At 69.4% G+C, this 110,326-nt stretch carries 106 protein-coding genes (2 of these 106 running past the window's edge); 60 read left to right on the top strand and 46 right to left on the bottom strand.

The features are described from left to right. Positions 1–631: the 5' end (the start) of an acyl-CoA dehydrogenase family protein gene (locus SGCZBJ_RS05785; RefSeq protein ID WP_101717063.1), read on the bottom strand. The gene continues 1,061 nt to the left of window position 1, outside the view; the window shows 631 of its 1,692 coding nt (coding positions 1–631); it begins with the start codon at positions 629–631; the stop codon falls past the left edge of the window. A 150-nt stretch (positions 632–781) separates the two neighbouring features. Continuing rightward, positions 782–2,200 carry a hypothetical protein gene (locus SGCZBJ_RS05780; RefSeq protein ID WP_101717062.1) on the bottom strand — a complete coding sequence of 473 codons (1,419 nt, stop codon included), beginning with the start codon at positions 2,198–2,200 and terminating at the stop codon, positions 782–784. A gap of 251 nt (positions 2,201–2,451) precedes the next feature. On the opposite strand from SGCZBJ_RS05780, the gene SGCZBJ_RS05775 reads away from it, so the two are divergent. Then, on the top strand, positions 2,452–3,027 hold the full coding sequence (locus tag SGCZBJ_RS05775; RefSeq protein ID WP_101717061.1) for an SH3 domain-containing protein: 576 nt from the start codon (positions 2,452–2,454) through the stop codon (positions 3,025–3,027). Positions 3,028–3,134: 107 nt separating this feature from the next. Here SGCZBJ_RS05775 and SGCZBJ_RS05770 read toward each other — a convergent pair whose 3' ends face one another. From SGCZBJ_RS05770 to ccrA, 5 genes are all read right to left on the bottom strand, one after another. After that, complete coding sequence (locus SGCZBJ_RS05770; RefSeq protein WP_240621420.1) at positions 3,135–3,647, bottom strand: CPBP family glutamic-type intramembrane protease; 513 nt, start codon at positions 3,645–3,647, stop codon at positions 3,135–3,137. Next, complete coding sequence (locus tag SGCZBJ_RS05765) at positions 3,635–4,744, bottom strand: aromatic ring-hydroxylating oxygenase subunit alpha (RefSeq protein WP_101717059.1); 1,110 nt, start codon at positions 4,742–4,744, stop codon at positions 3,635–3,637. The genes SGCZBJ_RS05770 and SGCZBJ_RS05765 overlap by 13 nt, the downstream gene beginning before the upstream one ends. A gap of 95 nt (positions 4,745–4,839) precedes the next feature. After that, complete coding sequence (locus SGCZBJ_RS05760) at positions 4,840–6,306, bottom strand: M20 family peptidase (RefSeq protein ID WP_101717058.1); 1,467 nt, start codon at positions 6,304–6,306, stop codon at positions 4,840–4,842. A 146-nt stretch (positions 6,307–6,452) separates the two neighbouring features. After that, positions 6,453–6,692 (bottom strand): DUF2188 domain-containing protein, encoded by a 240-nt coding sequence (locus tag SGCZBJ_RS05755; protein WP_101717057.1) that lies wholly within the window; start codon positions 6,690–6,692, stop codon positions 6,453–6,455. A gap of 95 nt (positions 6,693–6,787) precedes the next feature. Continuing rightward, positions 6,788–8,068: a crotonyl-CoA carboxylase/reductase gene (ccrA, locus tag SGCZBJ_RS05750; RefSeq protein ID WP_101717056.1), complete on the bottom strand. Its 1,281-nt coding sequence runs from the start codon at positions 8,066–8,068 to the stop codon at positions 6,788–6,790. Between the two features lie 311 nt (positions 8,069–8,379). On the opposite strand from ccrA, the gene SGCZBJ_RS05745 reads away from it, so the two are divergent. Next, positions 8,380–9,108, top strand: coding sequence for an enoyl-CoA hydratase/isomerase family protein (locus tag SGCZBJ_RS05745; RefSeq protein ID WP_101717055.1), 729 nt, complete (start codon positions 8,380–8,382; stop codon positions 9,106–9,108). A 3-nt stretch (positions 9,109–9,111) separates the two neighbouring features. Here the strand turns inward: SGCZBJ_RS05745 and SGCZBJ_RS25585 are convergent, their stop codons facing one another. The 8 genes from SGCZBJ_RS25585 to SGCZBJ_RS05710 form a co-directional block, all read right to left on the bottom strand. Continuing rightward, positions 9,112–9,264 (bottom strand): hypothetical protein, encoded by a 153-nt coding sequence (locus SGCZBJ_RS25585; protein ID WP_165799249.1) that lies wholly within the window; start codon positions 9,262–9,264, stop codon positions 9,112–9,114. Between the two features lie 145 nt (positions 9,265–9,409). Further along, positions 9,410–10,222: a TauD/TfdA dioxygenase family protein gene (locus SGCZBJ_RS05740; protein WP_101717054.1), complete on the bottom strand. Its 813-nt coding sequence runs from the start codon at positions 10,220–10,222 to the stop codon at positions 9,410–9,412. A gap of 11 nt (positions 10,223–10,233) precedes the next feature. Then, positions 10,234–10,728: a flavin reductase family protein gene (locus tag SGCZBJ_RS05735; protein ID WP_101717053.1), complete on the bottom strand. Its 495-nt coding sequence runs from the start codon at positions 10,726–10,728 to the stop codon at positions 10,234–10,236. Then, a complete protein-coding gene (locus tag SGCZBJ_RS05730) occupies positions 10,728–12,113 on the bottom strand; it encodes a zinc-binding metallopeptidase family protein (RefSeq protein ID WP_101717052.1) in 1,386 nt (461 codons plus the stop codon). The genes SGCZBJ_RS05735 and SGCZBJ_RS05730 overlap by 1 nt, the downstream gene beginning before the upstream one ends. Then, positions 12,113–12,745: a cysteine hydrolase family protein gene (locus SGCZBJ_RS05725; RefSeq protein ID WP_101717051.1), complete on the bottom strand. Its 633-nt coding sequence runs from the start codon at positions 12,743–12,745 to the stop codon at positions 12,113–12,115. Before SGCZBJ_RS05725 ends, SGCZBJ_RS05730 begins: the two co-directional genes overlap by 1 nt. Next, entirely contained in the window at positions 12,742–13,806 is a 1,065-nt protein-coding gene (locus SGCZBJ_RS05720; protein WP_101717050.1) for an LLM class flavin-dependent oxidoreductase, read from the bottom strand. The genes SGCZBJ_RS05725 and SGCZBJ_RS05720 overlap by 4 nt, the downstream gene beginning before the upstream one ends. 15 nt (positions 13,807–13,821) lie before the next feature. After that, on the bottom strand, positions 13,822–15,117 hold the full coding sequence (locus tag SGCZBJ_RS05715) for an MFS transporter (protein WP_101717049.1): 1,296 nt from the start codon (positions 15,115–15,117) through the stop codon (positions 13,822–13,824). A 67-nt stretch (positions 15,118–15,184) separates the two neighbouring features. Continuing rightward, positions 15,185–17,593, bottom strand: coding sequence for a TonB-dependent siderophore receptor (locus SGCZBJ_RS05710; RefSeq protein WP_101717048.1), 2,409 nt, complete (start codon positions 17,591–17,593; stop codon positions 15,185–15,187). Positions 17,594–17,987: 394 nt separating this feature from the next. On the opposite strand from SGCZBJ_RS05710, the gene SGCZBJ_RS05705 reads away from it, so the two are divergent. From SGCZBJ_RS05705 to SGCZBJ_RS05690, 4 genes are all read left to right on the top strand, one after another. After that, on the top strand, positions 17,988–18,473 hold the full coding sequence (locus tag SGCZBJ_RS05705) for a hypothetical protein (RefSeq protein WP_240621419.1): 486 nt from the start codon (positions 17,988–17,990) through the stop codon (positions 18,471–18,473). A 10-nt stretch (positions 18,474–18,483) separates the two neighbouring features. Continuing rightward, a complete protein-coding gene (locus tag SGCZBJ_RS05700; protein ID WP_101717046.1) occupies positions 18,484–19,059 on the top strand; it encodes a PspA/IM30 family protein in 576 nt (191 codons plus the stop codon). Between the two features lie 10 nt (positions 19,060–19,069). Then, positions 19,070–19,678: a YqiJ family protein gene (locus tag SGCZBJ_RS05695; RefSeq protein WP_101717045.1), complete on the top strand. Its 609-nt coding sequence runs from the start codon at positions 19,070–19,072 to the stop codon at positions 19,676–19,678. 65 nt (positions 19,679–19,743) lie between these two features. Further along, positions 19,744–21,597 carry a flotillin family protein gene (locus SGCZBJ_RS05690; protein WP_101717044.1) on the top strand — a complete coding sequence of 618 codons (1,854 nt, stop codon included), beginning with the start codon at positions 19,744–19,746 and terminating at the stop codon, positions 21,595–21,597. A 133-nt stretch (positions 21,598–21,730) separates the two neighbouring features. Here the strand turns inward: SGCZBJ_RS05690 and SGCZBJ_RS05685 are convergent, their stop codons facing one another. Next, positions 21,731–21,931: a KTSC domain-containing protein gene (locus tag SGCZBJ_RS05685; protein ID WP_101717043.1), complete on the bottom strand. Its 201-nt coding sequence runs from the start codon at positions 21,929–21,931 to the stop codon at positions 21,731–21,733. A gap of 184 nt (positions 21,932–22,115) precedes the next feature. On the opposite strand from SGCZBJ_RS05685, the gene SGCZBJ_RS05680 reads away from it, so the two are divergent. From SGCZBJ_RS05680 to SGCZBJ_RS05670, 3 genes are all read left to right on the top strand, one after another. Then, positions 22,116–22,520, top strand: coding sequence for an MAPEG family protein (locus tag SGCZBJ_RS05680; protein ID WP_101717042.1), 405 nt, complete (start codon positions 22,116–22,118; stop codon positions 22,518–22,520). Positions 22,521–22,718: 198 nt separating this feature from the next. Continuing rightward, positions 22,719–23,360 (top strand): LysE family translocator, encoded by a 642-nt coding sequence (locus SGCZBJ_RS05675; protein ID WP_101717041.1) that lies wholly within the window; start codon positions 22,719–22,721, stop codon positions 23,358–23,360. A gap of 126 nt (positions 23,361–23,486) precedes the next feature. Then, a complete protein-coding gene (locus tag SGCZBJ_RS05670; protein ID WP_101717040.1) occupies positions 23,487–24,083 on the top strand; it encodes a CC0125/CC1285 family lipoprotein in 597 nt (198 codons plus the stop codon). A 167-nt stretch (positions 24,084–24,250) separates the two neighbouring features. Here the strand turns inward: SGCZBJ_RS05670 and SGCZBJ_RS05665 are convergent, their stop codons facing one another. Both SGCZBJ_RS05665 and SGCZBJ_RS05660 read right to left on the bottom strand, forming a co-directional pair. Further along, complete coding sequence (locus tag SGCZBJ_RS05665) at positions 24,251–25,375, bottom strand: CobW family GTP-binding protein (RefSeq protein ID WP_101717039.1); 1,125 nt, start codon at positions 25,373–25,375, stop codon at positions 24,251–24,253. Positions 25,376–25,522: 147 nt separating this feature from the next. After that, the gene (locus tag SGCZBJ_RS05660) at positions 25,523–26,152 is read right to left on the bottom strand and encodes a hypothetical protein (protein ID WP_101717038.1); all 630 of its coding nucleotides are present in this window, start codon (positions 26,150–26,152) and stop codon (positions 25,523–25,525) included. 215 nt (positions 26,153–26,367) lie between these two features. On the opposite strand from SGCZBJ_RS05660, the gene rplU reads away from it, so the two are divergent. From rplU to SGCZBJ_RS05640, 4 genes are all read left to right on the top strand, one after another. Beyond that, the gene (gene rplU, locus SGCZBJ_RS05655; protein WP_101712765.1) at positions 26,368–26,877 is read left to right on the top strand and encodes a 50S ribosomal protein L21; all 510 of its coding nucleotides are present in this window, start codon (positions 26,368–26,370) and stop codon (positions 26,875–26,877) included. Positions 26,878–26,954: 77 nt separating this feature from the next. Continuing rightward, entirely contained in the window at positions 26,955–27,224 is a 270-nt protein-coding gene (gene rpmA / locus SGCZBJ_RS05650) for a 50S ribosomal protein L27 (protein WP_101717037.1), read from the top strand. A gap of 224 nt (positions 27,225–27,448) precedes the next feature. Then, positions 27,449–27,982, top strand: a complete 534-nt coding sequence (locus SGCZBJ_RS05645; protein ID WP_101717036.1) for a GNAT family N-acetyltransferase — start codon at positions 27,449–27,451, stop codon at positions 27,980–27,982. 108 nt (positions 27,983–28,090) lie between these two features. Further along, complete coding sequence (locus SGCZBJ_RS05640) at positions 28,091–29,101, top strand: glycoside hydrolase family protein (RefSeq protein ID WP_101717035.1); 1,011 nt, start codon at positions 28,091–28,093, stop codon at positions 29,099–29,101. 146 nt (positions 29,102–29,247) lie between these two features. On the opposite strand, the gene SGCZBJ_RS05635 is transcribed toward SGCZBJ_RS05640, so the two are convergent. Next, positions 29,248–30,207, bottom strand: coding sequence for a hypothetical protein (locus SGCZBJ_RS05635; protein ID WP_101717034.1), 960 nt, complete (start codon positions 30,205–30,207; stop codon positions 29,248–29,250). A gap of 214 nt (positions 30,208–30,421) precedes the next feature. Between SGCZBJ_RS05635 and obgE the strand changes: the two genes are divergently transcribed. Together obgE and proB are read left to right on the top strand one after the other, a co-directional pair. Then, positions 30,422–31,486 carry a GTPase ObgE gene (gene obgE, locus SGCZBJ_RS05630; protein ID WP_101717033.1) on the top strand — a complete coding sequence of 355 codons (1,065 nt, stop codon included), beginning with the start codon at positions 30,422–30,424 and terminating at the stop codon, positions 31,484–31,486. Beyond that, the gene (gene proB / locus SGCZBJ_RS05625) at positions 31,483–32,616 is read left to right on the top strand and encodes a glutamate 5-kinase (RefSeq protein ID WP_101717032.1); all 1,134 of its coding nucleotides are present in this window, start codon (positions 31,483–31,485) and stop codon (positions 32,614–32,616) included. Before obgE ends, proB begins: the two co-directional genes overlap by 4 nt. Positions 32,617–32,804: 188 nt before the next feature. Here the strand turns inward: proB and SGCZBJ_RS05620 are convergent, their stop codons facing one another. From SGCZBJ_RS05620 to SGCZBJ_RS05610, 3 genes are read right to left on the bottom strand one after another with little or no spacing between them, the layout of a single operon-like run. Next, complete coding sequence (locus SGCZBJ_RS05620) at positions 32,805–33,716, bottom strand: alpha/beta fold hydrolase (protein WP_101717031.1); 912 nt, start codon at positions 33,714–33,716, stop codon at positions 32,805–32,807. 29 nt (positions 33,717–33,745) lie between these two features. Beyond that, positions 33,746–33,946 carry a helix-turn-helix transcriptional regulator gene (locus SGCZBJ_RS05615; RefSeq protein WP_101717030.1) on the bottom strand — a complete coding sequence of 67 codons (201 nt, stop codon included), beginning with the start codon at positions 33,944–33,946 and terminating at the stop codon, positions 33,746–33,748. Beyond that, positions 33,943–34,347 carry a hypothetical protein gene (locus tag SGCZBJ_RS05610; protein WP_101717029.1) on the bottom strand — a complete coding sequence of 135 codons (405 nt, stop codon included), beginning with the start codon at positions 34,345–34,347 and terminating at the stop codon, positions 33,943–33,945. The genes SGCZBJ_RS05615 and SGCZBJ_RS05610 overlap by 4 nt, the downstream gene beginning before the upstream one ends. A 166-nt stretch (positions 34,348–34,513) precedes the next feature. Between SGCZBJ_RS05610 and SGCZBJ_RS05605 the strand changes: the two genes are divergently transcribed. The 7 genes from SGCZBJ_RS05605 (at position 34,514) to SGCZBJ_RS05575 (ending at position 41,748) form a co-directional block, all read left to right on the top strand. Further along, a complete protein-coding gene (locus SGCZBJ_RS05605) occupies positions 34,514–35,896 on the top strand; it encodes a tyrosinase family protein (protein ID WP_101717028.1) in 1,383 nt (460 codons plus the stop codon). A gap of 215 nt (positions 35,897–36,111) precedes the next feature. Beyond that, on the top strand, positions 36,112–37,386 hold the full coding sequence (locus SGCZBJ_RS05600; protein ID WP_101717027.1) for a glutamate-5-semialdehyde dehydrogenase: 1,275 nt from the start codon (positions 36,112–36,114) through the stop codon (positions 37,384–37,386). Next, positions 37,352–38,005, top strand: coding sequence for a nicotinate-nucleotide adenylyltransferase (locus tag SGCZBJ_RS05595; RefSeq protein WP_101717026.1), 654 nt, complete (start codon positions 37,352–37,354; stop codon positions 38,003–38,005). The genes SGCZBJ_RS05600 and SGCZBJ_RS05595 overlap by 35 nt, the downstream gene beginning before the upstream one ends. A gap of 96 nt (positions 38,006–38,101) precedes the next feature. Continuing rightward, positions 38,102–38,542, top strand: coding sequence for a ribosome silencing factor (gene rsfS / locus SGCZBJ_RS05590; protein WP_165262651.1), 441 nt, complete (start codon positions 38,102–38,104; stop codon positions 38,540–38,542). A 67-nt stretch (positions 38,543–38,609) separates the two neighbouring features. Then, positions 38,610–39,074 carry a 23S rRNA (pseudouridine(1915)-N(3))-methyltransferase RlmH gene (gene rlmH, locus SGCZBJ_RS05585; RefSeq protein ID WP_101717025.1) on the top strand — a complete coding sequence of 155 codons (465 nt, stop codon included), beginning with the start codon at positions 38,610–38,612 and terminating at the stop codon, positions 39,072–39,074. A 94-nt stretch (positions 39,075–39,168) separates the two neighbouring features. Beyond that, positions 39,169–40,215, top strand: a complete 1,047-nt coding sequence (locus tag SGCZBJ_RS05580; RefSeq protein WP_101717024.1) for a murein hydrolase activator EnvC family protein — start codon at positions 39,169–39,171, stop codon at positions 40,213–40,215. A gap of 141 nt (positions 40,216–40,356) precedes the next feature. After that, positions 40,357–41,748 carry a S41 family peptidase gene (locus SGCZBJ_RS05575; protein WP_101717023.1) on the top strand — a complete coding sequence of 464 codons (1,392 nt, stop codon included), beginning with the start codon at positions 40,357–40,359 and terminating at the stop codon, positions 41,746–41,748. Between the two features lie 67 nt (positions 41,749–41,815). Here SGCZBJ_RS05575 and SGCZBJ_RS25580 read toward each other — a convergent pair whose 3' ends face one another. Further along, entirely contained in the window at positions 41,816–41,959 is a 144-nt protein-coding gene (locus tag SGCZBJ_RS25580; protein ID WP_165799248.1) for a hypothetical protein, read from the bottom strand. 199 nt (positions 41,960–42,158) lie between these two features. Between SGCZBJ_RS25580 and SGCZBJ_RS05570 the strand changes: the two genes are divergently transcribed. From SGCZBJ_RS05570 to SGCZBJ_RS05555, 4 genes are read left to right on the top strand one after another with little or no spacing between them, the layout of a single operon-like run. Then, positions 42,159–43,337: a divergent polysaccharide deacetylase family protein gene (locus SGCZBJ_RS05570; RefSeq protein WP_101717022.1), complete on the top strand. Its 1,179-nt coding sequence runs from the start codon at positions 42,159–42,161 to the stop codon at positions 43,335–43,337. After that, the gene (locus SGCZBJ_RS05565; RefSeq protein ID WP_101717021.1) at positions 43,334–43,825 is read left to right on the top strand and encodes an RNA pyrophosphohydrolase; all 492 of its coding nucleotides are present in this window, start codon (positions 43,334–43,336) and stop codon (positions 43,823–43,825) included. Before SGCZBJ_RS05570 ends, SGCZBJ_RS05565 begins: the two co-directional genes overlap by 4 nt. A 50-nt stretch (positions 43,826–43,875) precedes the next feature. Continuing rightward, positions 43,876–45,300, top strand: coding sequence for an alpha/beta hydrolase (locus tag SGCZBJ_RS05560; protein WP_101717020.1), 1,425 nt, complete (start codon positions 43,876–43,878; stop codon positions 45,298–45,300). A gap of 57 nt (positions 45,301–45,357) precedes the next feature. Beyond that, positions 45,358–46,107: an alpha/beta fold hydrolase gene (locus SGCZBJ_RS05555; RefSeq protein ID WP_101717019.1), complete on the top strand. Its 750-nt coding sequence runs from the start codon at positions 45,358–45,360 to the stop codon at positions 46,105–46,107. Between the two features lie 177 nt (positions 46,108–46,284). Here the strand turns inward: SGCZBJ_RS05555 and SGCZBJ_RS05550 are convergent, their stop codons facing one another. The 10 genes from SGCZBJ_RS05550 to SGCZBJ_RS05505 form a co-directional block, all read right to left on the bottom strand. Continuing rightward, positions 46,285–46,971: a hypothetical protein gene (locus SGCZBJ_RS05550; protein WP_101717018.1), complete on the bottom strand. Its 687-nt coding sequence runs from the start codon at positions 46,969–46,971 to the stop codon at positions 46,285–46,287. Between the two features lie 319 nt (positions 46,972–47,290). Next, entirely contained in the window at positions 47,291–47,554 is a 264-nt protein-coding gene (locus SGCZBJ_RS05545) for an ATP synthase F1 subunit epsilon (protein WP_101712786.1), read from the bottom strand. Continuing rightward, positions 47,554–47,805, bottom strand: a complete 252-nt coding sequence (locus SGCZBJ_RS05540) for a hypothetical protein (protein ID WP_101717017.1) — start codon at positions 47,803–47,805, stop codon at positions 47,554–47,556. The genes SGCZBJ_RS05545 and SGCZBJ_RS05540 overlap by 1 nt, the downstream gene beginning before the upstream one ends. After that, on the bottom strand, positions 47,805–49,406 hold the full coding sequence (gene atpD, locus SGCZBJ_RS05535; protein ID WP_101717016.1) for a F0F1 ATP synthase subunit beta: 1,602 nt from the start codon (positions 49,404–49,406) through the stop codon (positions 47,805–47,807). Before atpD ends, SGCZBJ_RS05540 begins: the two co-directional genes overlap by 1 nt. A 52-nt stretch (positions 49,407–49,458) precedes the next feature. Then, entirely contained in the window at positions 49,459–50,337 is an 879-nt protein-coding gene (locus tag SGCZBJ_RS05530; RefSeq protein WP_101712789.1) for a F0F1 ATP synthase subunit gamma, read from the bottom strand. 35 nt (positions 50,338–50,372) lie between these two features. Further along, a complete protein-coding gene (gene atpA, locus SGCZBJ_RS05525) occupies positions 50,373–51,905 on the bottom strand; it encodes a F0F1 ATP synthase subunit alpha (protein WP_101717015.1) in 1,533 nt (510 codons plus the stop codon). 61 nt (positions 51,906–51,966) lie between these two features. Then, positions 51,967–52,521, bottom strand: a complete 555-nt coding sequence (locus SGCZBJ_RS05520) for a F0F1 ATP synthase subunit delta (protein WP_101717014.1) — start codon at positions 52,519–52,521, stop codon at positions 51,967–51,969. A gap of 218 nt (positions 52,522–52,739) precedes the next feature. Next, positions 52,740–52,994, bottom strand: coding sequence for a hypothetical protein (locus SGCZBJ_RS05515; protein WP_101717013.1), 255 nt, complete (start codon positions 52,992–52,994; stop codon positions 52,740–52,742). A 150-nt stretch (positions 52,995–53,144) separates the two neighbouring features. Further along, positions 53,145–53,465, bottom strand: coding sequence for a DUF8200 family protein (locus tag SGCZBJ_RS05510; RefSeq protein ID WP_101717012.1), 321 nt, complete (start codon positions 53,463–53,465; stop codon positions 53,145–53,147). 226 nt (positions 53,466–53,691) lie between these two features. Further along, positions 53,692–54,117 carry a hypothetical protein gene (locus SGCZBJ_RS05505; RefSeq protein ID WP_240621418.1) on the bottom strand — a complete coding sequence of 142 codons (426 nt, stop codon included), beginning with the start codon at positions 54,115–54,117 and terminating at the stop codon, positions 53,692–53,694. Between the two features lie 144 nt (positions 54,118–54,261). Here SGCZBJ_RS05505 and SGCZBJ_RS05500 point away from each other — a divergent pair, with 144 nt between their 5' ends. The 4 genes from SGCZBJ_RS05500 (at position 54,262) to SGCZBJ_RS05485 (ending at position 57,834) form a co-directional block, all read left to right on the top strand. Next, the gene (locus SGCZBJ_RS05500; RefSeq protein ID WP_101717011.1) at positions 54,262–54,909 is read left to right on the top strand and encodes a LemA family protein; all 648 of its coding nucleotides are present in this window, start codon (positions 54,262–54,264) and stop codon (positions 54,907–54,909) included. 1 nt (position 54,910) lies between these two features. After that, positions 54,911–55,849 (top strand): TPM domain-containing protein, encoded by a 939-nt coding sequence (locus tag SGCZBJ_RS05495; RefSeq protein ID WP_165799244.1) that lies wholly within the window; start codon positions 54,911–54,913, stop codon positions 55,847–55,849. Next, on the top strand, positions 55,849–56,550 hold the full coding sequence (locus SGCZBJ_RS05490; RefSeq protein ID WP_101717010.1) for a TPM domain-containing protein: 702 nt from the start codon (positions 55,849–55,851) through the stop codon (positions 56,548–56,550). Before SGCZBJ_RS05495 ends, SGCZBJ_RS05490 begins: the two co-directional genes overlap by 1 nt. 96 nt (positions 56,551–56,646) lie before the next feature. Continuing rightward, a complete protein-coding gene (locus tag SGCZBJ_RS05485; RefSeq protein WP_101717009.1) occupies positions 56,647–57,834 on the top strand; it encodes an acetyl-CoA C-acyltransferase in 1,188 nt (395 codons plus the stop codon). Positions 57,835–58,078: 244 nt separating this feature from the next. Here the strand turns inward: SGCZBJ_RS05485 and SGCZBJ_RS05480 are convergent, their stop codons facing one another. After that, entirely contained in the window at positions 58,079–58,714 is a 636-nt protein-coding gene (locus tag SGCZBJ_RS05480; RefSeq protein WP_101717008.1) for a hypothetical protein, read from the bottom strand. Between the two features lie 116 nt (positions 58,715–58,830). On the opposite strand from SGCZBJ_RS05480, the gene tsaE reads away from it, so the two are divergent. The 6 genes from tsaE (at position 58,831) to trxA (ending at position 68,143) form a co-directional block, all read left to right on the top strand. Beyond that, the gene (gene tsaE, locus SGCZBJ_RS05475; protein ID WP_101717007.1) at positions 58,831–59,325 is read left to right on the top strand and encodes a tRNA (adenosine(37)-N6)-threonylcarbamoyltransferase complex ATPase subunit type 1 TsaE; all 495 of its coding nucleotides are present in this window, start codon (positions 58,831–58,833) and stop codon (positions 59,323–59,325) included. Next, the gene (amgK, locus tag SGCZBJ_RS05470) at positions 59,315–60,400 is read left to right on the top strand and encodes an N-acetylmuramate/N-acetylglucosamine kinase AmgK (protein ID WP_101717006.1); all 1,086 of its coding nucleotides are present in this window, start codon (positions 59,315–59,317) and stop codon (positions 60,398–60,400) included. The genes tsaE and amgK overlap by 11 nt, the downstream gene beginning before the upstream one ends. 20 nt (positions 60,401–60,420) lie before the next feature. Continuing rightward, entirely contained in the window at positions 60,421–61,125 is a 705-nt protein-coding gene (gene murU, locus SGCZBJ_RS05465; protein WP_101717005.1) for an N-acetylmuramate alpha-1-phosphate uridylyltransferase MurU, read from the top strand. Continuing rightward, positions 61,122–64,076 (top strand): double-strand break repair protein AddB, encoded by a 2,955-nt coding sequence (gene addB / locus SGCZBJ_RS05460; RefSeq protein WP_101717004.1) that lies wholly within the window; start codon positions 61,122–61,124, stop codon positions 64,074–64,076. Before murU ends, addB begins: the two co-directional genes overlap by 4 nt. Positions 64,077–64,227: 151 nt before the next feature. Then, on the top strand, positions 64,228–67,686 hold the full coding sequence (addA, locus tag SGCZBJ_RS05455; RefSeq protein ID WP_101717003.1) for a double-strand break repair helicase AddA: 3,459 nt from the start codon (positions 64,228–64,230) through the stop codon (positions 67,684–67,686). Positions 67,687–67,807: 121 nt separating this feature from the next. After that, positions 67,808–68,143, top strand: coding sequence for a thioredoxin (gene trxA, locus SGCZBJ_RS05450; RefSeq protein ID WP_101717002.1), 336 nt, complete (start codon positions 67,808–67,810; stop codon positions 68,141–68,143). A gap of 226 nt (positions 68,144–68,369) precedes the next feature. Here the strand turns inward: trxA and SGCZBJ_RS05440 are convergent, their stop codons facing one another. Both SGCZBJ_RS05440 and SGCZBJ_RS05435 read right to left on the bottom strand, forming a co-directional pair. Then, positions 68,370–68,891 (bottom strand): hypothetical protein, encoded by a 522-nt coding sequence (locus SGCZBJ_RS05440; protein WP_101717001.1) that lies wholly within the window; start codon positions 68,889–68,891, stop codon positions 68,370–68,372. Positions 68,892–68,971: 80 nt separating this feature from the next. Then, positions 68,972–69,634 carry a nitroreductase gene (locus SGCZBJ_RS05435; protein WP_101717000.1) on the bottom strand — a complete coding sequence of 221 codons (663 nt, stop codon included), beginning with the start codon at positions 69,632–69,634 and terminating at the stop codon, positions 68,972–68,974. A gap of 105 nt (positions 69,635–69,739) precedes the next feature. On the opposite strand from SGCZBJ_RS05435, the gene mtgA reads away from it, so the two are divergent. Continuing rightward, positions 69,740–70,417, top strand: coding sequence for a monofunctional biosynthetic peptidoglycan transglycosylase (mtgA, locus tag SGCZBJ_RS05430; protein WP_101716999.1), 678 nt, complete (start codon positions 69,740–69,742; stop codon positions 70,415–70,417). Between the two features lie 115 nt (positions 70,418–70,532). Continuing rightward, complete coding sequence (locus SGCZBJ_RS05425) at positions 70,533–71,072, top strand: GNAT family N-acetyltransferase (protein WP_101716998.1); 540 nt, start codon at positions 70,533–70,535, stop codon at positions 71,070–71,072. Positions 71,073–71,377: 305 nt separating this feature from the next. Here SGCZBJ_RS05425 and SGCZBJ_RS05415 read toward each other — a convergent pair whose 3' ends face one another. After that, positions 71,378–71,839 (bottom strand): cupin domain-containing protein, encoded by a 462-nt coding sequence (locus SGCZBJ_RS05415; protein ID WP_101716997.1) that lies wholly within the window; start codon positions 71,837–71,839, stop codon positions 71,378–71,380. Further along, entirely contained in the window at positions 71,836–72,582 is a 747-nt protein-coding gene (gene gloB, locus SGCZBJ_RS05410) for a hydroxyacylglutathione hydrolase (RefSeq protein ID WP_101717255.1), read from the bottom strand. Before gloB ends, SGCZBJ_RS05415 begins: the two co-directional genes overlap by 4 nt. 91 nt (positions 72,583–72,673) lie before the next feature. On the opposite strand from gloB, the gene SGCZBJ_RS05405 reads away from it, so the two are divergent. The 3 genes from SGCZBJ_RS05405 to SGCZBJ_RS05395 all read left to right on the top strand — a co-directional run bounded on the left by SGCZBJ_RS05405 (position 72,674) and on the right by SGCZBJ_RS05395 (position 75,617). After that, a complete protein-coding gene (locus SGCZBJ_RS05405) occupies positions 72,674–73,489 on the top strand; it encodes a class I SAM-dependent methyltransferase (protein ID WP_101716996.1) in 816 nt (271 codons plus the stop codon). A 28-nt stretch (positions 73,490–73,517) separates the two neighbouring features. Continuing rightward, complete coding sequence (locus SGCZBJ_RS05400; protein ID WP_058348648.1) at positions 73,518–73,862, top strand: P-II family nitrogen regulator; 345 nt, start codon at positions 73,518–73,520, stop codon at positions 73,860–73,862. A 246-nt stretch (positions 73,863–74,108) separates the two neighbouring features. Then, positions 74,109–75,617, top strand: coding sequence for a phospholipase D-like domain-containing protein (locus SGCZBJ_RS05395; RefSeq protein ID WP_101716995.1), 1,509 nt, complete (start codon positions 74,109–74,111; stop codon positions 75,615–75,617). Positions 75,618–75,666: 49 nt separating this feature from the next. On the opposite strand, the gene SGCZBJ_RS25365 is transcribed toward SGCZBJ_RS05395, so the two are convergent. From SGCZBJ_RS25365 to metX, 4 genes are all read right to left on the bottom strand, one after another. Next, positions 75,667–75,924, bottom strand: a complete 258-nt coding sequence (locus SGCZBJ_RS25365; protein WP_133149194.1) for a hypothetical protein — start codon at positions 75,922–75,924, stop codon at positions 75,667–75,669. Positions 75,925–76,037: 113 nt separating this feature from the next. Further along, the gene (locus SGCZBJ_RS05390; protein WP_101716994.1) at positions 76,038–76,781 is read right to left on the bottom strand and encodes an endonuclease/exonuclease/phosphatase family protein; all 744 of its coding nucleotides are present in this window, start codon (positions 76,779–76,781) and stop codon (positions 76,038–76,040) included. Then, positions 76,778–77,443: a methionine biosynthesis protein MetW gene (metW, locus tag SGCZBJ_RS05385; RefSeq protein WP_101716993.1), complete on the bottom strand. Its 666-nt coding sequence runs from the start codon at positions 77,441–77,443 to the stop codon at positions 76,778–76,780. Before metW ends, SGCZBJ_RS05390 begins: the two co-directional genes overlap by 4 nt. A gap of 142 nt (positions 77,444–77,585) precedes the next feature. Further along, on the bottom strand, positions 77,586–78,743 hold the full coding sequence (gene metX, locus SGCZBJ_RS05380; RefSeq protein ID WP_101716992.1) for a homoserine O-acetyltransferase MetX: 1,158 nt from the start codon (positions 78,741–78,743) through the stop codon (positions 77,586–77,588). A 135-nt stretch (positions 78,744–78,878) separates the two neighbouring features. On the opposite strand from metX, the gene SGCZBJ_RS05375 reads away from it, so the two are divergent. From SGCZBJ_RS05375 to SGCZBJ_RS05350, 6 genes are all read left to right on the top strand, one after another. Next, positions 78,879–79,406 carry a SixA phosphatase family protein gene (locus tag SGCZBJ_RS05375; RefSeq protein WP_101716991.1) on the top strand — a complete coding sequence of 176 codons (528 nt, stop codon included), beginning with the start codon at positions 78,879–78,881 and terminating at the stop codon, positions 79,404–79,406. Continuing rightward, complete coding sequence (locus SGCZBJ_RS05370; RefSeq protein ID WP_101716990.1) at positions 79,403–79,741, top strand: DUF952 domain-containing protein; 339 nt, start codon at positions 79,403–79,405, stop codon at positions 79,739–79,741. The genes SGCZBJ_RS05375 and SGCZBJ_RS05370 overlap by 4 nt, the downstream gene beginning before the upstream one ends. Continuing rightward, the gene (locus SGCZBJ_RS05365) at positions 79,741–80,808 is read left to right on the top strand and encodes a quinone-dependent dihydroorotate dehydrogenase (RefSeq protein WP_101716989.1); all 1,068 of its coding nucleotides are present in this window, start codon (positions 79,741–79,743) and stop codon (positions 80,806–80,808) included. The genes SGCZBJ_RS05370 and SGCZBJ_RS05365 overlap by 1 nt, the downstream gene beginning before the upstream one ends. Next, a complete protein-coding gene (locus tag SGCZBJ_RS05360; RefSeq protein ID WP_101716988.1) occupies positions 80,805–81,539 on the top strand; it encodes a TVP38/TMEM64 family protein in 735 nt (244 codons plus the stop codon). The genes SGCZBJ_RS05365 and SGCZBJ_RS05360 overlap by 4 nt, the downstream gene beginning before the upstream one ends. Positions 81,540–81,548: 9 nt before the next feature. Then, positions 81,549–83,048: a sensor histidine kinase gene (locus SGCZBJ_RS05355; protein WP_101716987.1), complete on the top strand. Its 1,500-nt coding sequence runs from the start codon at positions 81,549–81,551 to the stop codon at positions 83,046–83,048. Positions 83,049–83,187: 139 nt separating this feature from the next. After that, entirely contained in the window at positions 83,188–83,529 is a 342-nt protein-coding gene (locus SGCZBJ_RS05350; RefSeq protein WP_101716986.1) for an endonuclease domain-containing protein, read from the top strand. 129 nt (positions 83,530–83,658) lie between these two features. Here SGCZBJ_RS05350 and SGCZBJ_RS05345 read toward each other — a convergent pair whose 3' ends face one another. After that, positions 83,659–83,853 carry a hypothetical protein gene (locus SGCZBJ_RS05345; RefSeq protein WP_101716985.1) on the bottom strand — a complete coding sequence of 65 codons (195 nt, stop codon included), beginning with the start codon at positions 83,851–83,853 and terminating at the stop codon, positions 83,659–83,661. Between the two features lie 226 nt (positions 83,854–84,079). Then, the gene (locus SGCZBJ_RS05340) at positions 84,080–85,414 is read right to left on the bottom strand and encodes a TonB family protein (protein WP_101716984.1); all 1,335 of its coding nucleotides are present in this window, start codon (positions 85,412–85,414) and stop codon (positions 84,080–84,082) included. A gap of 141 nt (positions 85,415–85,555) precedes the next feature. On the opposite strand from SGCZBJ_RS05340, the gene polA reads away from it, so the two are divergent. The 3 genes from polA (at position 85,556) to SGCZBJ_RS05325 (ending at position 91,759) form a co-directional block, all read left to right on the top strand. Beyond that, complete coding sequence (gene polA / locus SGCZBJ_RS05335) at positions 85,556–88,462, top strand: DNA polymerase I (protein WP_205685330.1); 2,907 nt, start codon at positions 85,556–85,558, stop codon at positions 88,460–88,462. 283 nt (positions 88,463–88,745) lie between these two features. Continuing rightward, the gene (locus SGCZBJ_RS05330) at positions 88,746–90,695 is read left to right on the top strand and encodes a methyl-accepting chemotaxis protein (RefSeq protein WP_101716982.1); all 1,950 of its coding nucleotides are present in this window, start codon (positions 88,746–88,748) and stop codon (positions 90,693–90,695) included. Between the two features lie 134 nt (positions 90,696–90,829). Beyond that, entirely contained in the window at positions 90,830–91,759 is a 930-nt protein-coding gene (locus SGCZBJ_RS05325) for a hypothetical protein (protein WP_133149193.1), read from the top strand. Here SGCZBJ_RS05325 and SGCZBJ_RS05320 read toward each other — a convergent pair. Beyond that, a complete protein-coding gene (locus tag SGCZBJ_RS05320) occupies positions 91,756–92,496 on the bottom strand; it encodes a LytTR family DNA-binding domain-containing protein (RefSeq protein WP_101716980.1) in 741 nt (246 codons plus the stop codon). The genes SGCZBJ_RS05325 and SGCZBJ_RS05320 overlap by 4 nt on opposite strands. 138 nt (positions 92,497–92,634) lie before the next feature. Between SGCZBJ_RS05320 and SGCZBJ_RS05315 the strand changes: the two genes are divergently transcribed. From SGCZBJ_RS05315 to SGCZBJ_RS05285, 7 genes are all read left to right on the top strand, one after another. After that, positions 92,635–93,177: a DUF2306 domain-containing protein gene (locus SGCZBJ_RS05315; protein ID WP_117590365.1), complete on the top strand. Its 543-nt coding sequence runs from the start codon at positions 92,635–92,637 to the stop codon at positions 93,175–93,177. A gap of 53 nt (positions 93,178–93,230) precedes the next feature. Next, a complete protein-coding gene (locus SGCZBJ_RS05310; protein ID WP_101716979.1) occupies positions 93,231–93,707 on the top strand; it encodes a DUF2141 domain-containing protein in 477 nt (158 codons plus the stop codon). Positions 93,708–93,721: 14 nt separating this feature from the next. Continuing rightward, complete coding sequence (locus SGCZBJ_RS05305; RefSeq protein WP_101717253.1) at positions 93,722–95,173, top strand: carotenoid oxygenase family protein; 1,452 nt, start codon at positions 93,722–93,724, stop codon at positions 95,171–95,173. 92 nt (positions 95,174–95,265) lie between these two features. After that, the gene (locus SGCZBJ_RS05300) at positions 95,266–95,964 is read left to right on the top strand and encodes a TetR/AcrR family transcriptional regulator (RefSeq protein WP_101717252.1); all 699 of its coding nucleotides are present in this window, start codon (positions 95,266–95,268) and stop codon (positions 95,962–95,964) included. Positions 95,965–96,161: 197 nt separating this feature from the next. Continuing rightward, on the top strand, positions 96,162–98,396 hold the full coding sequence (locus SGCZBJ_RS05295) for a TonB-dependent receptor (RefSeq protein WP_101716978.1): 2,235 nt from the start codon (positions 96,162–96,164) through the stop codon (positions 98,394–98,396). A gap of 96 nt (positions 98,397–98,492) precedes the next feature. After that, positions 98,493–99,821, top strand: a complete 1,329-nt coding sequence (locus tag SGCZBJ_RS05290) for a spinster family MFS transporter (protein ID WP_101717251.1) — start codon at positions 98,493–98,495, stop codon at positions 99,819–99,821. Positions 99,822–100,107: 286 nt separating this feature from the next. Next, a complete protein-coding gene (locus SGCZBJ_RS05285; RefSeq protein ID WP_101716977.1) occupies positions 100,108–103,464 on the top strand; it encodes a glycosyltransferase in 3,357 nt (1,118 codons plus the stop codon). A gap of 203 nt (positions 103,465–103,667) precedes the next feature. Here SGCZBJ_RS05285 and SGCZBJ_RS05280 read toward each other — a convergent pair whose 3' ends face one another. Beyond that, entirely contained in the window at positions 103,668–105,347 is a 1,680-nt protein-coding gene (locus SGCZBJ_RS05280; RefSeq protein ID WP_101716976.1) for a methyl-accepting chemotaxis protein, read from the bottom strand. Positions 105,348–105,891: 544 nt separating this feature from the next. Here SGCZBJ_RS05280 and sucC point away from each other — a divergent pair. The 3 genes from sucC to SGCZBJ_RS05265 all read left to right on the top strand — a co-directional run. After that, entirely contained in the window at positions 105,892–107,091 is a 1,200-nt protein-coding gene (gene sucC, locus SGCZBJ_RS05275) for an ADP-forming succinate--CoA ligase subunit beta (RefSeq protein WP_101716975.1), read from the top strand. A 2-nt stretch (positions 107,092–107,093) separates the two neighbouring features. Next, positions 107,094–107,978 carry a succinate--CoA ligase subunit alpha gene (gene sucD, locus SGCZBJ_RS05270; protein WP_058348626.1) on the top strand — a complete coding sequence of 295 codons (885 nt, stop codon included), beginning with the start codon at positions 107,094–107,096 and terminating at the stop codon, positions 107,976–107,978. 278 nt (positions 107,979–108,256) lie between these two features. After that, a protein-coding gene (locus SGCZBJ_RS05265) for a 2-oxoglutarate dehydrogenase E1 component (protein ID WP_101716974.1) crosses the window boundary here: on the top strand, positions 108,257–110,326 show its 5' portion. 894 nt of this gene lie beyond the right edge of the window; the window shows 2,070 of its 2,964 coding nt (coding positions 1–2,070); the start codon lies at positions 108,257–108,259; the stop codon falls past the right edge of the window.

Genomic DNA, 110,326 nt, shown 5'->3' with positions numbered 1-110,326 from the left:
TCGGGATCAGCTGGTCCTTCAGGTGCCACTCGTGGGCGAAAGGCGTGACCTTCTCCTCGGCGAAGGCGTGGAACTGGTCGCGGATCATCTCGAAGGTCTCGTCGAGACCGGTGTGCTCGAGCGTCGGGCGACCGCGCGCCTCGGCCAGGCGCTGGGCGATGCGGGTCTTCACGCCTTGCGTCCCGCCCTCGACCATCAGCTTCATGACGCCGTTCGAGAACAGCCTGTTCATCACCGCGCGGTCGGTGACCAGGTGGGCGGGACGGACGATCTCGCCCTGGTTCATCGGCACGCCGCCGATCAGCTGGGCGGCGTACTCGGAGAACAGCAGCTGGGCCAAGAGGGCTTCGATCTCGCCGAAACGCCCTTCGGCCTCCAGCCGTTCGGCCCAGCCGGCGACCTGGTTCATCAGCTCGGCATAGGCGGCGTACCAGCCGAAACCGTGGACGGCGTGCTGCTGGGCGTCGGCCAGCTTGCGGTCGATCCTGCCGTCGGGGCCGGCGATGGCGGCCTTCACGGCGGGCCGGGCCTCGGCGACGAAGGTCTCGGCCGAGGTCGCCGCCTCGCGCAGAAGGCCCGTCAGGCCAGGAAGGATCAGGGACGTGGATTCCCGGGCGGCCGCGTCGGCCATGCTCTAACTCCCCTGCGCCGTACTTATGTTTTCAGGCACTGTGATCCCTTTCGCACCTGCGAGCAATGCCGCGACGCAGCATGCGGTTGCGCGAGAGCCGGGATCGGAGAGGCGTGCGCCCGCCCCCGCGAGGGAGCGGGCGCGGGGTCGTCAGTTCGGGTCGGAATTGCCGGCCAGCGCCCACGAGAAGTCAGCGTGGGTGTTGCTGGTGGTGAAGTAGAGCGGGTCGCTGAAGAACGCGATCGGCTTCTTGTAGTCGGCCGGATAGGGGGCGTTGCCGGCGGTGATCACCGCCACCCCGTGGCAGCTCATGCAGTTGGAGGTGATGCCGGCCGGGATGCCGGTGCTGGTCTCCAGATAGGGGTTGAAGCAGACGGTCATGGTCGAGCCGCCCTGGGTGGTCGTCTGGTCGTAGGCCGTGCAGGTGGCGTAGTTGGTCCACGGCCCGGTCAGGCTGGCCGGCTGGCCCTGCTTGCTGCCGGGGAAGCCGTTGGGCGTGTCGGCGCCCGGCTGCCACCAGAAGGTCTGCCAGGTCCAGAACGGGATTTCCTTGCTGTTGACGTGCATGGCCTGCAGCACGGCGAAGTCGCCGGCCACGGCCGCGTCGGCGCCGGTCAAGCTGTTGGCGGTGTTGTAGTCCGCGGCCTCGGCGGCGCTGAGCTTGACCGAATAGAAGGTGCTCATCGGCGCCCACAGGAAGGTCTTGCAGGCGCCGGGGTCGCGGATGCTGGCGATCTCGCGCGGGGTGGCCGGCCGCACCGGGCCCTGGCCTGTCGGGGCCACCAGGACACAGGTGGTCCAGGTCTGGGGCTCGGGGTTCTGGGCGTTGGTCGAGGCCGACGGCCCCTGCCACAGCGGCTGGACCGTCAGGCCCTTGGCGTGAACCAGGCCGAACACCGGCTTCAGCTCGAGGCCGCGCACCGGGAACTCCTGCACGCCGCGGTTCTGGGGCGTGGTGCCCGCCGGCCACGAGGTGTTCAGCTTCTGCATGTCGCTGGTGCTGGAGTAGCGATAGGAGGCGCCGCCCGGACCCGGGTGCGAGGCGTCCAGGAAGGTCGCCGCCTCGGGGCTGAACTTGTTGAACGAGGTCACCGTGGTGTCGAACTTGGTCGGCGTGATGCCGCCCCGGCCGTGGTGGAACTGGTTCGGTTGCTGGAAGACGCGCAGCTTGCGCGGCGCGGCCACGCGCTGGGCCACCGTCGTGGTGGTCGTCGCGGCGGCGGCGCCAGCCGGCGGCGCGGGCGGGAAGACGTCGTTGGTGCCGGCCCAGGTTTCCCAGATCGGCAGCGACTGGCCGTTGAACGACTGGCCCGACGGCTGGGCCATGGCCTGCCAGATCTGCCAGGCGTGGTTGCGCATCGCGGCGATGTCGGCGTTGGCGATCCAGCCGTTGATCGTGGCCGCGGCCACCGGATAGTTCGCCGTGGTCGGCAGCGGCACGGGCGTGATCACCGCCACGTCCAGCAGCGCCTCGGGCTTGGGCGCGGTGGCTTCCGGCGCCTTGTCGCAGCCGGCCAGGCCGGCGCACAGCGCGACGGTCGCGGCCGTCGCAATCGCGATCTTCCTCATGGGTCGGTCCCCTTCCCCGACGCGGGGTTGCGGGCCGCGCCATCAAGGCATCCTAACCCATGAATGCGCCCGATAGTTGTGTATTTGCGCACCACGACTTTCGGGACGCCGCCCGCCGGGTTTCAAAAAAATTCCAACATGAACGAATTCTGTCGAACGACCTGACGGCTCGGTTCAGCTTCGGCCTGCGATGTTGCGTCTCACGGGGCCGACGGCTCCGGACCAATTCAAAGGGACGAAGGATTATCGCCATGCACAAGACCAACAAGATCAAGACGATCGGCCTGACCATCGCCGCCGCCGCCACCGCCTTCACCATGGCTTCGGCCCCGGCCGCCAACGCCGTCGAACAGCGCCTGGGCGGCGTCGTCGGCTGCGACGCCTCGGGCAAGAAGCAGGAAACGGGCGCCGTGATCGGCGGCCTGCTGGGCGCCGTCGCCGGCTCGAACCTGGCCAAGAACGACCGCGGCACGGGCACCGCCATCGGCGCCGTCGTCGGCGCGGGCGCCGGTTCCTACGTCGGTTGCAGCATGCAGAAGAAGCAGGCCTCGAACGACGTCGGCGGCTCCTACAAGACCAGCAACGGCATCAAGATCTCGCACAATGTCGACTCCGCGCCGATGACCAAGATCACCGGCAAGTACGTCGCCCGCTCGAACCTGAACCTGCGCGCCTCGGCCTCGACCCGCGGCATGAAGGTCGGCTCGGTCGTCGCCGGCGAGACCTTCCAGGCCCTGGGCCGCACCGGTGACGGCCAATGGATCCTGGTCGGCCAGAACGGCGTCGGCGTCGGCTACGTCTCCAGCGCCTACGTCTACCGCGCTTAACCGAGGTTCGGGGCGCGCTCCCCAACCCCCGTCCCCGCGCGCTCCGTGCGAGCCCGCCTGGTCCCCCGACCAGGCGGGTTTTTCGCGTTGGGGGCTTGGCCGCCCCCTCACCCTAGCGCGCTGATCCCGCCCAGCCAGGTCTGCCACAGCACCACGAAGCCGCCGTGCAGCAGCACCGCCGGCCACAGCGAGCCGGTGCGCAGCCGCATCAGGGCGCAGGCCAGACCTAGGATCGCCGTGCACAACAGGAAATCCCAGCGCAGGAACGTCGTCGCGTGCGGCAGGAAGGTCAGGGTTTCGAACGGATGCCAGGCCACGTAGAGCGCCGTGGAGACGACGACCCACAGCCGGGGCCGGCGAGTCTCGTCGCGCCCCGGCAGCAGCAGGCCGCGAAACGACAACTCCTCGCCGAGCGCGGGGATGATCCACACCGTCAGAAGCCGCAGCGGCAGGCCGGGCGCGGTTTCGGTCAGCCGATAGAGGCCGGTCGAAAAGCCGATGGCGGCCATCGCCGCGCCGCAGGCCACGGCCGCCAGGGCGCACCAGCGCCAGCCGGCCGCGTCGGGCAGGGTCGTCAGGACGGCGACGAGACGCCGCTGAACGACTCTCAGCTGCGCCACTTCAGCGTGGTTTCCTTGACCGGATTGACGAACGGCCGGGCCTCGGCGCGGCTGGCGGTCCATTCACGCTTCAGCTGCTGGTACCACTTGGCCTGGGTGTCGGCGTCGTCGATCCAGATCAGGGCGGGGTCATACTTCAGCCCCTCGTTCTGCAGGTTCACCATGCGGCCGTCCTGGCGCAGGAACTCGCGGGCGAACGGGGCGATCAGCGCCCGGAAGGCCATCACCGGATGGTCCGACCAGATCAGCTGGCTGATGCGGGTGCTGGTCTCGGTCAGCGGCGTCAGGCAGGTCAGGGCCAGAACCTGACGCTTGCCCACCACGATGTGCTCCCAGCGATAGCCGGGCAGGCGGAAGGTGATCTCGATCTCGGGCGCGCCGCCCAGGATGTCGTACAGGCGGTTGGCCTTGCTGCGTCCGTGGCGGCGCATGACGAAGCCCTCGGGAGACGGCGCGAAGACCTTGGTCTTCTCCGACTGGCGCTTGGACGAGCGCGCCCACCAGGCCTCGTGCACATAGGGCGCGTGGGTGGGGTCCATCAGGCCGACCACCGCGTGGTCCATGTGGGTCTCGAAGATCATCGAGTCGACGATCTTGGCGTCGCCGCCGACCACGCCGGGGAAGGACGGCGGCGGCTCTGGCGGCTCGCCGTCGAACCGCGGGTCGCTGCCGATCCAGACGAACACCATCCCCTGGCTCTCGGCCGCCGGATAGCGCCGCACGCGGATGCGCGAGACCTCGAGACTCTGGTCCGACGTCAGCGACGGGATCGCGGCGCAGACACCGTCCGAACCGAACCGCCAGCCGTGATAGGGGCACTCGACGCTGGAACGGCCGTCGGCCTCCTGCGTCAGCTTGCCGGCCGACAGGGGCGCGGCGCGGTGCGGGCAGACGTCGCGGATCGCGAACACCGTGCCGTCCCTGCCCCGGCTGACCAGCACCGGCTCGCCCAGGAACTCGTAGCGGACCAGCTTGCCGGTCTTCACCTCGCGCGACAGGGCCGCGTAGTACCAGGCGTCGAACAGGAAGCCCTTGCCGAACTTGGCGGGCGGGGCCTTGGCGATCTTGGTCGTCGCGGGTGCGTCGTCGGCGGGCATGAGGCGGTTCTAGCGCCTGTCCGCCCCGGTTTTAAGACCGTGAGACCCCTTACCCGTAAAATCCCCGCGAAAGCGGAGATTCTACGGAAGAGGTGTCAGCGTCCTGCCGTTTCCACCAGCCGCTGATAGAAGCGCACCATCTCTTCCAGGTTGGCCAGGGTCATGTGCTCGTTGGTGCCGTGGATCATCTTGGCGCCGTCCATCGACAGGGTGATCGGCTGGAAGCGGTAGATGTCGTCGGCGATCGGCGACATGAAGCGGCTGTCGGTGGCGGCGATGACGAGGCCCGGCGCGACGGGCGCGCCGCTCTCGTTCCCGGCCAGCGAGGCCAGGGTCTTCCAGCCCTCCGACGTCGTCGACGACACCGGCGAGGGCTCGTTGAGCTGGCGCTCCCAGGTCAGTTGCACCGGCAGGTCGCCGACGGCGCTCTTGGCGCGAGCCATGACGGCGGCCGAACTGTCGCCTGGCGCGATGCGGTAGTTGATCCAGGCCGTGGCGTCTTGGGGCAGCACGTTCTCCTTGGGCGAGCCCTTCAGCATGGTCGGCGCGATGGTGGTGTGCAGCATGGCCGCGCCCGCCGGCGACCTGGCCGTCTGCTGGACCAGCAGCGGCGAGAACAGCCAGCTGTTGGCCGCCGCCATCTTCACCGTCGGCGAGGCGCTGGGGGCCAGCGACTTCAGCATGTCGGCGCCGGGGCCCTCGAACTTCATCGGATGGGGATGGTCGGCGATGGCCAGCACGGCGCGGGCCAGGGTGGTGACGCCGGTCTGCGGCGGCGGGGTCGAGGAGTGACCGCCCGGCGCGGGCGCGGTGACCTTGAGCGTGCCATAGCCCTTCTCGGCGACGCCGATGATCGCCGCCGGCCCCTTGGTCACCGGATTGTCGGCCACCACCACCATGCCCTCGTCGAGCACGAACCAGGCCTTGACGCCGCGCGCCTTCAGCGTGGCGGCCACGGCCCGGGCGCCGGCCCCGCCGACCTCCTCGTCATGGCCGCTGGCGATGATCACGGTGCGCTTGGGCGCAAAGCCGCCGGCCGCCAGGCCGTCGACCGCCTCGAAGAGACCGATCAGCGAGCCCTTGTCATCGACAGCCCCCCGGCCCCAGACCGCGCCGTCGGCCACCACGCCGGCGAACGGCGGATGCTTCCAGTCCTTCTCGGTGCCTGCGGTGACGGGCACCACGTCCTGGTGGGCCATCAGCACGATCGGGGCCAGCGACGGGTCCGAGCCCTTCCAAGTGTAGATCAGGGCGTGGCCGCCGACGACCTCGCGGGTCATGACCTTGTGGGCGGCCGGATAGGTCGCCCGCAGCCAGGCGTGCAGGGCGTCCCACTGGGAAAGATCGTTGTCGGCGGCGTTCTGGTGGCTGACGGTCTGGAAACGGATGGCCTCGCCCAGGTGCGCGGCGGCCCGGGCGGCGTCGAACGGCCGCGCGGCGGCCAGCGGAACCTCGCCCGCCTGGGCCGGCGGCTTGAACGTGACGGTCCGCACGACCACCACGCCGGCCAGCACGGCCGCCACCCCGACCGCGCCCAGCGCGACCTTGCTCTTCCACCCCATGACGCCCCTCCGCCGATCTGTCAGGGCGCGACTGTGCGACGAGGCGGCGAGCTTGCCAAGATCAATTTCGATACGAGACGGATCGAAATATATCACCTCCCGTCATTCCCGCCCTTGTGGCGGGGAATGACGGGAAGGAGGGGGCCCTACCCCTTCACGTGCGTGGTCGGGCGGTCGTGGCCGTCGGACAGCTCCTCGCGCCACTGGCCGCGGTCGTCCTCGTAGGTGATGCCGACCGTATCGCCCGCCACCTTCTGCTCGCCGGCCACGCGCTTGGCGGCGGCCAGGGCGGCGTCATGGGTGGGATAGGTCTCCGAGAAGACCGCGCCCAGCTTGTAGGCCCAGCCGCCGTCGTGCTCGACGATGGTGTAGGTGATGTCGGTCATGGCGCACTCCTTCGGTCTCGAAACTGAAGGGAAGAGACCCTGGTTCCGGGCCGGCGTCTTGCATGCAGACGCTGCGTTCCCCCGTTTCCGTGCCGTCACCCCTCGCCGCTCAGCTCCTGCACCTCATCGAAGGTGCGCAGGCCGGGCCGCTGGGCGCAGACCAGGACGCCCATGTTCCCGGGCAGGTGCTGGTTGGCCAGCATCTTCTCGTGGGCGGCGGGGATCTGGTCCCAGGGGAACACTTCCGACAGGCAGGGATCGACGCGACGGTCGATGACCAGCTGGTTGGCGGCGCTGGCCTGCATCAGGTTGGCGAAGTGGCTGCCCTGCACCCGCTTCTGGCGCATCCACAGGAAGCGGGCGTCCATCGTCAGGTTGAAGCCGCTGGTGCCCGCGCAGATGGCGACCATGCCGCCGCGCTTCACGACGAACACGCTGACCGGGAAGGTCGACTCCCCGGGGTGCTCGAAGACGAGGTCGACGTCGCGGTTGCCGGTGATCTGCCAGATGGCTTTGCCGAACTTGCGGCTCTCCTTCATGTAGTCGGCGAACTCGGGGCCGTTGACCTTGGGCAGTTGGCCCCAGCAGTTGAATTCCTTGCGGTTCAGCACCGCCTTGGCGCCCATCGACAGCACGAACTCGCGCTTGTCGTCGTCGCTGACCACGCCGATCGCATTGGCCCCGGCGACGGCCGCCAGCTGCACGGCGAAGACGCCCAGACCGCCCGATGCGCCCCAGACCAGCACGTTCTGGCCGGGCTTCAGCTCATGCGGCTTGTGGCCGAACAGCATGCGGTAGGCGGTGGCCAGGGTCAGGGTGTAGCAGGCCGCCTCTTCCCAGGTCAGGTGCCGGGGACGCGGCATCAATTGACGGGATTGCACCCGGCAGAACTGGGCGAAACTGCCGTCCGGCGTCTCGTAGCCCCAGATGCGCTGGCTGGACGAGTACATCGGGTCGCCGCCGTTGCACTCCTCGTCGTCGCCGTCGTCCTGGTTACAGTGGATGACAACCTCGTCGCCCAGCTTCCAGCGCTTCACCTTGGCGCCTACCGCCCAGACGATGCCCGAGGCGTCGGAGCCGGCGATGTGGAACGGATGCTTGTGGCCGTCGAGCGGGCTGATCGGCTCGCCCAGGGCGGCCCAGATGCCGTTGTAGTTGACGCCGGCGGCCATCACGAGGACCAGCACCTCGTCCTCGCCGATCTCCCAGGTGGGCACCACCTCGACCTGCATGGCCGAGCCAGGCGGGCCGTGGCGCTCCTTGCGGATCGTCCAGGCGTACATCGACTTGGGCACATGGAACGGCGGCGGGATCTCGCCGATCTCGTACAGGTCCTTCACGGGAGACGCGGTCGTCTCGAGGGTCGCGGTCGTCATGTCACTCCCCGGCTTTGGGCCCGGCTCTTCGGCGCTGCAACATGAACGCCGAAATGGCTGTCTGCGCTCCGCGGTACGGTTCGGCGCGAGGAGAAAACGCGCCGTCCGGCCGTCGTTCTTATCGTGTTCTCCGGCCACGCTCGGCGGCCGGGTACGGCTGAGGCTGGGACAAGCGTCCGGATCTGGCAAGCGGAATCCTTGTGCGTCGCAGCATGGTTGCGCATGAAACCACCGGCCGCGCCTGAGGTTGCGCGCTTCCCATTCGCGCCGCGCCGGGCGAGGTTGGCCCCATGACGCAGACGATCCCCCCAATGCTTCACGTTTCGCGGCCCACCGGCTCGATCATCCTCCTGGAGCTGGACGCCCCGCCGGCCAATGCGCTGGGCCTGGCCCTGCGCGCCCAGCTGGTGCGGGCGCTGGACGAGATCGCCACCGACGACGATGTGCGGGCGGTGGTGCTGACCGGTCGGGGCGGGGTGTTCTGCGCTGGAGACGACCTGCGCGAGGCGGCCGTGCGCGGCGACGGCGCCCTGGCGGCGGTGGAAGACTTCAACCGGCTGATGGACTGGATCGAGGCCCTGCGGGTTCCGACCATCGCCGCCGTTGACGGCTGGTGCTTCGGCGGCGGGCTGGAGCTGGCCCTGGCCTGCGACCTCCGCCTGGCCAGCGATCGGGCGACCTTCGCCGCCTCGGGTGTGAACATCGGCCTGGTGGCCTCGGCCACCCGCCTGCCGCAGCTGATCGGCGCCGCGCGGGCCAAGGCCCACCTGCTGACCGGCGCCCAGTTCGACGCCGCCCGCGCCCTGTTCGACGGGATCGTCACCGCGGTCCACACGCCCGGCACGCTGCTGCGCGAGGCCATGAGGCTGGCCGAGGCCATCTCGTCCCGCGCGCCCCTGGCCGTGGAAGCCACCAAGCGGGTGATCGACGGCAAGGCCTATGTGGAGGAGGAACTGCCCGCCCTGATCGCCAGCGGCGACCACCAGGAGGCCATCGCCGCCTTCATGGGCAAGCGCACGGCCGACTTCCGCAGGAAGTAGGGCCTATTCAGAGGCCTTCTTGCCGCCGAACTTGATCAGACCGAAGCCGACGGCGAAGCCCAGGATCAGGCCGATGGCCATGTTGTCGATCAGCGCGCCTAAGATGATCCCGCCGCACACGCCCAGGACAAAGCCCACGCCACCCTTTTTCGTCATCGAAAGCCCCTGAACCCAGGCGTGCATCAACGACGAGACGGCTGGTCGGGTCAAGGTCGGGGGCGATAGATGGGCTGGCCCACACCAACTTCCCGTCATTCCCGCCACAAGGGCGGGAATGACGGGAGATTTTGGAAGCATATCCTCAAACCGGCCGATCGCCGGCGATCGTAACCCGGAACCCCGAGCGCACGTCCGGGAAGTAGTCCCAGATCGCCTGGTGCCAGGTGCAGCGATTGTCCCAGAAGGCCACCGAATTGGGCCGCCAGCGAAAGCGCACCTGGAAGTCCGGGTTGCCCGCGTGGTGGTAGAGATAGGAAAGGATCGCCGCGCTCTCGGCCTTGGGCAGGCCGGCGATGTGGGTGGTGTAGGACGGATTGACGAACAGGCTCTTGCGGCCGCTGACCGGGTGGGTGCGCACCACCGGGTGGGCGGTGCGGTTGTAGGTCCGGTCGATGTCGGGGAAGAGCGCCTTGTAGATCGGGTTGGCGTCGTGGACGGCGGTCAGGCCCTCCAGATAGGTCTTCATCCGGTCCGAGAGGGTGTCGTAGGCGGCGTACATGCTGGCGAAGACGGTGTCGCCGCCGTCGTCGGGAACGATCGGCATGTGCAGTATGCTGCCCAGCGGCGGCTCCGGATCGCAGGTCAGGTCCGAGTGCCAGCTCTCGCCGGCCACGAACTTGGAGTTCTCGTCGGCGTGGATGGCCACCACCTCGGGGTGGTCGGCCAGGCCCGGCACGCCAGAGTGGATGGCCAGCGGCCCGAACTTGCGGCCCAGGGCCTTGTGGGCGTCATGGGTCATTTCCTGGTCGCGGAAGAACAGCACCTGATACTGGGTCAGGGCCTGGTGCAGCTCCTCGAACTGCCGGTTCGACAGCGGCTGGCCCAGGTCGACGCCGAACACCTCGGCGCCGATCCGGCGGGTCATCGGCTTCACTTCCAGCACGTCGTACGCCATCGCGGACTCTCTCAGGATTTAAGGAACTGGCCGCGCACGTAGACGAGCGGCGGCTTGGCTTCGTTGATGCGGACGCCGACGACCCGGCCGACCAGGATCTCGTGGTCGCCGCCGTCGTGGGCGGCGTGCAGGGCGCATTCGACCACCGCCACGCAGCCGGACAGCACCGGGGCGGCGGTGGCGCCGGGCTCCAGCGCCGCCAGGGCGAAGCGCTCGTCGCAGCCCGACTTGGCGAAGGCGTAGGCCAGCTCACCCTGGTCGGCGGCCAGGATGTTGACGCAGAACACCCCCGCCCCCTGCACGGCCGCCAGGGTGCGGCTGCCGCGCTTGAGGCAGGCCAGCACCAGCGGCGGGTCCATCGACAGCGACGAGAACGCGCTGACCGTCGTGCCGCTGAGCCGTCCGTGCAGCGCGGTGGTCACCACCGTCACGCCGGCCGCGAAGCCGCCCATGGCCTTGCGGAACAGGGCGGTGTCGGGCGCCGGCGAGGCCAGGGCCGCGCCCATCACTCTCCCCCGAACGGGTTGTCGCCATAGACCGGCGGGGCGCGGTTCTCGGCGTCCGCCGTCTCCGCCCGGCCGCAGACAGCCAGGGCGGTCAGGGCGTAAACGAGGGCGCTGTCGACCAGGTCCTTGGGCGTCGGCCGCCAGCGGGCGAAACCCGTGGTGATGGCCGGGATGCGGTGCATGTTGAAGACGTTGTGGTCGCGCCACATGCTCGAATAGACCGGCGCGGCGCGGGCCACCGGATGGCCCAGCGACAGCTGGGTGGCGACGTCCACCGCGCCGACCAGGGGGGCCACCTCGGCGGCGTCGGCCTCGAAGCCGTGGCGCACGACCACCGGCTCGATCTCGATCCCCGTGACGCCGGTCTCGCGCACCATGGCCTCCAGCGAATGCTGGATGTCGGCCACGCGCTGACGGGGGTTGAGACCCACCTCAAGATAGAGGTTCACCCGCTCGGTCCCCGCCCCGAAGGCGTAGGGGATGCCGCCGCGGATCGAGGCCAGCTGCGACTTGGGCTGGGCCACGCCGCCGGGGCTCTCATAGAGGCTGGCCTTCTCCCACCGGCCGCTCCAGGCGTGGATGGCCTGCGTCAGCTTGCCGATCTTGTAGAGCGGGTTGGGATGCTCGGCGGCCGTGGCCGGATGGGTCAGCAGCGGGGTGAACACACCCTCGCCCCAGATGGTGATCCGAAACACCGCATAGCCGCAGCCGACCCAGGTCAGGCCGAAGTCGCAGCCCTCGGCGGCGATGGCGTAGTCGGGGGCCACCCCGCCGTGGTGGAACAGGTAGTGGGCGCCGATGTCCTTGCCCATGTAGGCGACGCCGCGGTGCTCCTCGATCGGTTCGGGGCCGATCTCGCCGGGGCAGGCGGTCAGGTACATCTTGCCGGCCAGCTCGTAGCCGGCCGCCTTCAGCGCCTTGGCGGCGATCAGGAAACAGGCCATCGGCCCGCGGTCGTTGGCGATCGGATAGCCGTAGAGCTTGCCGTCCTTCAGCCAGCACTTCTCCCACTCGGGATTGGCCAGGGTGGCGGGGCTATACTTGTAGGCGTCCAGATCCGGGTTCCAGGTCGGCGCCTCGGTGTCGAGGTGGGCGGTGAAGAGCAGGTTCTTGCCCACGCCCTTGCCGCCGTGCGTGCCGATAACGTTGGGACGCTCGGGCGTGGCCCCCACCTTGCGCGGCGAGAAGCCCTCGCGCGCCATCCAGTCGTAGACGTAAGTCGCGGCTTCCAGTTCCTTGCCCGAGGGCGCGGGGATGTTGCCCAAGGTCAGGGCCAGCTCGACGATCTCGGCCTCGCTGATCGCTGCGGCGATGGCGGCCCGGTCGGCCTCGGTGACCGTGTAAGGGGCGGCGACGCCCGCGAGGTTGGCGAACCCGTCGGCCATCACGCGGCCTCCTTCCAGGCTTTGGCGACCTCGACGCTGTCGGTGAGGATCGCGGTGTTGAGCCCCATCGTCTTCAGAGCAACCTCGTGCAGGTCGGGCTCGTAGGCCGCGCAGGCGTCGGCGGCGACGAAGACGTGGTAGTCGAGGTCGAAGGCGTCGGCGGCGGTGGCCGCCACGCAGCACTCGGTGGTCAGGCCGCAGACGACCAGGGTGTCGACGCCCATGGCCTTCAACCGGCTGTGGAAATCCGTGCCGACGAAGGCGCTGTAGCGGGCCTTGGCGACCACCGGCTCGCCCTCGGCCGGCTGCGGGCCGTAGAAGGCGCTGCCCGGCTGACCGGCGCGGCACAGGGCCGCCTCGCTTTCCGGGTCTCCGCCGCGGCGGCGCATGCGCTCGTTCCACGACGGGCTGTCGGTCTCGGCTGAGGTGAACAGGCCGACGAACACCACCGGCAAGCCGGCTGCGCGCGCCGCCTCGACCAGGCGGCCGGCCGCGTCGACGGCCGGCGCGGCCATGCCCATGTCCACGCCGTACTGGCCCAGCAGTCCCTCCGGCGAGGCGAAGTCGACCTGGATGTCGATCACGACCAGCGCCGTGCGGCCCGGCGCGATCCAGGCCGGCAGCCCGCTCACGAGAACACCGAGCGCAGGCCCGGCAGGATCTCCGAGCCGAACATGGAGAGGCCCTCCACGTAGTCGGGGAAGATCAGCATCAGCCCGTCCAGCTCGCAGTCGGTGACGAAGGCCTGCACCTGCTCGGCGCAGGTGGCGGGCGAGCCGACCACGGTGTGGGTCATGAACGCCCCCTGCTGGGCGGCGACGGTCGACAGCTTCTCGGCCGGCACGCCCCAGCTTTCCAGCATGGCCAGGATGGCCCCCATGTCGGCCCCGCCCTTGTAGCGCTCCACCAAGGCCTCGGCGCCCGCGTCGCTCTCGGCGTGGACGACGGTGCACATGGCGTAGGTCTTGATGGTCTTGCCCATGCCTTCGGCCGCGATCTTGGCGCGGCGGCTGGCGTCGCGGCGCTCTTCGGGCGTGCGGCCGCCGATGAAGCAGACGTCGGCCTCACGCACCGAGAACTGGAAGCCCCGGTCGCTCATGCCCGCGCAGATCAGCTCCGGACGCGGCTTGGACAGCGGCTTGGGCTTGGACTGGCAGTCCTTCATCGTGAAGAACTTGCCGTCGAAATCGACGCTGTCCTCGCTCCACAGGCGCTTGACGATCCGGGTCCATTCCTCGGTCAGGACGTAGCGGTCGTCGTGGGTCAGGGCGTCGTCCCAGGCCCCCATCTGGGCGAACTCGCCGCGATAGGCGCCGGCCACGATGTTGAGGCCCGCGCGGCCGCCGCTGATGTGGTCCAGCGTGGCGATCATCTTGGCGGCCACGGCCGGGTTCTGCAGCAGCGGGTGGATGGTGGCCCAGATGCGGACGTTCTTGGTGGCCTCGGCGATGCCGGCCATCATCGTCACCGACTCCAGGGCCGTGCCCCAGTGGTCGGTCTCGCCGCCGAAGCCGCGGAACTTGCCCATCGACATGACGAAGTCCATGCCGACCTCGTCGGCCTTCACGGCCGCGGCCTTGTTGGTCGCATAAAGGCCGTCGAGGACGGGGGTGGTCTTGGAGATGATCCAGCCGCCGTTGGCCACCGGCAGGAACACCCCGAAGTCCTTGTGCTTGGAAGGGCTGTGGAACATGGCGGGCATCCTCGGCTAGGCGGCGTCTTGCAGCAGGGTGGGAACGGGCTCGCCGACAGGCTCGGCCTCGACGGCCTTGCGCGGCGGGCGCATGAACAGGGCGGCGACGAAGATCAGGCCGATCACCGCGGCGAAGAGCTGGAAGGTGGGGGCGAAGCCGCCCAGCTGGTCGCGCATCAGGCCGCCGATCACCGGCCCCAGGGCCGAGACGGCGCCGACCAGGCAGACCATCGAGAAGAGCTCGAGATTGTTCTTCCGGCCGTAGTAGTTGAGCAGCAGGATGCTGACGGCCAGCACGGTCAGGCCAAAGCCGATCCCCACCCCGACGGCGAACACCATCATCACCGGCCAGCTGGTGGCGTGGGTCAGGGCCAGCAGGCCGACGGCCATCACCCCTTGCGCGCCCGCCAGCAGCCAGCGCGGGTCGATGCGGTCGCCGACCAGGCCGCCGCCGGCGCGGGCCGCCACCTGCATCAGCGACTCCAGGCTGATCGCGGCGATGGCCACGGTGGCCGGCACGCCCAGTTCGCCGAAGTGGCTCGGCGCCAGGCTGACGGCGGTGACCCCGCCCAGCAGGTGGGCGAAATAGGCCGCCAGGATCACCCAGAACTGCGGGGTGCGGACGGCTTCCTTTACCGTCCAGTCGACGGCGGTGCGGTAGACCTTGGAATGGGCCGGCGCGTTCTCGATCTCTTCGGCCACGGCCTTGTCGGTCTCGGCGGCGGCGGCGGCCAGCCAGGCCTTGCTGCCCACCAGGGCCGTGCAGACCAGGCCCACCACCAGCGAGGCGGCCGCCTGCATCCACCAGTAGGGCCGCCAGGCGCCGCCGGCGATCTCCATGCCCGACAGCGCCATCCACGGGCCGACGACGCCGCCCAGCGAGCCGATGGTGAAATAGATCCCGAACGGCAGGGCGCGCTTCTTGAACAGCATGCCCAGGACGTGGGTGCCCGGGATCAGGGCCATCATCTGGTAGCCGACGCCCAGCAGGGCCGTGCCCACGAGGTAGACGGCGAGGCCCGGCGTCGCCGCCAGGCACGAGAAGCCCGCCACCATCACCGCCGAGCCGGCGATGATCGTCAGCCGCACGCCCAGCTTGCGGATCAGCAGGGCCGGCAGCCACGACGAGCCGCCGCAGAACGCCCCCAGCAGGGTGAAGCCCAGGAAGGCCGGGCCAAAGCCCCAGCCCTGCTCCTTGATCATCGCCGGCAGCACCACGCCCAGCGACGAGAAGGTCGAGGCGGTGATCAGGAACAGCAGCAGGGCGAAGACCGACAGGATCAGCCAGGGACGCCAGGGGGAGGTCGACATGGCAGGACTCCTTGGAGAACAGGACAAGGAGCGGCGCGCCCGTTGCAGCGAGCGCGCCGCAGGGGAACTAGAATTTCCGGGACAGGGTCACCCGCCACTCGCGGCCCTTGGACGGCAGGGCCGCCAGGTTGGCGTAGGTGTCGCCGACCGGCGTGAAGTAGAGCTTGTCGAACAGGTTATCGACGTTGAGCGTGGCGGTGTACGGCCCGTACTCGTAGGCCACAGAGCCGCTGGCCACGGCGTAGTCCGGATAGACCACAGCGCCCGGCACGGTGCCCGAGGTCTTGGTCACCCGGGTCACGCCCAAGGTCGCGGCGAGCTTGCCCCAGGCATAGGCGTCGGAGGTGTAGGCGCCGTAGAGGCTGAGCACCGATTTGGGGATCAGGGTGTAGTCGTAGTCGCCCGGCCGGACGCTGGCGAAGCTCCACACCACGTAGGAGCCGCCAAAGCCGTTGGCCCCGCTGACGCCGACGGTGTGGACCGGCACGTACTGGAACGAGGTGTCGGGACCCTTGACGGTGGTGTGCTGGGTGTTGCCCGAGAAGGTGAAGCTGAAGTGCTCGCTGGCCAGCCAGCGGACCTCCAGCTCCACGCCCTTGGCGCGGGTGCCGGTCGGGGTCTGGGTGATGCCGGTCAGCTGGGTGCGGTTCTGGCGATAGCCAGCCAGCGACCCCACGAGCGTGCCTTGCAGCCACTGGAACTTCACCCCGGCCTCGGCCAGGTCGCCTTCCGACAGCCAGGCGTCGCCGGCGTCGGCCACCAGACCCGGGGCGATGTCGCCGGCCTGGCTCATCTCCAGGGCGCTGGCCTTGGCGTAGGTGATGTAGGGCATCAGGCCGAACGGGGCCTTGTAGGTGGCGCTGGCGGTGTAGGTCCCCTTGCCCTTCGAGGCGTTCTGCTTGCCAGTCACGGTGTACGAAAGGAAGCCGGTGTCTTCCGAGGTGACGTCGTAGTCGTCGTAGCGGCCGCCCAGCATCAGGTTCAGCTTCTCGCCGACCATGATGTCGGTGGTGAAGAAGAGGCCGGCTTGAGTCCATTCCGAGCGGTTGTCGTTCTCCCACGCCACGCCGTCGCCCGGATTGAAGGGGCTGCCGATCAGGTCGGTGGGGGTGGCGCCGAAGGCGATGTCGCGGCGGTCCAGCGCGATCAGGCCGCTGTTGTAGCTTTCGCGCCGGCGACCGTCGAAGGCGCGGTAGGAGGCGCCGACGAACGACTTGGCCTTCACCAGGCCGTCGAAGGCCTCGTTGGCGAAGTTCCAGGTCAGGCGGGCTTCCCAGACGTCGCTGTCGAACCAGGCGGGATAGCCGTAGGAGACGAAGCGCTTGTTCTCCAGGGCGTCGTAGAACAGTTGCAGCTTGAGCGAGCTGTCGGGCGACAGCTCCTTGGCGACGTCGAAATAGAGCGTGTTGGTCTGGGTCTTCGAGAAGTCGGCGCTCGAGATGTAGACCGTGCGCGGCGACAGCTTGGTCGTTCCGACGCCCGTGTCCAGCGTGTGCTTGGCGTCGCTATCGGGGAAGCCGTAATAGGCCAGGTACATGGCGCTGGCGTATGGATAGAAGCCGATCTCGCTGGGCGTCAGGCGGCCGTTGCCATCGGCGTCCACCAGGCTGGTGTCGCGGCCGGTGATGTAGGTTCCGCTGTCGATCAGGTCCTGGGTCAGGCGGTTCCAGCCCGGCGTCTGAACATCGCCCTTCGAGCGGTAGAGCATGCCGCCGATTGCGGTGCTCCAGCCGTCGCCCAGGTCGAAGTCGGACGAGACCTGCAAGGTCTGCCGACGCGGATAGATGCCCTTGTAGTAGCTGTGGCTGTCCTCGACCTCGCCATAGACGTGGACCCCGCCGACCACGTCGCCGAGGTTCACCGGCAGACCGACCTGGGCCGTGGCGTTCTTGCGATTGTAGCTGCCGTAGGTGGCCGTGACCTCGCCCTGGGTTTCGGAGAGATAGCCGCCCTCGCCCTTTCCGGACTTGGGGATGAAGTTCAGCATGCCGCCGACCTTGCCCGAGCCATAGATCGGGGTCGGCGGGCCGCGCACGATCTGGATCTGGTCGGCGGCCCCGATCGGCGTCGAATAGGTGCCGCGGTTCTCGATCCGCTTGAAGCCGCGGAAGTAGTTCTCGGCCAGGGTGCCGCGGATGTTGAGCGCCCCGGGCACGCCATAGAAGCTGGCGGTGTAGGCGCCCGGCGAGACCGCCGTCAGGCCGTCGATGGTCTCGATGCCGTAGCGTTGCAGCGTCAGGTCCGACACGAAGCTGGCCGAGCGCGGCGTCTCGATCAGCGGCTTGTCCAGGCCGAAGACGGTGTTGTTGGGCTCTTTCTCGATCAGGCCGGCCTTGTCGCGGGCCCGCACCACGATCTCGTCGACGGCGTCCGGCGCGGCGGCCGACGGATCCGGGTCGGCCGCGTGGGCGGCGCCGGCCAGGGCGAGCAGAACGGCGGCGGAACAGCCCGCGAGCAGCATTCCTTGGTTCGACATGACGGTCCTCGTTCAAGGCCGTCGCACTCCCGCCCTCGGCGGTTATCCCCAGAGCGACGCCTCTTGGAGAAACCATCGCCTCGCCCCGTTCCCGGCGTCCGGGGCGGCATCTGTAATTTCACTCAAAATGTTCGAGACGCCCACGATTTGCCCCCCTCTGCGCGGCTTTCGCCCACGCCGGGACCAAGGAACTTGATCCAGAGCGAACGAGACCGCGACTCAAGCGCCGTGCGTCGCGCCCCGCGTCCGTGGCGGCGGCAAAGCGGCGCGCACCAAAAGGCGAGCACATGACGAAGATGTAATCTCCGGCTGAAAGGCCCAGCTGTTTACAAACGTATTACAACGCCCCACATTGCCACTCATGGTCGCGCTGAACACGCCCTTGAGTGTCAGGTTGTCCGAAGAGGACGCCCTTTTTCTCGCCGGTCTCGAACTGGAGGGCGCCATCACGGCCAGCGACAAGGTGCGCGGCCTGATCCGCCAGGCCCGCCGCCGCGCCGAGACTCCGGCCGGCTGGGACGCCGCCCTGGCGGCCGCCCACGACATCGCCGCCCCTGCCCTGAAGGCCCTGCGCGCGGCCGAGCTGGCGTCCGACCGCCACTCCACCGTCGCCCTGGCCCTGACCTCCGCCGTCGAGGAGATGCTGGCCGTGCTGCTGGCCGCTCCGGCCGAGCTGGCGGGCGCGGATCCACAGGCCCTGGCCCGCCACGAGGCCCGCCTCGTCGACTGCGCCGGCCGCCTGACCGAACAGATGCTGCGCTGGGGCGTGACCCCCAGCGCTCCCGCCTACGATCCGACGATCGTCTCCCGCCGCGTCGCCGCCCTGGGCGAGCTGACCCGCCTGATCACCGCCGCGGGCGATCGCCCGTCGGCCGCCTGACGAGGACCCGATGGCAGATACCCTGCGCGCCCGAGTGGGACGCATCGTCAGCGGCGGCGCCCACGCCCTGATCGACGCCCTGGAAGAGGTGATGCCCGACGCGCTGGGCCAGCAGGCCCTGCGCGAGGTCGACCAGGCGATCGACGAGGTGCGCGCCGAGCTCGGCCGCGCCATCGCCGCCCGTCACCTGGCCGCCAAGCGCCTGACCGAGCAGTCCAGCCGCCACGACGACCTGTCGGCCCAGATCGAGCTGGCCCTGAGCCAGGACCGCGAGGACCTGATCCGCGCCGCGCTGGAGCACCAGCTGGACATCGAGGCCCAGATCCCGGTGCTGGAGACCGCCGTCGCCGACGCCGCACAGCGCCAGGCCGAACTGGAAGGCTACCTGGCCGCCCTGCAGGCCACCCGCCGCGAGATGGCCGAGGACCTGACCGACCTGACCGCCGCCCGCGCCAAGGCCCCGCAGCCGCCCACCGACGCCGAACTGGCGCGCGGCGCCAAGCTGTCGGAGCTGGAGCGCCTGGCCCGCGGCCACCGGGTGGACGAGCGCCTCGCCGCGCTCCGCGCCGCCCGGTCGCAGACCTGAGCGCGCGCCGATGTGGGGGTTCATCACCGACGACGGCAACACGCTCTTCCTGGCCGCCCTGCTGCTGATGCTGCTGATCGGCGCGGTCGAGGCCGCCGGCCTGGGCGCCGCCCTGGGCCATGACGGCGTCGACGGCCCCGACCTCGACCATCCCTCGCTGCTGGGCTGGCTGAACATCGGCCGCCTGCCGCTGTTGATGGTCATCGTGATCTTCCTGTTCGCCTTCGGCGTGACGGGGCTGCTGCTGCAACAGCTGATCGCCGGGGTCTTCCGCCACCCGGCTCCGGCCTGGCTGGCCGGGCCGCTGGCCCTGGCCGTCGCCCTGCCGTTCACGCGGGTCCTGAGCGGCCTGCTGGCCCGCATCCTGCCCGGCGACGAGACCACCGCCGTCTCGCGCGAGACCCTGGTGGGCCGCGTCGCCGTCATCGTCACCGGCGAGGCCAAGCCCGGCTCTCCGGCCCAGGCCCGGGTGCGCGACGCCCACGGCCAGGCCCACTATGTGATGGTCGAGCCCGACGAGGACGGCGAGACCTTCGCGCAAGGGACCAGCGTCATCATCGTGCGCAACGCCGGCGCCCGGTTCCTGGCCATCCGCAACGAGAGCGAGGCGCTGCTGTGACGCCCGCCTTCGCCTTCCTGCTGTTTTTCCTTTTCCGCTTTCCCAAACTTCGGGGGTAAATCCACATGCCTGCCCTGATCGAACTCGCCATGATCGCCGGCGGCGGCCTAGCCGGCCTCATCATCCTGGGCCTGCTGCTCGCCCGCCTCTACAAGCGCGCCTCCAAGGAAACCTCCTTCGTCCGCACCGGCTTCGGCGGCGAGAAGGTGGTCATGAACGGCGGCGCGCTGATCCTGCCGGTGTTCCACGAGACCATTCCGGTCAACATGAACACCCTGCGCCTGGCCGTCTCGCGCAACAACGAGCAGGCCCTGATCACCAAGGACCGCATGCGCGTCGACGTGCTGGCCGAGTTCTACGTGCGCGTTCAGCCCAGCTCCGAGGCCATCGCCAGCGCCGCCCAGACGCTTGGCCAGCGCACCATGCACCCCGAACAGCTGAAGGAGCTGGTCGAGGGCAAGTTCGTCGACGCCCTGCGCTCGGTGGCCGCCGAACTGACCATGACCGAGCTGCACGAGCAGCGCACCCACTTCGTCCAGAAGGTGCAGCAGGTCTCGTCCGAGGACCTGCTGAAGAACGGCCTGGAGCTGGAGACCGTGTCGCTGACGGGCCTCGACCAGACCGCCATGGAATACTTCAACCCCTCGAACGCCTTCGACGCCGAGGGCCTGACGCGGCTGACCGAGGAGATCGAGCTGCGCAAGAAGCTGCGCAACGACATCGAGCAGGACACCCAGGTGCAGATCCGCACCAAGAACCTGGAGGCCCAGCGCCAGACCCTGCAGATCACCCGCGACGAGGAGTACGCCAAGCTCGAGCAGGAGCGCGAACTGGCCACCCGCCGCGCCGAGCAGTCGGCCGAGGTCGCCCGCCAGCAGGCGGAAAAGACCCAGGAAGCCGAACAGGCCAAGATCGCCAGCGAGCAGCAGATCGAGCAGGCCAAGATCACCGCCGACCGGGCCGTGGCCCAGCAGCGCATCGCCATGGAGCAGGAACTGGGCGAACGCGAGATCGCCAAGGAACGCGCCGTCGAGACCCAGACGATCGAAAAGGCCAAGGCCATCGAGCTGTCGGAGCAGGACCGCGCCATCGCCGTCGCCGAGAAGTCGCGCGCCCAGTCCGAGGCCCAGGCCGACGCCGACAAGGCGCTGGCCCTCGCCGTCGCCGCCGAGGAACAGGTCAAGACCGTCCGCGAGCGCGAGGCCGCCGACCGCCAGAAGATCATCGAGCTGATCGAGGCGACCAAGGAGGCCGAGCGCGAGGCCATCGCCGTCAAGGTGGCCGCCGAGGCCGAGAAGACCGCCGCCTCCGACAGGGCCGAGGCCCTGCGCGAGGAAGCCAAGGGCGCGGCCGACAAGACCCGCATCGAGGCCGAGGCTTCGGCGGAGTCCGTCCGCCTGGCCGCCGAGGCCGCCCGCGTCCGCTACGACGTCGACGCCTCGGGCCAGGAAGCCCTGAACAAGGCCGCCAACCTGCTGTCGGCCGACCAGGTGGCCATGGCCATCCGCATCAAGCTGATCGAGAACCTCGACCGGATCATCGCCGAGTCCGTCAAGCCGCTGGAAGCGATCGACTCGATCCGCATCGTCCAGGTCGACGGCCTGAACGGCGCGACGGGCGCCGCCGCGGCCAACGACGCCGGCGGCGGTTCGAACGGCGGCGGCAACCTGGCCGACCAGGTGGTCAGCGGCGCCCTGCGCTATCGGGCGCAGGCCCCCCTGCTCGACCAGCTGATGGCCGAGGTGGGCCTGAACGGCGGGGCCCTGTCGGGCCTCACCGCCCCGCTGGCCGACGCGGCCCCGGCCTTGGCGACCGTGGTCGACGACGTCCCGGCCCCGCGCCGCGCCAAGAAGGCCAAGCCCGCCGCCATCGCCGCGCCGGTCGTGGTCGAAGAAGAGGAAGGCGACGAGGAGGCGTAGGCGTCTTCGCGCCATCTCCAGAATGCAATGTGTGGTCCTCGCCCTTCGACGGGCTCAGGGTGAGGACCAACATCAGGACCGCAGTAGAAAAACCTCATCCTGAGCTTGTCGAAGGACGAGGTTTTTCTCCGCCTCAGATCCGGTTGTACGGATACCGATCTCGGATCATCCGCTGGAAGAAGCGCCCCTTCGACCGCGATCGCGTGAAGGCCGCCGTCACCCGCTCGGGCACGCCGACATAGACGTACTCGTCGCCGTCGATGAAGGTGACGAAGAGCTTGCCGTGTTCGGGTTCGTAGTCGATCGCTCGGATCGCGGTGGAGTCCACGTACATGCGCGAGACCTTTCTTCGGAAAGGGTTCGGAACGAGGGTCTACGAAGCTGAAAGCGCACGGGCTGGGCGGGCGGTTCCGACCATGGCCGTCACGGCTTTGAGCTTCCTGCGTGAATAAGCTTAAGCTCCCCGCGGGCGGCCGTCCTTGCGCCGCATCAAAGGTTCGGGGAGGACCGCCAAGCCCATGCAAACCCACGCCCTGGTCGCCATCGTCACCCTGGCGGCGCTGATCTGCTACATCTGGATGATCCTGCGCGTGGGCGCCGCCCGCGCTCGCACCAAGATCGACGCCCCGGCCATGACCGGCCACCCGGACCTGGAACGCGCCGTGCGGGTGCAGGCCAACACCCTGGAATGGCTGGTGATCTTCCTGCCGTCGCTGTGGCTGTTCGCGATCTACTGGAACGACCTCTTCGCCGCCGCCGCCGGCGCGGTGTGGATCCTCGGCCGGATCATCTACGCCCTGTCCTACGCCGCCGATCCGAAGAAGCGGGGCCTGGGCTTCGCCATCCAGGCCTTCACCACCTTCGCCCTGCTGCTGGGCGCGCTGGGCCGGGCGATCTGGGTGGCGGTGAGCGTGGGAATGTAGGCGGCCGCCCCTCCTATCCCGTCATTCCCGCCCTTGTGGCGGGAAACCCTGTTTCCGCTTGCAGGTGAGACGCCAGCGGACTGCCAAGCAGTCCGCCTCATCCGCCCCTGCGACTAACAGAGGGGTTCCCGCCACAAGGGCGGGAATGACGAGAGGATAGGAGTGGGCTGACGTCCCTCAAAAGCCTATAGCCCCGCCATGGTCCTGCCCGTCGATCCCGCCCGCTACAGCGCCTTCCTGGCGGCCATGTTCGTGATGGCCATCACGCCGGGCCCGGCCAATCTGTTCGCCATCGCCACCGGCATGGAGAAGGGCAAGGGCGCGGCGCTGCTGGGCGTGGTGGGCATGAACACCGCCAGCCTGGTGTGGTTTCTGTTCGCGGCGCTGGGCCTGGGCGCGCTGATCGCCGCCTTCCCGGCGGCCTTCCACGTCCTGGCCCTGGCGGGCGCGGCCTATCTGGTCTGGCTGGGGATCAAGTCGATCCGCGGCGCGCTGAAGCCGGCCAGCGCAGAGGGCGCCGCCCTGGCCGGGGTGCGCATGTCGTCCAGCCGCTCGGCCTTCCGCGACGGCTTCACCGTGCAGATCGCCAACCCCAAGATCCTGCTGTTCTTCGGCGCGGTGCTGCCGCCGTTCATCGACGTGCAGCGGCCGCTGGTCCCACAGCTGGTCATGTTCGCCGCCGCCACCATCGGCATGGACCTGATCAGCATGAGCGCCTACGGCCTGGGCGGCGCGGCCCTGGCCTCGCGGATGAACGAGCCTGGCTTCCGCAAGGGCTTCGGCATCCTGGTGGGGATCCTGCTGGTCACCGCCGCAGGGCTGATCGTCGCCCGGGGCTGAAGCCCGGCGTTCTACAGCCGGCCGGCAATCTCTTTTTACATCGCGGCAACGTGTTCGCCTTGGCGAAACCGCAAAGCTCAGCCATGCATTGTGGTACGGGAGTATAGTGTCCCAGAGGAACGCGTCATGCCCATCAAGAAGGCCAAATGGCTCGCGCTCGCGGCGGTCGCCGCCGTGCTGAGCGCCTGCGCCACCGCCACCCCCTATCAGCCGGCCATTCCGGGCCAGAAGGCCTCGGGCGGCTTCACCGAAATGCGCCTCGAGGGCGACCGCTACCGGGTCGGCTTCGCGGGCAACAGCCTGACCAGCCGCGAGACCGTCGAGCGCTACCTGCTGTACCGCGCCGCCGAGGTGACCGTCGAGCAGGGCTACGACTGGTTCGAGACCGCCGACCGCCGCACCGACCGCACGGCCCGCACGGTGATCGACGAGGATCCGTTCATGCGGCCGGGCTTCGGCTACGGCTACCCGTACGGCTACTGGCGTCCGTCCTGGCGTTACTACGGCCCCCGCTACGGCGGCTGGCGCGCCTGGGACCCCTTCTGGGGCGACCCCTTCTTCGCCAACCGCGCCGAGGTCCGCACGATCGAAAAGTTCGAGGCCAGCACCGAGATCGTCCTGCACAAGGGCGCCAAGCCCTCGGGCGACCCGCGCGCCTACGACGCCCGCGAGATCATCAAGAACCTCGAACCGACCATCCAGCGGCCGGCTCCGGGGCAGTAGAAACGACAAAGGCCCTCTCCACCGGAGAGGGCCTTTTGTTCTTCGGGATCGAGATCCTCCCCCTCTGGGGGAAGTGGCCCAGAGGGCCGGAGGGGGCCCGCGCAGGCGCTAAAGACCCCCTCAGTCGCTCCGCGACAGCTCCCCCAGAGGGGGAGCATCTGACGACCTTAAGCCACGCAGGCCTCGAAGCCCTTCTTCAGCTCGGCCTCGTCGAGGTCGCGGCCGATGAAGACCATGCGGCTGTAGCGGTTGTCCTTGTCGGTCCAGGGGCGCTGGAAGTCGCCTTCCAGGATCATGTGCACGGCCTGGAACACCAGGCGGCGCTCCTCGCCCTTCACGTCGATGATGCCCTTGGCGCGCAGGATGTCGACGCCCTTGGCCGCCAGCAGCTCGTTGAGCCAGACGGTGACCTTCTGGCCGTCCACCGGCTTGTCGAGCGTCAGGGAGATCCCCTTCACCCCGTCGTCGTGGATGTCGCTCTTGTGGTCGTGCCCATGGGCGTGATCGTGATGATGGTGGTCATGACCGCAGTGCTCGTCGTGCACGTGGTCATGGTCGTGGTGATGGTGACCGTGCCCGTGATCGTGGCCGCAGTGCTCGTCATGAACGTGGCCCGGCTCGCCATGGGCGGGGTTCAGGAAATCCGGCTCCAGCTCGGTGATCCGCTCCAGGTCGAAGCTGTGCTTGCCGATGATGGCGGTCAGGGGAACGTTCGAGCGCTCGGCGCGGTGGATCGGGGCCAGCGGGTTGATCTTGCGGATCCGGGCCTCGACGTGGCGCAGGTCGTTCTCGTCGACGAGGTCGGTCTTGTTCAGCACGATCTGGTCGGCGAAGGCGATCTGCTCGACCGCTTCCTTGCTGTCCGAGAGGCGCAGCATGATGTGCTTGGCGTCGACCAGGGCGGTGACCGAGTCCAGATAGGTCCTGGCCTTGACGTCCTCGTCCACGAAGAAGGTCTGGGCCACTGGGCCCGGATCGGCCAGGCCCGTCGTCTCGACGACGATGGCGTCGAAGCCGCCCTTGCGCTTCATCAGGCCCGACAGCACCCGGATCAGGTCGCCGCGCACCGTGCAGCAGACGCAGCCGTTGTTCATCTCGAACACTTCCTCGTCCGCGCCGACCACCAGGTCGTTGTCGATGCCGACCTCGCCGAACTCGTTGACGATCACGGCGTAGCGCTTGCCGTGCTCCTCGGTGAGGATGCGGTTGAGCAGCGTGGTCTTGCCGGCGCCGAGATAGCCGGTCAGCACGGTGACGGGGATCTTGCCGGGAGCGGGAGCGGTCTGGGTCATGGCGGGTATTTAGGGCGGCTGGGTCGGAAGCGAAAGCGTCAGTGCGTGGCCCTCGTCCTTCGACAGGCTCAGGATGAGGACCAAGGCGCGGCCGTGCAGTCGAAAACCTCATCCTGAGCTTGTCGAAGGACGAGGTTTTCGCGCCCCCTACGTCTTAAGGAACGCCACCGCCAGGCCGACCAGCACCAGGGCCACGCCCAGGATCGTCTCCTCGTAACGCTCCAGCCAGTCGAGGTTCAGGCGGCGAACGCCCGCCAGGGACAGGCCGGTGAACAGCAGCATGCCCGCCGCGGTGGCGGCCAACAGGACGACGCTGAGCAGCAGGAACGCGCCCCAGCCGTGCTTCATGCCGGCCAGGTAGTAGGGCAGGAAGGCCTCGCACGGCGACAGGGTCAAAAGCACCACCAGGGCGGTGATCGCCGCGCGGTCGGAGGCATAGGTCCGCCGGCCGGCTTCGGGCAGGGCGTGGCTGTGGCGCCCGCGCGCTATATAGAAGAGGCCGACGGCGACCATCAGCCCGCCGACGATCCAGTGGAACAGGTGGCCAAGACGCGGCTCGAGCGCCAGGCCGGCGATCACCAGGATAAGGCCCAGCAGTATGGTCAGGGCCACATGGCCCAGGCCCGCCAGCAGGGTCACGCCCAGGGTGCGCCCCGCCGACCATTTCTGCGCGCGGCCGACCAGCACGAACGGCAGCCAATGGGTTGGCAGGGCCGCGTGCAGGAAGGCCACCATGAAGCCGGTGGCCGCGATCGAGGCGAAGAAGGCGGACGTCACGCCCGCGCTATAGCCTGTTACAAAATAACGAGCCAGAGGAGTCATGCGTGAGGCGCGACACAGGCTTCACCTTGAATCCAGTCAAGGGCTTTAGAGGCTCCCTTGGCCGTTGACTCACAGGCTTTCGGCGCTATAAGTGCGCCCCTCTCGCCCGCCGGGTTTCCTAGCGGGCGTTCCGTATTTTGCGAACAGCACGTTATTTAAGGCGCTAACCTATGTACGCGGTCATCAAAACCGGCGGCAAGCAGTACCGGGTCCAAGCCGGCGACCTGCTGGTCGTCGAGAAGCTCGACGGTCAACCTGGCGCGGAAGTCGCGTTTGGCGAAGTTCTGCTGCTGGGCGAAGGCGAGGCCGTGACGGTCGGCGCCCCCACCGTTGACGGCGCCGTCGTCAACGCCACCCTGATCGAAACCCGCAAGGGCGAGAAGGTGAAGATCTTCAAGAAGATCCGCCGTCAGGGCTATCGCCGCACCCGCGGTCACCGCCAGACCGAAACGGTCCTGCGCGTGACGTCGGTCGCCGGCGCCGGCAAGGAAAGCAAGTGGGACGGCACGATCGACCTGACCCCGAAGGTCATCCTCGACGCCCGCGCCCGCGGTCTCGGCGACGCCGCCGTGCCCTTCACCATCCCGGAAGCTCCGGCCGCCAAGGCTGAAGCCGCCGCTCCGAAGAAGAAGGCCGCGCCGAAGAAGGCCGCCGCCCCCGCTCCGGAAGCTGAAGCTTAAGATCCGCCAGGATCTTTTTGGATTGATCTGACCCAGGTCCGCGCGTCGGAAACCGGGTCAAAGATTAGGAGAGCATCATGGCTCACAAGAAATCTGGCGGCTCGTCGAGCAACGGTCGCGACTCGGAATCGAAGCGCCTTGGCGTAAAGAAGTTCGGCGGCGAGAAGGTTCTCGCCGGCAACATCCTCGTGCGTCAGCGCGGCACCAAGTTCTACCCGGGCGCCAACGTCGGCATCGGTAAGGATCACACCCTGTTCGCCCTCGTCGAAGGCGCCGTGGGCTTCGTGACCAAGAAGCAGAACCGTACCTACGTGACCGTGGCCCCGGTGGCCCAGGCCGCCGAATAGTACGATCTGAAGTCTCTCTTCGGATCGCGCTTCCTAAACGAAGACGATCCGGACGCGACGAATACGAAGCGGGGAGTCCGGACGCCGGACTCCCCGCTTTTGTTTGTCCATGCTCCAGAAAAAGCCTCATCCAGGCAATTGGAGCGTCACGGTCCCGCACTATCTGAGGCGCGTCGCAGTATCGGCGCCTCGCGTGAAGAAGGGCCGGGAAAGGGAGACGCGCCATGTGCGTGATCGAAAGAAGTCCCGTCATCGAGACGCGGCGGCTCGCCCTGCGGGCGCCGGACATGTCCGACGCGCCCCGCATCGCCAGCCTGGGCGCCGACTACGCCATCCCCAAGATGACCACCCGCATGCCCTGGCCCTACGGCCAGGCTGACGCCGAAGAGTTCGTGGCCCGGGTCCAGGCCCAGGACTGGAGCCGCAACGCCACCTTCGTCATCGACCTTGAGGACGCTGGCGTCGTCGGCGTGCTGGGCTTCTTCCCCAACGAGGACGGCCGGCTCGAGGTCGGCTACTGGATCGGCCGGCCGTTCTGGGGCCGGGGCCTGGCGACCGAGGCCCTGCAGGGCGCGCTGTCCTGGGCGGCGCACGACTGGCGGCGCAAGCTGGTCGTCGCCGGCCACTTCGCCGACAACCCCGCCTCGGGCCAGGTGCTGGTCAAGGCCGGCTTCCTCTACACCGGCGTCGTCACGGAAAAGGACTCAGTCTCGCGCGCGGCCAGCGTGCCCACGCGGATGATGGTCTGGCTGGCTTAGGGAGATCCCTCTCTCTCTTAGAGAGAGGAGGGGGCTCACGAGCAGCGGCGGGAGGTTGGAGCCGTCACAACATCATGTAAGATGCTCCCCCATAATATGGGAGGCATCATGCATCGTCGCGTACTGGCCGGTCTGGCGCTGGCTCTGACCCTCACGCCCCCCGCCGCCGCGCTCGCTCAGGCCCAGAAGCCGCTGTATCGCGACCCGGTGTTCGACGGCGCGGCCGACGTGGCCATCGCCTGGGACAAGACCGACAAGCTGTGGCGGATGTTCTACACCAACCGCCGCGCCACCCTGAAACTGGAAGACCCCAAGGACGTCGCCTGGCTGCACGCCACCGCCATCGGCGTGGCTACCTCCAAGGACGGCCTGGCCTGGACCTATGCCGGCACGGCCGACATCCCCGCCGCCTGCACCGGCCAAACCCTCTGGGCGCCCGAGATCTTCACCGAGAACGGCGTCCACCACATGTTCCTGACCGTGGTCCCCGGGATCTTCCACCGCTGGAACCTGCCGGAAGCCGGCGCGAAGATCGTCCACCTGACCTCCACCGACCTCAAGGCCTGGACCTGCGCCGACACCCTCGACCTCGGCTCTGACCGGGTGATCGACGCCGGCGTCATAAAGGCCCCGCAGGGCGGCTACCGCATGTGGTTCAAGGACGAGCGCAAGGACAGCCGGATTTTCTTCGCCGACAGCCCGGACCTGAAGTCCTGGACCCGCCAGCCCGACTTCGTCGCCGACTTCGCCGGCGAGGGGCCCAAGGTGTTCTTCTTCCAAGGTTCCTGGTGGATGATCGCCGACGCCTGGAAGGGCCTGGCGGTGCTGCGCTCGAAAGACGCCGTGACCTGGGAGCGCCAGCCGGGCTTCATCCTCGACAAGCCGGGCGCAGCGCCCACCGACCGCGACCTTGGCCACCACCCCGACGTGGTCGTCAACGACGGCCGGGCGCTGCTCTACTACTTCGTGGGCCAGGGCAAGGAAGAGGAAGCCAAGACCGATCCGGTGTGGAACCAGCGCACGGTGATCCAGCTGGGCGAGCTGAAGGTCGGCAAGGACGGCTGGCTGACGATCGATCGCGAGGCGGTCGTGAAGAAGGGCCTGAAGGCGGCGAAATAAAAGCACCTCCCCCTCTGGGGGAGGCGGCCGAAGGCCGGTGGGGGGAAGTTCTCAGCTGCCGGTGAAGAGGCCGGCTTCTCAAACACTCCCCCACCGATCGCTTCGCGATCACCTCCCCCAGGGGGGGGAGGTTCCTCGTGGTCAGATCAAGCCGCCCGATGCGTGTGGATCACCTTCTGCGGGCCTTCGCGGAAGCGCTTCTCGGCCGTGACGATGCGCTCGCACAGGGCGTCCAGGTCCGACAGCAGCGAATAGGTGGCGTAGATGGGGATCTCCATCATCGCCACCTGCGCGCGCGGCATGAACTCGCAGTATTTCTTCCACGAGATGTGGTTGTCGCGAGCAGTCAGGGCGCGCTGCCCCAGCGGGTTCCACAGGTTCAGGTCGACCAGTTCGTCGCGGCACTCCTTCATCACCGGCAGGGCGATGTAGAGAAACAGGAAGGTCGGGGTGGCCGCGCGGCTGAACTGGGGCTGCACCTGCATGTGCCAGATGCGGAAGGCCTCGAAGAAGTTGGCCTTGCGGGCCGGATCCGGCGGCAGCCAGCTGGCCTCGGTATTGATGACCTCGGCGGCGCTGGCCGCGCGCTTGACCAGCTCGTCGGCGCTGCGGCCGCCGGCCATGGTCTTGGACAGGGCCCCGACCGGGATGTTCAGCTTGCGGGCCACGTCAGTGAAGCTGACCTGCTGGCCGGCCATCGGCGTGAACTGGCCGAAATTGGGGGCGTTGGGAGCCTTGGCGCGGCGGATGGCGGCGGCCTCGTGCTCGATCTTCTGGGCCTCGCGCTTCTTCTCGGCCTGGAGGCGGTCGAAATCGGCCTCGTGCGCGGCCTGCTCGTCGGGCGTCATCCAGCGGGCGCGGCCGGGGCCGTAGGTGCGCTCGAGCCGGTTGATCAGCACCAGGACGTGGTTTTCGGATGGACGCGTGCCGATGTCGCCGAGGAAGGCGCGGAAATCGCGCCACGTCCCGGTCACGCCGGTGCCGCGGCTCATCAGGATGTTGCGGTGGATCGACGCCTCGCCCGCATACTTGCGGCATAACGTCTGCAGCGTCAGGTCCTTGAGGTCCTGATCGAGTTCATCCCTGACGTTCGCTTCCGTCGACAACGGACGCCTCCCCCTCCACGAGAAATAGAGAATTTTCGCCCCGAGACCGTTTGTCGCACTGCGTGTTTAACATTTCGTCACGACGCCGAACAGCGTTCAAGGCAGCGCTTCATTGTCGCAATATCGACACGGGCGGCGCTTGGTCACGCGTTCCACAGGTTGCGCCAAGTCCATTTCGCTCGACGCGAAACCCGTGTTGGGACAAAAGACGCCCATGAAATTCCTGGATCAATGCAAGATCTTCATCCGCTCCGGAAACGGCGGCGGCGGGTCGGTGTCTTTCCGACGCGAGAAGTACATCGAATACGGCGGCCCCGACGGCGGGGACGGCGGTCGCGGCGGCGACATCTGGATCGAGGCCGTCGAGGGCCTCAACACCCTGATCGACTATCGCTACCAGCAGCACTTCAAGGCCGGCACCGGCGTGCACGGCATGGGCCGCCAGCGCCACGGCGCGGCCGGCGACGACATCGTCCTGAAGGTCCCCGTCGGCACCGAGGTGCTGGAAGAGGACAAGGAGACCCTGATCGTCGACCTCGACGAGGCGGGCATGCGCGTGCTGCTGGCCAAGGGCGGCAACGGCGGCTGGGGCAACCTGCACTTCAAGGGTCCGGTGAACCAGGCCCCGATGTGGGCCAATCCCGGCCAGGAAGGCGAGGAGCGCTGGCTGTGGCTGCGCCTGAAGCTCATCGCCGATGTCGGTCTGGTGGGCCTGCCCAACGCCGGTAAGTCGACCTTCCTGGCGGCCGCCAGCGCCGCCAAACCGAAGATCGCCGACTATCCCTTCACCACCCTGACCCCGAACCTGGGCGTCGTGGACCTGTCGACCAGCGAGCGCTTCGTGCTGGCCGACATCCCCGGCCTGATCGAGGGCGCGTCGGAAGGCGCGGGGCTCGGCACCCGGTTCCTGGGCCACGTCGAGCGTTCGGCCACCCTGATCCACCTGGTGGACGCCACCCAGGACGACATCGTCGGCGCCTGGACCACCATCCGCGGCGAGCTCGAGGCCTATGGCGACGAGCTGGGCGACAAGTCCGAGATCCTGGCGCTGAACAAGATCGACGCCCTGGACGACGAGACCCGCGCCGCCAAGCAGGCCGAGCTGGAAGCCGTGGCCGGCGTCAAGCCGCTGCTGATCTCCGGCGTGTCGGGCGAAGGGGTCACCGAGCTCCTGCGCGCGGCCTATCGCCAGGTGCGCGTGCGCCGCGGCGACGCTGTGGCCGAGATCGAGGAAGACGAGGACCACGTCGAGGAGACGCCGGGGGGCTGGCAGCCGTGAACCTGGGGGTCGGGGGACCTCTGGGCCAGGCCCGGAGGATCGTGTTCAAGGTCGGCTCGGCCCTGCTGGTCGACGCCGCCACCGGCGCAGCCAACAAGGGCTGGCTCGAGGCCTTCTGCGCCGACGCCGCGGCCCTGCGCGCGGCCGGCAAGCAGGTGGTCGTGGTCTCGTCCGGCGCGGGGGCGCTGGGCCGCCGGCGCCTTGGCCTGTCGGGCCGCAAGATCACCCTGCCGGAGAAGCAGGCCGCGGCCGCCGCCGGCCAGAGCCTGCTGATGCGGGCCTGGGAGGAGGCGTTCGAGCCGCACGGCGTCGGCGTCGCCCAGATCCTGATGACACGCGACGACACCGAGACCCGCCGCCGCTGGCTGAACGCCCGCGCCACGGTCGAGACCCTGCTGTCGCTGGGCGTGGTTCCGGTCGTCAACGAGAACGACACGGTGGCCACCGAAGAGATCCGCTACGGCGACAATGATCGCCTGGCCGCCCGCGTGGGCCAGCTGGCGGGCGCGGACCTGCTGGTGCTGCTGTCGGACATCGACGGCCTCTACACCGCCGACCCGCGCCGCGACCCGGCCGCCACCCACATTCCGCGCGTCTCGGAGATCACCCCGGCGATCGCCGCCATGGCCGAGGGCGCCAACGCCGCCGCCGGGGTCGGCACAGGCGGAATGGCCACCAAGATCGCCGCCGCCCGTATCGCGCGGGCCGCCGGCTGCGCCACCCTGATCACCCTGGGCTCGCGCCCGCGTCCGCTGGCCGCCATCGAAGAGGGCGCGCCCGCGACCCTGATCGAGGCCGCCGCCTCGCCCGCCGCCGCCTACAAGGCCTGGATCGCCGGCTCGCTGGCCCCGCAGGGCTGGGTGACGGTCGACGCCGGCGCCGCAGCCGCCCTGAAGACCGGCAAGAGCCTGCTGTCCGCCGGGGTGCGCGCCGTCGAGGGCCCGTTCGAAAAGGGCGACGCCGTCCGCGTCCGCGACGAGACCGGCCGCGAGGTCGCCCGCGGCCTGGTGCGCTACGACAGCGCCGACGCCTTGCGGATCGCCGGCCTGCGCAGCGACGCCATCGAGGCCGAACTGGGCTTCACCGAAGGCCCGATGATCCACGCCGACGACCTGGCGGTGGGGGGGTAGGACCCCCTCAGTCGCTCCGCGACAGCTCCCCCAGAGGGGGAGCATCTACGACGAAGATCCTCCCCCTCTGGGGGAGGAGGGCCGGAGGGCCGGAGGGGGGCCGTTATCAGCTTCCGCTGGGCCGCTGATTTCGCAGCCACTCCCCTCTCCGTCGGCTTCGCCGACACCTCTCCCAGAGGGAGAGGGCCTCATTTCAGGAACCCATCCACCGCCTTGGTGAAGGCCTCGGGTTGGTCGGCCATGATGAAGTGGCGACTGCCCTCGACCCGCACCAGCTTCACACCGGGCAGGGCGTCGTATTCGCGCATCCACAGCGCCCCGACCACGGCCGGCGGCAGCGCGCCCTCGGCGTCGACGGCGTAGAGGGCGGTGACCGGCGTCTTCATCGCCGCCAGGCCCGGACGGGCGTCCAGAGTCATCACTTCGGAGATCGCCTTGGCCACGGCCTTGCGGTCGGACGCCAGCGACCAGGCGACGATCGCCTCCTGCATGGCCGGGGTCTTCGACAGGCCCTTGGCGGCGGCGGCCTGCTGGGCGGCGAAGGTCTCGGGGCTGGCCGACAGGACGCCGGCCGCCATGCGGTCGGCGAAGGGCTTGGCGCTGGCGCTCGTCGCCGTCGGGCCGAACATGGCGCTGTAGAACGGCAGGCTGTCGACGGTCATCACCCGCCCCACGAGCCCGGGATTGCGCTGGGCCAGCAGCAGGCCCGACAGGCCGCCCATCGAGTGGCCGATCACCGCCGGCTGCTTGAGCCCGGCCGAGCGGATATAGGCCGCCAGGGCCTCGACCGCCGGGTCGACGAACGGGCCCTCGCCGCCGGTCCAGGACTGGCCGGCGAAGCCCGACAGCTGCACCAGGTGCACGCGGTGCGTCGCCTTCAGCCGCTCGGCCAACGGCCGGAACGCCTCGCGCGAGGAAGCCAGGCCGGGCACCAGGATCACGTCGGGCCCCTGCCCCACGACCTCGACCGTCAGGCGGTCGTTCACGGCGGCGGGCTGAGCCCTGGCGACGGAAACGGCGATCCCGAGGCCCAGCAGGACGGCCAGGACGATGATGCAGGCGCGCGCGACCGCGCGGCCGCGGAGGAAGGCGAGCGACATGGGGGTCTCCTAGCTTTCAGGGAACGTCTTCAGCGGACGTGCGTGTTTTCGAAAATCTCTTCGATCGGCCGCTCGAAGACGGCGGCGATGCGGTAGGCGAGGTCGAGCGAGGGGTCGTGCTTCTCGGTCTCCAGGGCGTTGACCGCCTGGCGCGAGACGCCCAGGGCCTGGCCCATCTGCTCCTGGGTCCAGCCGCGCTCGACCCGCAGCAGCTTCAGGCGGTTCTTCATCGCGTGCTCCGGATGAAGGGCGAGACCACGCCGAACACCGCCCAGAACAACGGATAGATCAGCCAGCCCGGCAGGTGCGGCGCGTGGGCGTAGCTTTCGCCGAAGCCCCACACCGAGAACAGGGCCATGGCCACGCCCGAGGCGATGATGAACTGCTTGGCGACCAGGGCGCGGACGAATTCGTCGGACTCGGCCATCAGGGCCAGGGTCGCCCAGATCTGTCCGACCACCGGGGCCGAGACCACCAGGGCCAGCGCCCAGGCCGCCACCGGCGTCCTGATGTCGTCGAAGGCCCCGAAGATCGCGCCGGTGTTGACCAGCACATAGGGGATCATGAACGCCATGGTGCGGATCACGTAGCGCTTGTGCGCCGAGGTCTGGAACTTTCCGATCGCCAGCATGGCTCGCCTCCCGTTGATGTAAGGCAAACCTGACACGGGCAGAATGTCATGTCAACCTGACATTATGTCGGGAGATCCTGACATACCCATGAACCTCGCCCCTTGCTGACGCTCGCGCCATGATGCAACCTATGCGCGCTTAACGGGAAATGCTCGGGAGGGCGGAATGATCGATCGGCGCGTGATGCTGGCCACCGGCCTGGCGGCGGGTCTGGCGGCGGCCGGCGAAGCGGCGGCGCAGACGCTGCGGCGGCGGGTCAGCTGGCAGGTGTTCAGGAACTCGACGTCGGGCCCGTCCTACGCCCGCGCCGTCGGCATCATGCGCAGCAACCCCAACGCGTCGGATCCGAACAGCTGGTTCTACTGGGCCAACATCCACCAGAACTTCTGCCCGCACGGCGTGCCCTACTTCCTGGCCTGGCACCGGGGTTACATCCTGCAGTTCGAGCAGAAGATCCGCGAACTGTCGCGAGACCCCAACTTCAGCCTGCCGTACTGGAACTACTTCGCCGACCCGAACATGCCGTCGGATTTCACCAACCCCGCGCCCGGCAATCCGCTCTACGTGAAGCGCACCAACACCAACGTCGTGAACGCCCTCGGCTACGACTTCACCGATCCGGTCTGGAAGCAGTTGCCGCGCAACTGGCCCACGCCCATGGAGCCGCGGGTCGAGAGCGTGCCGCACAACCAGGTGCACAACATCATCGGCGGCTTCATGCCCACCCTGCAGTCGCCGCAGGATCCGATCTTCTGGTTGCACCACGCCAACATCGACCGGCTGTGGTGCGCCTGGGTCAAGGCCGGCGCCGGGCGCGCCAACCCGCCCCCGACCGACGCCTACTGGAACGGGACCTTCGTCTATGGCGGCCAGCCTCAGATGAACAAGCGCGTGACCTACAGCGCCGAAGGCCTGGGCTACACCTACGACGACGAACGCCTGCCTACCCCGCGACGGCTGGGCGTCACCGTCGCCCCGCCGATCAGGGCGGTGCCTCTCGCCAGGGAGCGGCTGATCGGACAGGTGCTGTCGCTGGGCGAGACGCAAGGCGGCCTGACGCTCGACCAGAGCTCGTTCAGCCTGCGCGTGCCGCTCGGCGACGATGGCCAGAACCGCACGCGGCTGCTGACCGTCCCGCCGCCGCGCGGCCCCTCCGCCGCCGGCGTCCGACCACCCGTGAGCATCAACGTCGTGCTCGAGGATGTGGCGGTGACCGAAGCCGGCAAGCAGGGCGGCTATTTCTACCAGGTCTATGTCAACCTGCCGGCCGGCGGCGCGCTGAACCCTTCGCGCCTGATCGGCACGGTCGGCGCCTTCGAGATCGCCGGAGCCCAGCACAGCGGCGGCGAGGGCCCGCACGCCGCCCACGGCGACGGCAAGGTGCGCCTGGTGTTGCCCGCCACCGAGGTCCTGCGCCGGCTTTCGCCAGGCCAATTGCGCGAGGTCAAGGTGTCGTTCGTCCGGGTCGACGGCCCCGAGGCGCCGACAGGTCCGGCGATCACCATCGGCGCGTTCCGGGTGGAGTCGACGGTGGAGGCGCCGCGCTAGAACCTGCTGGGTTTGGATGGACATCCAAGCCTGATCAGCAAGTTCCAGATTCAAACACTTCGAGCACGCCAGATCCGGTCAGCCGGGCACGCCTGACCCTGGCGCGCTCCGGCTGACAGGCTTTCTGGCGACGTCGCCAGCGTTTGGCCATTCCCCCCGCGCCCCAAAGGGCCTAGGTAAGCCTCAATCTGAGCATATCCGGGGACGGACGAGCCATGGACGACGCGGCCGGGGGCCTGCAGGCGACAATGAGAGCGATGGGCCAGGCGGCCCGCGAGGGCGCGCGCTCGCTTCGCCTCGCCACGCCAGCCCAGCGCACCGCCGCCCTCGTCGCCATCGCCGCCGCCATCCGCGCCGAGGCCCCGGCCATCCTGGCCGCCAACGCCCGCGACCTGGAAAAGGCCGACGCCAACGGCCTGACCCCGCCGATGATCGAGCGGCTGATGCTCAACGAGCAGCGGCTTGAAGGCGTGGCCGCCGGCGTCGAGGCCGTGGCCGCCATTCCCGACCCGCTGGGCGTCGAGACCGCCCGCTGGCAGCGCCCCAACGGCCTGGACATCGCCCGCGTGCGCACGCCGATCGGCGTGATCGCCATGATCTACGAAAGCCGCCCCAACGTGACGGCCGACGCCGCGGCCCTGACCCTGCGGTCGGGCAATGCGGTGATCCTGCGCGGCGGCTCGGAGTGCATCGAGTCCAACCTCGCCATCCACGCCGCCGTGCTGAAGGGCCTGGCCGCCGCGGGCCTGCCTGCGAACGTGGTGCAGATGGTGCGCACCACCGACCGCGCCGCCGTCGGCGCCATCCTGTCGGGCCTGGACCGGTCGATCGACCTGATCATCCCGCGCGGCGGCAAGAGCCTGGTCGCTCGCGTCCAGGCCGAGGCCCGCGCCCCGGTGCTGGGCCACCTGGAAGGCCTGAACCACGTCTTCGTCCACGAGGCCGCCGACCTGAAGAAGGCCGCCGACATCGTGCTGAACGCCAAGATGCGCCGCGTGTCGGTGTGCGGCTCGGCCGAGACCCTGCTGATCGACCGCGCCGCGGCCGGCAAGCTGCTGCCGCCGATCGCCGACGTGTTGATCAAGGCCGGCTGCGAGATCCGCGGCGACGCGGCCGCCCGCGCCATCGAACCGGAACTCAAGGCCGCCACGGTCGAGGACTGGACCACCGAGTACCTGGCCCCGATCATCGCCGTGGCCGTGGTCGACGGCGTCGAGGGCGCGGCTGCGCACATCGCTGCGTACGGCTCGGGCCACACCGACGCGATCGTCACCGAGGACGCCGCCGCCGCCGAGCGGTTCGTCGGCCAGGTCGACAGCGCCATCGTGCTGGTCAACGCCTCCACCCAGTTCGCCGATGGCGGCGAGTTCGGCTTCGGGGCCGAAATCGGCATCGCCACCGACAAGCTTCATGCCCGCGGCCCGGTCGGGGCCGAGCAACTGACGACGTTCAAGTATGTGGTTCGCGGGACCGGCCAGACTCGTCCCTGAGGCCGGCCGCCCCAGCGCCCATCGCCTCGGCTTCCACCTGGAGCCGGGCATGCGCGTCGGGCTGTTCGGCGGCAGCTTCAACCCGGCGCACGAGGGCCACGCCCACGTGGCCGAGACGGCCCTGCATCGCCTGAACCTCGACAAGGTGATCTGGCTGGTCTCGCCGCAGAACCCGCTGAAGTCGTCGCGCGAGACGCGGCCGCTGGCCGAGCGCATGGGCGAGGCCCGGCGCTGGGCGCGCGGCTCGTCCATGATCGTCTCCGACGCCGAGACGCGGCTGGGCTCGCAATACACGATCGACACCCTGCGGGTGCTCAAGGCCCGTTTCCCGGGCGTGAAGTTCGTCTGGGTGATGGGCGCCGACAGCCTGGCCACCTTCCACCGCTGGCGCGGCTGGACCCAGATCATGCGCGAGGTCCCCGTGGCCGTGGTCTCGCGCCCCTGGGCGGCGCTCAAGGCCCGCAGTTCGCCCGCCGCCCGCCGCTTCGCCTTCGCCCGCCGCCCGGCCAGCGCCGCGGCGACTATCGCTGACGCCGACGTCCCGGCCTGGGTCTACCTGACCGGCCCGTTGAACTTCGCCTCGTCCACGGCCCTGCGGGCGCGCCAGACCAAGGGTTGAGCCCGCCCGAATCCGCCTGCGACCACGATCCCCCTCACGTTTCGAGTCTTTCCGTGCTATGAGGGGCTTTGCGCGAAGCCAATAAGGAGCATTCCGCTGCGTAGCGACCCCGCGCCGACGGCGCACGAGGGACCGGCTGGTGCCGAATCCTCGACTGAAAATCCGACGCTCAGTACGGACCTGAACATCAAGGCGCTGGAGCGCCTGATCCTGGACCGCCTCGACGACGACAAGGCCCAGGACATCGTCCACATCGACCTTACGGACAAGAGCTCCGTGGCCGACAGCCTGATCGTGGCTTCGGGCCGCTCGCACCGTCACGTCGGCGCTCTCGCCGACCACGTGCTGCGCGCGCTGAAGGACCATGGCCTGGGCAAGGCCCGGGTCGAAGGCCTGCCGCACTGCGACTGGGTGCTGATCGACGCCGGCGACGTCGTCGTCCACCTGTTCCGCCCCGAAGTGCGCAGCTTCTACAACATCGAGAAGATCTGGGCCGTCGACGCCCCGCACCGGATGCCGGCCGCGTCGTCGAACTGATCTCTCGTGGGCAGGCCCCGCTCCTGAGCTCGGCTCGGAGCGGGGTTCTCCGCCCCGCTTTCCCAGAATGAAGATCACCATCCTCACCGTCGGGAAGCTCGGCCGCATGGTCGAGGCGCAGCTGGCGCTGGACTACGCGTCCCGCGCCACCGCGTCCGGCCGCGCCCTCGCGCTCGGCCCCGTCGAGATCCTCGAGGTCGAGGCCCGCAAGCCCGGCAAGGCCGCCGAGGCCGAGGTGCTGCGCCCGCACCTGGAGGGCGCCTATGTCGTCGCCTGCGACGAGCACGGCAAGGTCCACACCTCGCGCGCCTTCGCCGGACGCCTGGAGCGCCTGCGCGACGACGGCCAGCGCAGGATCGTGTTCCTGATCGGCGGCGCCGACGGGCTGGACCCGTCGATCCTGGCCCAAGCCAACGAACTGCTGGCCTTCGGGCCCCAGACCTGGCCCCACGCCCTGGCCCGCGCCATGCTGGCCGAACAGATCTACCGCGCCGCCACCATCCTGGCGGGCTCGCCCTATCACCGGGATTGAGTGGGCGCGAAAGACGCCTCCCTCTCCCTCTGGGAGAGGGGCTTGTTTGTTGCGCCCTTTGAAACCGCCGCGCCCTAAGGCAGATAGGGATTCGATGCCCCGTCGCCCCGCGATCCTCGCCGTCAGCGCCTGCGCCCTGCTCCTCGCCGGAGCGGGGGCCGTCGTCGCGCAGCAGATCGGCGACCAGCGCACCCGCGACCTGCAGCAGGCCGCCGACACCCGCCGCGAGATCGAGGACCTGCGGGCCGAGCTGGCCCGGCTGAACCAGCAGCAGGTCTCGGCCGGGGCCGATGTCGACGTCAAGCGCGCCCGGCTGGAGACCTTGCACCGGCGGGAGTCGGCGCTGATCGGCGAACTGGGCCGCGACCGGGGCCAGCTGGCCCGGCTGCTCAGCGCCCTGCAACTATTCCGCCGCAATCCGCCGCCGGCCCTGCTGGTCAATCCCCGCGACGCCCGCGACGCGGTGCGGGCGGCGATCCTGATCCGGGCCATGACCCCCGACCTGCAGGCCCGCGCCGACGCCTACGCCCGCCAGGCCCGCGCCGTCGGCGCCCTGCGCCGCGAGGCCGCCGCCGCCTCCGAGCAGCTGTTCACCGCCGAGAGCGCCATGGCCGACCGCCGCGGCGAGCTGGAGCGGATGATCGTCGAGAAGACCCAGCTGGAGCGCGCCTACGCCCAGGACGCCATCGCCGCCGACCAGGAGCGCCAGACCCTGGGCGCCTTGACCGACGGCCTGGCGACCGGCGGCGCCACCGGTCCGCTGGCGCTGCGGGTTCCGGCGCCCGGCGAGGTGGTCCGCCGCTGGGGCGACGCCCTGCCGGTGGGCGGCAAGGCCGAAGGCCTGTCGATCCGCACCGCCAAGGGCCAGAACGTCGGCAGCCCCGCCGCCGGCGTGGTCGAGTACGCCGGCCCGCTGAACGGCTGGGACATGGTCGTGATCGTCCGCACCCAGGGCGCCTACCATCTGGTCATGGCCGGCATGGCCGACGTTTCGGTGGCGCCCGGACAATCAGTCGCAGCCGGCGCCAGCCTCGGACGCATGACGGACCGTGGACCTTTGGAGCCGGAGCTCTATCTTGAAGTGCGTGAGAACGGCGTTCCGGCCGATCCGGGGCGTTGGCTGAAGCAGGAGTCGCGGTAGACGACTTTTTCAGCAATGATGGGCGTTCATCATGACGCGGCCCGCGTCGGGGATGGACGGGGCCGGTGTATAAGAGGCGGCGTTCGCGCCGCTTGAGTATCGAACGCGGCGTCCGCGCCGCCAGGGAGCCATTCTGGCCTTATGCGCAAGTACCTGCTCATCGGTGTTTCGGCCTTTGTCCTCGGCGCGGGGACCATGGCCTACGTCAGCCCCATCGCCCAAGCGACCATCCCCTCGCAGAAGGCCAAGACCTACAAGCTGCTCGAACTGTTCGGCGACGTGCTCGCCACCGTCGAGGACCAGTACGTCACCGAAGTCGACGACAAGAAGCTGATCGAGGCGGCCCTGGACGGCATGCTGACCAGCCTCGACCCGCACTCGGGCTATCTGTCGCCCGACAGCTTCGAGGACATGCAGGACACCACCCGCGGCGAATACGGCGGCCTCGGCATCGAGGTCACCAGCGAGGAAGGCGTGGTCAAGGTCATCTCGCCGATGGACGGCACGCCCGCCGCCCGGGCCGGCGTCCAGGCCGGCGACTACATCACGGCCGTCAACGGCCAGTCGGTCCTGGGCCTGACGGTCAACGAGGCCGTCAAGCAGATGCGCGGCCCGGCCGGCGAGACGGTGGCCATCACCATCGCCCGCGAGAAGTCCGACCCGATCGAGCTGAAGCTGGTGCGCGAGGTCATCAAGCCCAAGGCCGCCATCGCCCGCATGGAAGGCGACTACGGCTATGTGCGCCTGCCCGGCTTCAACGAGAAATCCACCGACGCCCTGGCCGCGTCCATCAAGGACCTGCAGGCCAAGAACCCGCAGATGAAGGGCCTCGTCTTCGACCTGCGCAACAATCCGGGCGGCCTGCTCGACCAGGCGCGCGGGGTCGCCGACCTCTTCCTGGAAGGCGGCGAGGTCGTCAGCCAGCGCGGCCGCAATCCGCGCGACATCCAGCGCCTGAACGCCACCCCGGGCGATATCCTGAACGGCCTGCCGATGGTGGTGCTGATCAACCAGGGCTCGGCCTCGGCCGCCGAAATCGTCGCGGGCGCCCTGCAGGACCGTCACCGCGCCGAACTCGTCGGCATCACCAGCTTCGGCAAGGGCTCGGTGCAGACCGTGATCCCGCTGCGCGGCGGCGCCGACGGCGCGCTGAAGCTGACCACGGCCCGCTACTTCACCCCGTCGGGCCGCTCGATCCAAAAGACCGGCATCGAGCCCGACCTGGAAGTGGCCCAGACCAAGGACCAGGCCCAGGACATCGCCAACCGCGTGTGGTTCAGCGAGGCCAGCTTCAAGAACGCGCTCAACGCCGACGAGGGCAAGACCCGCAAGGGCGCCCACGTCCCAGCCGAGGCGCCGCCCGCCGGCTTCGACGAGAAGAAGGACGACTTCCAGCTGTCGCGGGCCCTGGCCGTGCTGAAGGCCGGTTCGGTCGAGGCCGTGCCGAAGCTGCCCAAGCCGCAGCCCAAGATCGCCGAAGTCACCGCCAAGGCCGCGGCCGTCGGCGGCAAGCCCCCGGTCGAGAAGAAGTAAGGGCTTTCGAGTTCCGGAAAACGAGCCGCCCGTCGAAAGATGGGCGGCTTTTTCTTTGGGGGTAGCCTCAGCTCATCCCCAGCGCCGCGATCATCACCACGGCCAGGCCAATCACCAACCCCGCCCCGGCCCGCAGTACGGCGGCCAGGCACGCGGCGCGGTCTTCGGCGCGCGAAGGATCGGTGAAACAGGCGAACTCGGTCAGGCTCATGGCGAGGTCTCCTCACGAAAAGCTTGCGCCCGAGGATCGGCCGGCGGGAAGGCCTCACCACCGCTTTTGCGCCCAACCTCGCCTGGCGGTCATTTCCGCGCCGCGCTTCGCTGAGAAAAGCAGCGATCCGCCATTTCGCCGCAGGTTTGGGCGAACCCTGTTAACCATATCTTGGAAGCTTGCCCGCTAAGCCCATCCCATGGCCGCCGTGTTCTCCCGCAAGCCCGCCTACACCGCCGCCGCGCCCGAGTCCGCCGACGGCGGTGACCTGCGCGCGCGCCTGATGGCGGCCGCGGCCAATCCCTATATCGGCGCCAGCGGCGCGGCCTTCCTGTTCCTGCTCAGCCTGGCCGTTCTGGTGCTGGTCACCGGCGACCCCAAGGCCGGCGCCCCGGTGATCCGCCTGTCGCTGTCGGAGATCGGCGCCACCAAGGGCGCGCCCGACGGCTGGCGCGAGGCCCTGGCCGCCGAAGGAGCCGAGGAAGCCCCGCTGCTGCCCGGCCAACTGGACCTGTCGACCCAGCCCTTCGCTCGCCAGGCGTCGACCGAAGAACCCGCCGAAGCCTTTACCGACCTGGCGGCCGCGCCGGTTGCGTCGGGCGGCGCCCTGGTCCAGGCCCCGCTGCCCGGCCTGTCGGCGCCCGGCCCCGGCGGCGGCCCGCTGCCGGTGATCGCTCCCGACGGCCGCACCGTCGCCGAGGCCTATGCCCGCCCCTTCACCCCCGACGGCCGCCCGCGCGTGGCCCTGGTGATCGGCGGCCTGGGCCTCAACGCCCAGACCACCCGCGCCGCCATCGAGACCCTGCCGCCCGAGGTCACCCTGTCGTTCGCCCCCTACGCCGAGGGCCTCCAAGGCTGGATCGATCTCGCCCGCTCGCACGGCCACGAGGTGCTGCTCGAGACGCCGATGGAGCCCAACGACTATCCGGCTAACGATCCGGGTCCCTACACCCTGATCGCCGCCAACCGGCCCGACGAGACGGTGCGCAAGCTGGAATGGCTGATGTCGCGCGCCACCGGCTATTTCGGCCTGACCAACTATCTGGGCTCGAAGTTCCTGGCCTCCGACCCGGCCATGGCCACCTTCACCACGGCTCTGAAGGCCCGGGGCCTGGCCTTCGTCGACGACGGCGCGGCCGCCCGTCGCGGCGGCCCGATCCCCCGCGCCTCGGCCGAGCGCGGCATCGACGACGACCTTTCGGCCGAGGCCATCGAGGGCCAGCTGCGGGCCCTGGAAGCGGGCGCCAGCGCGCGCGGCCAGTCGCTGGGCGTGGGCTTCGCCTATCCCGTGACCATCAGCCAGGTGCGCAACTGGGCTGGCGGCCTCAATGCGCGGGGCGTGCAACTGGCGCCGGCTTCAGCTATCGCCAAGCGATGACCGCGCAACCCGACCTGTCGCTCTACCGCCCCAATGTGGGCGTCGCCCTCTTCCACCCCACCGACGGCCGCGTCTGGCTGGGCATGCGCCACAAGCAGGAGCCGCCCTACAACTGGCAGCTGCCGCAGGGCGGCGTCGACGAGGGCGAGGACCTGGAAGCCGCCGCCCGCCGCGAACTCTATGAAGAGACCGGCGTGAAGTCCGCCCAGCTGCTGGGCCGCACCGAGGGCTGGCTGACCTACGACTATCCGGCCGACTTCATGGGGACCAAGCGGGCCCGCGGGTACCTGGGACAGAAGCAGGTCTGGTTCGCTTTCCGCTTCACCGGCGACGAGGCCGAGATCGACCTGGCGGCCCATGGCGACATCGAGTTCGACGACTGGCGCTGGGGCGCTCTCGACGAAACGCCCGAACTGATCGTACCCTTCAAGCGCGGCGTCTACGAACAGATGGTCGCCGCTTTCTCGGGGTTCGCGCGCATCGCCTGACACCGAAGGCTCAGCGCGCCATGCCTCAACGGGGTTTGGGAGGCGCGGGCTTGAGCAGAACCATCCTGATGATCCATGGCTACGGCATGACCGGCGACAGCTGGGCCCCCGTGGCCGAGACCTTCCGCAAGGCGGGCTACGCGGTCGAGACGCCGACCATCCGGCCCGCCCTGCGCACGGCCGGGCCGCCCTCGCCCGACCTGGCAGGCCTGTCGCTGGCCGACTACGTGGCCGAGCTCAGCGCCGCGGCGGCCGTGACCGCCGCCCGCGACGGCGTCAAGCCGATCGTCTTTGGCCATTCCATGGGCGGCCTGATCGCCCAGAAGCTGGCCGAGAGCGGCCTGACCTCGGGCCTCGTGCTGTTCGCCCCGGCCTCGCCGGCCGATGCGCGCGGCAAACCCAAGCTGTCGCCGATCATCACCTTCCTCAACGCCGTGCTGACCCAGGGCGGCGCGCCCAAGCCGGTGAAGATGTGGAAGACCGGCTTCAGGTTCGGCGTCGTCAACGCCGTGCCGGCCGCCCGCCACGACGCGCTCTACGCCAAGGCGGTCTACGACTCCGGCCGGGTGCTTCAGGACCTGGCCTATCCGGATCGCGATCCCTCGCGCACCGTCCACGTCGACGCCGCCAAGGTGAGCGTGCCGGTCCTGGTGCTGGCCGGGGCCAAAGACCGCACCACGCCGGTCGAGGACGTCCGCCTGGTCGGCCGCAAGTACGCCGGCGCCGACTACCGCGAGTATCCCGACCATGCCCACTGGCTGATCGACGAGCCGGGCAGCGACGTCCTGCTGACCGCGGTGCAGTCGTGGCTGTCGGAAAAGGGCCTCGGGCCCGCCTCGGCCGCGCCGCCCAAGCCCAAGGCAGAACCCGCGCCGGAGCCGGCCAAGTCCGAGCCGCAGACCACGCCCGCCGCCGAACCAGCCGCTGCCGTCACCCCACCGCCCAAGCCTCGCGCGCCGGCCAAGGCCAAGACCCCGAACAAGGCCAAGGCCGTGGTCGCCGAACCGGCCGCCAAGCCGCGGGCGAAGGTCGCGCCGAAACCCAAGGTCGCGTCCAGGACGCCAGCCAAGGCCAAGGCCAAGGCGGCGCCGGCTGCCGAAGTCCCGCCGGCGTCGGCCGAAAAGGCGGCAAAGGCCGCCCCCAAGGCAAAGGCCGCCGCCAAGCCGCAGGCCGCGCCGGAACCGGCCAAGCCGGCCGCGAAGGCCCCGGCCAAGGCCAAGGCGCCTCCCAAGCCGAAACCGGCCGGGGCGGCGGAAGCCGCCAAGACGGCTCCAAAGCCCAAGCCTGCGGCCAAGCCCCCGGCAACGCCCAAGGCCGCACCCGCCAAGCCGACGGCGACAAAGATGCCCAACGTCGTCAATCCGGAGCTGACGAAGGCGACGAAAGCCCCGGCCAAACCGAAAGCGGCGGCAAAATCCAAGGCTGCGACAACGACCCCCGCCAAAACTTCGCCACGCGGCAAGAAGAGCGTGTAGGCTCCATTGAAACGCTCGTATCAGTCACACGGGCGAAAGTTGACCTAAGAGGCGGGCGTGAAGGCTCCGGTGATCATGGTCCACGGCGCCTTCTGCGGCGGCTGGACGTTCGACAGTTTCCGAGAGCCGTTCGAGGCCGCCGGGCACCGGGTGCTCACCCCGGACCTGCCGGGACGCGGTCCCGGCGGTTCGGTCGTCGGCCTGTCGATGAGCGATTACGCCCGCGACATCGCCCGCCTGATCCGCTCGTGCGAGCGGCCGCCGATCCTGATCGGCCACTCCATGGGCGGGCTGGTGGCCCAGCTGGCCGCCGGCCGCGCCCCGGTCGAGCGCCTGATCCTGCTGGCCCCCTCCCCGCCGTGGGGCGTGCATGGCGCCAGCCTGGAGGAGGCGGTCTCGGCCGTCAGCCTCTATGCGCTGGGCCCCTACTGGCTGCAGGCGATCGCGCCCGACTACGGCGTGGTGCGCCGCTACAGCCTCGACCGCCTGCCGCGCGACAAACGTCGCGCCCTCTACGCCCGCATGACCTCGGAAAGCGGCCGGGCGCTGTGGGAGACGCTGAACTGGTGGCTGGACCCGTTCATGACCACCAGCCCCGGCCCGGTGAAGGCGCCGGTGCTCGCCATAGCCGGCGGCCAGGACGTCGTCCACCCGCCCGCCACCGTCCGCCAGACCGCGGCGCGCCTGGGCGGGATGTTCCACGAGTTTCCCGAGATGAGCCACTGGCTGCCCGGCGAGCCGGGCTGGGAGGCCGTGGCGGCGTTGTGCCTGGACTTCATCGCGGCGGAGAGCCGGGCGGCGGCCTAAGCCCCCCTCAGTCGCCATCCCTGCTCCTCCCCCGAGAAACGGGGGAGGAGAAAGACGATCCTTCCGCTCTGGGGAAGGTGGCCCGGAGGGCCGGAGGGGGCCTCCCCCAGACAACGAAAAAGGCGCGGAGGTCACCCTCCGCGCCTTTCGCGTTTCAGCTCGACGAGCCTCTGACCATCACTGGGTGGTGTAGAGGATCTGGGCCTGTTCGAAGTTCTTGCCGACCGAGCTGTCGTCCAGCTTCTTGATGCGGACGTAGACGAGGCCGGCCTTGCCGCCGGCTGCGTTGTTGTCCCAGGTCACGGTCAGGCGCTTGACGTCGGTGACCAGTTGGTCGTTGCGGATCAGCTTCAGCTGCGGGCTGTTCTCCCAGGTCGCCCAGTCGTGCAGGGCGGTGGCCAGGTGCTGGGCCTGGTCCGGGCCCTGGGCGTGCTGGACGTTCAGGGTGCAGACGTTCTTGTTCGAACCCGGGTTGTCGAGGACGATCTGGTAGGGCTTGCCCAGGTCCAGCGTCCACAGGTCGCGCTTCTTCTTGAAGCCCGCGGCCTTGGCCAGGGCGTTGAAGTCGCCGCCGACGACGGCCGGCTTGCAGATGGTGTCGAGGACGCTGAGGATCTTCACCGAGACCGGGTCGGTCGGCGGGGGCGGACGCACCGCTTCCGGAGCGGCCGCGGCGGCGGCGGCTTCCGGGGTGCCGGCGGCGGGCGCCGGGACGACGGGCGTGGCTTGATCGGCAGGCGCGGCCTGATCAACGGGCGCGGCGGCCGGGGCGGGAGCCGGGGCGGCGGCGGGAGCGGGCTGCTCCTGGGCGACGGCGGTCGAAACGACGCCGAGGGCGATCAGGCTGGCGAGCGCAAGGCGCATAGGTCGGATATCCCCTAGAGACTTGGAGGTCGGCATTAAAACCGACAAGCGTTCCCTCGCAACCCTTATGGTGGCCGATTACGGCGGGGATGGGGTCACAAACGTAATTTTTTCGATCCTCCCCCTCTGGGGGGAGGTGTCGGCGAAGCCGACGGAGGGGGGAGCGCCCGCGATATCACCAGCCTTCTCGGCAGCTGAAACCGTCCCCCCTCCGGCCCTCCGGGCCACCTCCCCCACAGGGCGAGGATCGCCGAAAACAAAAAACGCCCCCGCTGTTTCCAGCGAGGGCGCTTTCGAACTCTTGGGAAAGAAGCGGCTCTTACGAGGCCACTTCCACCGCGTGCTCGGCCAGGATCGTGAAGCCGTCGGGACCCACGTCGGCGAAACCGCCCTGGATGTCGAACAGCTTGACGGTCGAGCCGTCGCGCACCGTCACCCGACCCTCGCGCAGCGTGGTCATGAACGGGGCGTGGTTCGGCAGCACGCCGAAATCGCCTTCCGTGCCCGGAGCGTCGACCTGGTCGACGTCGGCCGAGAACAGTTCGCGCTCGGGCGCGACGAGAGAGAAGTGCAGCTTGGCCATCAGTCGTAGGTCTCCACGGCGCCCAGGGCCGCTTCGATGTCTTCGTCGGTCTGGATCTCGGTGCCGCAGAACGGGCAGAAGCGGATGGTGGTCAGGACCGTGCCCGTCTCACCATCGGCTTCCCGTTGACCCAGGTTCAACAGGATCAGGCCGCTGTCGTGCTCGATGAGGGAGGCCTCGGCGTCCGAAGACACCGCGTCCTCCAGCTCCTCGCAGCAGAAATGGGCCAGATCGCCGTCTTCCTCGTGCATCAGACTTCAGCCGCCATCTTTTCGGCCTTGGCCACGGCTTCCTCGATCGCGCCGACCATGTAGAAGGCGCCTTCCGGCAGGTGGTCGTACTCGCCGTCCACGATGCCCTTGAACGAGCGGATGGTGTCCTTCAGCTGGACGAAGGCGCCCGGCGTGTTGGTGAACTGCTCGGCGACGTGGAAGGGCTGCGACAGGAAGCGCGAGATCTTGCGGGCGCGAGCGACCGTCAGCTTGTCCTCTTCCGACAGCTCGTCCATGCCCAGGATGGCGATGATGTCCTTCAGGGCCTTGTACTGCTGGAGCACTTCCTGGACGCGGCGAGCGACCGTGTAGTGCTCTTCACCGATGACCAGCGGGTCCATGATCCGCGAGGTCGAGTCCAGCGGATCGACGGCCGGGAAGATGGCCTGGGCGGCGATGTCGCGCGACAGAACGGTGGTGGCGTCCAGGTGGGCGAACGAAGCGGCCGGGGCCGGGTCGGTCAGGTCGTCGGCGGGAACGTAGATGGCCTGGACCGAGGTGATCGAACCCTTGTTGGTCGAGGTAATGCGCTCTTGCAGGTTGCCCATCTCGGTAGCCAGGGTGGGCTGGTAGCCCACGGCCGAGGGGATGCGGCCCAGCAGAGCCGACACTTCGGCGCCGGCTTGGGTGAAGCGGAAGATGTTGTCGACGAACAGCAGCACGTCCTTGCCTTCTTCGTCACGGAAGTATTCCGCGATCGACAGGCCGGTCAGGGCGACGCGGGCGCGGGCGCCCGGCGGTTCGTTCATCTGGCCGTAGACCAGGGCGCAGCGCGAGCCTTCGGTCGAACCGCCGTTTTCCTTCGGGTCGACGTTGACCTTCGACTCGATCATCTCGTGATAGAGGTCGTTGCCTTCGCGGGTGCGTTCGCCCACGCCGGCCAGAACCGAGTAACCGCCGTAAGCCTTGGCGATGTTGTTGATCAGTTCCTGCATCGTCACGGTCTTGCCGACGCCGGCGCCGCCGAACAGGCCGATCTTGCCGCCCTTGGTGTAGGGGCACATCAGGTCGATGACCTTGATGCCGGTGACGAGCACTTCAGCGGTGTTGGTCTGCTCGGCGAAGGTCGGGGCGTCGCGGTGGATCGTGCGGTACAGGTCCGACTGGATCGGGCCCTGCTCGTCGATCGGCTCGCCGACGACGTTCATGATGCGGCCCAGCGTGCCCGGACCGACCGGAACACGGATCGACTCGCCGGTGTCGCGCACGGGCTGGCCGCGGACGAGACCTTCGGTGGCGTCCATGGCGATGGCGCGGACGGTGTTCTGGCCCAGGTGCTGGGCGACTTCGAACACCAGGCGCTGGCCGGTGGCGGTGTTGGTCGTCTCGACGGCGTTCAGGATCGCCGGCAGGGCGCCGGTGAACTCGATGTCGACGACGGCGCCGATGATCTGCACCAGCTTGCCGGTGGCTTCACCGGCGACGGGGGCGGCGGCCTTCGGAGCAGCGGCCTTCTTGGCGGCCGGAGCCTTGGGAGCAGCAGCGGCCGGAGCGGCGGCGGCCTTCGTGGCGGCGGGCTTCTTGGCGGCTGCCGGCTTTTCAGCGGCGGCTTCGGGAGCCTTAGCAGGGGTCTTGGCCATGGCGTGCGGGTCTTTCGTGCGTCTCTGCGTGCGTTTTTGGCGTTAGGCTAGATCAGACGGCTTCGGCGCCGGAGATGATCTCGATCAGCTCCTTGGTGATCTGAGCCTGGCGGGAACGGTTGTACTCGAGGGTGTAGCGCTTGATCATGTCGCCCGCGTTCCGCGTGGCGTTGTCCATCGCCGTCATCTGGCTGGCGTAGAAGCCGGCCATGTTGTCGAGCAGGGCCGACAGGATCTGGACCGTCAGGTTGCGCGGCAGCAGGGTCTCGAGAATGGCCTCTTCCGAGGGCTCGTACTCGTAGACCGCCGCCGGGCCCGACGCGACTTCGGCGCCGCCCTCGACAACCGCCGGGATCAGCTGCAGCGCGGTCGGAACCTGCTGCACCACCGACCGGAAGCGGCTGTAGAACAGGGTCACCACGTCGATGTCGCCGGCTTCGTAGAGCTTGGTGACGACGTCGGCGATCGGCTGGGCGACCGACAGGGTGATCTGGCGGTAGGCCGACAGGTCGAAGTTATCCACCACCTTGTCGCCGTAGGGGCGCTTCAGCTGGGCGGTCACCTTCTTGCCGACGCAGACGATCTTCACGTCCTTGCCCTGGGCGATCAGCCCGTCGATGTGGGCGCGAGCCGCGCGCACGATCGACGAGGTGAAGCCGCCGGCCAGACCACGGTCCGCAGCGGCCACCACCACCAGGTGACGGTCGTCGCGGCCGGTGCCGGCCAGCAGCGCCGGAGCGCCGTCGCCCGACACGCCGGTCGCGAGGTTGGCGATGACGCTGGCCAGACGCCGAGCGTACGGACGGGCGGCTTCCGCCGCGTCCTGGCTCCGGCGCAGCTTGGCAGCCGCCACCATCTGCATCGCTTTCGTGATCTTTTGCGTCGCTTTGACGCTCGAGATCCGATTGCGCATTTCCTTCAAGCTGGCCATTCGGCGCTACTCTCTCCGAGCGGTTCCGAGGGGGCTTAGGCGAAGGTCGACGAGAAGCTGTCGAGCGCGCTCTTCAGCGACGCTTCCAGGTCCTTGTCGAGGGCCTTCTTGGTGGCGATGCCGGTCAGCAGGTCCTGGTGGGCGCTGTGCAGGCGGGCCAGGAACTCGGTCTCGAAGCGACGCACCGACGAGGTCGGGATCTTGTCGAGGTAGCCGCGGGTGCCGGCGTAGATCACGCAGACCTGCTCTTCGACCGACAGCGGCGCGTATTGCGGCTGCTTCAGCAGCTCGGTCAGGCGCTCGCCGCGAGCCAGCATCTTCTGGGTCGAGGCGTCGAGGTCCGAGCCGAACTTCGCGAAGGCGGCCATTTCACGATACTGGGCCAGCTCGCCCTTAATCGGACCGGCGACCTGCTTCATGGCCTTGATCTGGGCCGACGAGCCGACGCGCGACACCGAGATGCCGACGTTCACGGCCGGGCGGATGCCCTGGTAGAACAGGTCGGTTTCCAGGAAGATCTGGCCGTCGGTGATCGAGATCACGTTGGTCGGGATGTAGGCCGACACGTCGTTGGCCTGGGTTTCGATGATCGGCAGAGCCGTCAGCGAGCCCGAACCGTTGTCTTCGTTCAGCTTCGCGGCGCGTTCCAGCAGGCGCGAGTGCAGGTAGAAGACGTCGCCCGGATAGGCTTCGCGGCCCGGCGGGCGGCGCAGCAGCAGCGACATCTGGCGGTAGGCGACGGCTTGCTTGGACAGATCGTCATAGATGATCAGGCCGTGCAGGCCGTTGTCGCGGAACCACTCGCCCATGGCGCAGCCGGCGAACGGGGCCAGGTATTGCAGCGGGGCCGGCTCCGAGGCCGAGGCCACGACGACGATGGTGTATTCCAGGGCGCCGTGCTCTTCCAGGGTCTTGACGATCTGGGCGACGGTCGAGCGCTTCTGGCCAATGGCGACGTAGACGCAGTAGAGCTTGGCGCTCTCGTCCTTGCCGGCGTTGGCGGCCTTCTGGTTCAGGATGGTGTCGATGGCGACGGCGGTCTTGCCGGTCTGACGGTCACCGATGATCAGTTCGCGCTGGCCGCGGCCGACGGGGATCAGGGTGTCGATCGACTTCAGGCCGGTCTGCACGGGCTCGTGCACCGACTTGCGCGGGATGATGCCCGGGGCCTTCACGTCGACGCGGCGACGCTCGGTGTATTGGATCGGGCCCTTGCCGTCGATCGGCTCGCCCAGCGGGTTGACGACGCGGCCCAGCAGGCCCTTGCCGACCGGCACGTCGACGATCTCGCCGAGGCGGCGGACTTCGTCGCCTTCCTTGATGGCCTGGTCCTGGCCGAAGATCACGGCGCCGACGTTGTCGCGCTCGAGGTTCAGGGCCATGCCCTTCACGCCGGCCTTCGGGAACTCGACCATTTCACCGGCCTGGACGTTGTCCAGACCGTAGATGCGGGCGATACCGTCGCCGACCGACAGGACCTGGCCGACGTCCGAAACGGCGGCTTCCTCGCCGAAGTTGGCGATCTGCGACTTGAGGATGGCCGAGATTTCGGCGGCGCGGATATCCATGGCTGGGTCGGGCTCTTTCTTGAGGCTCTCTGCGTACGTACGTTTTTGCGCGGTTATACGCTTAGGCGCGCTTGAGGGCGAATTTCAGGGAGTCGAGCTTCGAGCGAACCGAAGCGTCGAACAGTCGGGAACCGACACGCACCTTGACGCCGCCCAGGATGGACGGGTCGACGCGGGTCGAGATTTCGGGGGTCTGGCCGAGCGCGCTCGACACGGCGGCCGTGACGGCCTTCAGCTGGGCGGCGGTCAGCGGGGCGGCCGAGGTGACCTCGGCGGCGACCACGCCGCGGTGCTTGGCCGACAGCGCCACGAAGGCGTTGATCGCGCCGACCAGCTCGGCCGAGCGGCCGTTGGTGGCGATCAGGCCCAGGAACTTGGCGGTCAGGATGTCGAAACCGGCCTTCACGGCGACGGCGGTCAGGCCCTTGGCCTTGTCCTCGGCCGAGAACGCGGGCGAGTCGATCAGACGGCGCAGGTCGGCGCTTTCGGCGACCAGACCCTTCAGGGTCTTCAGGTCGCTCTCGACCTTCGCCAGGTTGCCGCCTTCGATCGTCAGTTCGAACAGGGACTGCGCATAACGCTGACCCGCATCCGTCGCCTTGGTTTCTTCCGCCACTTGTTCCGCCCGGTGTGCGTTGCAATCGCCGCGGAAGAGAAGCTCCCCCCTCTCCCCGGCTTAAAGACTTGTTAGCGCTTGAGAAAAGCGCACGGGCGGCCCGCGCTTTCACGCTGCCCTTCCCGAAGCCCGGCGCCTGATAACACGGGGTGTTCGCAGTCGCAACCAAGCCGAGGTGATCGTGTTCGGCCAAGTTCGCGAAAAAATGTGTTTATCCGTCAGACGTTGACGCGGCGGAACACGCCCGAGGCCGCGCCGGCCAGGATCCCGTCGGCGGTGCGGGCCTCGGCCTGGGCGAACACCAGGCTGCGGGTGGCCCGCTCGATCCAGCCGCGCGCCGAAACAGCGCCGGCTCCGGTCCCGGCTCCGACCCCAGTCTTGGCGTAGTCGATGGTCAGCGAGACGGGCGCGGCGTCTGCGCCTGCGGCCTGGCGCAGGGCGTCTTCGAGCTGGAGGGTCAGCGGCTGGGTCATGACGACGATCTAATCCTTGCGCGGACGAAGACGAAAGGCGCGACAAAGAAAAAGGGCGGCGGAAGCGATCCGCCGCCCCATCAGGCGAATGGTCGAGGAAACAGCCAGAGAAGACAGAAGCCTCTGGGTACGCTTACTAGGAAAGAAGGATCAGGCGGCCTTGGCCGAGGCGTTGCAGCGCTCCAGCTCTTCGGCGGCCAGGGCCTTGGCGTCGCCGCCGAAGGCCGAGACGCGGCCGGCCTCTTTCGCCAGCGCCTTGCACGAAGCGACGCTGAGGGCCCGCGACGGGGCCGAAGTTGCGACGCAGGCCGCATCCTCGCAGACGAAGACGGCGCCGCCGGCGACGATCTTGGTCTTGGCGGAGACGGGCTTTTCGAGAGTGACCGCCAGGCGGCCATCGGCCAGGGCGGGGGCCGCGACGAACGCGGAAACGGACAGGGCGGCGACAGCCGCCAGGGCGCGGAGCTTCATGGGGAAAGCCCTCCAGCTTCGGGGATGATGGAAAGATCGATGATCGCGGCGTAAGCTGTACTGGCCGCCCGGCCCCGTGGGATGTGGACGCCAGTTATCCCCACCGGCGCCGCGAAACCGAACTAAGCACTGCTTAGATATCAGCGTTCAGAAATCACGCAAGCCGGTTTTTGTTCGCGTGCGCATATTTTATCGAAACTGAGATTTTCGGGCGGGACGCGCGCCCTCAGAGCCCGAGGATGGAGTCGATCCGGCTCTCGGCCTTGGCGTGGATGGCGCGGTCCTGGACCATGCCTTCCATGCGGGCGTAGCGGCCGTCCTTGCCGGCCTTGCGGCGCAGGCCGTCGGCGGTGACCACCACGGGCGGCCGGCGCGCATCGGTCATCGCGCCCAGCAGGGCGGCGAACACCGCGCCGACGGCGGCGGCCAGCACCGGCCCGGCGAAGTCGATGGCGCTCTCGCCGAAGATGGCGTGCAACTGGACCAGAATATGCTCGCGATTGACCTGCCGCGACAGGATCTGCAGCGACCAGGCGGCCAGGCCCTGCACGACCCCTGCCACGACCACAGCGATGACCACCCCCACGAAGCGGGGGCGCCAGAAGAGCCCGAGCAGGGCTCCAACCAGGGCGAAGGCGACCATCAGGACCATGGCGGCGATCCTGCGCCCGTCTCCTCAAAAGGAAGTTAAGCCCCTGATGGACGCGAGTTAATCCGATACGCGGATGACGAGAGCCGGAGACGGGGCCATATAAATGCGATCGGCGGCCGCCAGCCGTCTTACGAGGGACCCTTCATGTCGCAGCTGCGTTCGCCGGCCCGCCTGGCCCTTGCCTCCGCCGCCCTGGCCGTGACCCTGGCCGGCTGCGGGATCAACACCATCCCCACCCAGGACGAAAAGACCAAGGCCGCCTGGGCCGAGGTGCAGAACCAGTACCAGCGCCGCTCGGACCTGATCCCAAACCTGGTGGCCACGGTGAAGGGCTACGCCGCCCAGGAAAAGGACGTCCTGACCTCGGTGACCCAGGCCCGCGCCAGCGCCACCCAGGTCAAGGTCGACGCCTCGACCATCACCGACCCGGCCGCCTTCCAGAAATACGCCGCCGCCCAGGACCAGCTGACCGGCGTGCTGGGCCGGTTGATGGTGATCCAGGAGCAGTACCCGGACCTGAAGTCGAACCAGAACTTCCTGGCCCTGCAGAGCCAGCTGGAAGGCACCGAGAACCGCATCACCATCGCGCGGCGCGACTACAACGAGACCGCGCGGGTCTACAACACGAGCCTGCGCACCTTCCCGACCATCCTCTGGGCCAAGACCTTCTATGGCGGCCAGAAGCCGGCCCAGCTGTTCGAAGCCTCGGCCGCGGCCCAGACCGCCCCGACCGTCAGCTTCGACGCCCCGGCCGCACCCGCCGCCCCGTCCCAGCCGGCCCCGGCGCACTAGGGTGACGGCGACGGCCCAACTCCTCCCCCGCCTGCGGGGGAGGGGGCGAGACGGGGCGCCGCGCTCTGTCACTCGCCCCCTCCGTCACGCTGCGTATCCGCAGCGCGCCACCTCCCCCGCTTCGCGAGGGAGGAGCTGGCCGGCCGCCCTTGCCTTCGGGTTCATCGCTCTTCTCGCCTTCGCCACCGCCGCCTTCGCCGCCCCGACCTTCCCGCCGCTGAGCGGCCGGGTCGTCGACCAGGCCGGCATCCTGTCGCCGGCCGCCGAGCAGCAGCTGAGCGACGAGCTGGCGACGCTGGAGAAGCAGACCGGCCGCCAGCTGGTGGTCGCCACCCTGTCCAGCCTGCAAGGCTACGAGATCGAGGACTACGGCTACCAGCTGGGTCGCGCCTGGGGGATCGGCGAGAAGGACAGGAACACCGGCGCCCTGCTGATCGTGGCGCCCAGCGAGCGCAAGGTCCGCATCGAGGTCGGCTACGGCCTGGAGCCGGTGCTGACCGACGCCCTGTCCAGCGTCATCATCCAGAGCGCCATCCTGCCCCGCTTCAAGGCCGGCGACATGGAGGGCGGCATCGTCGCCGGGACCGACGCCATCGTAAAGCAGCTGTCGCTGCCCGACGGCGAGGCCAGGGCCCAAGTCGCCCAGGCGGCGCAGGTCGAACGCCAGGACGACGGCGGCGGCGTGCCGGTGGTGGCGATCTTCATCGCCTTCATCGTCGCCGTCATGATCCTGCGCGGCATGTTCGGCCGCCGCCGCTATCGCCGCAGCGGGCTCGGCGCGGCGGTGGGCGAGGCCCTGCCCTGGATCCTGATCAACGCCCTGACCAGCGGCGGCGGTAGTCGCGGCGGCGGAGGCGGCTGGAGCGGCGGTGGAGGCGGCGGCGGGTTCTCCGGCGGCGGCGGCTCGTTCGGCGGCGGCGGATCCTCGGGGAGCTGGTGATGAGCGACATTCTTTCCCGCCCCGACCAGCTGCGCATCGCAGACGCCGTTCGCGCGGCGGAGGCCGGCACCATCGGCGAAATCCGCTGCGTGCTGGCCCCGCGCATCGAGCCCGACCGCCCCGCTCCCGTCCTGGCCTGGGCGGCGGGCGCGGCCCTGCTGCTGCCGGCCTTCGGCCTGCTGGCCGGCCTGCGCCCCGAGTGGCTGACCCGCCTGTTCGGCGGCTGGAGCGTCGGCCACGCCGCCGCCCAGGACGGCGCGATCCTGTCGGCCCTGCTGGTCTATCTAACCCTGCAGGCGGCGGTGTTCGCCCTGGCGACCGCCGTGCTGTCGATCCCGCCGCTGCGCACGCGGCTGCCTACCGGCGAGAGCGCCGCCGAGCGCGTTCGGCGCGCGGCCATGGACTATTTCCTGTCCAGCGACCTGCGCGCCACGGAAGGCCGCACCGGCGTGCTGATCTTCGCCGCCCTGGCCGAGCACCGCGTCGAGGTGCTGGCCGACGAGGGCGTCCACGACCTGGCCCCCAAGGACGCCTGGTCCGGCGTCGTCGCCGACCTCGTGGCGGGCCTGAAGGCCGGCCAGATCGCCGACGGCTTCGTCGCCGCCGTCGGCCGCGCCGGCGCCATCCTAGCCGAGCACGCGCCCCGCGCCGGCGGCGAGGACCGCAACGAACTGCCCGACACCCCGACCATACTGAGCTGAGCCTCGCGCCTTACGTTTACGTGATCTTCCCCCCGGCGAATTTCCGGCCTACGGTGCCGGCAATTCAAACTAACGTTTAAACAGGGAAGAAGCGCCATGCGCGAAGCGGTCATCGTCTCCTACGCCCGGACGGGCCTGGCCAAGTCCAATCGCGGCGGCTTCAACAACACCCACGGCGCGGCGATGGCCGGCCACGCCATCCAGCACGCAGTGTCGCGCGCCGGCCTCGATGGTCCGGAAGTGGAGGACGTGGTTCTGGGCTGCGGCGGCCCCGAAGGCGCCACCGGCATGAACGTGGCCCGCAACGCCGCCATCTGGGCCGGCCTGCCGGTCACCACCTCGGGCCAGACCGTCAACCGCTTCTGCTCCTCGGGCCTGCAGGCCATCGCGACCGCGGCCAACTACGTGCGCAACGACGGCGCGCCGGTGGCGATCGGCGGCGGCGTGGAGTCGATCTCGCTGGTGCAGGGCGGCGGCCACATGAACCGCTTCCACATCACCGAAGACAAGCTGATGAAGGAAAAGCCGGCCCTGTGGATGGCGATGATCGACACCGCCGACATCGTCGCCAAGCGCTACGGGATCAGCCGCGAATACCAGGACGAATATTCGCTGCGCAGCCAGCAGCGCATCGCCGCCGCCCAGGCCGCCGGCCTGTTCGCCGACGAGATCGTGCCGATGGCCACCAAGATGAAGGTGGTCAACAAGGAGACCAAGGAAGAGAGCCTGGTCGACTACGTCGTCACCAAGGACGAGTGCAATCGTCCCGAAACCACCCTCGAGGGCCTAGCCAAGCTGGAGCCCGTCAAGGGTCCGGGCAACTTCATCACCGCCGGCAACGCCAGCCAGCTGTCGGACGGCGCGGCCGCCGTGGTGGTGATGGAGGCCAAGGAGGCCGCCCGCCGCAACCTCGAGCCGCTGGGCCTGTTCAAGGGCTTCGCCATCGCCGGCTGCGAACCCGACGAAATGGGCATCGGCCCCGTGTTCGCCGTGCCGCGCCTGCTCGAACGCCACGGCCTGAAGGTCGACGACATCGACCTGTGGGAGCTGAACGAGGCCTTCGCCAGCCAGTGCCTCTACAGCCGCGACCGCCTGGGCATCGATCGGGAGAAATACAACGTCAACGGCGGCTCGATCGCCATCGGCCACCCCTTCGGCATGACGGGCGCCCGCTGCGCCGGCCACCTGCTGCTGGAAGGCAAGCGCCGCAAGGCCAAGCTCGGCGTCGTGACCATGTGCATCGGCGGCGGCATGGGCGCCGCCGGCTTGTTCGAAATCTTCTGATTTCGATCAGGACGGAGGACAGCGCCCATCACTTCAAAGAGGCTGAGATCGCTACCGCGATCTCAGCGCGGCGCCGCGGGCCTGTTCGAGACCTTCTAAGGTCGGGCTCGGCGATGCTCCCCCTCTGAGGGAGCTGTCGCGGAGCGACTGAGGGGGGACGTTTTCAGCTGCCGCTGCATTGGCCGGTGTCGCGGCCACTCCCCCCCTCCGGCCCTTCGGGCCACCTCCCCCAGAGGGGGAGGATCTAGATCCCCAGGTCCTTGCGCACGAACCTGTAGGTCTCGCGCCGCTCGCAGGCGCAGGCCTTCATCTGGCCGTCGGGCGTCCACCACACCAGGAGCGGATAGGCGAAGTTCACGCCGTTCTTCTTGAGCAGCGGGACCAGGTCCTCGACCGACTTGCGGCCCGCCTCGATGACGGCGGTGCGGGCGATGTCGCCGTCGGCGGGCTTGAGGCCCGGGGCGGTCCAGGCGTCGACCGGCGTGGCGTCCCACTTTTCCGACAGTTCCCACGAGCGATTGAGCCACAGCTCGGCCACCGTCGCACGCTCGACCGGCGTCGATTTCGGCACGCCGTTGCGGTCGGCGCGGGCGATCTCGATCAGGCGAGTGTCGACCCCGGCCTTGTGCAGGCGCGGATACTCTTCCTTCTTGAAGCGGACGCAGTCGGGGCAGGTGCGGAAGCTGATCATGTAGAGCTTGGGGCCCTTGAGGCCCGGCGACACCCAGCCCGAACCTTCGAGGATCTTGGCGATCTCGGCCTGGTTCTTGGTGATGGTCTTGGGCCGCCAGCGCAGCTCGAAGTTCCACCACGCCCACCAGCCGGCGCCGATCACCACGACCACGGCGGCGAGGCCGGCCCACAGCTTCCAGTTCTTCATCTCGACCGATCCTCTCGGGATTGTTCCCCTGGTGATAGGACGCCCCGCGCGCCCCGGCGACGGCAAAATTCCTGAAAGCCGCTTGAGGCGCGCGCGGGGGACTCTAGATTGGCGCGATGTCTACGCCACAGGCGCCCGAGGGCGCCGCTCCCCTCGAAATCGACCTGCCCGACGAGGCCGCCACCCAGGCCCTCGGCGCCAGCCTGGCCGCCGTCCTGTTTCCCGGCGCGGCCCTGTGCCTCTACGGCCCGCTCGGCGCGGGCAAGTCGACCCTGGCCCGGGCCCTGGTGCGGGCCCTGACCTCGCCCGAGGAAGAGGTGCCCAGCCCGACCTTCACCCTGGTGCAGTTCTACGAGGCCGCCGAGTTCCCGCTGGCCCATTTCGACCTCTATCGCCTGGAGGATCCGGACGAGGCCTACGAGATCGGCCTCATCGAGGCGCTGGAGGACGGCGCGGCCCTGATCGAGTGGCCCCAGCGCCTGGAGGGCCGCCTGCCCCCGCACCGACTCGATGTAGAGATTTCACCTGTTTTGGACGATACGGCCGGCGAAGCCCGCCGCGTCCGCATCACCCCCTTCGGCGCCTTCAAGGAACGCAAGCTTGAGCTCTGACCGCGAGACCCTGAAGGCCGAGTTCCTGGCCCGCCACGGTTACGGCGACGTCCGCCGCCAGCCGCTGGGCGGCGACGCCTCGACCCGCTCGTACGAGCGCCTCCATCGCGGCGATGCGACCTTCATCTTCATGGACCAGCCGCCGGCCCTGGAGACCGCGCCCTGCCCGCCCGGCGCCACGCCGGACGAGCGCCGAGCCCTGGGCTTCAACGCCGCCTACCGCCTGGCCGCCGGCCGGGTGGACGCCTTCGTGGCCGTGGCCGGCTGGCTGCGCGCGCAGGGCCTCTCCGCCCCCGAGGTGCTGGCCGCCGAGCCCGCCCTGGGCCTGGCCGTGCTGGAAGACCTGGGCGACGACCTCTACGCCAGCGTGATCGCCAGCGGCGGCGACGAGCCCCTGATGTACGACGCCGCCGTCGACGCGCTGGTCGCCCTGCACGCGGCCAGGCCTCCGGCGGTGCTGGAGGCCGGCGGCTCGACCTGGCCATTGCTGACCTATGACGACCTGGCCTTGCAGATGGCCCAGGACCTGTTCGTCGAGTGGCTGCCCAAGCTGAAGCCGGTGACCTTCGACGCCGCCGCCCTCGCCGACTGGCAGGCGTTGTGGACGCCGATCCGCGCCCGGGGCGAGGCCGGCGCCAGCGTGTTCTGCCACCGCGACTATCACGCCGAGAACCTGCTGTGGCTGCCGAAGCGCGAAGGCGCGGCCCGCGTCGGCTTGATCGACTTCCAGGACGCCGTGGTCGCCCACCCGGCCTGGGACTTCTCGATGCTGCTGCACGACGCCCGTCGCGACGTGTCGCCGGAAATCGAGCAGCGCGGCCTCGACCGCTATCTGGCGGCCCGCCCGGACCTCGACCGCACGCAGTTCCTGGCCGACTACCACGCGCTGGGCGCGCTCAACATCGCCCGCATCCTCGGCATCTTCGCGCGCCTGGTCACCCGCGACGGCAAGCCGAAGTACGAGAGCTTCATGCCGCGCCTGTGGCGCTATCTCGACAGCTGCCTGGCCGATCCGGCGCTGGCGGGGCTGAAGGCCTGGTTCGACGCCCACGTGCCAGCGGAGGTCCGCTCGTGAGCGCCTCCCCCAAGAAAGCGATGGTGCTGGCCGCCGGCCTGGGCACCCGCATGCGCCCCCTGACCAACGACCGCCCCAAGGCCCTGGTCGAGGTCGCCGGCCGCACCCTGATCGACCACATGCTGGATCGCCTGGCCGAGGCCGGGGTCGAGACCGCCGTGGTCAATGTCCACGCCTTCGCCGACCGGCTGGAAGGCCACCTGAAGACCCGCGCCGGCGCGCCGCAGATCGTCATTTCCGACGAGCGCGGCGAACTGCTGGAGACCGGCGGCGGCCTGCGCAAGGCCCGGCCGCTGCTGGGCGAGGATCCGGTGTTCGTCGCCAATATCGACTCCGTGTGGACGCAGGACGGCGCCCCCGCGATCGACAGCCTGGCCAAGGCCTGGGATCCGGAAAAGATGGACGTCTGCCTGCTGCTGGCGCGGCTGGACCGCACCCTGGGCTTCGACGGGGCCGGCGACTTCTTCATGGCCGAAGACGGCGCCCTGACCTTCCGGGGCGAGGCCCCCAGCGCCCCTTACGCCTACATGGGCGTGCACATCTGCAAGCCGGGCCTGGTCGACGACGGCCCCGAAGGCGCGTTCTCGCTGGCGACCATCTGGCGCAGGCTGGCGCCGCAGGGCCGCGTCCACGGCGTGGTGATGGACGGCTTCTGGATGCACGTGGGCGATCCCGGCGCGCGCGACGAGGCCGAGGCCAAGCTCGCCGGAGCGCACACGGGATGAGCGGCCCGGCCGGTTCCGGCTGGTTCTCGATCCCGGCCCACCGGCCGTTCGTCGACGACGTGGCCGCCGGCCTCGTCGAGCGGCTGTCGCATCTGGGCCCAGACGCCCTGTCGCACGCCACCCTGCTGACGCCTACGCGCCGGGGCGCAAGAGCGCTGGCCGACGCCTTCCTGGCGGTGAACGGCGGGCGGGCCGTGCTGCTGCCGCAGATCCGTCCGCTGGGCGACCTCGACGAGGGCGAGCCGCCGTTCGAGCCGGGCGACCTGGCCCTGGACCTGCCGCCGGCCGTCTCCAGCCGCCGCCGCCGGTTCGAGCTGGCGCGCCTGGTGCACCACAACGCCTCGCTGCTCGACAGCCCGCCCAGCGCCGGCCAGGCCCTGGAGATGGCCAAGGCCGTGTCCGACCTGCTCGACAGCTGCCAGATCGAGGAGGTCCCGATCATCGAGCGCCTCGATGGTTTGGCCGACGGCGATCTCGCCGCCCACTGGCAGGTCTCGGCGCGGTTCATCAGGGCCATGGTCGAGGGCTGGAACGCCCGCCTGCGGGACCTCGACCTGATGGACGTCAGCGAGCGGCGGGTGCGCCTGCTGCGCGCCCTGGCCGACCAGTGGACCGCCAACCCGCCGCAAGGCGTGCTGGTCGCCGCCGGTTCGACCGGCACTGCCCCGGCCACCGCGGACCTGCTGATCGCCGTCTCGCGCGCGCCGCAGGGCTATGTGGTGCTGCCCGGTCTCGACGAGGACCTGGCGACCGACGCCTGGGAGCAGGTCGGCGAACAACACCCGCAGGGCGCCATGCGCCGCCTGCTCCATCGCGCGGGCGTCGATCGCGGCGTCGTGCGCCGCTGGCGCACCGAGGCCGACAGCCGGGGCCGCTGGCGCCGCCGCCTGGTCAACGAAGCCCTGCGCCCGGCCGAGGCCACCGCCGACTGGCTGGCCCAGATCGCCAAGCTGCGCGCGGAGTCCGAAAGCCTCGACCCGATCGCCGAGGGCCTGTCGGGCCTGTCGCTGGTCAACGCCTCGGGCGAGGAGGAGGCCGCCCTGGCCTGCGCCCTCCTGCTGCGCGAGGCGCTGGAGACCCCTGGCAAGACCGCCGCCCTCGTCACCCCCGACCAGCAGCTGGCCCGCCGGGCGGGCCTCTATCTAGCCCGCTGGGGCGTCGTGCCCGACAGCTCGGCCGGCGCGCCGCTGGCCGCCTCGCCCCCCGCCGTGCTGGCCCGCAAGCTGGCCAATCTGGTGCTGGCGCCGCTGGATCCGGTCGGCCTGCTGTCGGTGGCCAAGCACCCGCTGCTCAAGGCCGACGAGGCCGCCCGCACCCTGGAACGATACGGCCTGCGCGGCCCCGCCCCCGTCGACGCCGCCGCGCTGGAACGCCGGATCGCCGAATACCCCGAGGCCGTGGACCTGGCCCGCCGCATCCACGCCGCCGTCGAGATCGCCTGCGCGCCTTATGCCGGCGCGCCCGTCGCCCCGCCGCACCTGGCCGCCGAGGCCCTGACCAAGGCGCTGGAAAGCCTGGTCGAGCCCTCGGCCCTGTGGGCCGGTTCGGGCGGCGAGGCCCTGGCGGCGCTGATCTCGGCCCTGATCGACGACGGCCAGGCCCTGCCGCCGACCAATCCGCTGGGCTTCCTCGACCTGCTGGGCCGGCTGGTCGACGAGGAGACCCTGCGCGTCGGCGGCGCCACCCATCCGCAGCTGCGCATGCTGGGCGCCATCGAGGCCCGCCTGGTCCGCGCCGACCGCCTGATCCTGGCGGGGCTGGAGGAAGGCGTCTGGCCGCAGGCCGCGCCGATCGACCCGTTCCTGTCGCGGCCGATGCGCGGCAAGCTCGGCCTGCCGCCGCCCGAGCGCAAGATCGGCCTGACCGCCCACGACTTCGCCCAGGCCGCCAGCGCCCCCGACGTGATCCTGGTGCACAGCCAGCGTCGCGGCGGCGCGCCGGCCGTCGAGAGCCGCTGGCTGTGGCGGATGAAGACCCTGGCGCGCGGCGCGGGCCTCTCCCTGACCGAACGTCCCGACGTGCTGGACTGGGCCCGGGCTCTGGACGCGCCGGGCCCCTACGCCCCGGTCAAGCGCCCCGCCCCCTGCCCGCCGGTCGAGGACCGGCCGCGCAGGATGGCCGTCACCCGCGTCGAGGCCCTGACGCGCGATCCCTATTCAGTGTGGGCGCGTGATATTCTCAAGCTCTATCCCCTCGATCGGCCCGACGAGCCGGTGGAGGCGCGCGCGCGCGGCACGGCGATCCACGCGGCCTTCGAAGTGTTCGCCCTGACCTATCCGGACGCCCTGCCGGCCAACGGCGCGGAGATCTTCGAGGGCCTCTACATCGCCGAACTGGTCGCCGCCGGCATGCCGCCCTCGGCCCTGGCCCGCGAGCGCGCCCTGGCCCGCGAGGCCGCCCTGTGGGTCATGGACCTGGAGGCCCGCCGCCGCGCGGGGGCGGAAAAGATCGTGGTCGAGGCCGCCGGCGAGATCACCTTCCAGGTCGATGGCCGGCCCTTCACCCTGACGGCCAAGACCGACCGCATCGAGCCCACTCGCGACGGCGCGGCCGCCCACATCCTCGACTACAAGACCGGCGCCGCGCCCAGCCAGAAGCAGGTCGACACCGGCTTCTCGCCGCAGCTGACCCTGACGGCGGCGATCCTGCGCGAGGGCGGCTTTGCCGCGATCGGCCCGCGCGCGCCGGGCGACCTGACCTATGTGCGCGTCACCGGCCGCCGCCCAGCCGGCGAGGAGCAGACCCGCGCCGCCGCCGGCCCCGAAAGCGAGGAGGCCGCCCGCAAGGCCTTCGACGGCCTGGTGGAGCTGATCCGCAAGTACGACGACCCCGACCGCCCCTACCTGTCGCGCACCGCGCCGCAGTTCGTGCACGACCACGCCGGCGACTACGGCCATCTGGCGCGGGTGTTCGAGTGGTCGACCAGCGGCGACGAGGGGGACGGGGAATGAGGGGGGCGGCGTCAAAGATCCTCCCCCCCTGGGGGAGGCGGCCGAAGGCCGGAGGGGGGGCGTTTTCAGCTTCCCGCTCGGTGGCCCATGTCGCAAAGGCTCCCCCCACCGATCGCTTCGCGATCGCCTCCCCCAGAGGGGGAGGATCCCGATGATCGACCCCCAACGCCTCGCCGCCGACCCCGCCATCTCGGCCTTCGTCACGGCCAACGCCGGCTCGGGCAAGACCAAGACCCTGATCGACCGGGTCGCGCGCCTGCTGCTGGGCGGCGCCGAGCCGGCGGCGATCCTGTGCGTGACCTACACCAAGGCCGCCGCCGCCGAGATGCAGCACCGCCTGTTCGACCGCCTGGGCAAGTGGTGCGTCACGGGCGACGAAGCCCTGCGCGCCGAGATCGCCGGCCTGGTCGACCGGCCGGAGAGCGAGTTCGACGCGGTCGCCCTGTCCAAGGCCCGCAGCCTGTTCGCGAAAGCCCTCGAGACCCCCGGCGGCCTGAAGATCCAGACCATCCACGCCTTCTGCGAGAAGCTGCTGCGGCGTTTCCCGATCGAGGCCGGGGTGTCGCCCGGCTTCGAGGTGATGGACGACAGCGCCTCTGCCGCCGTGGCCCAGGCCGCGCTGCACAAGCTGGCCGACCACGTCACCCACAGCGACGACATCTTCGCCCAGGCCTATGCCCGCTTCTCGGTGGCGCTGGACTTCGCCTCGTTCGAGGCGATGTTCGCCACCTTCGAGCACCAGCGCGCGGCCATCGCCGCCTACCGCGAGCGCTGCGGCGGCCTGGAGGGCGTCGAGGCCGACATCTGGAGCGTCTGCGGTTTCGCCGAGCCTACCACCGTCGAGGAGATCGCCGCCCAGGCCATGGACGACCTGGACCCGGTCTTCTGGCGCTCGGTCGCCGACGTGCTGTCGGGCGGCGGCAAGCAGGACTCCGAGCGCGCTGTGATCATGAAGGCCGTGGCGCAGGCGCCGTCGCTGGACGCCGCCCTGGCCCTGCTGTTCACCGAAAAGGGCGCCGGCACGCCGGTGACCTGGGTGGCCAAGACCTCGGGCCTGAAAAGCCGCGAGGACCTGCGCGAACGCCTGCTGGCCGAGCAGCAGCGCCTGGAGGAAGCCCGTGAGTTCCTGCGCGCCGCCAAGGTGGCCGAGGACAGCGTCGCGGTCATGCGGCTGGCGATCCTGTACCTGGCCAAGTTCATCGAGGAGAAGCAGGCCCACGGCGCGCTCGACTTCTCCGACCTGATCGAGAAGACCCGCGACCTGCTGACCAAGCGGGTCGACGCGGCCTGGGTGCTCTACAAACTGGACGGCGGGGTGTCGCACATCCTGCTCGACGAAGCCCAGGACACCGCCCCCGAGCAGTGGGAAATCCTGTCGGCCCTGACCGAGGACTTCTTCGCCGGCGCCGGCGCCCCGGGCCACGACGGCAAGGCGGCCGACGGCCGCACCCTGTTCATCGTCGGCGACGAGAAGCAGTCGATCTATTCGTTCCAGGGCGCCCAGCCCGAGCGGCTGCTGATCGAAACACAAGGCTATATCGCCCGCATCGAGGCCGTGGGCCGGGTGGGCAAGTCCGTGCCGCTGTCGACCTCGTACCGCTCGACCCGGCAGGTGCTCGATTTCGTCGACGCCCTGTTCGAGGCCCCCGACGCCCGGCTGGGCCTGGCCCCCACCGGCGAGGACATCCCCGCCCACGTGGCCTTCCGCAAGGACCATCCGGGTTGCGTCGACCTGTGGCCGCTGGAACGCGAGCCGGCCGCCGCCGAGCGCGAGGCCTGGGACGCGCCGCTCGACGTCGAGACCGAGCAGGGCGCCAACCGCCGCCTGGCCGAGAAGATCGCCGCCGAGATCAAGGCCCTGGTCGAGCGGAACGACGCGGTGTTCGACAAGGACGCCCGCGTCTGGCGCCCGGCCCACTACGGCGACGTGCTGGTGCTGGTGCGGCGGCGCAAGGCGCTGTTCGAAGAGGTGCTGCGGGCCCTGAAGCGGCGCGGCGTGCCGGTGGCCGGCGCCGACCGGCTGTCGCTGTCGGCCCACATCGTCTTCGACGACCTGCTGGCGCTGGGCCGCTTCTGCCTGTTCCCGGACGATGACCTGACTCTGGCGGCTCTGCTCAAGAGCCCGTTCTGCGCGCTGACCGACGATGATCTCTACGCCCTGGCCAAGGGGCGGAAAGGAACGCTGTGGGGCGTGCTTTCGGCGCGGGCCGACGAGCGCCCGGCCTGGCGCGAGGCCCACGCCCTGCTGGACTGGGCGCTGACCGCCCGCCGCCGCCGGCAACCCTACGAGTTCTACGCCCTGTTCCTGGGCAAGCTGGACGCCAACCACGTCAGCAACCGCGCCCGCGCCCTCACCCGCCTGGGCGAGGAGGCCGCCGACGCCCTGGACGAGTTCCTGGCCCAGATCACCAACGCCGAAGCCCGCGGCGTTCGCGACCTGGAGACCCTGGTGGCCGAGTTCGCCGCGCTCGACATCGTGGTCAAGCGCGAGATGGAGGGCGTGCGCCGGCAGGTGCGGGTGATGACCGCTCACGGCGCCAAGGGCCTGGAGGCGCCGATCGTCTTCCTGCCCGAGACGACGATGAAGGGCGGGGCGCGCGGCTCGCCGCTGCTGGCCACGGCCGACAAGGGCTTCCTGTGGTGCGCCTCGGGCAAGCAGGACTGCGAGGCCTCGGCGGCGGCGCGGCGCCTACGCGAAGACAAGGCCCAGCAGGAAGCCTATCGCCTGCTCTATGTGGGCCTGACCCGGGCCCGGGACCGGCTGGTGCTGTGCGGCCGCATCGACGCGCGCACCAAGGACGAGAACGTCGGCGGCTGGTACGCCGCCGCCCGCGCCGCCTTCGCCCATCCCAAGGTGGCCGAGGACGTACGGACGATCGACGAGGAGACCGGGGTGCTGCGCTACGGCCCCGATCCCCTGCCCGCGCCACCGGCCGCCGAGCTGGTCGAGACGCCCTCCGCGCTTTTGCCCGACTGGGCGCGGCGGGCCGCGGAACCGGTCTCGGCCGGCGCCCGCTGGGCCGCGCCCTCGGCGCTTGAGGCCGAAGAGGACGCCGTCGGCTCGGCCCCCTCGCCGCTGGCGAAGATCGAAGGCCTGGGCCGCTATCGCCGGGGCGAGATCATCCACCGGCTGCTCCAACTGCTGCCCGACATCGCGCCGGCCGGACGCCGGGCGGCCGCCGCGCGGCTGCTGGCGGCCGAGCGCGACCTGACCGACGCCCAGCGCACCGAGATGACCGCCGCCGCCTTTGGGGTGCTCGAGGACGACCGCTTCGCCGCCGTGTTCGGCCCTGGCTCGCGCGCCGAGGCCTCGCTGGCCGGCGCCGCCGCGGCCCTGCCAGCGGGCATGGCGATCTCTGGCCGGGTCGACCGGCTGGTGGTCGCGCCCGACCGGGTGCTGGTGGTGGACTACAAGACCAACCGCCCCTCGCCCGACCGCATCGAGGACGCCGATCCGGCCTATCTGTCGCAGATGGCGGTCTATGCGGCGGTGCTGGCCGAGATCTTCCCCGGGCGGCGGATCGAGGCGGCGATCGTGTGGACGGATGGCCCCAAACTGATGGCCGTTCCAGAAAACGTGCGGGCGGCGGCTCTTTCGCGCCTCTTCTGAGTTATTGCCGGACGCGCGCCCCGCGCCTACATCTTCAGCCAAGAGGCGGTCGCAACCGCCACTGTTATCAATCTTGCGCCGCGATCGCCCCCGACCCGCCGCGCCAGCCAGGAGCCAGACCATGAGCACCGTTGCGGTGACCGACGCCACCTTCGAACAAGACGTCCTGCAAGCCGAGGGCCCCGTGCTCGTCGACTTCTGGGCCACGTGGTGCGGCCCGTGCAAGCAGATCGCCCCGGCCCTGGAGCAGATCTCCGAAGAGCTCGCCGACCAGGTCGTGGTCGCCAAGATCGACATCGACGAAAACCAGATGACCCCCGCCCGTTACGGCGTGCGCGGCATCCCGACCATGATGCTGTTCCGCGGCGGCCAGATGACTTCGATGAAGGTCGGCGCCATGCCCAAGAGCAAGATCGTCGAGTGGCTGGCCGAAGCCGGCGTCAAGCAGACCGCCTAAAGCGGCCTCGCCTCGAAAAGCAGAAGCCCCGGCCTTTCGGCCGGGGCTTTCTCATTTGGGCTCTCGTCCTGTCTCCGAGGCGTACTTGCCGCTCTGGAGCAGAGGCCAGGCCTCTTCGTAGGGCATGACCTTCTCGTGCTTCGATCGCCAATGGGCGTCGACGCCATCCCAGCCATTGCCTTTGAAGACAAGGCCGCACTCAGGACATACCTTCCGGGCGCGGGCCTCAGCCACCCTTGACGATTTCCGGCAGCGACTTGCCGCTGATGTTGCTGCGGGCCGCGCCGCAGACCTGGGTGGCCACGGCGCGGGCCGTGGCGTCGGTGCGCCGCAGCTTCTGGTCATGGCCGCCGATCAGGCTGAAGTCCCCGTCATAGACGCGCACGGCGTTGATCTGCTCGCCCGTCCGGCCGCAGTCGATCCGCGAGGAGATCTCGGTGTAGCTCGACTTGTCCTCCGGCCACACGAAGTAGCGGACCAGGGCGACCTTGCCCTCGCGCTGGATCGAGCCGACATCCACGGCGATGTTCTGGCGGCCGGCGGGCGCGGGGCGGATGCTGCGGCGCTCCGGGCTGTAGAGCCCCGCCGGGTAGGTCATGCTGACGCCGCCGTCGGACAGGGCGCTGATCGGCAGCTGGGCCGACAGGTTGGTGATCTTGCTGACCCGCCAGTCCTGCTGGGGCCACTCCTGGGCCGCGGCCGGGGCGACGAACGACAGGGCGGCCAGGCCGGCGAGGATCATCTTCATGGGGTCACTTCCTCCAACGCTTTTGGCGACGCTAGGCCCGCAACCCTGAGTGCGCAACACCCTCGGCAAGGTTGCGGCGCCTAGAAGCCCCGCAATTCCCCCCAGGCCTCGAAATCGTCCCGCCTTGATCGCCAGGCGTTCACCGGCGCGGCCTCGTCGGCCACGCCCAGCGCCATGCCGGAGAACACCATGTGGTCGTCGGGCAGGCCCAGGAACTCGGCAGAGAGGGCGCCGTAGGCCGACCAGAACTCCTGGGCGCAGGTGGCCAGGCCTCGTTCGGTGGCCAGCAGCATCACCGTCTGCATGTACATGCCCAGATCCGACCACTGCGGCGGGCCAAGGTTGCGGTCGATGGAGAAGAACAGGCCCACCGGCGCCCCGAAAAACTCGGCGTTGCGGGCGAACTGCCGCAGGCGGCCGATCTTGTCCTCGCGCGGGATTTCCAGCGCCCCGTAGAGGTCCTCGCCCACCTGGAAGCGGCGGCTGCGGAACGGCTCCCAGAGATTGGCCGGATAGACCGCGTACTGCGCCTCGTCGGGCGAGCCCAGGCGCGCGGCGACCCTGGCCTTGAAGTCGGCGAGCACGTCGCCGGCGACGGCGTGCACCTTCCACGGCTGAAGATTGCCGCCCGAGGGCGCGCGGGCGGCGGCCTCGAGTATGGCTCGCACCGTTTCACCGGGCACCGGGTCGGCCTTGAACGCCCGCGCCGAGAACCGTTCGGCCACCGCTTTCGAAACACTCATCGCATCCGGCATAAAGCGCTCCCTAACCAACGCGCCCTATCGCGAGACAGGGCGTCGATCGTTGGCTAGCATCGCGCCGCTAGGTCAAGGCAAGGGGCGTCGGGTTTGAAGGTTCTGCTGCGCAACATCTTCCTGGCGCTGTTCATCGTGCTGGTGGCCGGACCGATCCTGGCGGTGCTGGTCTATCGCTTCGTGCCCGTGCCGGCGACGCCGCTGATGGTCATCCGCGCCGTCGAGGGCAAGGGCTGGGACCACCGCTGGCGGCCGCTGAGCAAGGTCTCGCCCAGCCTGCCGCGCGCCCTGATCGCCGCCGAGGACGCCCGTTTCTGCGAGCACCACGGCTTCGACGTCGAGGCCCTGCAGAAGGCCTACGAGAACAACGAGAAGGGCAAGAAGGTGCGCGGCGGCTCGACCATCAGCCAGCAGACCGCCAAGAACGTCTTCCTGTGGCCGGACCGCTCCTACCTGCGCAAGGGCCTGGAGGCCTGGTTCACGGTGCTGATCGAGATCGGCTGGGGCAAGCAGCGGATCATGGAGGTCTATCTGAACTCCATCGAGTTCGGCCCCGGCATCTACGGCGCCGAGGCCGCCGCCCAGCGCTATTTCGGCGTCAGCGCCGCCAAGCTGACGCCCGCCCAGTCGGCGCGGCTGGCGGCGATCCTGCCCAGCCCCCTGAAGTGGAAGGCGGTCAAGCCCGGCCGCTACGTCCAGAAGCGCTCGCGCCGGATCGGCGCGGCCTCGGGCACGGTGCGCCGCGACGGGCTCGAAGCCTGCGTGATCTGAGGAACCGCCCCTTATCCTTCGACGGGCTCGGGATGAGGGCTACTGAACGACATTCGAAAACCTCTTCCTGAGCCTGTCGAAGGACGAGGGTTTCGCACAACGGGAGGAAACGACAATGGCCATCGCCCCCGGTCCGACGCTTGAGACCGCCCGCCTGATCCTGCGCCCGACCGCCGCCCATGACCTCGACGGCTGGGCGCAATTGATGGGCGACGCCGAGGCCGCCCAGTACATCGGCGGCTATCAGACCCGCGAGGCCGCCTGGCGCGGCATGGCCTGCATGGCCGGCTCGTGGGCGATCAACGGCTTTGGCATGTTCTCGCTGGTCGCCAAGGACACCGGCCTGTGGGTGGGCCGCATCGGCCCGTGGCGTCCGGAAGGCTGGCCCGGCACGGAAGTCGGTTGGGGCCTGCTGCGCAGCGCCTGGGGCAAGGGCTACGCCGTCGAGGCCGCCCAGGCCGCGATCGACTGGGCCTTCGACCACCTGGGCTGGGACGAGGTGATCCACTGCATCCACCCCGAGAATACGCCCTCCCAGCAGGTGGCCGCGCGGCTGGGCTCAAGGAACCGGGGGGCGCACCCGCTGCCCGCGCCGTACCAGGACCTGCCGAATGACGTCTGGGGGCAGACCAGGGCGGAGTGGAAGAGGCGGTGATCTTCACTCCTCCCCCGCAAGCGGGGGAGGGGGACCACGAAGTGGTGGAGGGGGCGAGACTGGGCTCAGAGGATGCGGTCGCCCCCTCCGTCACGCTGCGTATCCACAGCGCGCCACCTCCCCCGTCTCACGGGGGAGGAGTTGGGAGCGGCTGACTTCCAATTCAGCGACAGCTGAAAACGTCCCCCCTCCGGCCCTCCGGGCCACCTCCCCCAGAGGGGGAGGATCTATTGGCGTCGGCTCCAGGAAGATGCTCCCCCTCTGGGGGAGCTGTCGCGGAGCGACTGAGGGGGTCTGCTCGCCCCCTAAACCTTCGGCCGCCAGTCTTCCGGGGCCAGCTCGAAGCCCTCGAACCTGAACCCCGGCGCCACGGTGCAGCCGACCAGGGTCCAGGCCCCCAGCGACACCGCCGTCTGCCACCAGCCGACCGGCACCACCACCTGCGGGCGGCAGCCGGCGCGGAGATCCGGGCCAAGCGTGTGGGGCGTGGCGCCGACGCCGTCGGGCGGCGACAGGGTCAGGCGGATCGGGGCGCCGGCGTACCAGTGCCAGACCTCGACCGCGTCGATGCGGTGCCAGGCCGACATCTGCTCGGCCTCCAGCAGGTAATAGATCGCCGTCGAAGCCGGGCGCCCCTCGGCGTTGGGCGCATCCTCGAACATCCGCACGTACCAGCCGCCCTCGGGGTGGGGCTGCATGTTCAGCAGGCGCACGATCTCCTTCGCGCCCAGATCGCCCGAAATCCCCGCAACGCTCATCGTACTCATCCCTTGAAACTGTCCTTGGCCGCGCGGATCTCGGCGAAGGCCTGGGCGGGCGCAAGGCCCGGCCGCAGCGCCGGGGCGCGCAGGAACGGATTGGTGGCCTTCTCCAGGCCGATGGTGGTGGGCACGGTGGCCTCGCCGCGCTCACGGGCGGCGAACACCTGGTCGGTGCGGGCCTTCAGAGCCGGATCGCTGTCGACCGACAGGGCGAAGCGGGCGTTGGAGGCGGTGTATTCGTGGGCGCAGTAGACGGTGGTGTCGTCAGGCAGGTCGGCCAGCCGCGACAGCGACGCCCACATCTGCTCGGGATCGCCCTCGAACATCCGGCCGCAGCCCAGGGCGAACAGGGTGTCGCCGACGAAGGCCACGCCGTCGGCCGCATCGTGATAGGCCACATGCCCGAGCGTATGGCCGCCGCTGTCGATGACGAAGAACCGGGTTTCGCCCAGCTCGACCACGTCGCCGCCGGCCACCACGCGGTCGAGGGGCGCGATGCGGGTCACCTCCTGCGGGCCGACGATGGTCGCGCCGGTGGCGGCCTTGATCGCCTCGTTGCCGCCGGCGTGGTCGGGGTGCCAGTGGGTGTTGAGGATGAAGTCCAGGCCCCAGCCCAGCTTTTCCAGCTGCATCAGGATGGCGTCGGCCTCCGGCGTGTCGATGCAGGCGGTCTTCCCCGTCGTGACGTCGCGCACGAGAAAGCCGTAATTGTCGGAGAGGCAGGGGAATTGGTGGATTTGCAGCGGCATGCGATCGGCCTCGGTCACGGACGGGGGTCGGCGGGCGTGACGCGGAGGATTCGCCCGCCTACATAGATGGCCTCGACGCCCCGGAGAGACAATGCGCCGCGACGTGCTCGACCTCAGAGCCTTCTACGCCGCCCCGCTGGGCCGGGTGGCGCGGGAGATGCTCGGCCGCAAGGTGGCCGAGGCCTGGGGCGACGCCAATGGCCTGGACGTGCTGGGCCTGGGCTACGCCACGCCTTTCCTCGACGAATGCCGCGCCAAGGCCCGCCGGGTGGTGGCGGCCATGCCCGCGACGCAGGGCGTAGAGGTCTGGCCGGTGGGCGAGCGCAACCAGGCCGCCCTGGTCGAAGAGACCGCCCTGCCCTTTCCCAACGCCATGTTCGACCGGATCCTGGCCGTCCACGCGCTGGAGGAGGCCGACGACCCTTCCGCCGTGCTGCGCGAGCTGTGGCGGGTGATGGCGCCGTCGGGCCGGCTGATCGTCGCGGTGGCCTCGCGCGACGGCGTCTGGGCCCGCGCCGAGGGCACGCCCTTCGGCCACGGCCGCCCGTTCAGCCGCAGCCAGCTGGAAAGCCTGCTGCGCGAAGCCGATTTGGAGCCCGCCGGCTGGACCCGGGCGCTCTATGCGCCGCCCGCCGGCTTCACCGTGGGCTGGGCCGAGGGCTTCGAGCAGGTCGGCGCGCGCCTGTGGCCGCGGTTCGCCGGCCTGATCCTGATGGAAGCCGTCAAGCAGACCTTCGCGGTCAAGCCGCGCGGCAGCCGGGCCCGCGCCCGGGTGTTCGCCCCGGTCATGCCGCCCGCGCCCGCCGGCGTGGCGCCTGTTCGAAAGGCGCCGGGAACCGTAAGGACCGGAATACTATTGGAAGCTGTGGCGCCAGGGCCTAGCCTTGAGTCGCCGACCAAGCCGTAAACCGGCCGCGTAGAGGGGAATTCGCGCCATGAAGATGATCGTCGCCGTTATCAAGCCCAGCCGCCTGGACGCCGTGCTCGAGGCGGTCACGGAAGCCGGCGCTTCGGGCCTGACGGTGACCGAGGTGCGCGGCTACGGCCGCCAGAAGGGCAAGACCGAGGTCTATCGCGGCGCCGAGTACGAGGTGAAGCTGCTGCCGAAGGTCAAGCTCGAGATCGCCGTGCCCACCGACGTGGCCGACGCGGTGATCGAGGCCCTGCAACGCACCGCCAACACCGGCAAGATCGGCGACGGCAAGGTCTTCGTCCTCGACCTGGAACAGGCCCTGCGCATCCGCACGGGCGAGCGCGACGCCGCCGCCATCGCCGGCTGAGGCTCGAAGCCTTCCGCGTTCTGAGATGAAAACCTCGCCCTTCGACAGGCTCAGGATGAGGTTTTTCGGCCGCCGAGCGTGAAATGGTCCTCATCCTGAGCTCGTCGACGGACGAGGACCACGCAACCACCTGAGCAACCCGATCAGCTCCCTTGCAAGCGGGATGATTTAGGACAAGCCGCGGCCACAAGCGGAGCCTTAAACTGCCTCGCGCGTTTCAGGTGGCAGTACGGGCGTAGGGGCGACATGGCCGAAATCGAAACCGTCTTCTGTCCCGGCTCGACCTGCTGGCGGGTCGAGACCGCCGAACGCCTGGCGCTGTTCATCGACAACGACGAAGCCTTCGACGCGCTGAAGGCCATGCTGCTGGCGGCCAAGCATTCGATCTGGATCCTGGCCTGGGTGTTCGACCCGCTCACCCGCCTGGATCCCGACCGGGTGAAGAAGAGCCGCGACCCCGTCCACGCTGACCGCATCGGCCTTCTGCTGCGCCGTCAGGCGGCGCTGAACCCGGCGCTGGACGTGCGGGTGCTGGCCTGGGACATGCCGTTCCCGATCGCCGCCTCGCAGCTGTTCGGCCCGCAGCGGGGCGCGGCCTTCTTCGCCGGCTCCAAGGTCAAGTACCGGCTGGACAACACCCTGCCCGCCAGCGCCTGCCATCACCAGAAGGTGGTGGTGGTCGACGGCGTCACGGCCCTGGTCAGCGGCGGCGACATCGGCGTCGACCGCTGGGACACCACCGCCCACCTCGACAACGACCCGCGCCGGCGCCTGCCCACGGGCCACCACTACCCGGCCCGCCACGAGGTCGCCGCCCTGGTCGACGGGCCCGTCGCCGGGGCCCTGGCCGAGCTCTTCGCCGAGCGCTGGCGCAAGGCCACGGGCGAGACCCTCGATCCGCCCGAGCGCCCGCTGGTCGCCCCCTGGCCCGAGCACCTGGCGCCGGTGCTGCGCCGCCTGCCGGTGGCCATCGCCCGCACCCAGCCGCACTGGCGCCGCGACGCCGAGATCAACGAGTGCCTGCTGCTGCACCTGGAGATGATCCGCACCGCCCAGTGGCTGATCTATATCGAGAACCAGTACCTGACCTCGCCGATCGTGGTCGAAGCCCTGGCCGAGCGCCTGGCCGAGCCGGACGGGCCCGAGGTGGTGACGGTGGGCCCCGCGCGCAGCCCCAGCTATTTCGACCAGATCACCATGGACAGCGCCCGCACCGCGGCGCTCAACCGCCTGCGCGAGGTCGACGTCCACGGCCGCTTCTACGCCTTCAGCGCCCGCACGCCCAAGGGCGCGCCGATCATCGTCCACTCCAAGGTGGCGGTCGCCGACGACCGAGTGCTGCGGCTGGGCTCGGCCAATCTCAACAACCGATCGATCGGCCTCGACACCGAGTGCGACATCGGCTTCGAGGCCCGCGACGAGGACCAGCGCCTGGCCATCGCCGCCTTCCTGGGCCGGCTGATCGGGCACTTCCTGGGCGTCGAGACCGAGCTTGTGCTGGAAGCCTTCATCGAGCACGGCGGCCTTGGCCCCGCCATCGAGGCGCTGGACGGCAGGACCGGCCCGCGCCGGCTCGAGCCCGTGGGCGTCATGCCGCTGAAGGGCCTGAAGAAGTTCGTCGCCGACTGGAGCCTGGGCGACGCCATCGCCCCCGACGACGCCTGGCGCCCCTGGGGCCGCCGCAAGCGTCTCAAGCACGACCTGGCGAGGCTGACGGCTCCGCCGCCCCCGCCGCCGGAGCATTTGCAGCTGTAGACCAGCTCAAGCGCTCGAAGACAGATACACTCAGAGCCGCAATGCGGATTTAGTGGATTTGAACGCCAGAAATAACGTACTCCGACACGAGCAACCTCTCTCCCTCTGCCCGAAGATCGGCAATGTCTTCACCTGGATTGCTATATAAACATCCAGCCGGAAGAATTTTCAGAAAAACTTTCCTGATGCCGTCATCATTTTTCTCCTGAAACCCCATTCTATGCATGTAAATTATATCCTGGGCCGACAAAAAATCGGCACTAAAAATGGCCCCCGTCGGCATCAAAAATAGATGCGAAACATTCATTTCAAAACTCCTCGCGACATAATACCAATAGAGAAGGCGATACTTTCACTGCTGTCAAACGTTCAAAATCTGAATATTTTGAAAAATATTTCACTTCATAATCAATATAAATGTCAGACCTCGATCTCCAGGTCCACCACCAGCGGCAGGTGGTCCGAGGCCACCCGGGCCATGGCGTCGTAGGGGGAGAACACGTTCAGCGTCTTCAGGCCCTTGGTCAGGAAGACGTGGTCGATGCGCATGAACGGGAAGGTCGACGGAAAGGTCGCCGTGGGCGCCTTGGCCCAGCCGGCCGAAACGCTCTGGGCGTCGCGGGCGGCGGCCTTCAAGAGGCGATAGGTGGCCGAATAGGGCGTGGCGTTGAAGTCGCCCAGCAGCACGCCCGGCGCCTTCCAGCGGTCGGACGACATCCAGGCCTCGCCGACCAGGGCGGCGGCCTGGCGCTTCTGCTCCTGCGGGATCAGGCCCAGGTGGGTGTTGATGATCTGCACCGGCTTGTCGCCGACCATCACCTCGACCCACAGCGCCCCGCGCGGCTCCAGCCCCGGCACGGCGCGATAGAACGGCAGCGGGCCGGACTTGATCAGCTTCTCGGGCAGGTGGGTGAGGATGGCGTCGCCATAGAGCTCCTCCTCCACCGTCATGGCCGGGTGGAAGTGGAAGCCCATCTTCAGGAGTTCGGCCAAGCGGTGGGCCTGGTCGACATGGCCGGTGCGCAGCCGGCCGACGTCGAGCTCCTGCAAGGCCACGACGTCGGGCTCGTGGGCCGAGATCACCTCGGCCACGCGTTCCACGTCGAGCCTGCGGTCGCCGCCCACGCAACGGTGGACGTTGTAGGTCATCAGCCGCAGCTTCATGGGATCAGAAGATCGCCTGAAACGGCGCTCGGTTCCACACGCTCAGCGGGCGTTCCGCGGCTGAGCAGGAAAAGGCAGGTCTCCGAGCGCCAGTTCTCCAGCGCCTTGGTCGGGTCGATGGCGCGCGCCGGGCCGTTTCCGGCGAAGGCCGCGCTGGCGTCGACCCGCACGCCCAGGTCATCGGTCAGGGCCATGAAGTCGGCCAGGGTGCACAGGTGGATGTTGGGCGTCGACCACCAAGGCATGGGCAGGGCCTTGGTCTCGGGCATCCGCCCCCGGCTGATCAGCGACCAGCGCACCCGCCAATGGCCGAAATTGGGGAACGAGACGATGGCCCGGTCGGCGATGCGGAGGAGCTCGTCCAGCACGTGGCGCGGATTGCGCGTGGCCTGCAAGGTCTGGGACAGCACCGCATAGTCGAAGGTCTTGTCGGGGAAGTGGTCAAGGTCCTGGTCGGCGTCGCCCTGCACCACCGACAGCCCCCGCGCCATGCAGGCGGCCACGCCGTGGGCGCTGATCTCCAGCCCGCGGCCGTCGACCGCCTTCTCGCGGGTCAGCAGCTCCAGGAGCGCGCCCTCGCCGCAGCCGACGTCGAGCACCCGCGCGCCGGGACGGACCAGGCGCAGGATCTCGCGGAAGTCCTCGCGGATCATCATCGCGATCCTCCCCCCCTGGGGGAGGTGGCCCGGAGGGCCGGAGGGGGGCCGTTTTCAGCTTTCGAAGCGATTGCCAGGTTCCGCAACACTCCCCCCACCGATCGCTGCGCGATCGCCTCCCCCACAGGGGGAGGTTCCTTGAAATCGATCATCGCCCGATCCCCCGCTCGCGTTCCACCGACGCCATGAACCCCGTAAGCGCCGCGTCCATCACCGGTTCGTCCAGCAGGAAGGCGTCGTGGCCCTTGTCGCTGTCGATCTCGGCGAAGGCGGCGCGGCAGCCGGCGGCGGTCAGGGCGCGGACGATGTGGCGGCTTTCCGAGGTTGGATAGAGCCAGTCGCTGGTGAAGCTGAGCACGCAGAACCGCACGTCGCGGGCGGCCTTGAAGGCGTTGGCCAGCACCCCGCCATGCGGCGCGGCCAGGTCGAAATAGTCCATGGCCCGGGTGATGTAGAGATAGGAGTTGGCGTCGAAGCGGTCGACGAAACTGGCCCCCTGGTGACGCAGGTAGCTCTCGACCTGGAAGTCGGCGTCGAAGCCCCAGGACAGGCCGTCGCGTTGAAGCTCCCGCCCGAACTTGCGCTGCAAGGCCGGCTCGGAGACGTAGGTGATGTGGGCGGCCATGCGGGCCACGGCCAGGCCCTTCTCGGGCCGCGAGCCCTGGCTGGCATAGGCGCCGCCGCGCCATTCGGGATCGGCCATGATCGCCTGGCGGCCCACCTCGTGGAAGGCGATGTTCTGGGCCGAGTGGCGCGAGGTCGAGGCCACGACCACGGCGCTGAACAGCTTGTCGGGATAGTCCACCGCCCACTGCTGCACCTGCATGCCGCCCATCGAGCCGCCGACCACCGCCAGGAGGGTGTCGACGCCCAGGGCGTCGATCAGCATGGCCTGGGCCCGCACCATGTCGGCGATGGTGATGATCGGGAAAGACAGGCCGTAGGGCTCGCCGGTAGCCGGATTGATCGAGGCCGGGCCGGTGGAGCCCATGCAGCCGCCGATGACGTTGGCGCAGATCACGAAGTGCCGGGCCGGGTCAATCGGCCGGCCAGGACCGACCAGGCGCGTCCACCAGCCGGGCTTGCCGGTGGTCGGGTGGGTGGAGGCCACGTACTGGTCGCCGGTCAGGGCGTGGCAGATCAGGACGGCGTTGGTCCCATCCGCGTTCAGCGAGCCGTAGGTCTGGTAGGCCACCTCGAGGCCGCTGATCTTCGCGCCGGAATCCAGCACCAGCGGCCGGTCGGCGGGGAAGCGCCAGACACCGCCGCCGAGCGGCGCGGAAACGTCCAGATCAAGGTCGGCCATGTCGCCTTGGACCGCCTGTCGACGAAGGTGTCAACCATACGCTTTGCGCCCGGCGGCGCGCCGCTTAAGAGGAGATCGTCGCGACGGCGTTTCTCGCCATTTGCCCAGCTTTAAAACCGCTCTATGGAGAGCCGCATGGACCGGTTGATCCTGATGCGCCACGGCAAGGCCGAGCGGCACGCCGCCCAGGGCGGCGACTTCGAGCGCGCGCTCGCCGAGCGTGGCCGCCAGGACGTGGCGCTGATCGCCTCGGCCCTGGCTGCGGAAGGCCTTTCGCCCGACCTCGTCCTGGTCTCGGCCGCCCGCCGCACCCGCGAGACCTGGGAGGCCGCCGCCGTCGCCTTTCCGGGCGCGACCGCGCAGGTGCTGCGCAATCTCTATCACGCCGAGGCGCAGGAGGTGCTGGCCGCCGTGCGCGAAGCCGACGCCCCGGCCGGCACGGTGATGGTGGTCGGCCACAATCCGGGCCTGCACGATCTTTCGCTGCGTCTGGCCCAAGGGGGCCTGGCGCAGGGCGGCCCCGCCGAGGCCGGCGAGATGGCCAAGCTGCGCTCGCGCTTTCCCACCGCCACGGCGGCGGTCTTCGACATCGACGCGTCCGGCGCCCCGCGGCTGGCGCGCGTCTTCTACGCATCCGAACACGGCGGGCACGGCGGCGAATGACCCTGGTCTACAAGATCCTTCCGAAGACGCTCTGGGACGAGGCCAAGGCGGCCGGCCAGTTCACCGGCGCGCCCATCGACCACGCCGACGGCTACATCCACCTCTCCGCCGCCGACCAGGCCCAGGAGACCGCCGCCCTCTATTTCAAGGGCCAGGAAGACCTGCTGCTGGTCGGCTTCGACGCCGACGCGCTCGGCCCTGAGCTGAAGTGGGAGGCCTCGCGCGGCGGGGCCCTGTTCCCGCACCTCTTCCGCAGCCTCGATCCGTCCGAGGCGATCTCGGAAAAGCCGCTGGCGCTCGACGCCGACGGCGTGCCGCAGCTGGGTCTCTCCTGATGACCCTGCACGACATCGCCGCCCGCGCCCTGCATGCGCTGGATCCCGAAGACGCCCACGGCTGGGCGATCCGCGGCCTGAAGTGGGGCCTTGGCCCGCGCGACGGCGGCGTCGACGATCCGATCCTGGCCACCAGCGTCGCGGGCCTGCAACTGTCCAACTGCGTGGGCCTGGCCGCCGGCTTCGACAAGAACGCCGAGGTTCCCGACGCCATGCTGGCCGCCGGCTTCGGCTTCGTGGAAGCCGGTACGGTCACGCCCCTGGCCCAGGCCGGCAATCCGCGCCCGCGCCTGTTCCGCCTCACCGAGGATCAGGCGGTGATCAACCGCATGGGCTTCAACAACGAGGGGCTGGAGCCCTTCGCCGCGCGCCTGGCCGCCCGCAAGCACGCCCACGCCGACCGCCTGGGCGTGTTCGGGGCCAATATCGGGGCCAACAAGGACGCCGAAGACCGGATCGGCGACTACGTCACCGGCCTGACCCGCCTGTGGGGCCTGTCGGACTACTTCACGGTCAACATCTCCTCGCCCAACACGCCGGGCCTGCGCGCCTTGCAGACCAAGGCGGCGCTGGAGGAACTGCTGGGCCGCATCGCCGAGGCCCGGACGGGCCTGAAGAAGGACGGCGCCGACTATCCGATCTTCCTCAAGGTCGCCCCCGACCTTGAAGAGGGCGAGGTCGAGGCCATCGTCGAGACCGTGCTGGCCTGCGGCCTGGACGGGATCATCGTCTCCAACACCACCATCGCCCGGCCCGACACGCTGAAGTCGGCGCAGAAGGGCGAGGGCGGCGGGCTTTCGGGCGCGCCGTTGCTGGTCGCCTCGACCCGGGTGCTCGCCGAATTCCACGCCGCCGCCAAGGGGCGCGTGGCGCTGATCGGGGCCGGCGGCATCGCCAGCGGCGCCGACGCCCTGGCCAAGATCAAGGCCGGCGCCTGCGCGGTGCAGCTCTATTCGGCCCTGGTCTACGGCGGCCCGGGCCTGGTGGTGCGGATCAAGAAGGACCTGGCCGCCCGCCTGCGGGCCGAGGGCTTCGCCAGCGTCTCGGACGCGATCGGCGCCGCATGATCCCCGACCAGAGCCTGGCCTGGCTGCGACGCTTCGGACCGCTGGCGGTCCTGGCGCTGCTGCTCGTGGCGGCTCTGGCGTCCGGCCTGGCCGGCAAGCTCTCGATCGAAACCCTGCAGGCCGAGGGCGAGGCGTTGCAGGCCTTCGCCCATCATCACCCGCTGCAGTGCGCGCTGATCTATGTGGCGGTCTACGTCGCCACGGTGTCGGTCTCGCTGCCCGGCGCTCTGATCCTGTCGCTCAGCGCCGGCTTTTTGTTCGGACCGCTGGGCGGGTTCCTGGCCCTGATGGGCGTGACCGGCGGCTCGACCGTGGTCTATGCGGCCTGCCGCACCGCCTTCGGCGACTTCCTGCGCCGCAAGCCCGGCGCCCTGCTGACGAGGATCGAGGACGGGTTCAAGGCCGACGCCTTCTCCTACCTGCTGACCCTGCGGCTGATCCCGGCCTTCCCGCTGCTGCTGGTCAATGTCGCCTCGGGCCTGATGAAGATCCCGCTGCGCACCTACCTGCTGGCCTCGGTGCTGGGCATGGCGCCGAGCTCCTTCGTCTATGCCGGGATCGGCTCGGGCCTGGGCCACCTGTTCGCGGAAGGCGACCCGGTGACGCTGGCCACCCTGGCCTCGCCGCGCATCTACATGCCGATCATCGGGCTGGGCGTGCTGGCCCTGCTGCCGCCGCTTTGGAAGGCCGCGCGCAGGCGCCGCGTTGCCCCCGCCGCCGACGTGAAGTAACCCAGACGAATGGCCGAACCGGTCACGCCGCCCGCCGCTCCCGACAAGCCGCCCGGAAGACGCCTTCCGTGGCCCGGCGGCCTGTCGGCGCGCCTGCTGCTGCTGACCGCCCTCTTCGTGTTCCTGGCCGGCGCCTTCATCCTGCCGCCGGCCCTGGCCGACCTCGAAAAGCAGTGGCTGCTCGACCGGGTGCGGGCCGCCGAACTGGCCTCGACCATCGCCGACGCCGACCCCGAGCGCCGCGTCACCGACCAGGTCTCGCAACGCCTGCTCGACCAGGCCGGCGTGGTGATCGTGGCCTTGCAGGTGGACGGCGCACGCCGCCTCGTCCTGCCCACCGAGCCGCGCGCCATCGAACAGCCCTACCTGGTCGACCTGCGCGGCCAGAACCCCGGCTCGTGGCTGGCCGCCCCGTTCTTCACCCTCAAGAGCAAGCCCGGCAGCCTGGTGCGGGTGATGGCCGAGCCGCGCTTCCGCCAGGAGGCCGAGTTCGTCGAGATCGTGCTGCCCGACGCCCCGCTGAAAGCCCACCTGATCGCCAACTTCTGGCGCCTGGCGGGCGTGACCCTGTTCGCCGCGGGCCTGGCCGGGGGCCTGATCTACCTGTCGCTGAACTTCCTGCTGGTGCGGCCCATGCAGCGCATCACCAAGGCCATGGAGCGCTTCCGCGCCGATCCCGAGGATCCCGAGGCCCGTGTCGTGGTGTCGCGCCGCCGCGACGAGATCGGCCGCGCCGAGGCCGAACTCGACGCCATGCAGACCGACCTGCGCACCGCCTTGCAGGCCAAGGCCCGCCTGGCGGCCCTGGGCGAGGCGGTGGCCAAGATCAATCACGACCTGCGCAACATGCTGACCAGCGCCCAGATGGCGTCTGACCGCCTGGCCGCCCTGGGCGACCCCAAGGTGGCCCAGGCCCTGCCGCGTCTTGAACGGGCTCTCGACCGCGCCATCACCCTGGCCAGCGACGTCATGGCCTATGGCAAGTCCAAGGAGCCGGCGCCGGTGATCCGCACCGTGGGCCTGCGCGCGGCGCTGGAGATGGCGGCCGAGGATTCCGGCCTCACCCCGCAGGGCGTGGCCCTGGAGACGGTGATCGACCCGCGCGAGCAGATCCAGGCCGACCCCGACCAGCTGCACCGCATCCTCACCAACCTGCTGCGCAACGCCCGCGAGGCCATCGAGGGCGCGCCCGACCGCAGCGGCAAGGGCCGGGTGTTCGTCGAGCTGCGCCGCGCCGACGGCATGAGCCACCTTCGACTGTCGGACGACGGTCCCGGCGTGCCGGCCCGGGCGCGGGCCAACCTGTTCCAGCCGTTCGTGGGTTCGGTGCGCCGCGGCGGCACCGGCCTTGGCCTGGCCATCGCCCGCGAGCTGGCCCAGGGCCACGGCGGGGATCTCGCGCTGGTGGAGACCGGCCCCGGCGGCTCGGTGTTCGACCTGACCCTGGCGGGCGCCCCTGAACCCGCGCCGGCCCCAGAAGAGGGTGAGCCGGCGAAGTCGAAGCCTTAGCCGCCCGAGGAATCCCTCTCTCTTAGAGAGAGGGAGGGGCCCGCCGCGCAGCGGTGGGAGGGTGAGTGGTTTCGTCCTCGCAGAAAAATCCCCATTCCTTTGATTGAAAAGGCGCGAGCGCAGCGTCCAGGCTTTGCTGATGGACAGGACCGCCTACGCCCGCCGCCTTCGTCAGAAGCAAACCCAGGCGGAAAAGACGCTTTGGGCCCTTGTCCGCAACCGTCGCCTCTCAGGCTTCAAGTTCATGCGGCAGATTGCGATCGATCGCTATTTCGCGGACTTCGTCTGCGAGGCGGGCAAGCTGATTGTGGAGCTCGACGGCGCGGCTCATGACGGTCGCGAAGACTATGACGACCAGCGCACCGAAACGCTGCAGCAGCTTGGATACGTGGTGTTGAGGTTCCGCAACGAGCGGGTCCTGGCCGATCCCGGCGGGACCGCCGACGAGCTACTGTCCGCGCTCCGGTCGGCCAGGCCGTAACCACTCACCCTCCCACGCCTTGCGGCGCGGGCCCCTCCCTCTCTCTAAGAGAGAGGGATTCCTTATGGGCAACTTCCACCACAAGGGCGGAAATGACGGGAAATCAGGAGGTCGGAGAGGCTTCGAGCCTCAGACCTCGTACTGCTTGGGCAGGGGCGCGCCCTGCTCGGCCGGCGCCAGGGGCGCGCGTAGCTCGACGGGCTCGCTGGTCATCGCGTCGGGCGCGGACGGCGGGGCCAGAACGCCGGTCGCCAGGACGCCGGCGACCACAAGGCTGCAACTTCCCAGGCCAAGGCCCAGGGCGATGGTCTTCTTCAAGGTCATGCTCAACAGTATCCGCGTCGGGGAGGGCGCTTTTACTCGTAGGGAACCAAGCCTCTGACGTGCCCTGAGGTTCCCAGGTTCCGCCAGACGGATCACATCCGCCTCACGGGCGGACGTGCTTTTGCCTGTAAACCGCCCACAGGTCCAGCATGGGGCGCCTTAAGGGCGATCTCGCCTCATTTGGGCGAACACTGGTTGCAAAGCGCCGCCTTGGCGGGATCGAGCCTCAGGGCTTGGCCGCCGCCGTCGGGGCCTCGGCGGCCCCCTCTTCCTCTTCCAGTTCGACGCCTTCGAAGCGGATCGGCAGGCGGATGCGCTGGCCGTCCACCGGATCGCCTTCCTTGGTCCACGGGTTCATCCGCATGGAGCCGGCCACGATCATCGCCGAAGCAGCGAAGTCCAGACCCGCCGGCTCCTCGCGCGCGGCCTCGCAGTCGGCCAGCCGGCCCTCGATGGTCACCGTGCAGGACACCACGCCCAGGCCGTTCTTCACCCCCGCCTTGCGGGCGGCCTGGGGGAAGGCCATGGCCAGCCCCTCGGCGTCGGCCATCTGGATCCAGCGCGGCTTGGTCAGCTGGCGGCCGGTCGCGCCCGGCGGCCGGAAACGAAACGGCACGTCCACGTGGATCAGCTTGACCATCTTGGCGTCGCCCGGCCCTATCGACACCTTGAAGTGATCAGCCAGCCCGAGAGCCGCCTTGCCGAACCCCTTGCCCTTGGGCAGTTCGGAGATCACCTCGCAGTCGTCCAGCGCGCCGCTTTCCTTGATCCCGCAGCGCAGGGCGGCCTGGCCGTTGTCCTCGCCCGCGGCGGCCTTGGGCCAGGCGGCCTCGACCTGCGCCAGGCTGGGCGCCGACTTCCATGGCGGATCCAGGATCAGCCGCTCCTTGCTGACCGACGCGAAACCGCCCTCGGCCAGGCCCGCCCAGTTGATCGGCACCGTGACCTCGGTCTCGACGCGCTGGCCGGCGCGGATCTTGGGGCTCATCAGGAACTGCGGGGCCAGCGCCAGGGCCGAATGGCCGAAGCCCAGGCCCGCCGGGCTTTCCGACAGCACCGCGCAACGGTCCAGGAAGCCCTCGGTCGTGACCCGGCAGCGGATAACGGCCCGGCCGTCCTTGCCGGCCTTGACCGCGGCGACCGGGAAAACGCCCGCCAGGTCCTGGCCCGTCGGCTTGCGCACCCAGTTCGGATTGGCGTCGCCGGGCGCCAGGAACTCGAGCGAATAGGAGACCTTGCGGCCGATGCTCGAAGCGCCGGCCTCGTCCTTGACCTTGACCTTGTAGCGATCGGCCAGGCCCAGGGCGGCCGCGCCGAAGCCGCGGTTCATCGGGTACTCGCTCAGCACCTTGCAGTCGGCCAGCGCGCCCTTGTCGGCGACCACGCACTCGACCTCGGCGTCACCGGTGACGGTGGCCCCGGCCGGAAACGCGGCCTTGATCTCCGACGCCTTGGGCCGAGCGGCGAACACCAGCCGCCCCTCCTCGGCCGCATTCGAGGACGTGGGAAGACCCGCCAGCACCAGCAGGGCCGCGACCGAACCGAAACGAATGAAAGACACGACGCCCCCTCGGGTCTCGGGCCCCCGCCCGCATACTCGACCCAGGGCTGAGCCATAGCCCAGCCACCCGGCGTCAGCAACCGTGCAAGGCGCGCTCGGCAAGGGTTCCGGCGCGCGCCCGATCCCCTTATGTTCGCCGCCATGACCGACGCCGCCGCGCCCGAATCCGCCCAGACCCGTCCCCTGACCCAGGACGGCCCCGCCCTGCGCCTGTTCCTGGTGGACGGCTCGGCCTATCTGTTCCGCGCCTACCACGCCCTGCCGCCCCTGACCCGCAAGAGCGACGGCCTGCCCGTCGGCGCGGTGCAGGGCTTCTGCAACATGCTGTGGAAGCTGATGCGCGACATGCAGGGCGACGCGCCCACGCACCTGGCGGTGATCTGGGACCACTCGGAAAAGACGTTCCGCAACAAGCTGTACGACCAATACAAGGCCCACCGTCCGCCGGCGCCGGAAGACCTGATCCCGCAGTTCCCGCTGGTGCGCGACGCCACCCGGGCCTTCGGCGTGCCGGCCATCGAGCTGCCCGGCTACGAGGCCGACGACCTGATCGCCGCCTATGCCTGCGCCGCCCGCGACGCCGGCGGCGAGGCCGTCATCGTCTCGTCCGACAAGGACCTGATGCAGCTGGTCGGCGACAGCGTCTCGATGTTCGATCCCATGAAGGGCGTGCGCATCGGCCGAAACGAAGTGTTCGAGAAGTTCGGCGTCTATCCCGAGCAGGTGGTCGACGTGCAGTCGCTGTGCGGCGACAGCGTCGACAACGTTCCGGGAGCTCCCGGCATTGGCGTCAAGACCGCCGCCCAGCTGATCACCGAATACGGCGACCTCGACACGCTGCTGGCCCGCGCCGGCGAGATCAAGCAGCCCAAGCGCCGCGAGACCCTGCTCAACTTCGCCGACCAGATCCGCCTGTCCAAGGCCCTGGTCACGCTGGACTGCAACACTCCCCTGCCCGAGCCGCTGGACGACCTGGTGGTGCGCGAGCCCGACAAGGCCGTGCTGGCCGCCTTCCTCGAGGAGATGGAGTTCCGCACCCTGGCTCGCCGGGTGGGCGACGGCAACGCCGCGGCCGCGCCGCGCACGCTGGAGGCCCGTCCTTCGGACAAGGCCGTGACCGCGCCGGTGACCAGCGTCTCCTACGTCTCGGCCGCCGCCCGCGCCGCGGCCAATCCGGTGGCTGAACCCGTCGCCATCGACACCGCTGCTTACGTCTGCGTGCGCGACCTGCCGACCTTGCAGGTGTGGATCGACAAGGCTCGGGCCAAGGGGATCGTCGCCTTCGACACCGAGACCGACGCCCTGTCGTCGGCCAATGCCGGCCTGTGCGGCGTGTCGCTGGCCATCGCCCCGGGCGAGGCCTGCTACATCCCCGTCAGCCACGAGGACAAGCCGCAGGACGGGGGCCTGGCCTTCGAGGCGCCGGCCAAGCTGGAGCAGATCTCCGAGGAAGAGGCCCTGGCCGCGCTGAAGCCGCTGCTGGAAGACCCGGCGGTGCTGAAGGTGGCCCAGAACGCCAAGTACGACATCGCCGTGATGGCCCGCCGGGGGATCGCCGTCGCCCCGATCGAGGACACCATGCTGATCAGCTACGTGCTGGAAGCAGGCCTGCACGGCCACGGCATGGACGAACTGTCGGAGCTGTGGCTGGGCCACAAGCCCATCCCGTTCAAGGAAGTGGCCGGCACGGGAAAGAGCCAGATCAGCTTCAAGCACGTGGCTCTCGACAAGGCCACGGCCTACGCCGCCGAGGACGCCGACGTCACCCTGCGGCTCTACAACGTCCTGCGTCCTCGCCTGGCGGCCGAGGGCCTGCTGACGGTCTACGAGACCCTCGAGCGGCCGATGCCGGGCGTGCTGGCGACCATGGAGAACGACGGCGTCCGCGTCGATCCGGAGACCCTGCGCCGCCTGTCCAACGAGTTCTCGCTGCGGATGGCCGACTTCGAGGAGCAGGCCCAGAAACTGGCCGGCCGTCCGTTCAACCTGGGCAGCCCCAAGCAGATCGGCGACGTGCTGTTCGGCGAGCTGAACATGAAGGGCGGCAAGAAGACCGCCACGGGCCAGTGGTCCACCGACAGCGACGTGCTGGAAAGCCTGGCCAATGAACACGAGCTGCCGCGCGTGCTGCTCGACTGGCGCCAGCTGTCGAAGCTGAAGGGCACCTATACCGAGAACCTGATCGCCGCGATCAGCGAGCGCACGGGCCGGGTCCACACCTCCTACGCCCTGGCCGCGACCACGACGGGCCGCCTGTCGTCGTCGGACCCGAACCTCCAGAACATCCCGGTCCGCACCGAGGAGGGCCGCAAGATCCGCAAGGCCTTCGTGGCCGAGGCCGGCAAGGTGCTGATCAGCGCCGACTACAGCCAGATCGAGCTGCGCCTCTTGGCCCACATCGGCCAGATCCCGCAACTTCAGCAGGCCTTCCGCGACGGGCTCGACATCCATGCCATGACCGCCTCGGAGATGTTCGACACCCCGATCGAGGGCATGGACCCGCTGATCCGCCGCCGGGCCAAGGCCATCAACTTCGGCATCGTCTACGGCATCAGCGCCTTCGGCCTGGCCAACCAGCTGGGCATCGGCCAGGGCGAGGCCGGAGCCTACATCAAGACCTATTTCGAGCGCTTCCCCGGCATCCAGGCCTATATGGACGCCACCAAGGCCTTCGTGCGCGAGCACGGCTACGTGACCACGATCTTCGGCCGCAAGATCAACATCCCCGACATCCACGCCAAGTCGGTGGGCCAGCGGCAGTTCTCCGAGCGCGCGGCCATCAACGCCCCGATCCAGGGCGCCGCCGCCGACGTCATGCGCCGGGCCATGGCCCGCATGCCCGCCGCGCTCGAGCAGGAAGGCCTGAAGGCCCGCATGCTGCTGCAGGTGCACGACGAACTGGTGTTCGAGGCCCCGCAGGAAGAAGCTGACGCGGTGTGCGCGGTCGCCCGGCGGGTGATGGAGGGCGCGGCCGAGCCGGCCGTGGCGCTTTCCGTGCCCCTGACGGTCGAGGCCCGCGCGGCCCTGAACTGGGACGAGGCTCACTAGATCAGGCCTCGGAGCGAAATATTTTCGGCCCGTCTCTTTGTCGCACCCCGCTCCGCCACAGGTGGAGCGGGGTGTGTTGTTATCAGCGGTAACCCCTTACACGCCGCAACCTGAGGAAGTTGCTGACACCGGGTCGCTGACCATCGGCATATAACCCCGGTCTTGGGGTGCGACGTTCCGCCACACTACGGTTAATCCCGTGGAAACCGCGATCTCGCCAGAGCTTGCAGCGAGGACGTGTGCTGTCGCGCACATCGTCGGGGCAGATATCCGGAGGCGGATCGTGCGGTTTGGTGATTTGAAGATTCCCCAGAAGCTGATGGTCGTGTTCGGCGCGATGCTGGCCGCGATCGTGGCCATGGGCGTTACGCTGTTCATCAACCAGCAGGCCTACAAGGGCTCGGTGCAGCGCACGGCCGTGGCGCACGCCAGCCTGCGCGCCGCCGACACCGCCGCCTTCCGCCTGACCCGCCAGGAGAACTCGCTGCGCGGCTTCCTGCTGTCGGGCGACGCCTACTACGTCGACCGCCTGGAGAACGCCCACAAGCCCAAGTTCGTGGCCGCCCTGGACGAGCTGCGCAAGCTGGCGGGCAAGGACGAGGCCGATCTGGCCCGCATCGCCGCCGTCGACGCCGCCTACGCCGCCTACCGCGCCCAGGCCATCGAGCCGGCCGAGAAGCTGGGGGCCGATCCGGCCACCCGCGCCCAGGCCATCGACCTGGTCAAGCACGACGGCGTCGCCGACAAGGCCGTCGAGCCGGTGGAAGAAGCCATCGAAGCCATCACCACCGACGCCGAAGCCGTCGTCGCCGCCGAGACCGCCGCCCAGGCCGCCGCCTCGCTGCGCAGCACCCTGGTCCTGGCCATCGGCATCGCCGTCACCCTGGCGGTCGCCGTCGGCGGCGGCCTGATGCTGACCGGCGGCATCGCCGCCCCGGTCGCGGCCATGACCACCGCCATGCGCCGCCTAGCCTCGGGCGACAACAGCGTCGCCGTGCCGGCCTCGGGCCGCAAGGACGAGATCGGCGAGATGGCCGGCGCCGTCGCCACCTTCAAGGACGCCGCCATCCACAAGCTGCGTCTGGAAGAGGAAGCCGCCGCCGCCGCCGCCCGCACCGAGCGCGAGCGCGTCGAGCGCGAGGCCGAAAAGGCCGCCGAGGCCGAGGTCGACCGCATCGCCATCACCGCCCTGGCCGAAGCCTTGGGCTCGCTGGCCGACGGCGACCTGACCTACCGCATCAACGCCGAGTTCGCCCCCAAGGCCCAGCAGCTGAAGAGCGACTTCAACGCCGCCGCCGGCCGCCTGCAGGACGCCCTGCGCGGCATCAACGGCGCCACCGGCGGCATCCGCGCCGGTTCCGAGGAGATCGCCCAGGCCTCGGACGACCTGTCGCGCCGCACCGAGCAGCAGGCCGCCAGCCTGGAAGAGACCGCCGCCGCCCTCGACGAGATCACCGCCACCGTCCGCAAGACCGCCGCCGGCGCCAAGGAGGCCTCCAGCGTGGTCGCCGCCGCCCGCGCCGACGCCGAGCGCTCGGGCGCCATCGTCAGCCAGGCGGTCAGCGCGATGGCCGGCATCGAGCAGTCCTCGGGCCAGATCGGCAACATCATCGGGGTGATCGACGAGATCGCCTTCCAGACCAACCTCCTGGCGCTGAACGCCGGCGTCGAAGCGGCGCGGGCGGGTGACGCCGGCAAGGGCTTCGCGGTCGTCGCCCAGGAAGTCCGGGCTCTCGCCCAGCGCTCGGCCGAGGCCGCCAAGGAGATCAAGACCCTGATCTCGACCTCGACCCAGCAGGTCGGCTCGGGCGTGTCGCTGGTCGGCCAGACCGGCGAGGCCCTGCAGCGCATCGTCGAGCAGGTCGCCACCATCGACGCCCTGGTCACCGAGATCGCCGCCTCGGCCACCGAGCAGTCGACCGGCCTGCACCAGGTCAACACCGCCGTGAACCAGATGGACCAGGTCGTTCAGCAGAACGCCGCCATGGTCGAGGAAGCCACCGCCGCCACCCACTCGCTGAAGGGCGAGACCGGCGAGCTGGCCGCCTTGGTCGGCCGCTTCAAGGTCGGCGCCGAGAGCGCCGCCCGCGCCTCGGCCCCGGCCGCGCCCGCCGCCCCGCGCGCCAACCCGGTGCACGCCGCCCAGGCCCGCGCCCAGACCTTCGTCCGCCCGGGCCGCCCCGGCGGCTCGACCGCCCTGGCGACCAAGGTCGACGAGTGGGAAGAGTTCTAAGACCCCAAGGCTTGATCGATAGCGGAAAGGGCGGCTCGCGAGGGCCGCCCTTTTTCGTTGCGCGGGACGACGAGATGAACCACGAACCGAACACCGGTCTCCAGTCGGGGCCGGAGCGTGTCGGGGGACATCGAATGCGACTGCGGATGATCGGGCTGGCGCTGTCAGCCCTGGCGCTGGCCTCCTCGGCGCCTGCGCCTGGGATCCTCCCTCACGAGGTGGTCGACCGGCCGGAATACCGCACTATCTCGCTGGAGTTCGACGCCGTCGACGAAAAGCCCGTCTGCATGCTCGAGGACTGGGTCCTGACCGGCGGACCAGGCGGCGGTCCCGTCGTGCTGGAGGTCGCGGGCAAGCGCTACCCGCTGAAGTCAGGCGCGGTCGGACGCTGCGAGCGCGACTGCGTCGTGCGGCTGGTGAAGGGCTACGCCCAGAACACCCACATTCCCTACGAAGCCTTCGAGCTGCCCGAGGCGCTGGACGAGGCGCCCAAGACCGTCAACGCGACGCTCGTGGCCTCCTCCTGCGAAGGCACCAAGCCGCTGCGCGAGGAAAGCTACAAGGCCACGGAGTGGATGCCGCTAGGATCGAGCGAGCAGGAGATCTGCAGGGTCTTCGGAGAGGTCACGCGCTGGGAGAACCGCGACCGCATCCGCAACGCGCGCCAGATTGGCGAGAGCTCCCGCAAAGTCCCCGACTACGATCGCCAGCAGCTGCCCGGTGGCGCGATCTTCGACTATTACCTGTCGCGGCCGGACGCCGAGATGGCCGATCCGAAGGAATTCAGTCGCGACTTCCGCTTCTATATCCTGGGCGAGCGCGCTCGGGTCGCGGGCGCGCCCAGACTCCGGCAGATGCGTGACTTCCTGATCAGCGCCCTGCCGCCAGCCAGCGAAATTCGCGACTTCGGCGGCGAGGGCGAAAGCGTGCGGTTCAAGCAGAGCAATGCGTTCGGCGTCTACATGCCCGCCATGTGCCGGATGCAGGACCTCTGTCGTCCCCACGGCGTGGTCCGCACCAGCCACAAGCTGCCATGTGGCGACATTCAGGAGCTGCCCCGCTAGAACCAGCCTGCCTCGCGCAGGGCCTTGGCGTAGGCGCGGCTGACCGGGGCCTCGGCGCCGCCGGCCAGGGTCAGCACGGCCCGGCCGTCGCCGCGCCTGGCGTCGACCACCGCCGCGCGCGCCACCCACCACGAGCGGTGGGTCTGGGCGCCCTCAATGCCTTCCAGCTCGGCGATGGCGTCGGACAGGCGCATCAGGATCAGGTCCTCGCCCCTGGAGGTGTGCAGGCGCAGGTAATGGTCCTGGGCCTCGACGGCGTAGAGGGTCGCGCCGCGCAGCCTGGCCGGCAGACGATCCAGAAAGCGCGGCGGCGGCGCCTCGGGGGCGGCCGCGTGGGTCTCGACCGGCTTGCGGGCGACCAGGAAGTTCAGGGCCGTGATCGCCGCGGTGACCGCCAGCACCGGCAGGAAGAACTGCCGCAGGTTTTCCAGCCTCGGCAGGGCGCCGAACATCAGGCTCGACATCGCCCAGACGTAAAGCGTGCCGGGCAAGGCCACGCCCAGGGTGATCGCCGCCCCGCCGACGAACGGCCGGCGCTCGGTCAGGCCGCTGTTCTGCACGATCCCGCTAACGGCCGCCCCGGCCGCCGCGCCCGACCAGCACAGCACCAGCCAGTAGACGAGCCGGATCCACAGCGGCGCGTCCCCGGTGCCGAACGCGCCGGCGAAGGCCAGGAACAGCCCGGCAAGGCCCGCCACCACGACGCCGCGTCCATGCCGCGCCGCCAGGGCCGCCATTCGCGAAGCGTGAACGGCGGGCGGCGGCGATTGGCGAAGCGGAGCCGGCTGCTCACGTAACGGCGATTGAGACACGGCCCCGTCGGCTCCTATCGATCCTGCAACGGCGACGCACCCCGCCGCCGCCCGGAGATCAAGATGCCCCAGACCAGCCTGTCAATGCACGAGCCCCGCGCCCGGCGCTTTCGCTTGCTCGGCGTCGCCGGCGTGCTTGTCGCCACGACGGCCGCGGCCGTCCCCGCCCTGATGCTGCGCGACCGCGGCCTGGACGGGATCGTGCCCCACCTGCCCAACCTGGCCCTGGTGGCGGCCGCGCCGCTGAAGATCCAGATCCACCTGACCGCCGCCGTCACCGCCCTGGTCGTCGGCACGGTGCTGATGATCGGGGTCAAGGGCAGCGCCCTGCATCGCGGCCTGGGCTGGACCTGGGTGGTCGCCATGGCGCTGACCGCCATAAGCTCGCTGTTCATCCACGAGATGAACCACGGCGCCATGAGCTGGATCCACCTGCTGTCGGGCTGGACCATCATCGCCCTGCCGATCGCCGTCTACGCCGCCCGCCGCCACAAGGTCGCCCTGCACCGCCGGTTCATGACCGGCCTGTTCGTCGGCGGGCTGATCGTGGCCGGCGGCTTCGCCTTCATCCCCGGCCGCCTGCTGTGGCGAGTGTTCTTCGGTTGAACGCGTTGTCGTTCCGTCGCCCTCTTCTTCCGTTCGTTTCAAGGATTCCTTTCATGCGTCTTCTCCCGCTGCTGGCCTGCGCCGCCGTGCTCGCCGCTCCCGTCGCCGGCTTCTGCCAGGACATCCCGGTCGTGGCCGCGCCGCCCGCCGCGACCGCCGCCGCAACCTCTGCCGACGCCAGCCTGGTGGTCAGCTTCCCGGCGCTGAAGGCCCACACCGGCGTGCTGCAGGTGGCCGTCTACGACAGCGCCCAGGCCTGGAAGGGCGGCAAGGCGGTGACCTCCGTCACGGTGCCCGCCGCCGAGGCCGCGCCGACCGTCCGCCTGGACCTGCCGGCCGGGACCTACGCCATCCGCGCCTTCCACGACGTCGACGGCGACGGGCGCCTGGGGACCAACCCCTTCGGCCTGCCGGTCGAGCCCTACGGCTTCTCCAACGACGCCAAGGTCAACATGGGCCCGCCGTCCTTCGAGGCCGCCGCCTTCACCGTCGCGCCGGGCGAGAACGCCCAGGCCCTGACCCTGCGCTGAGACCGGGGATGTCGATGGATCGCCGCGCCTTTCTCCGCGCCGCCGGCCTGACCGGGGCCGCCGCCGTGCTCAGCCCCGAGACGGTGTTCGCCGCCGGGGCCGCCGACTGGACCCTGGCCTTTCGCGACGTTGAGGGCGACATCGCGCCGGCCGGCCTGACCCGCCTGCGCGGCAAGGCCCCGGCCGAACTGTCTGGCGCGCTGATCCGCAACGGCCCGGCCAAGTTCCGCCGCCCCGGCGGCTCGGCCGGCCATTGGTTCGACGGCGAGGGGCTGGTGCGGCGCTGGTCGATCCAGGACGGCCAGGCCAGCCTCGCCGCCCGCTTCGTCGACACCCCCAAGCGCCGCGCCAACACGGCGGCCGGGGCGATGGTCACGCCGGGCTTCGGCACCAGGGCCGGTCCGGGCGCGGCCCTGGGCGGCCCCGACGACGCCAACGGCGCCAACACCTCGGTGATGATGGCCGGCGGCGAGCTTTGGGCCCTGTGGGAAGCCGGCTCGCCCTGCGCGCTCGACCCCGCCACGCTGGAGACCAGGGGCTTCAAGACCCTGCGGCCCGACCTCAAGGCCATGCCGTTCCTGGCCCACCCGCGCCGCGAGCCGGACGGCCGGATCTGGAACCTGGGCCTGGCGGGCAAGCACGCCATCGTCTGGCGCTTGGCCGCCGACGGCGCGCTGGAAGACGCCCAGGTCGTGGCCCTGCCGCGCGCCAGCTACGTCCACGACTTCACGGCCACGGAGCGCCATTTGGTGATCGTGCTTCAGCCCTGGATCCAGGAGCGGCTGGAGATGCCCTACATCTCCAGCATGGCCTGGAAGCCGGAACTGGGGACCCAGGTGGTGGTGCTCGACAAGGCCGACCTGACGAAAAGCCGGACCTTCGAGCTGCCGCCGTTCTTCTTCTTCCACCTGGGCGACGCCTGGGAGGACGCGGGCGGCACGATCCGCTTCGACGCCTGCGTCGACGACGATCCGCGCGGCACGGCCTCGGCCGGCGAGCAGCTGCTGCGGGGCGTTCCGTTCACGAACGTCGCCCCGCCGCGCCTGGCGCTCATCACCCTGCACGCCGACGGCAAGGCGCAGCTGACCCGCTTCGACAGCATCGCCGAGTTCCCGCGCTCGGACGAGCGGTTCGCAGGCCGCCCGCGCCGCTACAGCGTCCACGCCGCCGTCGGCGAGCCGGGCAAGCCGGTGTTCCACGGGGTGGCGGTGCGCGACTGGAAGACCGGCCGCGAACAGACCTTCGCCTTCGGCCGCCGCCAGCTGGTCGAGGAGATGGTCTTCGTGCCCCGCCCCGGCTCCAGCGAGGAATTCGACGGCTGGCTGGTGGGTACGAGCCTCAATCTCGACGCCCAGGCCAGCGAGCTGCACGCCTTCGACGCCCGCCGGGTCGCCGACGGTCCGCTGGTCACCTGGCGGGCGAACACGGCCTTGCCTCTGGGATTCCACGGGATTTTCACGGCCTGACCCGACGTCCTCGGAACGGCCGCGCTCTTGCCAGGGCGCCGGAAGCGGGCCTATCCGAGGAACAACGCTGTTCACGGATGGGTCTCTTCCACATGACCGCCGCCAAGACCCGCGCCCGCTCCGGCGGGCGGGGCCGTCCTTCCAAGGCCACGGGCCTCGACTTGAAGGAGACCATCCTCGACTCCGCCGAGGGCCTGTTCGCGCGCCACGGCTTCCACGGCGTGACCACCCGCCAGGTGGCCTCGGAGGCCGGCGTCGACACCGCCCTGATCCACTACTATTTCGGCGCCAAGCGCGAGCTGTTCGACGCGGTGTTCCTGCGCCGGGCCGACATTCTCAACCAGGCCCGCAGCGTCTCGATGAACGCCTATGTCGAGACCTTCGGCGCGCGCATGACGGTGGAGGGGGTGATCACCGCCTTCATCGATCCCCTGCTGCGCATCTCGCAGGAGGGCGGCGGCGGCTGGAAGAGCTATTTCGCCCTCGTGGCCCAGGTGAACAACACCCCGGCCTGGGGCGGCGAGACCATGGCGCGGTTCTTCGACCCGGTCGTCCACCAGCTGGTCGATACGCTGAAGATCGTCCGTCCCGACGCGGAATATCGCGACCTCTACTGGTGCTACCAGTTCCTGACCGGCTCGATGATGCTGGCCCTGTCGGAGACCGGGCGGATCGACACGCTGTCGGAAGGGGTGTGCCATTCCAGCGACCTGGAGGCCGTGCGCGCGCGCCTGTTCGCCTATTGCGCGGCCGGTTTCGAGGCGGTCGTGGCCAGGTCCGGCAAGACCTGACGCAGGCGACCCTCCGCCCGCGGATTACACTTTTCACCACCTGGTGAAAAAAGGCTGGCGCATTTCCTCAACCTAGGTGACAGTGAAGTCGAATTCCCGCGGCGGTGAAATCGTGCGGGAAACGCTGGAAACGAGGCTGCTCCAGACGGCCCGGCCAGCGTGAGGGACGAAACGCATCTAGGTAAGAGGGGCTGTCCATGAAAACGATGTGGAAGGCTGCGCTGCTGGCTGGCGCGGCGTGGGGCGCTGCGAGCAATCTCGCGGTTGCACAGGAACAGGCGACGACGGAGCAAGGCGTCGGCGTCGAAGAGGTGGTCGTCACCGCCCGCCGGCGCGAAGAAACCCTGAAGGACGTGCCGGTGGCCGTCTCGGCCTATGGCGCCGCCGCGCTGGAGCGCATGGGCGCCTCGGACATCACCAGCCTGCAGCAGTCGACGCCGAACCTGACCTTGCAGGTGGCGCGCGGCTCCAACTCGACCCTGATCTCGTTCATCCGCGGCGTCGGCCAGCAGGACCCGCTGTGGGGCTTCGAGCCCGGCGTGGGCCTCTATGTCGACGACGTCTACATCGCCCGTCCGCAGGGCGCGGTGCTCGACGTGTTCGACATCGAGCGCATCGAAGTGCTGCGCGGCCCGCAGGGCACGCTGTACGGCCGCAACACCATCGGCGGCGCGGTCAAGTATGTGACCCGCAAGATCGGCCCGGAGCCGGAACTGCGCCTGAAGGCCTCGCTGGGCAGCTACGACCAGCGCGACTTCCTGGTCTCGGCCAAGGCCCCGATCGGCGACAAGCTGGCGGTCAGCTTCGCCGCCGCCAGCTTCGACCACGACGGCTACGGCAAGAACCTCAACACCGGCGCCGAACACTACGACAAGGACGTCGCCACCGGCCGCGTCAGCGTCGAATACACGCCCACCGACGCGCTGTTCTTTAGGCTGTCGGCCGACACCACCCGCGACAAGTCGAACCCGCGCCACGGCCACCGCGAGGTGCAGGCGCTGAACATCCTGGGCCAGCCGATCCCCGGCGGCGAGGTGCTGCCCGACGTCTACGACACCCGCGCCGGCTCGGGCGACACCAACCGCGTCGAGAACAGCGGCGTGTCGCTGCTGGGCCAGTGGACGATCAACGACCTGATCACCGTCAAGTCGATCACCGCCTACCGCTCGGGCAACACCGAAGGCACCATCGACTTCGACGAACTGCCGGGCGCCTATCTCGACATTCCCGGCCGCTACAACGACCACCAGTTCAGCCAGGAATTCCAGGCGCTGTTCACCGGCGACCGCTGGCAGGGCGTGGCCGGCGTCTACTACATGAACGCCACCGCCGCCGGCGCCTTCGACACCGTGGTCAGCCAGATCAACACCACCATCGCCACCGCCGGCAATGTCGACACCGAGAGCTATTCGGCCTTCGCCGACGTCAGCTACGACCTGACCGAGCGCCTGTCGGTCTCGGTCGGCGGCCGCATGACCCGCGACGAGAAGTACGGCCGCGTCTATCGCCAGAACTTCACCGGCATCCGCAGCCCGCTGTTCGGCAACAACGCCGCCGTGCCCGGCCTGCTGCGCTCGAGCTTCACCAACAAGAAGACCTTCTCGAAGTTCACCCCGCGCCTCAGCGCCAAGTACGAGATCAGCGACGACCTGAACGCCTATGTCTCCTACAGCCAGGGCTTCAAGTCGGGCGGCTTCGACATGCGCTCCGACCAGATCCTGACGCCCAACTCGGCCGACGGCTACGAGCCCGAGACCGTCGACTCGTTCGAAGGCGGCCTGAAGGGCTACTTCTTCGACCGCCGCCTGAGCCTGAACACCGCGGTGTTCTACTCCAAGTACAAGGACATGCAGGTCACCCAGCAGACCCCGGTCGGCGCTTCGATCGCCAGCCAGGTGCTGAACGTCGGCCGCGCCCACATGTCGGGCTTCGAGGTCGAGGGCGTCGCCAAGCTGGCCCACTGGGTCAGCGCCAACGTCTCGCTGGGCTACATCAAGGCCGAGTTCGACGAGTACAAGGCGCTGGACCTGACCTCGACGCCGCCGGTGGTGCGCGACTTCTCCAACTCGCGGGTGTTCCAGAACACCCCGAAGTGGACGGGCAACTTCGGCCTGAACTTCAGCCACGACCTGGGCGACAACGGCTCGATCACCTTCACCCCGACGGCCTCGTACCGCTCGTCCTACCACATGTTCGAGATCCCCTCGGCGCTCGATCAGGGGTCCTACTGGCTCTATGACGCCAGCCTGATCTGGACCTCGGCGCAAGGGCGCTACAAGGCCGCCCTGACCGGCAAGAACCTCGGCGACGAGCGCTATCGCATCGGCGGCTACAACTTCCCGCAGTCGGCGGCCGTGTTCTACGGCAACTCCGTCAGCGCTTTCTACGGCCCGCCGCGCACGGTGACGGCGTCGTTCGAAGTGAAGTTCTAGGCGAACGCCTAGGGCGACGGCTTGCTGCAACAGGCCGTCGCCCTTTTCTTGTCCAGGCTGCACAAAAGCCGAGTTTGATTCCCTGGGGGCATGGCGATGGACGACGGTCGCAAACCTGACGAGGCCGCGCCGGCCCCGAGCTATCGCTACGTGGTGCTGGCCACGCTGATCCTCGTCTACACCCTGAACTTCCTCGACCGGCAGATCCTCGGGATCCTGGCCAAGCCGATCAAGGACGAGTTCGGCCTCACCGACGGCCAGTTCGGCCTGATGGGGGGCCTGGCCTTCGCCCTGCTCTACACCACCCTGGCCATCCCCATCGCCTGGCTGGCCGACCGCTTCAGCCGCGTGTGGATCATGACCGCCGCCCTCACCGTCTGGAGCGGCTTCACGGCCCTTTGCGGCTTCGCCGGCGGGTTCTGGCAGCTGTTCTTCTCGCGCATGGGCGTCGGCGTCGGCGAGGCCGGCGGCGTGGCTCCGGCCTATTCGCTGATCGCCGACTACTTCCCCAAGAGCCAACGGGCCCGCGCCCTGGCCGCCTACGCCTTCGGCATCCCGCTGGGGTCTGGCCTGGGCACGCTGGTCGGCGGCCTGCTGGCCGCCACCTACGGCTGGCGCACGGCCTTCATCGTCGTGGGTCTTCTCGGCGTGGTGCTGGCCCCGATCTTCCGCGCGATCGTCAAGGATCCGCCGCGCGGCGGCGCCGACCGCATCGAGAGCGCCGCGCCCCCGGCCCCGCCCGCGCCGCCCCCGCCGTTCGGCGACGCCGTGCGCCTGCTGGCGGCCAAGCCGTCGTTCTGGCTGCTGTCGTTCGGCGCGGCCGCCTCGTCGGTGTGCGGCTACGGCGTGGCCGCCTGGCTGCCCAGCTTCTTCATGCGCAGCCTTGGCCTGACCCTGTCGCAGACCGCCTGGTACTATTCGGGCATCGCCCTGTTCGGCGGCCTGCTGGGCATCTGGCTGGGCGGCGTGGTGGCCGACAAGCTGGGCGCCAAGTCCAAGTCGGGCTACCCGATCACCCCGGCCATCGCCTTCCTGATCTCGGTGCCCTGCTTCCTGCTGGCCATGAACAGCGGCGCGCTGTTCGGGGGCCTTGGCCGCACCGGCGCGATGACGGCCGCCTTCCTGATCTTCCTGATCCCCACGGGCCTGAACCTGGCGTGGCTGGGCCCCATCACCGCCGCCGTCCAGCACCTGGCCCCGGCCCCGATGCGCACCACCGCCTCGGCCCTGTTCCTGCTGATCAACAACCTGCTCGGCATCGCCGTCGGCATCTACTATTTCGGCCTGGTCTCCGACCTCCTGAAGCCGGTGTTCGGCGCGGAGTCGCTGCGCTGGTCGATCTATACCGGCATGGGCTTCTATCTCGTGGCCGCCGGCCTGTTCTTCCTGGCCAGCAAGCGGCTGGAGAAGGACTGGGTGGACTAGGTCCACCGCCTCCCCATTCCTCTCGTCATTCCCGCCCTTGTGGCGGGAACCCCTCTGTCAGCCGCAAGGGCGAGAGCGGCGGACTGCTGAGCAGTCCGCTTGCGCCTCTCGTGGGAGCGGAACCAAGGGCGGGAATGACGGGAGTGGAGTGGGGGAACGGAAGGCGATCCCCGGCCAAAAAGTCGCAGTCGCTTCAAGGCCGTTCAAGCGCCACCGTTCGGACATGATCGAGGATCATTGCGCCGCCGAAACCGTGTTATCAGCGGTATGAACGGGGCACGGCGCGATGAGCGGCGACGATCGGCACATCTTCCATGATCCCACCGGCAAGCGGCGGCGCAGGTTCACCCTGGCGGCGGGCATAGCCCTGTCGCTGGTGGCGGCCATCGTCGCCGGCTTCCTGGCCACCCTGGCCTTCGCCCCGCGCCTGCCGGCGGTGACGCTGAAGGACCCGCACGTGCTGTCGGCGCTGCACGAGGAGACGGTCCACCGCCTCAAGCCCGGCAAGCCGCCCGCCTGGCGAGCCCTCCCCGCGCCCAAGACCCCGACCACGACCGGCGCGGCCAAGCCGCTCAGCGTCGGCTTCTACGTGCCCTGGGACGAGGACAGCCGCGAGTCCCTGCGCCGGCACATCGCCGGCCTCGATGTCGTCTCGCCGCAGTGGGTGGCGCTGAACGGCCCCAAGGGCCAGATCTCGGTCGACGACGACCCGGTCGGCACGGCCCGCATCGCCGCCGCGCCCAACCACCCGACCGTGCTGCCGCTGGTACACAACTCGGCTAACGCCAGCTTCAACGGCCCGATGGCCGACGCCCTGCTGGCCGACCCGGCCGCCCGCAAGGCGCTGATCGACAACCTGGTCGCCCTGGCCCAGCGGCGCGGCTTCGGCGGCTACATCTTCGACCTCGAGGCCCTGTCGCCCAAGGGCCTGGCCAACTATCCGCTGCTGCTGGACGAAGCCCGCGCGGCCTTCAAGGCCTCGGGCCGCGAGGTCTGGGTCACCGCGCCCTTCGACGAACAGGGCTGGCCGCTCAAGCGCCTGCAGCAGTCGGCCGACACCATCGTGCTGATGGCCTACGACCAGCACTACGGCGGCGGCGATCCCGGCCCCAACGCCGGCCAGGATTGGTACGAAGCCGAGCTCGACAAGCGCTTCGCCACCCTCGACCCGGCCCGCACCGTGCTGGCGCTCGGCGCCTACGGCTACGACTGGACGCTGAAGGCCGACGGGACGGCGGCCAGCGGCGACGCGGCCACCTTCCACGAGGCGATCCGCAACGCCCAGGACGCCGGCGCGGCCATCCGCATGGACGACGACGCCCTCAACCCCACCTACGCCTACGCCGCCGACAACGGCGACAAGCACGTCGTGTGGTTCCTCGACGCGGCCACCCTGTTCAACCAGATCAAGGCCACCGACCCGTTCCGCCCGCGCGGCTATGGCCTGTGGCGGATGGGCGGCGAGGATCCGGGCGTGTGGAGCGTGCTGGGCCAGCCCTACGGCAAGGCGACGGCCGCCGCCCTGGCCCGCATCCCGGCGGGCCAGAGCGTCGACTTCGACGGCGGCGGCGAGGTGCTGCGTGTCTCGTCCCTGCCCACGCCGGGCAAGCGGTCCCTGGAGTTCGACCCCGACACCGGCCTGATCTCGGGCGAGACCTACGACGTGCTGCCCAGCTCCTATGTCATCGAGCGCTACGGCCAGAAGCCGGGCCTGGTGGCCCTGACCTTCGACGACGGCCCCGACCCGCGCTGGACGCCGAAGATCCTCGACATCCTGAAAGCCAAGAACGCGCCGGCCACCTTCTTCGTCATCGGCCAGAACATGCAGAAGCATCCGGGCCTAGTGGAGCGCGAGATCCGCGAAGGCCACGACGTCGGCGGCCACACCTGGACCCACCCCAACATCGGCGAGACGCCGCTGCCCCAGACCCAGGTCGAGCTGAACGCCACCCAGCGCCTGTTCGAGGTGGTCACCGGCCGCTCGATGCGGCTGTTCCGCCCGCCGTTCTTCGGCGACGCCGAGCCCTCGACCCCGCGCGAGGTCGATCCCCTGGTGATCGCCCAGACCCTGGGCTACCTGATCGTCGGCCTGCGGATCGACACCGACGACTGGCAGAAGCCGCCCCCGCAGGTGATCATCGACCGCGCGCTGGACCGCCTGGACCATCCGGGCGCCAACCCCGGGCAGGTGGTGCTGCTGCACGACGCCGGCGGCAATCGCGAGAACACCATCAAGGCCCTGCCCGGCCTGATCGACGGCATCCGCGCCCGCGGCTACCGGCTGGTCACGGTCGGCGAGCTGGCCGGCATGACGCCTGAGCAGGTGATGCCCAAGAGCGAGCGCGATCCCGTCGGCCTGGCGCTGGACCGCCTGGGTTTCGGCTTCTTCCGGGGGCTGAACGCCCTGCTGGTCGGGCTCTTCATCACCGCCATCGCCCTGGGCGTGGCGCGCCTCGTCTTCCTGGCCTGCCTGGCCTTGGTCCACAAGGCGACCGAGCGCACGCCGCAGGATCTGGATCCCGCGAGCGGCCCGCTGGTCAGCGTGCTGATCCCCTGCTTCAACGAGGAAAAGGTGATCGCCGCATCGGTGGCGCGGATCCTGGAGAGCGACTGGACCAATATCGAGGTGCTGGTCCTCGACGACGGCTCCAAGGACCGCACGGCCCAGGAGGTGCGCGACCACTTCGCCGGCGATCCGCGCGTGACGCTGCTGTCGTTCGAGAACGGCGGCAAGGCGCGGGCCGTCAACCGGGGCCTGGCCGTGGCCAGGGGCGAGTATGTCGTGGCCCTGGACGCCGACACCCAGTTCCCCAAGTCGACCATCGGCCGTCTGGTGCGCTGGTTCGCCGACCCGAAGATCGGGGCTGTGGCCGGCAACGCCATCGTCGGCAACCGCCTCAACATCGTCACCCGCTGGCAGGCCCTGGAATATGTCACCGCCCAGAACCTGGAGCGGCGGGCTCTGGCGGCCCTGGGCGCGGTGACCGTCGTGCCGGGCGCGGTCGGGGCCTGGCGCAAGAGCGTGCTCGACGCCCTGGGCGGCTATCCCTCCGACACCCTGGCCGAGGACCAGGACCTGACCATCGCCTGCCAGCGCGCCGGCTGGAAGGTGGCCTTCGACCCGGCCGCCCGCGCCTATACCGAGGCCCCCGACACGGTGTCGGGCCTGCTCAAGCAGCGCTTCCGCTGGTCGTTCGGCACCCTGCAATGCGTGTGGAAGCATCGCGCGGCGCTGTTCAACCCCAAGACCCCGGTGCTGGGCTTCGTGGCCCTGCCGCAGATCTGGCTGTTCCAGATCCTCCTGGCCGTGGCGGCGCCGCTCGTGGACCTGGCCGTGGTCTGGAGCCTGGTGTCGGGCCTCTACGCCGCGCTCGCCCACCCGCTGGAATGGCGGCCCGACGACATGGTGCGCGGCCTGCTCTACTGGGCGGTGTTCATTCTCGTCGACCTGTCGGCCGGCGCCCTGGGCATGGCCCTGGAGAAGCGCGCGCCGTGGGCCGACCTGCCCTACCTGCCGGTGCAGCGCTTCGGCTACCGCCAGCTGATGTACTACGTGGTGGTGAAATCGGTGCTGACCGCCGTGCGCGGCGGCCGGGTGGGCTGGGGCAAACTGGAACGCCGCGCGACCGTGGCGGTGAAGTGAAGCAAGAACCTCCCCCATCCCTGAAAAACCTCTCCCAGAGGGAGAGGGAGGGGCCCATGCGCAGCATGGGAGGTTGAGGGGTTTGAGCCTATCCGGACAGGGCTGTGACCGAGGGATGATGGGACCGCAGGCGGTTTACCCCCTCACCCTCCCACGCCTATCGGCGCGGGCCCCTCCCTCTCCCCATGGGAGAGGTTTTGGGTTTACGCCCGCCGCCTCGCGGCTTGCGCGCCCGTCCCGCCGCTGCTGACCTCGAACCGCGACACCAGCTGCGCCAGCTCGCCGGCTTCCAGCTTCAGGCTGGCCGAGGCGACGGTGGCTTCCTCGACCATGGCCGAGTTGCGCTGGGTGACCTCGTCCATGCGGTTGACGGCGGTGTTGACCTCCGACAGGCCCGTGGCCTGCTCGCGCGAGGACTGGGCGATCTCCAGGATCAGGCCGTCGATCTTGCCGACCTTGTCGACGATCGTGGCCAGGGCCTCGCCCGTCTCGCCGACCAGCCGCACGCCGCGGCCGACCTGCGAGGTGCTCCTGGCGATCAGGGCCTTGATCTCCTTGGCGGCTTCCGCCGAGCGCTGGGCCAGGGCCCGCACTTCCGAGGCCACGACCGCAAAGCCCTTGCCGGCGTCGCCCGCCCGCGCGGCCTCGACCCCGGCGTTGAGGGCCAAGAGGTTGGTCTGGAACGCGATCTCGTCGATCACCCCGATGATGCTGGTGATCTTGCCAGAGCTTTCCTCGATCTCGCCCATGGCCGCGACGGCCTCGCCGACGATCTCGCCCGAGCGGGTGGCGTCGATGCGGGCGGCCGAAGCCACCTGCGAGACCTCGCGCGCGCCCTCGGCGCTGCGGTTGACCGTGGCGGTGATCTGGTCGAGGGCGGCGGCGGCCTCCTCCAGGTTCGAGGCCTGGATCTCGGTGCGGCGCGACAGGTCGTCGGCGGCGATCGAGATCTCCTGCGCCCCGGCCCCGACGCTCTGGGTGGCCGAGGCCACCACGCCCATGGCGCCGTCCAGCGCCGACATCGCGCTGTTGAAGTCGTCGCGCACCTTGGCGAACTGCGGATCGACCGGCCTGTCGATGCGATAGGTCAGGTTGTTGCGGGCCAGTTGGTCCAGCCCCGTGGCGATGGCGTTGACCGCCTCGACCCGACCGGTGACCACCGTGGCGAACTTCACGACCTTGGCGATGCGGCGCTTGTGGTCGAAGATCGGGTTGTACGAGGCCTGGATCCACACCTCGCGCCCGCCCTTGCCCAGGCGCTTGAACTCGGCGGCGACGAACTCGCCGGCGTTCAGCCGGGCCCAGAAGGCGGCGTAGCCCGGCGCATTGGCCTCGGCCGGCTCGACGAACATCCGGTGATGGCGGCCCTGGATCTCGCCCAGCGTATAGCCCAGGGCGTCGAGGAAGTTCTGGTTGGCGGTCAGGATCTCGCCGGCCGGGGTGAACTCGATCACCGCCTGGGCCCGGCCGATGGCCTCCATCTTGCCGTGCTGCTCGGCGGCGCGGCGCTTCTGCTCGGTGATGTCGGTGGCGATCTTGACGATCCGGCTCACCGCGCCGCGCGCGTCGCGGATCGGATTGTACGAGGCCTGGATCCACACCTCGCGGCCGTCCTTGCCCACCCGCAGATACTCGCGGGCGTCGAATTCGCCCCGCCCGAGCTTGGCCCAGAACGCCGCGTAGTCGCCGCTGGCCGCATAGTCGGGCTCGACGAACAGGCTGTGGTGCTGGCCGACGATTTCGGCCAGGTCGTAGCCCATGGCCGAGCAGAAATTCGCGTTCGCCGTCAGGATCCGGCCCTTGGGATCGAATTCGATGGTCGCCAGCGAGCGGTCGAGAGCCGCCAGGGTCAGGGCGGCCTGAACTTGCGAGCGGTTGAACATGGAAGCCCTTCCAATGCCGATCCAGGGTTTTCCATAGATCGCTTCAGGCAAGGAGAAGCTTCGGGACGGTCAATAAATGATTGATACTTTCAAGACTGAAGGTCGCGCCGAGTATATCCTGCCCCGGTTTTCCGATTTCGCACAAAATGCATCGTATCTAAGTCGTTGTTTTTCCGACGCTCGTCGCACGCCGGTCGGCGACCGCAGCAATACTTCGTCACGAAGTGCGGCATATGCGCCTTCGCGTCGAAGACTGCACAATCGCAGCGCACAAACGCCATCGGTTCGCGATTGAAGTGAGCGCTAACATCGTTATCTCGCTTCTCCCACGTCCCTCAACGCCTTGCTGGCCTGGGGCTGTGGACGATTTGCCAAAAGATCAGGCTTTTCGATCGTTCGGCCCAGGAAGGCGGCGCCGTTGTCCGTTCGGACAACGGATCGAAAATATGGGGGCGCCTTATCGTCCAAGTGCGGTTGCGCCTGCGAAATCACGCTCCTATAACGCCGCCACATTCAAGAACCGTCGCGGAAGACCGGTCCCCTCATGAACATTCACGAGCATCAAGCCAAAGCCGTCCTCGCGGAGTTCGGCGCCCCCGTCCCGCGTGGCTTCGCGGCGTTCACCGTCGATGAAGCCGTCGCCGCCGCCGAGAAGCTGGGCGGTCCGGTCTTCGTCGTGAAGAGCCAGATCCACGCCGGCGGCCGCGGCAAGGGCAAGTTCGAGGGCCTCGGCCCCGACGCCAAGGGCGGCGTCCGCGTCGTCAAGTCGGTCGAGGACGTCAAGACCAACGCCGCCGAAATGCTCGGCCGCGTGCTGGTGACGCACCAGACCGGCCCCAAGGGCAAGCAGGTCAACCGCCTCTACATCGAAGAAGGCGCGGCGATCGCCAAGGAATTCTACCTGTCGCTGCTGGTCGACCGTGAAACCTCGATGGTTTCGGTGGTCGCCTCGACCGAAGGCGGCATGGACATTGAAGACGTGGCCCACGCCACGCCGGAGAAGATCCACTCGTTCTCGATCGACCCCGCCACCGGCGTGTGGCCGACCCACCAGCGCGCGCTGGCCAAGGCCCTGGGCCTGACCGGCGGCCTGGCCAAGGAAGCCGCCGTGCTGCTGACGCAGCTCTACACGGCGTTCCTGGCCAAGGACATGGCGATGCTGGAGATCAACCCGCTGATCGTCACCGCCGACGACCACCTGCGCGTCCTGGACGCCAAGCTGTCGTTCGACGGCAACTCGCTGTTCCGCCACCCGGACATCCGCGCCCTGCGCGACGAGAGCGAAGAAGACCCCAAGGAAATCGAAGCCTCGAAGTACGACCTGGCCTACATCGCCCTCGACGGCGAAATCGGCTGCATGGTCAACGGCGCCGGCCTGGCCATGGCCACCATGGACATCATCAAGCTGTACGGCGCCGAGCCGGCCAACTTCCTCGATGTCGGCGGCGGCGCGTCCAAGGAGAAGGTCACCGCGGCCTTCAAGATCATCACCGCCGATCCGGCCGTGAAGGGCATCCTGGTCAACATCTTCGGCGGCATCATGCGCTGCGACATCATCGCGGAAGGCGTCATCGCCGCCGTGAAGGAAGTCGGCCTGACCGTCCCGCTCGTCGTTCGCCTGGAAGGCACCAACGTCGAACTGGGTAAGAAAATCATCTCGGAAAGCGGCCTGAACGTCATCGCCGCCAACGATCTGTCTGACGGCGCCGAGAAGATCGTCGCGGCCGTGAAGGGTGCTCGCTAATCATGTCGATCCTCATCGGTTCTGAAACCAAGGTCATCACCCAGGGCTTCACCGGCGCCCAGGGCACGTTCCACTCGGAACAAGCCATCGCCTACGGCACCAAGATGGTCGGCGGCGTCACCCCCGGTAAGGGCGGCCAGACGCACATCGGCCTGCCGGTGTTCGACACCGTCGGCGAAGCCAAGGAAGCCACCGGCGCCGACGCCTCGGTGATCTACGTTCCGCCGCCCTTCGCGGCCGACTCGATCCTGGAAGCCATCGACGCGGAAATCCCGCTGATCGTCTGCATCACCGAAGGCATCCCGGTGCTGGACATGGTGCGCGTGAAGAAGGCGCTGCAAGGCTCCAAGTCGCGCCTGATCGGCCCGAACTGCCCCGGCGTCCTGACCCCGAACCAGTGCAAGATCGGCATCATGCCGGGTTCGATCTTCTCGGAAGGCTCGGTCGGCGTCGTGTCGCGTTCGGGCACCCTGACCTACGAAGCCGTGTTCCAGACCACCAACGCGGGCCTGGGCCAAACCACGGCCGTCGGCATCGGCGGCGACCCGGTCAAGGGCACCGAGTTCATCGACGTGCTGGAACTGTTCCTGGCCGACGAAGCCACCAAGTCGATCGTCATGATCGGTGAAATCGGCGGCTCGGCCGAAGAAGAAGCGGCCCAGTTCCTGAAGGACGAAGCCAAGCGCGGCCGCAAGAAGCCTATGGTCGGCTTCATCGCCGGTCGCACGGCGCCTCCGGGCCGTCACATGGGTCACGCCGGCGCCATCATCTCGGGCGGCAAGGGCGGCGCCGAGGACAAGATCGCTGCGATGGAAGAAGCGGGCATCCGCGTCTCGCCGTCGCCGGCGAAGCTGGGCGAGACCCTGCTCGAAGTCCTCAAGGGCTAAAGACTAGACTACCGAAACCCCGCCCTGCGCGGGGCCCAGGTTTTTTGCGACCGCCAGTCGACGATCCGAAAAAATCACCTGGGCCCGCCGCAAGGCGCGGGCGACGGGAGATTGAGAGACTATATTTACGGGACCGGTGTCTAAACCGGTCCCGTAAACGGATCCGAAGCGCAGCGGCCGAAAATGGATAGCGGCCAACCGGTCGTCGCGCTTCATGTTTGAAACGAGCTCGTGATCCCGCCGGATGGCCTCGGCGGGCGAGCATCGAGGCGAAGACGATGGCGGACGACGCAGGCATCATCAATCAGGTCTTGACCGAGACCTCCTTCCTCTACGGCGCGAACGCCGCATTTGTTGAGGATCTCTACGCCCAGTGGGCGGAGAACCCCGGGTCGGTCGAGCCCTCTTGGAACGCCTTCTTCTCCTCGCTCGCCGAGCAGGCCGACCAGGTCAAGCGCGCCGCCAAGGACCCGGCCTGGACGCCCAAGAGCGTTCCCGCCGCCCGCCCCGACTGGCTTTCGGCGCTTGACGGCCAGTGGGCCAGCGTCGCCCCCGCCGTCGAAGCCAAGATCGCCAAGGCCGTCGAGGGCAAGGCCCCCGGCGCTTCCGCCGAAGCCGTCCGCGCCGCCACGCTGGACAGCCTGCGCGCCATCATGATGATCCGGGCCTACCGGATGCGCGGCCACCTCGCCGCCAACCTCGACCCGCTGGGCCTGGATCCCGCCAAGGACGCCAGCGAGCTCGACCCGGCCACTTACGGCTTCGCCGAGGCCGACTACGACCGCCCGATCTTCCTCGACTTCGTGCTGGGTCTGGAGACCGCCACGATCCGCGAGATCCTGTCGATCCTGCGCCGCACCTACTGCGGCAACGTCGGCGTCCAGTACATGCACATCTCCGACCCGGCCGAGAAGGCCTGGCTTCAGGAGCGCATCGAAGGCCGCGACAAGGAAATCGTCTTCACCAAGGAAGGCAAGGTCGCCATCCTCAAGAAGCTGATCGAGGCCGAAGGCTTTGAACGCTTCCTGCACAAGCGTTTCCCCGGCACCAAGCGCTTCGGCCTCGACGGCGGCGAAGCCATGGTCCCGGCCATGGAACAGATCATCAAGCGCGGCGGTTCGCTGGGCGTGAAGGACATCGTCCTGGGCATGCCGCACCGCGGCCGCCTGAACGTGCTGGCCGCCGTGATGGGCAAGCCCTACCACGTGATCTTCCACGAATTCCAAGGCGGCTCGTCGGTCCCCTCCGACGTCGAAGGCTCTGGCGACGTGAAGTACCACATGGGCGCCTCGTCGGACCGTGAGTTCGACGACAACAAGGTCCACCTGTCGCTCACCGCCAACCCGTCGCACCTGGAAATCGTCAACCCGGTCGTCATCGGCAAGGCCCGCGCCAAGCAGGCCTTCCTGCTGCGCGAAACCCCGGACGCCGGCCGCGGCCACGTCCTGCCGCTGCTGCTGCACGGCGACGCGGCCTTCGCCGGCCAGGGCGTCGTGGCCGAGTGCTTCACCCTGTCGGGCCTGAAGGGCTACCGCACGGGCGGCACCATCCACTTCATCGTCAACAACCAGATCGGCTTCACCACCAGCCCGCGCTACTCGCGCTCGTCGCCGTACCCCAGCGACATGGCCCTGATGGTCGAGGCCCCGATCTTCCACGTGAACGGCGACGATCCCGAAGCCGTGGTGTTCGCGGCCAAGGTCGCCACCGAATATCGCCAGATGTTCGGCAAGGACGTGGTCATCGACATGGTCTGCTACCGTCGCTTCGGTCACAACGAAGGCGATGATCCGACCATGACGTCGCCGCTGATGTACGCGAAGATCAAGGGCCACCCCTCGACGCGCGAACTGTACGCCAACCGCCTGATCGCCGAAGGCCAGATCAGCCAGGCCGAGTCCGACGCCTGGGTCGGCGAGTTCGAGACCTTCCTCGACAAGGAATTCGAGTCCGGCAAGAGCTACAAGGCCAACAAGGCCGACTGGCTGGACGGCAAGTGGAAGGGCCTGGCCCAGCCGGGCGACGAAGAGCGCCGCGGCAAGACCGACGTGCCGCTCGCCAAGCTGCAGGAACTGGCCGCCAAGATCACGGCCATCCCGGAACGCATCGACGCCCACAAGACCGTGCGCCGCGCGATCGAGAACCGTCGTGACGCCTTCACCAAGGGCGAAGGCCTTGACTGGGGCGCCGCCGAGCACATGGCCTTCGCCACCCTGCTCGACGAAGGCTTCCCGGTTCGCCTGTCGGGCCAGGACTCGGTCCGCGGCACCTTCACCCAGCGCCACTCCGACGTCATCGACCAGAAGACCGAAGAGCACTACACGCCGCTGAACAACATCCGCCCCGGC

This window comes from Caulobacter zeae (genome assembly GCF_002858925.1).
GTDB classification, from domain to species: Bacteria; Pseudomonadota; Alphaproteobacteria; order Caulobacterales; family Caulobacteraceae; genus Caulobacter; species Caulobacter zeae.
The sequence above is the reverse complement of the archived record's forward strand: the minus strand, read 5'-3'. Positions and strand labels throughout refer to the sequence as shown.

What these genes read in the sequence shown, in the direction of transcription:
- SGCZBJ_RS05780 (WP_101717062.1), bottom strand. Translation starts at nt 2,200, where the DNA reads ATGAGGAAGATCGCGATTGCGACGGCCGCGACCGTCGCGCTGTGCGCC.
- SGCZBJ_RS05775 (WP_101717061.1), top strand. Translation starts at nt 2,452, where the DNA reads ATGCACAAGACCAACAAGATCAAGACGATCGGCCTGACCATCGCCGCC.
- SGCZBJ_RS05765 (WP_101717059.1), bottom strand. Translation starts at nt 4,744, where the DNA reads ATGCCCGCCGACGACGCACCCGCGACGACCAAGATCGCCAAGGCCCCG.
- SGCZBJ_RS05760 (WP_101717058.1), bottom strand. Translation starts at nt 6,306, where the DNA reads ATGGGGTGGAAGAGCAAGGTCGCGCTGGGCGCGGTCGGGGTGGCGGCC.
- SGCZBJ_RS05755 (WP_101717057.1), bottom strand. Translation starts at nt 6,692, where the DNA reads ATGACCGACATCACCTACACCATCGTCGAGCACGACGGCGGCTGGGCC.
- ccrA (WP_101717056.1), bottom strand. Translation starts at nt 8,068, where the DNA reads ATGACGACCGCGACCCTCGAGACGACCGCGTCTCCCGTGAAGGACCTG.
- SGCZBJ_RS05745 (WP_101717055.1), top strand. Translation starts at nt 8,380, where the DNA reads ATGCTTCACGTTTCGCGGCCCACCGGCTCGATCATCCTCCTGGAGCTG.
- SGCZBJ_RS25585 (WP_165799249.1), bottom strand. Translation starts at nt 9,264, where the DNA reads ATGACGAAAAAGGGTGGCGTGGGCTTTGTCCTGGGCGTGTGCGGCGGG.
- SGCZBJ_RS05740 (WP_101717054.1), bottom strand. Translation starts at nt 10,222, where the DNA reads ATGGCGTACGACGTGCTGGAAGTGAAGCCGATGACCCGCCGGATCGGC.
- SGCZBJ_RS05735 (WP_101717053.1), bottom strand. Translation starts at nt 10,728, where the DNA reads ATGGGCGCGGCCCTGGCCTCGCCGGCGCCCGACACCGCCCTGTTCCGC.
- SGCZBJ_RS05730 (WP_101717052.1), bottom strand. Translation starts at nt 12,113, where the DNA reads ATGGCCGACGGGTTCGCCAACCTCGCGGGCGTCGCCGCCCCTTACACG.
- SGCZBJ_RS05720 (WP_101717050.1), bottom strand. Translation starts at nt 13,806, where the DNA reads ATGTTCCACAGCCCTTCCAAGCACAAGGACTTCGGGGTGTTCCTGCCG.
- SGCZBJ_RS05715 (WP_101717049.1), bottom strand. Translation starts at nt 15,117, where the DNA reads ATGTCGACCTCCCCCTGGCGTCCCTGGCTGATCCTGTCGGTCTTCGCC.
- SGCZBJ_RS05710 (WP_101717048.1), bottom strand. Translation starts at nt 17,593, where the DNA reads ATGTCGAACCAAGGAATGCTGCTCGCGGGCTGTTCCGCCGCCGTTCTG.
- SGCZBJ_RS05700 (WP_101717046.1), top strand. Translation starts at nt 18,484, where the DNA reads ATGGCAGATACCCTGCGCGCCCGAGTGGGACGCATCGTCAGCGGCGGC.
- SGCZBJ_RS05695 (WP_101717045.1), top strand. Translation starts at nt 19,070, where the DNA reads ATGTGGGGGTTCATCACCGACGACGGCAACACGCTCTTCCTGGCCGCC.
- SGCZBJ_RS05690 (WP_101717044.1), top strand. Translation starts at nt 19,744, where the DNA reads ATGCCTGCCCTGATCGAACTCGCCATGATCGCCGGCGGCGGCCTAGCC.
- SGCZBJ_RS05685 (WP_101717043.1), bottom strand. Translation starts at nt 21,931, where the DNA reads ATGTACGTGGACTCCACCGCGATCCGAGCGATCGACTACGAACCCGAA.
- SGCZBJ_RS05680 (WP_101717042.1), top strand. Translation starts at nt 22,116, where the DNA reads ATGCAAACCCACGCCCTGGTCGCCATCGTCACCCTGGCGGCGCTGATC.
- SGCZBJ_RS05675 (WP_101717041.1), top strand. Translation starts at nt 22,719, where the DNA reads ATGGTCCTGCCCGTCGATCCCGCCCGCTACAGCGCCTTCCTGGCGGCC.
- SGCZBJ_RS05670 (WP_101717040.1), top strand. Translation starts at nt 23,487, where the DNA reads ATGCCCATCAAGAAGGCCAAATGGCTCGCGCTCGCGGCGGTCGCCGCC.
- SGCZBJ_RS05665 (WP_101717039.1), bottom strand. Translation starts at nt 25,375, where the DNA reads ATGACCCAGACCGCTCCCGCTCCCGGCAAGATCCCCGTCACCGTGCTG.
- rplU (WP_101712765.1), top strand. Translation starts at nt 26,368, where the DNA reads ATGTACGCGGTCATCAAAACCGGCGGCAAGCAGTACCGGGTCCAAGCC.
- rpmA (WP_101717037.1), top strand. Translation starts at nt 26,955, where the DNA reads ATGGCTCACAAGAAATCTGGCGGCTCGTCGAGCAACGGTCGCGACTCG.
- SGCZBJ_RS05645 (WP_101717036.1), top strand. Translation starts at nt 27,449, where the DNA reads ATGTGCGTGATCGAAAGAAGTCCCGTCATCGAGACGCGGCGGCTCGCC.
- SGCZBJ_RS05640 (WP_101717035.1), top strand. Translation starts at nt 28,091, where the DNA reads ATGCATCGTCGCGTACTGGCCGGTCTGGCGCTGGCTCTGACCCTCACG.
- obgE (WP_101717033.1), top strand. Translation starts at nt 30,422, where the DNA reads ATGAAATTCCTGGATCAATGCAAGATCTTCATCCGCTCCGGAAACGGC.
- SGCZBJ_RS05620 (WP_101717031.1), bottom strand. Translation starts at nt 33,716, where the DNA reads ATGTCGCTCGCCTTCCTCCGCGGCCGCGCGGTCGCGCGCGCCTGCATC.
- SGCZBJ_RS05615 (WP_101717030.1), bottom strand. Translation starts at nt 33,946, where the DNA reads ATGAAGAACCGCCTGAAGCTGCTGCGGGTCGAGCGCGGCTGGACCCAG.
- SGCZBJ_RS05610 (WP_101717029.1), bottom strand. Translation starts at nt 34,347, where the DNA reads ATGCTGGCGATCGGAAAGTTCCAGACCTCGGCGCACAAGCGCTACGTG.
- SGCZBJ_RS05605 (WP_101717028.1), top strand. Translation starts at nt 34,514, where the DNA reads ATGATCGATCGGCGCGTGATGCTGGCCACCGGCCTGGCGGCGGGTCTG.
- SGCZBJ_RS05600 (WP_101717027.1), top strand. Translation starts at nt 36,112, where the DNA reads ATGGACGACGCGGCCGGGGGCCTGCAGGCGACAATGAGAGCGATGGGC.
- SGCZBJ_RS05595 (WP_101717026.1), top strand. Translation starts at nt 37,352, where the DNA reads ATGTGGTTCGCGGGACCGGCCAGACTCGTCCCTGAGGCCGGCCGCCCC.
- rlmH (WP_101717025.1), top strand. Translation starts at nt 38,610, where the DNA reads ATGAAGATCACCATCCTCACCGTCGGGAAGCTCGGCCGCATGGTCGAG.
- SGCZBJ_RS05580 (WP_101717024.1), top strand. Translation starts at nt 39,169, where the DNA reads ATGCCCCGTCGCCCCGCGATCCTCGCCGTCAGCGCCTGCGCCCTGCTC.
- SGCZBJ_RS05575 (WP_101717023.1), top strand. Translation starts at nt 40,357, where the DNA reads ATGCGCAAGTACCTGCTCATCGGTGTTTCGGCCTTTGTCCTCGGCGCG.
- SGCZBJ_RS25580 (WP_165799248.1), bottom strand. Translation starts at nt 41,959, where the DNA reads ATGAGCCTGACCGAGTTCGCCTGTTTCACCGATCCTTCGCGCGCCGAA.
- SGCZBJ_RS05570 (WP_101717022.1), top strand. Translation starts at nt 42,159, where the DNA reads ATGGCCGCCGTGTTCTCCCGCAAGCCCGCCTACACCGCCGCCGCGCCC.
- SGCZBJ_RS05565 (WP_101717021.1), top strand. Translation starts at nt 43,334, where the DNA reads ATGACCGCGCAACCCGACCTGTCGCTCTACCGCCCCAATGTGGGCGTC.
- SGCZBJ_RS05550 (WP_101717018.1), bottom strand. Translation starts at nt 46,971, where the DNA reads ATGCGCCTTGCGCTCGCCAGCCTGATCGCCCTCGGCGTCGTTTCGACC.
- SGCZBJ_RS05545 (WP_101712786.1), bottom strand. Translation starts at nt 47,554, where the DNA reads ATGGCCAAGCTGCACTTCTCTCTCGTCGCGCCCGAGCGCGAACTGTTC.
- SGCZBJ_RS05540 (WP_101717017.1), bottom strand. Translation starts at nt 47,805, where the DNA reads ATGCACGAGGAAGACGGCGATCTGGCCCATTTCTGCTGCGAGGAGCTG.
- atpD (WP_101717016.1), bottom strand. Translation starts at nt 49,406, where the DNA reads ATGGCCAAGACCCCTGCTAAGGCTCCCGAAGCCGCCGCTGAAAAGCCG.
- SGCZBJ_RS05530 (WP_101712789.1), bottom strand. Translation starts at nt 50,337, where the DNA reads ATGGCCAGCTTGAAGGAAATGCGCAATCGGATCTCGAGCGTCAAAGCG.
- atpA (WP_101717015.1), bottom strand. Translation starts at nt 51,905, where the DNA reads ATGGATATCCGCGCCGCCGAAATCTCGGCCATCCTCAAGTCGCAGATC.
- SGCZBJ_RS05515 (WP_101717013.1), bottom strand. Translation starts at nt 52,994, where the DNA reads ATGACCCAGCCGCTGACCCTCCAGCTCGAAGACGCCCTGCGCCAGGCC.
- SGCZBJ_RS05510 (WP_101717012.1), bottom strand. Translation starts at nt 53,465, where the DNA reads ATGAAGCTCCGCGCCCTGGCGGCTGTCGCCGCCCTGTCCGTTTCCGCG.
- SGCZBJ_RS05505 (WP_240621418.1), bottom strand. Translation starts at nt 54,117, where the DNA reads ATGGTCCTGATGGTCGCCTTCGCCCTGGTTGGAGCCCTGCTCGGGCTC.
- SGCZBJ_RS05500 (WP_101717011.1), top strand. Translation starts at nt 54,262, where the DNA reads ATGTCGCAGCTGCGTTCGCCGGCCCGCCTGGCCCTTGCCTCCGCCGCC.
- SGCZBJ_RS05490 (WP_101717010.1), top strand. Translation starts at nt 55,849, where the DNA reads ATGAGCGACATTCTTTCCCGCCCCGACCAGCTGCGCATCGCAGACGCC.
- SGCZBJ_RS05485 (WP_101717009.1), top strand. Translation starts at nt 56,647, where the DNA reads ATGCGCGAAGCGGTCATCGTCTCCTACGCCCGGACGGGCCTGGCCAAG.
- SGCZBJ_RS05480 (WP_101717008.1), bottom strand. Translation starts at nt 58,714, where the DNA reads ATGAAGAACTGGAAGCTGTGGGCCGGCCTCGCCGCCGTGGTCGTGGTG.
- tsaE (WP_101717007.1), top strand. Translation starts at nt 58,831, where the DNA reads ATGTCTACGCCACAGGCGCCCGAGGGCGCCGCTCCCCTCGAAATCGAC.
- murU (WP_101717005.1), top strand. Translation starts at nt 60,421, where the DNA reads ATGGTGCTGGCCGCCGGCCTGGGCACCCGCATGCGCCCCCTGACCAAC.
- addB (WP_101717004.1), top strand. Translation starts at nt 61,122, where the DNA reads ATGAGCGGCCCGGCCGGTTCCGGCTGGTTCTCGATCCCGGCCCACCGG.
- addA (WP_101717003.1), top strand. Translation starts at nt 64,228, where the DNA reads ATGATCGACCCCCAACGCCTCGCCGCCGACCCCGCCATCTCGGCCTTC.
- trxA (WP_101717002.1), top strand. Translation starts at nt 67,808, where the DNA reads ATGAGCACCGTTGCGGTGACCGACGCCACCTTCGAACAAGACGTCCTG.
- SGCZBJ_RS05440 (WP_101717001.1), bottom strand. Translation starts at nt 68,891, where the DNA reads ATGAAGATGATCCTCGCCGGCCTGGCCGCCCTGTCGTTCGTCGCCCCG.
- SGCZBJ_RS05435 (WP_101717000.1), bottom strand. Translation starts at nt 69,634, where the DNA reads ATGAGTGTTTCGAAAGCGGTGGCCGAACGGTTCTCGGCGCGGGCGTTC.
- SGCZBJ_RS05425 (WP_101716998.1), top strand. Translation starts at nt 70,533, where the DNA reads ATGGCCATCGCCCCCGGTCCGACGCTTGAGACCGCCCGCCTGATCCTG.
- SGCZBJ_RS05415 (WP_101716997.1), bottom strand. Translation starts at nt 71,839, where the DNA reads ATGAGTACGATGAGCGTTGCGGGGATTTCGGGCGATCTGGGCGCGAAG.
- gloB (WP_101717255.1), bottom strand. Translation starts at nt 72,582, where the DNA reads ATGCCGCTGCAAATCCACCAATTCCCCTGCCTCTCCGACAATTACGGC.
- SGCZBJ_RS05405 (WP_101716996.1), top strand. Translation starts at nt 72,674, where the DNA reads ATGCGCCGCGACGTGCTCGACCTCAGAGCCTTCTACGCCGCCCCGCTG.
- SGCZBJ_RS05400 (WP_058348648.1), top strand. Translation starts at nt 73,518, where the DNA reads ATGAAGATGATCGTCGCCGTTATCAAGCCCAGCCGCCTGGACGCCGTG.
- SGCZBJ_RS05395 (WP_101716995.1), top strand. Translation starts at nt 74,109, where the DNA reads ATGGCCGAAATCGAAACCGTCTTCTGTCCCGGCTCGACCTGCTGGCGG.
- SGCZBJ_RS25365 (WP_133149194.1), bottom strand. Translation starts at nt 75,924, where the DNA reads ATGAATGTTTCGCATCTATTTTTGATGCCGACGGGGGCCATTTTTAGT.
- SGCZBJ_RS05390 (WP_101716994.1), bottom strand. Translation starts at nt 76,781, where the DNA reads ATGAAGCTGCGGCTGATGACCTACAACGTCCACCGTTGCGTGGGCGGC.
- metX (WP_101716992.1), bottom strand. Translation starts at nt 78,743, where the DNA reads ATGGCCGACCTTGATCTGGACGTTTCCGCGCCGCTCGGCGGCGGTGTC.
- SGCZBJ_RS05375 (WP_101716991.1), top strand. Translation starts at nt 78,879, where the DNA reads ATGGACCGGTTGATCCTGATGCGCCACGGCAAGGCCGAGCGGCACGCC.
- SGCZBJ_RS05370 (WP_101716990.1), top strand. Translation starts at nt 79,403, where the DNA reads ATGACCCTGGTCTACAAGATCCTTCCGAAGACGCTCTGGGACGAGGCC.
- SGCZBJ_RS05365 (WP_101716989.1), top strand. Translation starts at nt 79,741, where the DNA reads ATGACCCTGCACGACATCGCCGCCCGCGCCCTGCATGCGCTGGATCCC.
- SGCZBJ_RS05360 (WP_101716988.1), top strand. Translation starts at nt 80,805, where the DNA reads ATGATCCCCGACCAGAGCCTGGCCTGGCTGCGACGCTTCGGACCGCTG.
- SGCZBJ_RS05355 (WP_101716987.1), top strand. Translation starts at nt 81,549, where the DNA reads ATGGCCGAACCGGTCACGCCGCCCGCCGCTCCCGACAAGCCGCCCGGA.
- SGCZBJ_RS05350 (WP_101716986.1), top strand. Translation starts at nt 83,188, where the DNA reads ATGGACAGGACCGCCTACGCCCGCCGCCTTCGTCAGAAGCAAACCCAG.
- SGCZBJ_RS05345 (WP_101716985.1), bottom strand. Translation starts at nt 83,853, where the DNA reads ATGACCTTGAAGAAGACCATCGCCCTGGGCCTTGGCCTGGGAAGTTGC.
- polA (WP_205685330.1), top strand. Translation starts at nt 85,556, where the DNA reads ATGACCGACGCCGCCGCGCCCGAATCCGCCCAGACCCGTCCCCTGACC.
- SGCZBJ_RS05325 (WP_133149193.1), top strand. Translation starts at nt 90,830, where the DNA reads ATGCGACTGCGGATGATCGGGCTGGCGCTGTCAGCCCTGGCGCTGGCC.
- SGCZBJ_RS05320 (WP_101716980.1), bottom strand. Translation starts at nt 92,496, where the DNA reads ATGGCGGCCCTGGCGGCGCGGCATGGACGCGGCGTCGTGGTGGCGGGC.
- SGCZBJ_RS05315 (WP_117590365.1), top strand. Translation starts at nt 92,635, where the DNA reads ATGCCCCAGACCAGCCTGTCAATGCACGAGCCCCGCGCCCGGCGCTTT.
- SGCZBJ_RS05310 (WP_101716979.1), top strand. Translation starts at nt 93,231, where the DNA reads ATGCGTCTTCTCCCGCTGCTGGCCTGCGCCGCCGTGCTCGCCGCTCCC.
- SGCZBJ_RS05305 (WP_101717253.1), top strand. Translation starts at nt 93,722, where the DNA reads ATGGATCGCCGCGCCTTTCTCCGCGCCGCCGGCCTGACCGGGGCCGCC.
- SGCZBJ_RS05300 (WP_101717252.1), top strand. Translation starts at nt 95,266, where the DNA reads ATGACCGCCGCCAAGACCCGCGCCCGCTCCGGCGGGCGGGGCCGTCCT.
- SGCZBJ_RS05295 (WP_101716978.1), top strand. Translation starts at nt 96,162, where the DNA reads ATGAAAACGATGTGGAAGGCTGCGCTGCTGGCTGGCGCGGCGTGGGGC.
- SGCZBJ_RS05290 (WP_101717251.1), top strand. Translation starts at nt 98,493, where the DNA reads ATGGACGACGGTCGCAAACCTGACGAGGCCGCGCCGGCCCCGAGCTAT.
- SGCZBJ_RS05285 (WP_101716977.1), top strand. Translation starts at nt 100,108, where the DNA reads ATGAGCGGCGACGATCGGCACATCTTCCATGATCCCACCGGCAAGCGG.
- SGCZBJ_RS05280 (WP_101716976.1), bottom strand. Translation starts at nt 105,347, where the DNA reads ATGTTCAACCGCTCGCAAGTTCAGGCCGCCCTGACCCTGGCGGCTCTC.
- sucC (WP_101716975.1), top strand. Translation starts at nt 105,892, where the DNA reads ATGAACATTCACGAGCATCAAGCCAAAGCCGTCCTCGCGGAGTTCGGC.
- sucD (WP_058348626.1), top strand. Translation starts at nt 107,094, where the DNA reads ATGTCGATCCTCATCGGTTCTGAAACCAAGGTCATCACCCAGGGCTTC.